General features: G+C 71.4%; 101 protein-coding genes, 1 tRNA gene and 1 pseudogene (2 of these 103 only partly in view). 55 read left to right on the plus strand and 48 right to left on the minus strand.

Features of this window, described 5'->3' with window-relative positions:
• The 3 genes from DSC45_RS09185 to metH all read right to left on the minus strand — a co-directional run.
• Positions 1–195, minus strand: partial view of an ABC transporter substrate-binding protein gene (locus tag DSC45_RS09185; protein WP_119288922.1) — the 5' portion only. It extends 1410 nt beyond the left edge of the window; only the first 195 of its 1605 coding nucleotides appear in the window; the start codon lies at positions 193–195; the stop codon falls past the left edge of the window.
• Between the two features lie 432 nt (positions 196–627).
• Positions 628–1359, minus strand: coding sequence for an HAD family hydrolase (locus DSC45_RS09190; RefSeq protein ID WP_119288924.1), 732 nt, complete (start codon positions 1357–1359; stop codon positions 628–630).
• 169 nt (positions 1360–1528) lie between these two features.
• Complete coding sequence (gene metH / locus DSC45_RS09195; protein ID WP_119288926.1) at positions 1529–5038, minus strand: methionine synthase; 3510 nt, start codon at positions 5036–5038, stop codon at positions 1529–1531.
• 328 nt (positions 5039–5366) lie between these two features.
• On the opposite strand from metH, the gene DSC45_RS09200 reads away from it, so the two are divergent.
• From DSC45_RS09200 to DSC45_RS09215, 4 genes are all read left to right on the plus strand, one after another.
• The gene (locus tag DSC45_RS09200) at positions 5367–6131 is read left to right on the plus strand and encodes an IclR family transcriptional regulator (RefSeq protein WP_119288928.1); all 765 of its coding nucleotides are present in this window, start codon (positions 5367–5369) and stop codon (positions 6129–6131) included.
• Between the two features lie 471 nt (positions 6132–6602).
• Positions 6603–7382, plus strand: coding sequence for an MIP/aquaporin family protein (locus DSC45_RS09205; protein ID WP_119288930.1), 780 nt, complete (start codon positions 6603–6605; stop codon positions 7380–7382).
• A 36-nt stretch (positions 7383–7418) separates the two neighbouring features.
• Positions 7419–8960: a glycerol kinase GlpK gene (gene glpK / locus DSC45_RS09210; RefSeq protein WP_119289230.1), complete on the plus strand. Its 1542-nt coding sequence runs from the start codon at positions 7419–7421 to the stop codon at positions 8958–8960.
• Positions 8961–8965: 5 nt separating this feature from the next.
• Positions 8966–10585: a glycerol-3-phosphate dehydrogenase/oxidase gene (locus DSC45_RS09215; RefSeq protein ID WP_119288932.1), complete on the plus strand. Its 1620-nt coding sequence runs from the start codon at positions 8966–8968 to the stop codon at positions 10583–10585.
• Positions 10586–10672: 87 nt separating this feature from the next.
• Here DSC45_RS09215 and DSC45_RS09220 read toward each other — a convergent pair whose 3' ends face one another.
• The 4 genes from DSC45_RS09220 to DSC45_RS09235 form a co-directional block, all read right to left on the minus strand.
• Entirely contained in the window at positions 10673–11230 is a 558-nt protein-coding gene (locus tag DSC45_RS09220; protein WP_119288933.1) for a MarR family winged helix-turn-helix transcriptional regulator, read from the minus strand.
• A 119-nt stretch (positions 11231–11349) separates the two neighbouring features.
• Positions 11350–11958, minus strand: a complete 609-nt coding sequence (locus DSC45_RS09225; RefSeq protein WP_240434547.1) for a peptidoglycan DD-metalloendopeptidase family protein — start codon at positions 11956–11958, stop codon at positions 11350–11352.
• A gap of 81 nt (positions 11959–12039) precedes the next feature.
• On the minus strand, positions 12040–12777 hold the full coding sequence (locus DSC45_RS09230) for an ABC transporter ATP-binding protein (protein WP_119288937.1): 738 nt from the start codon (positions 12775–12777) through the stop codon (positions 12040–12042).
• 2 nt (positions 12778–12779) lie between these two features.
• A complete protein-coding gene (locus DSC45_RS09235; RefSeq protein WP_119288939.1) occupies positions 12780–14204 on the minus strand; it encodes an ABC transporter permease in 1425 nt (474 codons plus the stop codon).
• 282 nt (positions 14205–14486) lie between these two features.
• Between DSC45_RS09235 and DSC45_RS09240 the strand changes: the two genes are divergently transcribed.
• Positions 14487–15152, plus strand: coding sequence for a response regulator transcription factor (locus DSC45_RS09240; RefSeq protein ID WP_119288941.1), 666 nt, complete (start codon positions 14487–14489; stop codon positions 15150–15152).
• A complete protein-coding gene (locus tag DSC45_RS09245) occupies positions 15149–16390 on the plus strand; it encodes a sensor histidine kinase (RefSeq protein ID WP_240434548.1) in 1242 nt (413 codons plus the stop codon). The genes DSC45_RS09240 and DSC45_RS09245 overlap by 4 nt, the downstream gene beginning before the upstream one ends.
• Here the strand turns inward: DSC45_RS09245 and DSC45_RS09250 are convergent.
• Positions 16380–17753 (minus strand): MFS transporter, encoded by a 1374-nt coding sequence (locus DSC45_RS09250; protein WP_119288942.1) that lies wholly within the window; start codon positions 17751–17753, stop codon positions 16380–16382. The genes DSC45_RS09245 and DSC45_RS09250 overlap by 11 nt on opposite strands.
• Positions 17754–18010: 257 nt before the next feature.
• On the opposite strand from DSC45_RS09250, the gene DSC45_RS09255 reads away from it, so the two are divergent.
• The 12 genes from DSC45_RS09255 to DSC45_RS09310 all read left to right on the plus strand — a co-directional run bounded on the left by DSC45_RS09255 (position 18011) and on the right by DSC45_RS09310 (position 29473).
• A complete protein-coding gene (locus tag DSC45_RS09255) occupies positions 18011–19495 on the plus strand; it encodes an aldehyde dehydrogenase (RefSeq protein WP_119288944.1) in 1485 nt (494 codons plus the stop codon).
• A 29-nt stretch (positions 19496–19524) separates the two neighbouring features.
• The gene (locus DSC45_RS09260) at positions 19525–20472 is read left to right on the plus strand and encodes a VOC family protein (RefSeq protein WP_119288946.1); all 948 of its coding nucleotides are present in this window, start codon (positions 19525–19527) and stop codon (positions 20470–20472) included.
• Positions 20469–21266, plus strand: coding sequence for an aspartate dehydrogenase domain-containing protein (locus DSC45_RS09265; RefSeq protein WP_119288947.1), 798 nt, complete (start codon positions 20469–20471; stop codon positions 21264–21266). Before DSC45_RS09260 ends, DSC45_RS09265 begins: the two co-directional genes overlap by 4 nt.
• Positions 21263–22102, plus strand: a complete 840-nt coding sequence (locus DSC45_RS09270; RefSeq protein ID WP_119288949.1) for an alpha/beta fold hydrolase — start codon at positions 21263–21265, stop codon at positions 22100–22102. Before DSC45_RS09265 ends, DSC45_RS09270 begins: the two co-directional genes overlap by 4 nt.
• Before the next feature lie 9 nt (positions 22103–22111).
• On the plus strand, positions 22112–22633 hold the full coding sequence (locus DSC45_RS09275; RefSeq protein ID WP_119288951.1) for a cupin domain-containing protein: 522 nt from the start codon (positions 22112–22114) through the stop codon (positions 22631–22633).
• A complete protein-coding gene (locus DSC45_RS09280; RefSeq protein ID WP_276145450.1) occupies positions 22626–23408 on the plus strand; it encodes an SDR family oxidoreductase in 783 nt (260 codons plus the stop codon). The genes DSC45_RS09275 and DSC45_RS09280 overlap by 8 nt, the downstream gene beginning before the upstream one ends.
• A 59-nt stretch (positions 23409–23467) precedes the next feature.
• The gene (locus DSC45_RS09285; RefSeq protein WP_119288954.1) at positions 23468–24250 is read left to right on the plus strand and encodes an SDR family oxidoreductase; all 783 of its coding nucleotides are present in this window, start codon (positions 23468–23470) and stop codon (positions 24248–24250) included.
• Between the two features lie 9 nt (positions 24251–24259).
• Complete coding sequence (locus DSC45_RS09290; RefSeq protein WP_119288956.1) at positions 24260–25885, plus strand: thiamine pyrophosphate-binding protein; 1626 nt, start codon at positions 24260–24262, stop codon at positions 25883–25885.
• A 13-nt stretch (positions 25886–25898) separates the two neighbouring features.
• The gene (locus DSC45_RS09295) at positions 25899–26834 is read left to right on the plus strand and encodes a PDR/VanB family oxidoreductase (RefSeq protein WP_119288957.1); all 936 of its coding nucleotides are present in this window, start codon (positions 25899–25901) and stop codon (positions 26832–26834) included.
• A gap of 55 nt (positions 26835–26889) precedes the next feature.
• Positions 26890–27114 (plus strand): recombinase-like helix-turn-helix domain-containing protein, encoded by a 225-nt coding sequence (locus tag DSC45_RS09300; RefSeq protein ID WP_119288959.1) that lies wholly within the window; start codon positions 26890–26892, stop codon positions 27112–27114.
• A gap of 2 nt (positions 27115–27116) precedes the next feature.
• Positions 27117–28130, plus strand: coding sequence for an aromatic ring-hydroxylating oxygenase subunit alpha (locus DSC45_RS09305; RefSeq protein ID WP_119288961.1), 1014 nt, complete (start codon positions 27117–27119; stop codon positions 28128–28130).
• Positions 28131–28285: 155 nt separating this feature from the next.
• Positions 28286–29473: a PAC2 family protein gene (locus DSC45_RS09310; protein ID WP_240434549.1), complete on the plus strand. Its 1188-nt coding sequence runs from the start codon at positions 28286–28288 to the stop codon at positions 29471–29473.
• Between the two features lie 100 nt (positions 29474–29573).
• Here the strand turns inward: DSC45_RS09310 and mshC are convergent, their stop codons facing one another.
• From mshC to DSC45_RS09330, 4 genes are all read right to left on the minus strand, one after another.
• A complete protein-coding gene (gene mshC / locus DSC45_RS09315) occupies positions 29574–30803 on the minus strand; it encodes a cysteine--1-D-myo-inosityl 2-amino-2-deoxy-alpha-D-glucopyranoside ligase (protein WP_119288963.1) in 1230 nt (409 codons plus the stop codon).
• A 145-nt stretch (positions 30804–30948) separates the two neighbouring features.
• Complete coding sequence (locus tag DSC45_RS09320; protein WP_119288964.1) at positions 30949–31839, minus strand: SCO1664 family protein; 891 nt, start codon at positions 31837–31839, stop codon at positions 30949–30951.
• The gene (locus DSC45_RS09325) at positions 31803–32393 is read right to left on the minus strand and encodes a DUF3090 domain-containing protein (RefSeq protein WP_119288966.1); all 591 of its coding nucleotides are present in this window, start codon (positions 32391–32393) and stop codon (positions 31803–31805) included. The genes DSC45_RS09320 and DSC45_RS09325 overlap by 37 nt, the downstream gene beginning before the upstream one ends.
• 144 nt (positions 32394–32537) lie before the next feature.
• Positions 32538–33233: a histidine phosphatase family protein gene (locus DSC45_RS09330; protein ID WP_119288968.1), complete on the minus strand. Its 696-nt coding sequence runs from the start codon at positions 33231–33233 to the stop codon at positions 32538–32540.
• Positions 33234–33395: 162 nt separating this feature from the next.
• Here DSC45_RS09330 and corA point away from each other — a divergent pair, with 162 nt between their 5' ends.
• Positions 33396–34388 carry a magnesium/cobalt transporter CorA gene (gene corA / locus DSC45_RS09335; RefSeq protein ID WP_119288970.1) on the plus strand — a complete coding sequence of 331 codons (993 nt, stop codon included), beginning with the start codon at positions 33396–33398 and terminating at the stop codon, positions 34386–34388.
• A gap of 36 nt (positions 34389–34424) precedes the next feature.
• On the opposite strand, the gene DSC45_RS09340 is transcribed toward corA, so the two are convergent.
• Positions 34425–35213, minus strand: coding sequence for a ferritin-like domain-containing protein (locus DSC45_RS09340; protein WP_119288972.1), 789 nt, complete (start codon positions 35211–35213; stop codon positions 34425–34427).
• 224 nt (positions 35214–35437) lie between these two features.
• Positions 35438–36493 (minus strand): LLM class F420-dependent oxidoreductase, encoded by a 1056-nt coding sequence (locus DSC45_RS09345; RefSeq protein WP_119288974.1) that lies wholly within the window; start codon positions 36491–36493, stop codon positions 35438–35440.
• Positions 36494–36624: 131 nt separating this feature from the next.
• Here DSC45_RS09345 and DSC45_RS09350 point away from each other — a divergent pair, with 131 nt between their 5' ends.
• Both DSC45_RS09350 and DSC45_RS09355 read left to right on the plus strand, forming a co-directional pair.
• On the plus strand, positions 36625–37608 hold the full coding sequence (locus tag DSC45_RS09350) for an aldo/keto reductase (RefSeq protein ID WP_119288976.1): 984 nt from the start codon (positions 36625–36627) through the stop codon (positions 37606–37608).
• Positions 37609–37659: 51 nt separating this feature from the next.
• Complete coding sequence (locus DSC45_RS09355) at positions 37660–39927, plus strand: helix-hairpin-helix domain-containing protein (protein ID WP_205571286.1); 2268 nt, start codon at positions 37660–37662, stop codon at positions 39925–39927.
• A 54-nt stretch (positions 39928–39981) separates the two neighbouring features.
• On the opposite strand, the gene DSC45_RS09360 is transcribed toward DSC45_RS09355, so the two are convergent.
• Positions 39982–40743 (minus strand): hypothetical protein, encoded by a 762-nt coding sequence (locus tag DSC45_RS09360; protein WP_240434550.1) that lies wholly within the window; start codon positions 40741–40743, stop codon positions 39982–39984.
• Between the two features lie 47 nt (positions 40744–40790).
• Between DSC45_RS09360 and DSC45_RS09365 the strand changes: the two genes are divergently transcribed.
• The gene (locus DSC45_RS09365) at positions 40791–40979 is read left to right on the plus strand and encodes a DUF5703 family protein (RefSeq protein ID WP_119288980.1); all 189 of its coding nucleotides are present in this window, start codon (positions 40791–40793) and stop codon (positions 40977–40979) included.
• A gap of 99 nt (positions 40980–41078) precedes the next feature.
• Here DSC45_RS09365 and DSC45_RS09370 read toward each other — a convergent pair whose 3' ends face one another.
• The 3 genes from DSC45_RS09370 to DSC45_RS09380 form a co-directional block, all read right to left on the minus strand.
• A complete protein-coding gene (locus DSC45_RS09370) occupies positions 41079–41753 on the minus strand; it encodes a chaplin (protein ID WP_119288982.1) in 675 nt (224 codons plus the stop codon).
• Between the two features lie 134 nt (positions 41754–41887).
• Positions 41888–42121 carry a chaplin ChpH gene (gene chpH / locus DSC45_RS09375; RefSeq protein WP_119288983.1) on the minus strand — a complete coding sequence of 78 codons (234 nt, stop codon included), beginning with the start codon at positions 42119–42121 and terminating at the stop codon, positions 41888–41890.
• Between the two features lie 175 nt (positions 42122–42296).
• On the minus strand, positions 42297–43631 hold the full coding sequence (locus DSC45_RS09380) for a M20/M25/M40 family metallo-hydrolase (protein ID WP_119288985.1): 1335 nt from the start codon (positions 43629–43631) through the stop codon (positions 42297–42299).
• A 177-nt stretch (positions 43632–43808) separates the two neighbouring features.
• Between DSC45_RS09380 and DSC45_RS09385 the strand changes: the two genes are divergently transcribed.
• The 4 genes from DSC45_RS09385 to DSC45_RS09400 all read left to right on the plus strand — a co-directional run bounded on the left by DSC45_RS09385 (position 43809) and on the right by DSC45_RS09400 (position 45821).
• Positions 43809–43896, plus strand: a tRNA-Leu gene (locus DSC45_RS09385).
• A 365-nt stretch (positions 43897–44261) separates the two neighbouring features.
• A complete protein-coding gene (locus DSC45_RS09390; protein ID WP_240434551.1) occupies positions 44262–44741 on the plus strand; it encodes a group II truncated hemoglobin in 480 nt (159 codons plus the stop codon).
• Between the two features lie 45 nt (positions 44742–44786).
• Positions 44787–45227: a YchJ family protein gene (locus tag DSC45_RS09395; protein WP_119288987.1), complete on the plus strand. Its 441-nt coding sequence runs from the start codon at positions 44787–44789 to the stop codon at positions 45225–45227.
• Between the two features lie 90 nt (positions 45228–45317).
• Entirely contained in the window at positions 45318–45821 is a 504-nt protein-coding gene (locus DSC45_RS09400; RefSeq protein WP_162929173.1) for a gluconokinase, read from the plus strand.
• Positions 45822–45922: 101 nt separating this feature from the next.
• Here DSC45_RS09400 and DSC45_RS09405 read toward each other — a convergent pair whose 3' ends face one another.
• Together DSC45_RS09405 and DSC45_RS09410 are read right to left on the minus strand one after the other, a co-directional pair.
• On the minus strand, positions 45923–47497 hold the full coding sequence (locus tag DSC45_RS09405; RefSeq protein WP_119288991.1) for an APC family permease: 1575 nt from the start codon (positions 47495–47497) through the stop codon (positions 45923–45925).
• Between the two features lie 61 nt (positions 47498–47558).
• Entirely contained in the window at positions 47559–48506 is a 948-nt protein-coding gene (locus tag DSC45_RS09410; protein ID WP_119288993.1) for a hypothetical protein, read from the minus strand.
• 204 nt (positions 48507–48710) lie between these two features.
• On the opposite strand from DSC45_RS09410, the gene DSC45_RS09415 reads away from it, so the two are divergent.
• Entirely contained in the window at positions 48711–49130 is a 420-nt protein-coding gene (locus DSC45_RS09415) for an ASCH domain-containing protein (protein ID WP_119288995.1), read from the plus strand.
• Positions 49131–49159: 29 nt separating this feature from the next.
• On the opposite strand, the gene DSC45_RS09420 is transcribed toward DSC45_RS09415, so the two are convergent.
• Positions 49160–50815: an FAD-binding dehydrogenase gene (locus DSC45_RS09420; RefSeq protein WP_119288997.1), complete on the minus strand. Its 1656-nt coding sequence runs from the start codon at positions 50813–50815 to the stop codon at positions 49160–49162.
• A gap of 157 nt (positions 50816–50972) precedes the next feature.
• Between DSC45_RS09420 and DSC45_RS09425 the strand changes: the two genes are divergently transcribed.
• From DSC45_RS09425 to DSC45_RS09450, 6 genes are all read left to right on the plus strand, one after another.
• Positions 50973–51485 (plus strand): NUDIX hydrolase, encoded by a 513-nt coding sequence (locus DSC45_RS09425; RefSeq protein ID WP_119288999.1) that lies wholly within the window; start codon positions 50973–50975, stop codon positions 51483–51485.
• Positions 51486–51540: 55 nt separating this feature from the next.
• On the plus strand, positions 51541–51936 hold the full coding sequence (locus DSC45_RS09430; RefSeq protein ID WP_119289236.1) for a YidH family protein: 396 nt from the start codon (positions 51541–51543) through the stop codon (positions 51934–51936).
• Complete coding sequence (locus DSC45_RS09435; RefSeq protein WP_119289001.1) at positions 51933–52259, plus strand: DUF202 domain-containing protein; 327 nt, start codon at positions 51933–51935, stop codon at positions 52257–52259. Before DSC45_RS09430 ends, DSC45_RS09435 begins: the two co-directional genes overlap by 4 nt.
• A gap of 200 nt (positions 52260–52459) precedes the next feature.
• Entirely contained in the window at positions 52460–53482 is a 1023-nt protein-coding gene (locus DSC45_RS09440) for a phosphotransferase family protein (protein WP_119289003.1), read from the plus strand.
• A 6-nt stretch (positions 53483–53488) separates the two neighbouring features.
• Positions 53489–54703 (plus strand): acyl-CoA dehydrogenase family protein, encoded by a 1215-nt coding sequence (locus tag DSC45_RS09445; protein WP_119289004.1) that lies wholly within the window; start codon positions 53489–53491, stop codon positions 54701–54703.
• 89 nt (positions 54704–54792) lie between these two features.
• Positions 54793–55140 carry a PAS domain S-box protein gene (locus DSC45_RS09450; RefSeq protein WP_119289006.1) on the plus strand — a complete coding sequence of 116 codons (348 nt, stop codon included), beginning with the start codon at positions 54793–54795 and terminating at the stop codon, positions 55138–55140.
• A gap of 34 nt (positions 55141–55174) precedes the next feature.
• On the opposite strand, the gene DSC45_RS09455 is transcribed toward DSC45_RS09450, so the two are convergent.
• The 3 genes from DSC45_RS09455 to DSC45_RS09465 are packed head-to-tail and all read right to left on the minus strand — an operon-like array spanning position 55175 to position 58215.
• A complete protein-coding gene (locus DSC45_RS09455) occupies positions 55175–55765 on the minus strand; it encodes a TetR/AcrR family transcriptional regulator (protein ID WP_119289238.1) in 591 nt (196 codons plus the stop codon).
• Between the two features lie 30 nt (positions 55766–55795).
• Positions 55796–57454, minus strand: coding sequence for an AMP-binding protein (locus tag DSC45_RS09460; RefSeq protein WP_119289008.1), 1659 nt, complete (start codon positions 57452–57454; stop codon positions 55796–55798).
• A complete protein-coding gene (locus DSC45_RS09465) occupies positions 57451–58215 on the minus strand; it encodes an SDR family oxidoreductase (RefSeq protein ID WP_119289240.1) in 765 nt (254 codons plus the stop codon). The genes DSC45_RS09460 and DSC45_RS09465 overlap by 4 nt, the downstream gene beginning before the upstream one ends.
• Positions 58216–58426: 211 nt before the next feature.
• Here DSC45_RS09465 and DSC45_RS09470 point away from each other — a divergent pair, with 211 nt between their 5' ends.
• Positions 58427–59707 (plus strand): exo-beta-N-acetylmuramidase NamZ family protein, encoded by a 1281-nt coding sequence (locus DSC45_RS09470; protein ID WP_119289010.1) that lies wholly within the window; start codon positions 58427–58429, stop codon positions 59705–59707.
• Positions 59708–59776: 69 nt separating this feature from the next.
• Here the strand turns inward: DSC45_RS09470 and DSC45_RS09475 are convergent, their stop codons facing one another.
• Positions 59777–62620 carry a penicillin acylase family protein gene (locus tag DSC45_RS09475; protein ID WP_119289012.1) on the minus strand — a complete coding sequence of 948 codons (2844 nt, stop codon included), beginning with the start codon at positions 62618–62620 and terminating at the stop codon, positions 59777–59779.
• Between the two features lie 248 nt (positions 62621–62868).
• Here DSC45_RS09475 and DSC45_RS09480 point away from each other — a divergent pair, with 248 nt between their 5' ends.
• Complete coding sequence (locus DSC45_RS09480; protein ID WP_119289014.1) at positions 62869–63483, plus strand: hypothetical protein; 615 nt, start codon at positions 62869–62871, stop codon at positions 63481–63483.
• Between the two features lie 58 nt (positions 63484–63541).
• Here the strand turns inward: DSC45_RS09480 and DSC45_RS09485 are convergent, their stop codons facing one another.
• Both DSC45_RS09485 and soxR read right to left on the minus strand, forming a co-directional pair.
• Positions 63542–64060 carry a hypothetical protein gene (locus DSC45_RS09485; protein WP_119289015.1) on the minus strand — a complete coding sequence of 173 codons (519 nt, stop codon included), beginning with the start codon at positions 64058–64060 and terminating at the stop codon, positions 63542–63544.
• Positions 64061–64212: 152 nt separating this feature from the next.
• Positions 64213–64674: a redox-sensitive transcriptional activator SoxR gene (gene soxR / locus DSC45_RS09490; protein WP_119289017.1), complete on the minus strand. Its 462-nt coding sequence runs from the start codon at positions 64672–64674 to the stop codon at positions 64213–64215.
• 126 nt (positions 64675–64800) lie between these two features.
• Here soxR and DSC45_RS09495 point away from each other — a divergent pair, with 126 nt between their 5' ends.
• Positions 64801–65265, plus strand: a complete 465-nt coding sequence (locus DSC45_RS09495; RefSeq protein ID WP_119289019.1) for a MaoC family dehydratase — start codon at positions 64801–64803, stop codon at positions 65263–65265.
• Between the two features lie 19 nt (positions 65266–65284).
• On the opposite strand, the gene DSC45_RS09500 is transcribed toward DSC45_RS09495, so the two are convergent.
• Together DSC45_RS09500 and DSC45_RS09505 are read right to left on the minus strand one after the other, a co-directional pair.
• Positions 65285–65902, minus strand: coding sequence for a TetR/AcrR family transcriptional regulator (locus DSC45_RS09500; RefSeq protein WP_119289021.1), 618 nt, complete (start codon positions 65900–65902; stop codon positions 65285–65287).
• A 165-nt stretch (positions 65903–66067) separates the two neighbouring features.
• The gene (locus DSC45_RS09505) at positions 66068–67219 is read right to left on the minus strand and encodes an acyl-CoA dehydrogenase family protein (RefSeq protein WP_119289023.1); all 1152 of its coding nucleotides are present in this window, start codon (positions 67217–67219) and stop codon (positions 66068–66070) included.
• Between the two features lie 64 nt (positions 67220–67283).
• Here DSC45_RS09505 and DSC45_RS09510 point away from each other — a divergent pair, with 64 nt between their 5' ends.
• Complete coding sequence (locus DSC45_RS09510) at positions 67284–67919, plus strand: TetR/AcrR family transcriptional regulator (protein WP_119289025.1); 636 nt, start codon at positions 67284–67286, stop codon at positions 67917–67919.
• A 97-nt stretch (positions 67920–68016) separates the two neighbouring features.
• Here the strand turns inward: DSC45_RS09510 and DSC45_RS09515 are convergent, their stop codons facing one another.
• The 9 genes from DSC45_RS09515 to DSC45_RS09555 form a co-directional block, all read right to left on the minus strand.
• Complete coding sequence (locus tag DSC45_RS09515; RefSeq protein WP_119289027.1) at positions 68017–69096, minus strand: Zn-dependent alcohol dehydrogenase; 1080 nt, start codon at positions 69094–69096, stop codon at positions 68017–68019.
• 129 nt (positions 69097–69225) lie between these two features.
• Entirely contained in the window at positions 69226–70614 is a 1389-nt protein-coding gene (locus DSC45_RS09520; RefSeq protein ID WP_119289029.1) for an aldehyde dehydrogenase family protein, read from the minus strand.
• Between the two features lie 127 nt (positions 70615–70741).
• The gene (locus DSC45_RS09525; RefSeq protein ID WP_119289031.1) at positions 70742–72028 is read right to left on the minus strand and encodes an MFS transporter; all 1287 of its coding nucleotides are present in this window, start codon (positions 72026–72028) and stop codon (positions 70742–70744) included.
• Between the two features lie 22 nt (positions 72029–72050).
• Positions 72051–73553 carry a CitMHS family transporter gene (locus DSC45_RS09530; RefSeq protein ID WP_119289033.1) on the minus strand — a complete coding sequence of 501 codons (1503 nt, stop codon included), beginning with the start codon at positions 73551–73553 and terminating at the stop codon, positions 72051–72053.
• 192 nt (positions 73554–73745) lie between these two features.
• Positions 73746–75986, minus strand: coding sequence for a molybdopterin oxidoreductase family protein (locus DSC45_RS09535; protein WP_119289035.1), 2241 nt, complete (start codon positions 75984–75986; stop codon positions 73746–73748).
• 154 nt (positions 75987–76140) lie between these two features.
• The gene (locus DSC45_RS09540; protein ID WP_240434552.1) at positions 76141–76758 is read right to left on the minus strand and encodes a TetR/AcrR family transcriptional regulator; all 618 of its coding nucleotides are present in this window, start codon (positions 76756–76758) and stop codon (positions 76141–76143) included.
• A 98-nt stretch (positions 76759–76856) separates the two neighbouring features.
• Entirely contained in the window at positions 76857–78161 is a 1305-nt protein-coding gene (locus DSC45_RS09545; RefSeq protein WP_119289039.1) for a hypothetical protein, read from the minus strand.
• Complete coding sequence (locus tag DSC45_RS09550) at positions 78158–78970, minus strand: cupredoxin domain-containing protein (RefSeq protein WP_240434566.1); 813 nt, start codon at positions 78968–78970, stop codon at positions 78158–78160. Before DSC45_RS09550 ends, DSC45_RS09545 begins: the two co-directional genes overlap by 4 nt.
• A 59-nt stretch (positions 78971–79029) precedes the next feature.
• On the minus strand, positions 79030–81111 hold the full coding sequence (locus DSC45_RS09555) for a right-handed parallel beta-helix repeat-containing protein (RefSeq protein ID WP_119289042.1): 2082 nt from the start codon (positions 81109–81111) through the stop codon (positions 79030–79032).
• A 184-nt stretch (positions 81112–81295) separates the two neighbouring features.
• Here DSC45_RS09555 and hmgA point away from each other — a divergent pair, with 184 nt between their 5' ends.
• From hmgA to DSC45_RS09570, 3 genes are all read left to right on the plus strand, one after another.
• Positions 81296–82609 carry a homogentisate 1,2-dioxygenase gene (gene hmgA, locus DSC45_RS09560; protein ID WP_119289044.1) on the plus strand — a complete coding sequence of 438 codons (1314 nt, stop codon included), beginning with the start codon at positions 81296–81298 and terminating at the stop codon, positions 82607–82609.
• 118 nt (positions 82610–82727) lie between these two features.
• A complete protein-coding gene (locus DSC45_RS09565) occupies positions 82728–83477 on the plus strand; it encodes a GntR family transcriptional regulator (protein ID WP_119289046.1) in 750 nt (249 codons plus the stop codon).
• 74 nt (positions 83478–83551) lie between these two features.
• The gene (locus DSC45_RS09570; RefSeq protein ID WP_205571287.1) at positions 83552–84754 is read left to right on the plus strand and encodes a type ISP restriction/modification enzyme; all 1203 of its coding nucleotides are present in this window, start codon (positions 83552–83554) and stop codon (positions 84752–84754) included.
• Between the two features lie 51 nt (positions 84755–84805).
• Here DSC45_RS09570 and DSC45_RS09575 read toward each other — a convergent pair whose 3' ends face one another.
• Together DSC45_RS09575 and DSC45_RS09580 are read right to left on the minus strand one after the other, a co-directional pair.
• Positions 84806–85573: an ABC transporter permease gene (locus tag DSC45_RS09575; protein WP_119289244.1), complete on the minus strand. Its 768-nt coding sequence runs from the start codon at positions 85571–85573 to the stop codon at positions 84806–84808.
• 264 nt (positions 85574–85837) lie between these two features.
• Positions 85838–86107, minus strand: coding sequence for a hypothetical protein (locus DSC45_RS09580; protein ID WP_119289047.1), 270 nt, complete (start codon positions 86105–86107; stop codon positions 85838–85840).
• A gap of 352 nt (positions 86108–86459) precedes the next feature.
• On the opposite strand from DSC45_RS09580, the gene DSC45_RS09585 reads away from it, so the two are divergent.
• On the plus strand, positions 86460–88094 hold the full coding sequence (locus tag DSC45_RS09585) for a serine/threonine-protein kinase (RefSeq protein ID WP_205571295.1): 1635 nt from the start codon (positions 86460–86462) through the stop codon (positions 88092–88094).
• Positions 88095–88106: 12 nt separating this feature from the next.
• On the opposite strand, the gene DSC45_RS09590 is transcribed toward DSC45_RS09585, so the two are convergent.
• Positions 88107–88916 carry an SGNH/GDSL hydrolase family protein gene (locus DSC45_RS09590; RefSeq protein WP_119289049.1) on the minus strand — a complete coding sequence of 270 codons (810 nt, stop codon included), beginning with the start codon at positions 88914–88916 and terminating at the stop codon, positions 88107–88109.
• A gap of 197 nt (positions 88917–89113) precedes the next feature.
• Between DSC45_RS09590 and DSC45_RS36285 the strand changes: the two genes are divergently transcribed.
• From DSC45_RS36285 to DSC45_RS09620, 6 genes are all read left to right on the plus strand, one after another.
• Positions 89114–89671, plus strand: coding sequence for a hypothetical protein (locus DSC45_RS36285; protein ID WP_240434553.1), 558 nt, complete (start codon positions 89114–89116; stop codon positions 89669–89671).
• 1 nt (position 89672) lies between these two features.
• A complete protein-coding gene (locus tag DSC45_RS09600; protein WP_119289051.1) occupies positions 89673–90767 on the plus strand; it encodes a GNAT family N-acetyltransferase in 1095 nt (364 codons plus the stop codon).
• Between the two features lie 345 nt (positions 90768–91112).
• Positions 91113–92024 (plus strand): glycosyltransferase family 2 protein, encoded by a 912-nt coding sequence (locus DSC45_RS09605; protein ID WP_119289053.1) that lies wholly within the window; start codon positions 91113–91115, stop codon positions 92022–92024.
• Positions 92021–93067 (plus strand): glycosyltransferase family 2 protein, encoded by a 1047-nt coding sequence (locus tag DSC45_RS09610; RefSeq protein WP_240434554.1) that lies wholly within the window; start codon positions 92021–92023, stop codon positions 93065–93067. The genes DSC45_RS09605 and DSC45_RS09610 overlap by 4 nt, the downstream gene beginning before the upstream one ends.
• Positions 93064–93864, plus strand: a complete 801-nt coding sequence (locus DSC45_RS09615; RefSeq protein ID WP_119289055.1) for a polysaccharide deacetylase family protein — start codon at positions 93064–93066, stop codon at positions 93862–93864. The genes DSC45_RS09610 and DSC45_RS09615 overlap by 4 nt, the downstream gene beginning before the upstream one ends.
• On the plus strand, positions 93857–97654 hold the full coding sequence (locus tag DSC45_RS09620) for a polysaccharide biosynthesis protein (protein ID WP_119289056.1): 3798 nt from the start codon (positions 93857–93859) through the stop codon (positions 97652–97654). The genes DSC45_RS09615 and DSC45_RS09620 overlap by 8 nt, the downstream gene beginning before the upstream one ends.
• A 71-nt stretch (positions 97655–97725) precedes the next feature.
• Here the strand turns inward: DSC45_RS09620 and DSC45_RS09625 are convergent, their stop codons facing one another.
• Positions 97726–99141: a GH39 family glycosyl hydrolase gene (locus DSC45_RS09625; protein ID WP_119289058.1), complete on the minus strand. Its 1416-nt coding sequence runs from the start codon at positions 99139–99141 to the stop codon at positions 97726–97728.
• A gap of 150 nt (positions 99142–99291) precedes the next feature.
• Between DSC45_RS09625 and DSC45_RS09630 the strand changes: the two genes are divergently transcribed.
• Positions 99292–100389: a DUF5925 domain-containing protein gene (locus DSC45_RS09630; protein ID WP_240434555.1), complete on the plus strand. Its 1098-nt coding sequence runs from the start codon at positions 99292–99294 to the stop codon at positions 100387–100389.
• 54 nt (positions 100390–100443) lie between these two features.
• Here the strand turns inward: DSC45_RS09630 and DSC45_RS09635 are convergent, their stop codons facing one another.
• Positions 100444–100815, minus strand: coding sequence for a GntR family transcriptional regulator (locus DSC45_RS09635; protein ID WP_119289061.1), 372 nt, complete (start codon positions 100813–100815; stop codon positions 100444–100446).
• 71 nt (positions 100816–100886) lie between these two features.
• Here DSC45_RS09635 and DSC45_RS09640 point away from each other — a divergent pair, with 71 nt between their 5' ends.
• Positions 100887–101807 (plus strand): GNAT family N-acetyltransferase, encoded by a 921-nt coding sequence (locus DSC45_RS09640; protein ID WP_119289063.1) that lies wholly within the window; start codon positions 100887–100889, stop codon positions 101805–101807.
• Positions 101788–102288: a ribonuclease FAU-1 family protein gene (locus DSC45_RS09645; protein WP_119289065.1), complete on the plus strand. Its 501-nt coding sequence runs from the start codon at positions 101788–101790 to the stop codon at positions 102286–102288. The genes DSC45_RS09640 and DSC45_RS09645 overlap by 20 nt, the downstream gene beginning before the upstream one ends.
• Positions 102289–102318: 30 nt before the next feature.
• Here DSC45_RS09645 and DSC45_RS09650 read toward each other — a convergent pair.
• From DSC45_RS09650 to DSC45_RS09665, 4 genes and pseudogenes are all read right to left on the minus strand, one after another.
• Positions 102319–103239, minus strand: a pseudogene (locus DSC45_RS09650) (NUDIX domain-containing protein); the annotation flags it as partial.
• A 412-nt stretch (positions 103240–103651) separates the two neighbouring features.
• The gene (locus tag DSC45_RS09655) at positions 103652–105217 is read right to left on the minus strand and encodes a tripartite tricarboxylate transporter permease (protein ID WP_119289068.1); all 1566 of its coding nucleotides are present in this window, start codon (positions 105215–105217) and stop codon (positions 103652–103654) included.
• A gap of 1 nt (position 105218) precedes the next feature.
• Positions 105219–105779 carry a tripartite tricarboxylate transporter TctB family protein gene (locus tag DSC45_RS09660; RefSeq protein WP_119289070.1) on the minus strand — a complete coding sequence of 187 codons (561 nt, stop codon included), beginning with the start codon at positions 105777–105779 and terminating at the stop codon, positions 105219–105221.
• Positions 105776–106759, minus strand: a complete 984-nt coding sequence (locus DSC45_RS09665; RefSeq protein WP_162929177.1) for a Bug family tripartite tricarboxylate transporter substrate binding protein — start codon at positions 106757–106759, stop codon at positions 105776–105778. Before DSC45_RS09665 ends, DSC45_RS09660 begins: the two co-directional genes overlap by 4 nt.
• A gap of 337 nt (positions 106760–107096) precedes the next feature.
• Here DSC45_RS09665 and DSC45_RS09670 point away from each other — a divergent pair, with 337 nt between their 5' ends.
• Positions 107097–107783: a response regulator gene (locus tag DSC45_RS09670; protein ID WP_205571288.1), complete on the plus strand. Its 687-nt coding sequence runs from the start codon at positions 107097–107099 to the stop codon at positions 107781–107783.
• A gap of 276 nt (positions 107784–108059) precedes the next feature.
• Positions 108060–109052: a lytic polysaccharide monooxygenase auxiliary activity family 9 protein gene (locus DSC45_RS09675; RefSeq protein WP_119289076.1), complete on the plus strand. Its 993-nt coding sequence runs from the start codon at positions 108060–108062 to the stop codon at positions 109050–109052.
• Between the two features lie 119 nt (positions 109053–109171).
• On the opposite strand, the gene DSC45_RS09680 is transcribed toward DSC45_RS09675, so the two are convergent.
• A complete protein-coding gene (locus tag DSC45_RS09680) occupies positions 109172–109618 on the minus strand; it encodes a MarR family winged helix-turn-helix transcriptional regulator (protein ID WP_119289078.1) in 447 nt (148 codons plus the stop codon).
• 80 nt (positions 109619–109698) lie between these two features.
• Between DSC45_RS09680 and DSC45_RS09685 the strand changes: the two genes are divergently transcribed.
• From DSC45_RS09685 to DSC45_RS09695, 3 genes are all read left to right on the plus strand, one after another.
• Entirely contained in the window at positions 109699–110073 is a 375-nt protein-coding gene (locus DSC45_RS09685; protein WP_119289079.1) for a cupin domain-containing protein, read from the plus strand.
• A 164-nt stretch (positions 110074–110237) separates the two neighbouring features.
• Positions 110238–113693, plus strand: a complete 3456-nt coding sequence (locus tag DSC45_RS09690; protein WP_119289251.1) for a DNA polymerase III subunit alpha — start codon at positions 110238–110240, stop codon at positions 113691–113693.
• Positions 113690–114528, plus strand: the 5' portion of a protein-coding gene (locus DSC45_RS09695) for a DNA polymerase Y family protein (RefSeq protein WP_119289081.1). The gene runs 142 nt beyond the window's last position; the window shows 839 of its 981 coding nt (coding positions 1–839); it begins with the start codon at positions 113690–113692; its stop codon lies beyond the right edge, outside the window. The genes DSC45_RS09690 and DSC45_RS09695 overlap by 4 nt, the downstream gene beginning before the upstream one ends.

Consider the following 114528-nt stretch of genomic DNA (forward strand, 5'->3'; position numbering starts at 1 on the left):
GTTCCAGGAGCCCGCGTCGTAGGCGACGGCCGGGTCGAAGGGCGCCGGGGCCTTGCTCGACGCGGAGAACATGTCCGTGGTGCCGACGACGATCGCGTCGCCGTCACCGCTCCCGCTGTCCGATCCACCACAGGCGGCGAGCACCGGGGCGAGCAGGCCTATGAGGGCCGGCAGCACCAATGTCTTGCGGTTCATGCTCGAAGTTCTCCAACGTCCGATCCCGTTCCGCCGACGGGGGTGATGTCGGCGTTCCGGGTAATGTCATGTTTCCTCGCCATGACATTAGTCCGAATCGCTACGCGTGCTCACAGCGCCCGGAGTTGGGCGACAATCACGCAGCGGCAGCGGATGTGACGCACCGGAATGCGAACGCGGGAAGGTTTGGGGCAGGAGTCGACCAATCGGGACACAAGCCCCCATGATCCCGGTCCGTGCACACCGGGCAAGCGACACATACAAGACGGCGCGTTCCGCCGCCTCGGTGACATAAATCACGCCACGGATCGCGGGCGATGGGGGCGGAATTCGGCGGTCGCGCGCGGCAATTGGTGTGCGCTTTGCCTTGTCCTGCCTTTCACCCGGCAATGCGGGAACACGCTCGGTGCACGCCCGGGTGCCTTTCCGTCATCACTTGATCAGCTTCCGCAGAAAGGCGAGATCGACTTCTTCGAGAGAGGCGACGACGGTACGCCCGTCACCGGGCGGAATCGGTGCGACGGAGGGCACGGCGACGACGGGGCAGCCTGCGGCCTGCGCCGAGGCGACCCCGGTCGTGGTGTCCTCGATGACCGCACAGCGGACCGGGTCGGCGCCGAGGCCCGCGGCGGCCCGCAGATAGGGCTCGGGATGCGGCTTGCTGTGCTCGACCTCGTCGCCGGCGATGGTGAGGCGGAAGTGCTGAGCGCCGATGGAGTCGAGTACGCGGTCGATGATGCGCCGGTGCGAGGCGGAGACCAGGGCGGCGGGTACGTCCTGTTCGGTCAGCTCGGCGAGCAGCCGTTCGACGCCGGGCATCAGGGGTACGTCGCGGCTGATGCGCTGCTCGAAGTGGTCGTTGAGCAGCACGGTGAGCTCGGGCACGGTGATGTCCGCGCCGGTGGCCTCGATCAGGAAGCCCGCACTGCGGGTCATGGGCCCGCCGACCACGACGTGCCGCCAGGATTCGTCGAGGGCGTACCCCAGGCCGGCGAAGGCCTCGCACTCGGCGTCCCACCAGAAGCCTTCCGTGTCCACCAGGGTGCCGTCCATGTCGAGCAGGACGGCGTCGAGGGATGCTCCGCCGGGAGGTGCGGCTTGCGCCGTCCGGGCGGTGCGGTGGGCGTGGGGAAGGCTTCCGGCTGCGGGGACCGTACTGGTCATGCGGCACACCTCCGTGAGGGACGAGAAGGCCGGCCGCCTCTTTCCCGGGGTGTGACCCGGGAGGGGGCGACCGGCCTGCACTGGACCGATAAGTGTACGTCGCACGGCCCGAGGCGCATCCGGATTGTTCCGCCGGGTGAGCGCGCGGGCCGCCGGGGGGCGGATCCTGTCAGCGGGCGTTGAAGTACTTCGCCTCGGGGTGGTGGATGACGATGGCGTCGGTGGACTGCTCGGGGTGGAGCTGGAACTCCTCGGAGAGCTCGACGCCGATCCGCTCGGGCTCGAGCAGTTCGGCGATCTTGGCCCGGTCCTCGAGGTTCGGGCACGCTCCGTAGCCGAGCGAGAACCGTGCGCCGCGGTACTTGAGGGCGAACATGTCCTCCATCTCCGAGGGGTCGTCCCCCGCGTAGCCGAGTTCGCTGCGCACCCGAGCGTGCCAGTACTCGGCGAGGGCCTCGGCGAGCTGGACGGACAGTCCGTGCAGCTCGAGGTAGTCGCGGTAGGCGTCGGCGGCGAAGAGTTCGGCGGTGGACTCGCCGATCTTCGAGCCGACGGTGACGACCTGCAGCCCCACGACGTCGGTCTCGCCGCTCTCCTCGGGCCGGAAGAAGTCGGCGAGGCACAGGCGGCGGCCGCGGCGCTGGCGCGGGAAGGTGAAGCGGGTGCGCTCGTTGCCCTGGTCGTCGAGGAGGACGAGGTCGTCGCCCTTGGAGACGCAGGGGTAGTAGCCGTAGACGACGGCCGCTTCGAGCATGTTCTTGGTGTGCAGCTGGTCGAGCCAGCCGCGCAGGCGGGGCCGGCCCTCGGTCTCGACGAGCTCCTCGTAGCTGGGGCCGTCGCCGGTGCGGGCCTGCTTGAGGCCCCACTGGCCCTTGAAGAGAGCGCCCTCGTCCAGCCAGGAGGCGTACTCCTTGAGCTGGATGCCCTTGACGACGCGGCTGCCCCAGAACGGCGGCGTGGGGACGGGGGTGTCGATGGCGACGTCGGAGCGGGCCGGGCCCTCGTCGGGGCGCTCCTCGACCTGCACGGCGCTCGCCTTGACGCGGCGCTGCTTGAGCTCGGGGAGGGTGGCGCCGGGGACGCCGCGCTTGACGGCGACGAGGGCGTCCATCAGGCGCAGGCCCTCGAACGCGTCGCGGGCGTAGCGGACTTCGCCCTCGTAGATCTCGTGGAGGTCCTGTTCGACGTAGGCGCGGGTGAGGGCGGCGCCGCCGAGGATGACCGGGAAGTCGGCTGCCAGCTTGCGCTGGTTCAGCTCCTCCAGGTTCTCCTTCATGATCACGGTCGACTTCACCAGGAGTCCCGACATGCCGATGACGTCGGCGCGGTGCTCCGCGGCGGCGTCGAGGATCGCCGATACGGGCTGCTTGATGCCCAGATTGACGACGTTGTAGCCGTTGTTGGACAGGATGATGTCGACGAGGTTCTTGCCGATGTCGTGCACGTCGCCGCGGACGGTGGCGAGGACGATGGTGCCCTTGCCCTCGGAGTCCGTCTTCTCCATGTGCGGTTCGAGGTGGGCGACGGCGGTCTTCATGACCTCGGCGGACTGCAGTACGAAGGGCAGCTGCATCTGGCCCGAGCCGAAGAGTTCACCGACGACCTTCATGCCCTCGAGGAGGGTGTCGTTGACGATGTCGAGGGCGGGGCGCTCGGTGAGGGCCTCGTCGAGGTCGGCCTCGAGGCCGTTCTTCTCGCCGTCGATGATGCGGCTGCGCAGGCGCTCCTCCAGCGGGAGTGCGGCCAGTTCCTCGGCCTTGCCGGCCTTGAGGGACTTGGCGGTGGCGCCCTCGAAGAGCGCCATCAGTTTCTGCAGCGGGTCGTAGCCCTCGGCGCGGCGGTCGTAGATCAGGTCGAGTGCGGTGGTGACCTGCTCGTCGTCGAAGCGGGCGATCGGCAGGATCTTCGAGGCGTGCACGATCGCCGAGTCGAGTCCTGCCTTGGTGCATTCGTCGAGGAAGACGGAGTTGAGCAGGATGCGGGCGGCCGGGTTGAGGCCGAAGGAGATGTTGGACAGGCCGAGCGTGGTCTGTACGTCGGGGTGGCGGCGCTTGAGTTCGCGGATCGCCCCGATGGTGGCGATGCCGTCCTTGCGGGACTCCTCCTGACCGGTGCAGATGGTGAAGGTCAGGGTGTCGATGAGGATGTCGGACTCGTGGATGCCCCAGTTGCCGGTGAGGTCGTCGATGAGCCGCTCGGCGATGGCGACCTTGTGCTCGACGCTGCGGGCCTGGCCCTCCTCGTCGATGGTCAGCGCGATGAGGGCGGCGCCGTGCTCCTTGGCCAGTGCGGTGACCTTGGCGAAGCGGGATTCGGGGCCGTCGCCGTCCTCGTAGTTGACGGAGTTGATGACGGCGCGGCCGCCGAGCTTCTCCAACCCGGCCTGGATGACGGGCACTTCGGTGGAGTCGAGGACGAGGGGCAGGGTGGAGGCGGTGGCGAAGCGGCCGGCCAGCTCGGCCATGTCGGCGACGCCGTCCCGGCCGACGTAGTCGACACACAGGTCGAGCATGTGGGCGCCTTCGCGGATCTGGTCGCGGGCCATCTCGACGCAGTCGTCCCAGCGCGCCTCCAGCATGGCCTCGCGGAACTTCTTCGAGCCGTTGGCGTTGGTGCGCTCGCCGATCGCCAGGTACGAGGTGTCCTGCCGGAAGGGCACCGTCTGGTACAGGGAGGCGGCGCCGGGCTCGGGCCGGGGTTCGCGGCTGGTGGGCTGGAGGTCGCGCACCCGCTCGACGACCTGGCGCAGGTGTTCCGGGGTGGTGCCGCAGCAGCCGCCGACCAGGGAGAGGCCGTACTCGCCGACGAACGTCTCCTGCGCGTCGGCGAGTTCGCCGGCGGTCAGCGGGTAGTGGGCGCCGTCCTTGCCGAGTACGGGCAGGCCCGCGTTCGGCATGCAGGACAGCGGTACGCGCGAGTGGCGGGCGAGGTAGCGAAGGTGCTCGCTCATCTCGGCCGGCCCGGTGGCGCAGTTGAGGCCGATCATGTCGATGCCGAGCGGCTCGAGTGCGGTGAGCGCGGCGCCGATCTCGGAGCCGAGGAGCATGGTGCCGGTGGTCTCGACGGTGACGGAACAGATGATCGGCAAGTTCGCGCCGGTGGCGTCCAGGGCACGGCGGGCGCCGAGGATGGAGGCCTTGGTCTGCAGCAGGTCCTGGGTGGTCTCCACCAGGAGGGCGTCGGCGCCGCCGGCGATCATGCCTTCGGCGTTCTGCTGGTAGGCGTCGCGCAGCTTGACGTACGGGGCGTGGCCGAGGGTGGGCAGCTTGGTGCCGGGGCCCATGGAGCCGAGGACCCAGCGCTGCTGGCCGGTGGATTCGGTGAACTCGTCGGCGACCTCACGGGCGATACGGACGCCGGACTCGGAGAGTTCGAAGACGCGCTCGGGGATGTCGTACTCGCCGAGGGCGGCGAAGTTGGCGCCGAAGGTGTTCGTCTCGACGCAGTCGACGCCCACGGCGAAGTAGGCCTCGTGGACGGATCGGACGATGTCGGGGCGGGTGATGTTCAGAATCTCGTTGCAGCCTTCGAGGTTCTGGAAGTCCTCGAGGCTGGGGTCCTGGGCCTGCAGCATGGTGCCCATCGCTCCGTCCGCGACCACCACCCGGGTGGCGAGTGCGTGACGCAGGGCGTCGGCGCGGGACGGGCTGGCGGATGCTGCGGTCGGCAACGAGGCCATGGAAGAGCTCCCTGGAGTGCGACGGCTGTCGGCTTTGCACCCCCAGTCGAGGGCGCACCGGGCCAGCCTAGCCGGGACAGGGCCCCCGCCGTATGGGGCGTCCATCGAGCGGACCATGATGCTGCCGTGGATGCGGTGGTCTGCCGGGGAGATCCGGACGGGATGGATCGGCGCGGATCGGAGCTGAACCGCGTGCGCGGCCATTAGGACAAGGTCGACATGGACCGATAGTGTTCAGCATTGTCGAACGGCTGCCGACGCCGTACCGTACGGTCTCCGGAGTCTGCCGTACGGGGAACCTGGGATCGGACGCGGAGGAGCGGACGCGGTGGCCAAGAACATCCAGTCGCTCGAACGCGCTGCGGCGATGCTGCGCCTGCTGGCCGGCGGCGAGCGACGGCTCGGCCTCTCCGACATCGCCTCGTCACTCGACCTGGCCAAAGGCACCGCCCACGGCATCCTGCGCACGCTCCAGCAGGAGGGCTTCGTGGAGCAGGACCCCTCCTCCGGCCGCTACCAGCTCGGCGCGGAGCTCCTGCGCCTGGGCAACAGCTATCTGGACGTGCACGAGCTGCGCGCCCGCGCTCTGGTCTGGACGGACGACCTGGCGCGCTCCAGCGGCGAGAGCGTCTACCTCGGAGTGCTGCACCAGCAGGGCGTCCTGATCGTGCACCACGTGTTCCGGCCGGACGACAGCCGCCAGGTGCTCGAGGTCGGGGCGATGCACCCGCTGCATTCGACCGCGCTCGGCAAGGTCCTCTCCGCGTACGACCCGGTGGCGCACAGCGAGGTCGTGGAGTCGGACCGCAAGGGGTTCACCGGGCGCACGGTCACCGGCATCGAGGACTTCGAAGGGGTCCTCGACGTGACCCGGGCGCGCGGCTGGGCGGCCGACGTCGAGGAGACCTGGACCGGCGTGGCCTCGGTCGCGGCCCCGATCCACGACCGGCGCCGGATGCCGGTGGGCGCGGTCGGCGTGACCGGCGCGGTGGAGCGCGTGTGCGGTGACGGCGAGCTGCGCGCGGAGCTGATCGCGGCGGTACGGGACTGCGCCCGTGCCGTGTCCCGGGATCTGGGCGCCGGACGCTTCTGAGCCGGGGCTCCCGGCCTCCCGCGCGACCCCGACCGCCGACGGCACCGAACCCCGGCCGTGAGCCCTGGACCGGCGCACGCCTCCCCCGTGCCTGCCGCCTTCCCGGTGTCTCCCTCTCGCGCGAAGGGCGCCCGCCGCGTACCGTCGAACCCTCGCGCGAAACGTTTCCGGCACCTACTACCGGCCCGTCGCCCCAGCCCGCCCGGCACGTCCTGCCGGGCGCCGATCCCGTACCCGCAGCGCCCCAGCGGTAACGATCGTGATTCGCCTCCCCCAGCCCTTGACGGGCAGTTAACACGAGGGCAAAACTGCCGTTCATCGGTCGGCATTGTCGAACACCTACCGGCAATACGGGGTAGTGTGTGGCAAGGCGGATCGAGCAACGCCCTCACCTGAGGGCGCGGACCACCGGCGGGACCCGTGGTGTCGCGTTCTCGGTATCCACCTGGACGAAGGACAAAGGAGTCGCGGGTGTCCAGCTCCGACATCTTCATCGGCGAGACCATCGGTACCGCCCTACTCATCCTGCTCGGCGGTGGCGTCTGCGCCGCTGTCACTTTCAAGCGCTCCAAGGCCTACGAGGCCGGCTGGGTCGCCATCGCGTTCGGCTGGGGCTTCGCGGTCCTGACCGGCGCCTACCTCGCCGGCGGTGTCTCCGGCGCGCACCTCAACCCCGCGGTGACCTTCGGTCTCGCGGTCGAGGGCGGCACCAAGTGGAGCGACGTGCCGGTCTACCTGGCGGGTGAACTGCTCGGCGCGATGATCGGTGCCGTGCTCGTCTGGATCGCCTACTACGGCCAGTTCCAGGCGCACCTGACCGACCCGGAGATCGTCGGCCGGCCCGACGCCGACCGGAAGCCGGTCTCCGACGAGCCCGGCCCGGTCCTGGGTGTCTTCTCCACGGCGCCCGAGATCCGGAACGTCTGGCAGAACATGGCCACCGAGATCATCGCCACGTTCGTCCTGGTCATCGCGATCCTCACGCAGGGCCTGAACGACGAGGGCAACGGCCTCGGCGCGCTCGGCGCACTCATCACGGCGCTCGTCGTCGTCGGCATCGGCCTCTCGCTCGGTGGCCCGACGGGATACGCCATCAACCCGGTCCGTGACCTCGGCCCACGCATCGTGCACTCCCTGCTGCCGCTGCCGAACAAGGGCAGCTCGGACTGGACGTACGCCTGGATCCCGGTCGCCGGACCGCTGATCGGTGGCGTCATCGCCGGTGGTGTCTACAACATCGCGTTCGCCTGAGCACGCCGTACCGCACGAGACCTCATGGAGCACACAGTGACCGACGCACACACCGCCCACTCGCACGGCGCCGGGCCGTTCATCGCGGCGATCGACCAGGGCACCACCTCGAGCCGCTGCATCGTCTTCGACACGGACGGCCGGATCGTCGCCGTCGACCAGCGCGAGCACGAGCAGATCTTCCCGAAGCCCGGCTGGGTCGAGCACGACGCCAAGGAGATCTGGGCCAACGTCGAGAGCGTGGTGGCAGGCGCTGTCGCCAAGGCCGGCATCACCTCCGCCGACGTCAAGGCGATCGGCATCACCAACCAGCGTGAGACCACCCTGCTCTGGGACAAGAACACCGGCGAGCCGGTGCACAACGCGATCGTCTGGCAGGACACCCGCACCGACGCCCTGTGCAAGGAGCTCGGCCGCAACGTCGGCCAGGACCGCTTCCGCCGCGAGACCGGCCTGCCGCTCGCGTCCTACTTCGCGGGGCCCAAGGTCCGCTGGCTGCTCGACAACGTCGAGGGGCTGCGCGAGCGCGCCGAGCGCGGCGACATCCTGTTCGGCACCATGGACTCCTGGGTCATCTGGAACCTGACCGGTGGCACCAACGGCGGCCAGCACGTCACGGACGTCACCAACGCCTCGCGCACCATGCTGATGAACCTCCACAGCATGCAGTGGGACGACAAGATCCTCGCGTCCATCGGCATCCCGGCCGCGGTGCTCCCGGAGATCCGTTCCTCCGCCGAGGTGTACGGCAGCGCCAAGGGCGGCGTCCTGGACGGCGTCCCGGTCGCCTCCGCGCTCGGTGACCAGCAGGCCGCGCTGTTCGGCCAGACCTGTTTCGCCGAGGGCGAGGCCAAGTCGACGTACGGCACCGGCACGTTCATGCTGCTGAACACCGGTGAGACCCCCGTCAACTCCTACAACGGCCTGATCACCACGGTCGGTTACCGCATCGGTGACCAGAAGCCGGTGTACGCGCTCGAGGGCTCGATCGCCGTCACGGGCTCCCTGGTGCAGTGGATGCGCGACCAGATGGGCCTGATCAACTCCGCCGCCGAGATCGAGACCCTGGCGTCCTCGGTCGACGACAACGGCGGCGCGTACTTCGTACCGGCGTTCTCCGGCCTGTTCGCCCCGTACTGGCGCTCCGACGCCCGCGGTGTGATCGCCGGCCTCACCCGGTACGTCACCAAGGCGCACATCGCGCGCGCCGTGCTCGAGGCGACCGCCTGGCAGACCCGTGAGATCGCCGACGCCATGACGAAGGACTCCGGCGTCGAGCTCACGACCCTCAAGGTCGACGGCGGCATGACCTCCAACAACCTGCTGATGCAGACCCTCTCGGACTTCCTGAACGCACCCGTGGTGCGCCCGATGGTCGCCGAGACGACCTGCCTCGGCGCGGCCTACGCCGCCGGCCTGGCCGTCGGTTTCTGGCCCGACACCGAGACCCTGCGCGCCAATTGGCGCAGGGCCGCCGAGTGGACCCCCCGCATGGAAGCGGACCAGCGGGACCACGAGTACAAGAACTGGCTCAAGGCCGTCGAGCGGACCATGGGCTGGATCGAGGACGAGGAGTAAGACTCATGACCACCCTGCAGAGCAGCCCCGCTTTCCCGGCTCTTGGGCTGCACCCGGCCGACGGCTCGAATCCGAGCCGGGCCGAGACCCGGGAACAACTGTCGAGGGCTACCTACGACCTCCTGGTGATCGGCGGCGGCATCCTGGGCATCTCCACCGCCTGGCATGCCGCACAGGCCGGGCTGCGGGTGGCTCTGGTGGACGCCGGCGACTTCGCCGGCGCCACGTCCTCCGCGTCCTCCAAACTGCTGCACGGCGGCCTGCGTTACCTGCAGACCGGTGCGGTCAAGCTGGTCGCGGAGAACCACTTCGAGCGGCGTGCGGTCTCCCGTCAGGTGGCTCCGCACCTCGCCAATCCCCTGACCTTCTACCTGCCGGTGTACAAGGGCGGGCCGCACGGCGCCGCGAAGCTCGGCGCGGGCGTGTTCGCGTACTCGGCGCTGTCCGCGTTCGGTGACGGTGTCGGGCATCTGCTGAGCCCGTCGCGCGCCGCGCAGGACGTGCCCGAGCTGCGCACCGACAACCTGAAGGCCGTGGCCGTGTACGGCGACGACCAGATGAACGACTCCCGGATGGCCCTGATGACGGTCCGCGCGGCGGTCGCCGCGGGTGCCGCGGTGCTCAACCACGCGGAGGTCACCGGGCTGCGCTTCACCGGCGGGCGGGTCACCGGTGCGGATCTCAAGGACCGTACCGACGGCACCGAGTTCGGCGTGGACGCCCGTCTCGTACTCAACGCGACCGGCCCCTGGGTCGACAGGCTGCGCACGATGGAGGACGCCAACTCGGCTCCGTCCATCCGCCTCTCCAAGGGCGCGCACCTGGTCCTCAAGCGCACCTCGCCGTGGAAGGCCGCGCTCGCCACCCCGATCGACAAGTACCGGATCACGTTCGCCCTGCCGTGGGAGGACATGCTGCTGCTCGGCACCACCGACGAGGTGTACGAGGGCGATCCGGCGGACGTCTCGGTGACCGAGCAGGACACCAAGCAGATCCTGGACGAGGCCGCGTTCTCGGTGCGGGACCAGCAGCTGTCACCGGACCTGATCACGTACGCCTTCGCCGGTCTGCGGGTGCTGCCCGGCGGCCCCGGCGACACGTCGAAGGCGAAGCGGGAGACGGTCGTGACCGAGGGCCGCGGCGGAATGCTGTCGGTCGCCGGCGGCAAGTGGACGACGTTCCGGCACATCGGCCGTACGGTCATGAACAAGCTGTCGCAGCTGCCCGGGCACCCGCTCGGCGAGGACATGCAGCCGATCTCGGAGCTGCCCAAGCGTCTGCCGCTGCCGGGCATCGCGAACCCGAACGCGGTCGCGCACCGGCTCCTGGTGGACGGCGACGCGACCCCCGGGACGCGGATGTCGCCGGAGACGGCGCGGCACCTGGCCACGCACTACGGCTCGCTGTCCTTCGACATCGCCCGGCTCGCCAACGAGGACCCGGCGCTCGCCGAGCGCATCCACCCCGACGCCCCGGAGATCTGGGCGCAGGTGGCGTACGCCCGTGACCACGAGTGGGCCGAGACTGCGGACGACGTCCTGCGGCGCCGCACCACACTGACGATCCGCGGGCTGGCGACGGACGAGATCCGTGGCCAGGTGGAGAAGGTGCTCGGCACCGAATAGGGATCGGGCAGGATCACAACGCGCCTGCGGGGCGGCCCAGTTGACGGGTCGCCCCGCAGGCGCGTGTGTGGCAGGGCCGGGCAGGCGTCAGGCCGACTTCTCGTCGGCCGCGTCCTGTTCGTCCGCCGCGTCGGCGGCGAGTATCGAGGACTCCAGCTTGCGCAACAGGCGGGCGAGCTGGCGGCGTTCGGCCGGAGAGAGGTCGGCGAGCATCCGGCGTTCGTTGTCGAGATGCTCGGAGAAGACCCGGTCGACCGTGTCGAGGCCCTGGTCGGTGAGCCGCGAATAGACGACGCGGCGGTCGTCCGCGTCGCGTTCGCGGACGATCAGACCGTCCTTCTCCAGTCGGTCGATACGCAGCGTGACACCTGCCGAGGAGACGAGCCCCTGGTCGGCGAGCTGACCGGCGGTCAGGCGGTACGGGGCGCCCGCCCTGCGCAACGCGGTCAGCACGTCGAACCCGGCGACGGACAGGCCGTGCCGCTCGATCGACGCGGTCAGCCGGGTGTTGTAGCGCAGGAAGGAGCGGTGCAGGCGGGCCAGCACCTCGAGCGGGCTGGTGTCGAGTTCGGGCCGTTCCCTGGCCCAGTCCTCGATGACCGCCTCGACGGCGTCCTTGCTGCCGGAAGTCCTGCGCCCCGTCATGTCCCGCCCCTTCGTCCCGGCCGCGCACCTCGGCCCCTCGTTCTCACACCCCTGAGAATTCTACCCCTGAGGTGATCCGGGCCGAGGGCGTACCGGCCTCTCGGGGCGGGGCGATCGCCTTACCGGGGCGGAAGTTCGAGTTTCTGGCCGACCTTGATGAGGTTGGGGTCGGTGATGCCGTTCAGGGCGGCGATCTCCGGGTGGCGGGCCGCGCTGCCGAGCTGGGTCCGCGCGATGGCGCCGAGGGTGTCGCCGGCCTTGACGGTGTAGGCGCCGGCGGGCTTCCCGGCCGGCGCCTTGCCGGACTTCGCGGTCCCGGCCGCGCTGGTGACCCCGTGGGCGGCCAGGTAGGCCACGGGGTCCGTGTGGCCGTTGTAGTGGTTGGCGGTGCGTGCCTCGAAGTGCAGGTGGGGGCCGGTGACGTTGCCGGTCGCTCCGGACAGGCCGAGGCGATGTCCGCCGGTGACCTGCTGACCGACCTCGACCTCGATCCGGCTGAGATGGGCGTAGAGGGTGAACTTGCCGTCCGTCATACCGACGACGACGCAGTTCCCGTACGCCCCCTGGTCACCGGCGACCACCACCGAACCGGGGCCCACGGCGACCACCGGCGTACCGGTCGGCACCGCGAAGTCGATGCCGGTGTGGAAACCGGCCGCCCAGGCCCCGGGCTTCCGGTAGGCCGTGGTGACCGGCGCCTCGGCCACGGGCATGCTCCATGCGTTCATACGTCCTTGCCTATCGGGACGTGGGGTGCGCCGCATCCTGAGCCTGCCGCGCGGGTGCACCGCACGATCGCCGGGGCGGACTCAGCGCCGGGAGAGGCGGCCGCGCTTGAGGTGGAGGACCTCGTCCGCGGCGTCGGCGACCCGGGCCGAGTGGGTCACCACGACAACGCATTTGCCGTCGTCGTGGGCCAGTCTGCGCAGTACTTCCACGATGTCGTCGGCGGTGTCCTGGTCGAGGCTTCCGGTGGGCTCGTCGGCGACGAGGAGGTCGACCTCGCAGGCGAGCGCGCGGGCGATCGCGACGCGCTGCTGCTGGCCGCCGGAGAGTTGCTGGATCCTGCGGTGGCGGTCCTCCTCGGCGATGCCGAGCAGGTCGAGGAGTTCGTTCGCTCGCTGCTTGCGGCCGCTTCTGCGGGCGCCGGTGATCTCCATGGCCGAGGTGACGTTCTGTACGGCGTTCAGATAGCCGAGGAGGTTGTACGACTGGAACACGGTGGCGGCGTGCCGGCGGCGGTAGGTGTCGAGGCCCACGCTCTCGAGGTCGCGGCCGCGGAAGCGGATGGTGCCCCCGGTGGGGGCGTCGAGGCCGCCGGTGAGGGCGAGCAGGGTGGTCTTGCCGCTCCCGGAGGGGCCGACGACCGCGTACATGCGGCCGTGTTCGAAGTCCTGGGTGACGTCCTTGAGTACGGCGCGCGGCCGGGATCGGGTGCCGGCGGGAAAGCTCTTGTGTACGCCGCTGAGCTGCAGCACGGGTACCGGGTCGGGATGCGAGGGGCCGGTGGACGTCGGGCCGGCGGACGTCCGGTCGGTGCTCGTCATGGTCAGTCGCCCTTCGTGAGGATCTGGCGGGGCTCGAGGCGCAGCACCCGGTATCCGGGGATCAGCGTGGCGGCGGCGGCGATGCCGAGTCCTGCCGTGCCGACCTTGCCGATGTCGCCCGCGGTGAGCCGGACGTCCAGCTCGTCGATCGGCTGCTGATCGGGCTCGTCGTGTTCCGGGGGCGCGCCCATGACGTTGGAGCGGTCCTGCTGCCGGCTCCCGCTGTCGTCGCCCTCGGCGTCGGAGACCTCGCCCGCGAGGAGGGTGCCGCCGGCCGTCTCGGCCAGGACCTGGCTCGCGGGTACGGCGAGGCCGACGGCGATCACGGCGCATGCCGCGGTCTCGACCAGATGCTGGCCGAGCAGGCGCGGCTTGCGCTCCCCCATGGCGAGCAGGATGCCGAGCTCGCGACGGCGTTCGCGCAGGGAACTCGCGACGATCAGGGACAGCACGGCGACGCCGGCGATGGAGACCAGCCAGACGGTGAGGGTGGCGAAGCCCGCGGTCTTGGAAATGGGGCCGACGAGCTGCTGGTACTGCTTGTCGTTGACCGCGAGGGGATAGATCTCGGGGTCGAGGCCGAGCTCGGCGGCCCGCTTCTTGAGCTTCGGCAGGTCCCCCGGGCTGCGCAGGGTGAACGTGGCCTCCCGGATGTCCGAGCCCTCGTCGGTCGGGGTGACGGCCGACAGGGAACCGGCCGCGTCCGGGGAGGCGTAGACGAGGTTGCCGGGCTCGGCGAGCGCCGGGCCGTACTGGCCGCTCGATGCGGTGTCGTCGGCGTAGATGCCTCCGACGGTGAACTCCTTCTTCTCGGCCTTGCTCGCGTCGCCGGGGAAGGAGCGCATGGTGACCTTGTCGCCCACCTCGAGCCTGTTCGCCTCGGCGAGGCGCTTCTCCAGGACCAGGACGCCTTGTCCGGTGTCCGGGGCGATGCCCTCGCCCGCGACGATCTCCGAGGTGCCGTTGCGGAACGCGGGCATCGCCGAGAGGTCGCGTACGCCCTCGACCTTGAAGAAGTCGCCCGACTCGGTGTCGGTGGCCGGCGGTGGTGGCACCGCCCGGTACAACTTCAGGTCGTCGGTGGGCAGTCCGGCGGACTCCACCTGGTAGCTGAACCGGGTGACGACCGGGGACTTGCCCAGGGCGTCGGCCTTTCCGCTGCGGAGTCGGTCGCTCGGGTCGATCTGGAGTCCCGACGCTCCGCCGTTCTCCGCCTGTCCGGACTCCATCAGTGCGTTGATGTCGAACGACAGCGTGGCCACGGCGCCTACCTGGTCCTTCGCGTCCCCGGCGGCCCGGTCTGCGGCCGAGCGGATGAGGAATCCGGACAGGACGAGGGCGCAGATGACGAAGAACAGGCCGGTGAGCATCAGGGTCTTGCCGAGCGTGGCGGTCAGGCGCCACCAGGCCCGTTTGAACAGGTTCATGGAAGGTCTCTTCGCAGTCGGCTTCGAACGGTGCGCGCTCACGCTAGGAAGCGGGCGTTTTCGGCAGCGTTCGATGGCGGACCTGCACCCGCGGCCTCTCATACATCCGCCAAACACGGGCTCTGATAGGTATGGGACCACCGCAGAGAACCTCTGCAGAGAACCTCTGCAGAGAACCTCTGCAGAGAACCGCTGCAGACGAACGCTGCAGAGACTCACCGCAGGGACCGCTGCCGGGCTCACCGCGGGGGCTTTCGCACATGAGGAGAGGCACCACCGGCGATGCGTGTACTGATCGTCGAGGACGAGGAGTTCATGGCCGAAGTCATCGGCCTGGGGCTGCGCCGCGAAGGCATCCCGTCCGACACCGTCCACGACGGGGCCGCGGCCCTGGAGAAGCTGACGGTCAACGACTACGACATCGTGATCCTCGACCGGGACCTGCCCGGCGTGCACGGCGACGAGGTGTGCCGCCGCACGGTCTCCGCGCATCCGGACTGCCGCATCCTGATGCTCACCGCCTCGGGCCGACTCGGCGACAAGGTGTCCGGGCTCGGGCTCGGCGCCGACGACTACCTGGCGAAGCCCTTCGATTTCCCGGAGTTGGTGGCGCGCCTGCGGGCGCTCTACCGGCGCAGCTCGCCCGCGCTCGCCCCGGTGCTGCGGCTCGCGGACCTGAGCCTGGACACGCACCGGCGGCAGGCGGTCCGTGCGGGGCGGGAGATCCGCCTCACGCCGAAGGAACTGGCCGTTCTCGAGCTGCTGTTGCGCGCCGACGGTGGTGTGCTCAGCGCCGAGTACCTGCTCGAGAAGGCGTGGGACGAGGCGGCGGACCCGTTCACCAACGCGGTACGCCTCGTCGTGCACACGCTGCGGCGCAAACTGGGCGATCCGCCGCTCCTGCACACCGCGGTCGGCGCCGGCTACTACCTGGCGGAGGGGGCGTGAGCGGGCTGCGCCGGCTCAGTATCCACACCCGGCTCTTCCTCGGCTTCGGGGGCGTTCTGGTGGTGTCCGGTGCACTGATGGTGGCCGCGGTGTATCTCGGGATGCGGTACCTGCCGTCCTACGACCTGGGCACGACCGCGGTGAAGCCGGGTCTGCTGCCCGACTTCGTGCCGGGGCCGCCGTCGGATCGGATGCCGGCCCAGCCGCCGCACGCCGAGCCGCACGGTTCGTACGCCGACACCCAGCGGGTCCGCTCGAAGGAGGACGTGTGGGCGACCGTGCTCACCGTGTCCGTCGCCGGTGCGGCGCTCGTGGCCTTGCTCGGACTTGCGGCGGGCTGGCTCCTGTCGCGCCGGCTGCTCGCCCCGCTGCACACCATCAACAGGGCGGCAGCCCGCGCGGGCGAGGGCGATCTGTCGTACCGGATCAACGCGCAGGGCCCGAACGACGAACTGCGGCAGCTGGCCGACACGTTCGACGAGACGCTGGCGCAGTTGGAGCGCTCGTTCGCCGCCCATCAGCGTTTCGCCGCCAACGCCTCGCACGAGCTGCTGACCCCGCTGGCCGCCACACGTACCGCGCTGCAGTTGGCGGAGACGGACGAGTCGGGGCGCGAACTGGCCCGGCTCGCACCGCAGTTGGCCAAGTCGAACGATCGCAGCATCGAGATCGTGCACGGGCTGCTGCAGCTCGCCGGAGCCGAGCACGCGCTGCCGGACACCGAGCCCGTGGATCTCGCCGAGCTCGTCGCCGAGACCTGCGGCGAGCTTCTGGCGCGGGCCCGGTCCGCCGGCATCGCTGTCGAGTCGGACGTCGAGACCGGGCACCCGATCGCGGGCAACGCCGCGCTGCTGCGGCGCCTGGTGCACAACCTCCTCGACAACGCCCTGACCCACAACGTCCCGGACGGATGGGCACACGTGTCGGTGTACGGCGAGGGCCCGGTGACCCTGGAGGTGACCAACTCCGGGCCGCGGGTGGACGCCGACCGCACGGAGCGCCTCTTCGAGCCGTTCCACCGCGCCGAGTCCCGGGTGCGCAGCGACCGTACGGGCCACGGTCTCGGCCTCGCCATCGCCCGCGCGGTGGTCCGCGCCCACCACGGCACGATCACCGCGACGGCAAACGCGGACGGGGGCCTGACGGTGCGGGCGGACTTCCCCGGGGACGGCTGGCCGGGCCCGAACCGGACCGCTCCGGGCGCCACGCCGAACTCCCCGTATCCGCTCAAGAGTTGAGCTGCTCCAGCGTCTTGCCCTTGGTCTCGACCGCGAGCAGGGCGACGATCGCGCCGATCAGAGCCACGACGGCGAGTTGCGCGAAGACCAGCTTCAAGCTTCCGCCCGCACCGAGGATCCCGCCGACGACGACCGGACCGAGGATGACGCCGAGGCGGTTCCAGAGTCCGCCGAAGGCGGCGCCCTTGGCGCGGTTGCGGGTCGGGTACAGCTCGGGCGAGTAGAGGTAGAGGCCGGCGTTGATGGCGTACAGGAAGAACGTCGTCGCGGAGGCGAACAGGGCGACCTGCATCCCCGAGGTGGCTCCGGCCACGGCGAGGACGCCGAGGGTGAGGGCGCCGCCGCCGAGGGCCGCGACCAGGGCCGGCCGGCGGCCCACGCGGTCGATGAGCATGGCGACGACGAAGGTGCCGAGCAGTCCGGTCACATTGCTGAGCAGGGTGTAGACGAGCGCCGTGGTCAGGTCGAGGCCGAAGTTCTTGGTGTACAGCGACGGCAGCCAGGTGGAGATGCCGTGGTTGACGTAGTAGGCGACGAACCACAGGGACGAGACGATGACGGTTCGGCGCAGGTAGCGGCCGACGAACAGCTCGCGCAGCCGCCCGCGGGTGACGCCCTCCTCCACCCGGTGATCGGCCTGCGCCGGGGTGGGCAGTACGTCGCCGGTGGAGCGGGAGACCTGCGCCTCGATGCGCGCGATGGCCTCTTCGGCCTCTTCGGTGCGGCCTCGGGCGAGCAGCCAGCGCGGGGACTCGATGACGGTGCGCGGCAGCATCGCGGCGAGGACCACCGGCACGGCCCCGATCACGAACATCGCGCGCCAGCCGAAGGTGGGGACGACCCAGACGGCGATCAGACTGGCGGCGGCCAGACCGGCCGGGAAGATCATCTCGTAGATGAGGACGAAGCGGCCGCGCTTGTCGGAGCGGGCGATCTCGTTGATGTACGTGGCGGCGACGGGGACGACGCCGCCGATTCCGAGCCCCTGGGCGAAGCGGAAGAGGGCGAAGGTCTCGATGTTCCAGGCGAAGGCGACGGCCAGCGAGCCGATGGCGGTCACCCCGACGCCGAGGGCGACGGTGCGCACCCGGCCGATCCGGTCGCCGAGCGATCCGGCGAGCAGTGCCCCGATGAGCATGCCGATCGATGCGGCGGTCACGGCGAAGGTGGCCTGGCCGGTACTGAGGTGCCATTCCTCGGTGATGACCGGCAGGGCGGAGGCCGCGAGCAGCTGGTCGAAGGCCTCGAAGAACGTGACGGCGCCGATCATGAATCGGACCTTGACGTGCCACCGGGATTGAGGCAGGCGCTCGAGCCTTGCGGCTATCGAACCTGCGGCAGCCGTGTCGGCCACAGTCGTCATGACGGGGTTCCTTCCGCAGCGGAGAAGCTGCGGCGACCCTAGGGTTGCTTACCTAAGCGGTCAATAGTTAACGGCCTAAATACTTTCGCCGACGACCCGGACACCCCTCCGAGTCGCCTCGGCGACGAGTCGACGAACTCCACTTCAAGAAGTCGTTCACCTCGAGGGGTTGCAAGAACATATTTAAGTGCTTAGATTTCTAGCGCTTGAGCTAATGAGCAACAGGCCCACGCCCCGCCCCTCTTGGAGGTCTTGCCGTGCCTCGCACAGCCCACGAGATCCTGATCGCCGGTCACTGGCGACGCGGCACGGGTGAGCCCATCGACACCGTGGACCCGGCGACCGGACAGGTTCTCGCCACCGTTCACTCCGCCTCTCCCGAAGAGGTCGACGAGGCCGCGCAGGCCGCGGCCCGCGCCGCGGCGGACCCTTCCTGGCGCGATCTGCTGCCGCACGAGCGGGCCGAGCTGCTGTACCGGATCGCCGACCTCACCGAGCAAAGTGCCGATGAGCTGTCCCGGCTGCAGACCGCCGACACCGGCAAGACCCTCACCGAGACCAAGGCGCTTGCGCTGAGCGCGGCCGGTACCTTCCGGTTCACCGGAGCCGCGCTGGAGACCGCCGAGGAATCCCTCACCCCCTCCCGCGGCCCGTACGTCACGATGAGCGTGTACGAGCCGATCGGCGTGGTCGGCGCGATCAACCCCTGGAACTCCCCCGTCGCCTCCGACGCCCAGAAGATCGCCCCGGCCCTGGCGGCGGGCAACGCGGTCCTGCTCAAGCCTGCCGCCTGGACCCCCCTCGTCTCGCTCGCACTCGGCCGCATCATCACCCGGGCCCTGGACGAACTCGGCCTGCCCAGGGCCCTGTTGTCGGTGCTTCCGGGCAGCGGTCGAGTGGTCGGTGACGCCATCGTCCGGCACCCCCTGGTGGGCCGTATCGGTTTCACCGGCGGTACCGGGACGGGCCGGTCCATCGCCGCCGCGGCTGCGCAGAAGCTGATCCCGGCCTCCCTGGAGCTCGGCGGCAAGTCCCCGACGATCGTCCGCGCGGACGCCGACCTCGAACTCGCCCTGTCCGGCGTGCTGTTCGGGATCTTCTCGTCCAGCGGGCAGTCCTGCATCGCCGGTTCACGGCTCTTCGTGGCCCGTGAGATCTACGACTCCTTCGTCGACGAACTCGTCGCCCGGGCAACCAAGTTGCGCGTCGGCCCCGGCACGGACCCCGACACCCAGGTCGGCCCGCTCGTGCACCACCGGCACCGCGACGACGTCGCCGCGCACGTGGAACGGTCGCGGGCCGAGGGTGCCGACGTGCTGTGCGGTGGCTCGGCGCCCGACGGCGAGCGCTTTCGGGACGGCGCCTACTACCTGCCGACCGTCCTGGACGGCGTACCCAACTCGGCGGCCATCTGCCAGGAGGAAGTCTTCGGCCCCGTCCTGGTCGCCCTGCCCTACGACGACGAGGACGACCTGGTCCGCCAAGCCAACGACACCGTCTACGGCCTCGCCTGCGGTATCTGGACCCGCGACCACCGCGCCGCCTGGCGCCTGGCCCGGCGGATCGACGCGGGCACGGTCTGGATCAACACGTACAAGCAGTTCAGCGCCTCCACCCCGTTCAGCGGGACCAAGGACAGCGGCCTCGGCACCGAGAAGGGCCGCGAGGCCATCCGCTCCTACCAGCGGCAGAAGTCCCTGTACTGGGGCACATCGGATGTCCCCCTGCCCTGGGCCAACTGACCCGGCACGCCCGCCCACTGGAGTAAGCCATGCACCAAGCACCCCCGCACGGGCCGATAGCCCGACTGCGCTCCCTGCGCTACGTGGAGCTGCACACCCCCGCCTTCTCCCGGGCCGCCGACTTCTACGAGGAGGTCTGGGGCCTGACGACCGTCGAATCGGACACCGGAGCGCGCTGGCTGCGCGGCACCGGGGACGAGCACCACGTCCTGCACCTGACCGAGCGGGACCGGGTCGGCCTCGGCCGGCTCGCCTTCTGCGTGGGAACGCCCGCCGAGGTGGACGAGGCGGCCCGCCGCCTGGAGGCCCGCGGGATCACACCGGTCTTCGGCCCCGGCCTGCTCGACCAGGCGGGCGGCGGCTACGGACTGCGGTTCACCGACCCCGAGCAGCGGCTCGTCGAGATCAGCGCCGAGGTGCACGCGGTCGCGCCGCGCGGCCGGGACGCCGCGGTGCCCGTCGGGGTGACGCACGCCGTACTCAACACCGTCGACATCGACGCCGCCGTCGCCTTCTACTGCGACGTGCTCGGCCTTCGGGTGTCCGACTGGTCCGAGCACCAGATGGCCTTCCTGCGCTGCAACTCCGACCACCACTGCATCGCGTTCAACCGCGCCGAGTGGACGTCCCTGAACCACGTCGCGTACGAGATGACCTCGGTCGACCACTTCATGCGCGGACTCGGCAGGCTGCGCCACCACGGGATCGTCCCGCAGTGGGGGCCTGGCCGGCACGGGCCCGGCAACAACACGTTCTCCTACTTCACCGACCCGTCCGGACTCGTCTGCGAGTACACCTCGGACGTCGCCCAGATCGTCGAGGACGCCTGGATCGCCCGAGTGTGGCGGCGCGTTCCCGAGCTCTCCGACCTGTGGGGTACGGCGGGGCCGCCGTCGAAGGAGATCCGCTGCCACATGGCGGGCACGCCCGATCCCGGGCCGCTGCACCGCCCGCACCCCCAGGAGGTCACGGCATGAGGGCCGTACGCAAGGTCGGCGTGGTCGGCTGGGGCGCCATCGGCCGGGTGGCCGGCGATGCGCTCGCCGCGGGCGGGATACCCGGCGCCGAACTCGTCTGCATCGTCGACAACCGCCCGCTCGGGGAGACCGCTCCAGCGCCTCAGATGTCCTTCGAACAGGCCCTGGACAGCTGCGACTTGATCGTCGAGGCCGCGGGTCAGGGCGTCGTACGTCAATGGGGCGAGCGAGTCCTGTCCACCGGCACCGACCTGCTGGTCGCGTCCACCGGGGCGCTGACCGACGACGAGCTCGCGAAGCGGCTGCTGTCCGCCGGACCGGGGCGGGTCTACTTCACCGGCGGCGCGGTCGGCGGGCTCGACCTGCTGCAGGCCGTCCGCGGTCTCGGACCGCTCGACTCGGTGACGCTGACCACCACCAAGCTGCCCTCCACCCTCGAACAGCCGTGGATGGATCAGGAGTTGCTCGAGCGCATGCGGTCCGCGGCCGGCCCCGTAATCGTCATGTCAGGCACCGCGCGCGACGTACCCGTGAAGTTCCCGAGGTCGACGAACGTCGCTGCCTCCGTCGCCCTCGCCGTCGGCGACCTGGACGCTGTGCGGGTCCAGGTCGTCGCCGACCCGGGTGCGCTGCGGACCCGGCACGTCATCGAGGCGTCCGGCGCGCACGGCGCGTACCGCTTCGAGGTGGCCCATGCGCCCGACGCGGCGAACCCGGCGACCAGCAGGGTCGTCCCGTACGCCGTACTGCGGAGCCTGGCCGCGCTCGCCGGGCGGACGGGACAGATCCTGTGAGCGCGCCGAGCCTCACCGCCGCCCGGGTGCACGTCCGAGAGGCGGGCGAGCAGGGGCCGTTGCTGCTCTGTCTGCACGGCATCGGTTCCTCATCGGCGGCGTTCACCGCGCAGTTGGCCGAACTGTCCGCGTACGTACGGGTGGTGGCCTGGGATGCTCCCGGCTACGCCGATTCACCGGACCCCGAGGAGCCGCTGGACCTGGACGGTTTCGCCGACGCGGCCGCCGAGGTGATTCGCGCACGCGCCGCTGACGCCCACGTTCTCGGCGTCTCCTGGGGCGGTGTGATCGCGCTGCGCCTCGCCGCCCGCCACCCGGACCTGGTCAGATCGCTGATCGTCGCGGACTCAAGTACCGGTTCGGGTACGGACGAGGCCAAGGCCGCGGGCATGCGAGCGCGGGCCGCCGAACTCGCCGCGCTCGGGCCGCGGGCCTTCGCCGAGTCGCGCGGGCCGCGCCTGCTGTCGGCGAACGCGCCCGACGAACTGGTCCGCCGGGTCGTCGCCACCATGGCGGCCTCCGTACGGCTGCCCGGCTACGGGTACGCCGCCGAGTCGATGGCCTCGGCCGATCTGCGCGCAGAGCTGCCGGGCATCGCCGCCCCCACGCTCGTGCTCTGCGGCGAGCACGACACGGTGACCGGGATCGAGGCCGGACAGGCCATCGCCGGAGCCATCCACAAGACCGCCTACGTGATCGTCAAGGACGCCGGTCACCTGGCCAATCAGGAGCAACCGACGGCCTTCGACGCCTGGGTGCTCTCCCACCTCCGCATCACCGACCGGGTCCCCGAGCACATCGCCCGGTCCTCCACCGAACACCCCACGCACGTCTAGGAGTTCACCATGCCCCTGACCACCACCGAGTACGTCGACGGCGGCGACCTCGCCTCGTACACCGACTCCCTGATCGCCACCAAGGACTCGCGGATCGCCGACTTCGACACGCTGTCCTTCCAGGAGAAGGCCGGCGCCCGGTTCCGGCGCGGCCAGATCCGCTATGTCGGCTCCGGAGCGACCGGCAACCACGAGGGCGACAGCCGCATCCTGCCGTCCGGCGGCTTCACCTTCTCCAACATGCTGCTCCCGCCCGGCGCCGAGGGCCCGGCGCACACCCACCACGACGTCGAGGAGGCCTTCTTCGTCCTGGAGGGCCAGGTCAAGGTGGGCATCCACCGCGGCCCCGACGAGGCGGAGTACCGCACGCTCGGCTACCGGGACATGATCGTCGTGCCGGCCGGTGTCACCCGCTCCCTGAAGAACGAGGGCGATACGGACGCGCTGTTCTGCGTGGTCATCGGCACCCAGAAGCCGCAGGTTCCGAGCTACCCCGAGTACTCCCCCATGCACGGCGTCACCCGTGACTGACCAGGCTCCGGGGGCCGGCGCGGCCGCGGGCGAAGCCCGTACGGTCGTCGTCACCGGCGCGGGCCGTGGCCTCGGTCTGGCCATGGCCCGCCGGGCCGGCGTGGACGGATTCCGGGTCGTCGTCGCCGAACTGGACGACGCCCGGGGCCGCGAGGCGCAGGAGCTGCTGCGGAGCGAGGGCCTCGACGCCCACTTCGTACGCTGCGATGTGGGCGACCCGGACTCGGTTTCCGAACTGGCCGCCCGGACCTGCGAGTTGGGTCCGCTGCACGCTCTGGTGAACAACGCCGCGCTCGCCAACGGGGTGGGCGGCAAGGACTTCCAGGACATCGACGTCGCCGAGTGGGACCGTCTGATGACGGTCAACGCGCGCAGCCCGTGGCTGGTGTCCCGAGCCCTGCTCCCGCAGCTTCTCGCGCACGCTGCGGGCGGCCGGATCGTCAACCTGGCCTCGGACGCGGCCCTTTACGGCTCGCCCCGGCTCGCGCACTACGTCGCCTCCAAGGGCGCGGTGATCGCGCTGACCAGGGCGATGGCCAGGGAGCTCGGCGACCGCGGCGTGACCGTCAACGCGGTGGCGCCCGGCCTGACCGAATGCGAGGCCACCGCGACCGTGCCCGCCGAGCGGCACGACCTCTACCGCCTGAACCGGGCGATCTCGCGGCCGCAACAGCCCGACGACCTCACGGGTCTCGTCGCGTTCCTGCTCGGCGACGAGTCCCGCTATCTCACCGGACAGGTGCTCGCCGTCAACGGCGGCTTCACCATGCACTGACCTGCGGACCGCCGCGGAAACCGGCCGTCGGCACGTACAACGACTGGAGTGTTCACCCCATGGATCTGGGTCTCGCCGACCGCACCGTCGTGGTCACCGGAGGCAGCTCGGGCGTCGGCCTGGCCACGGTCCGCGCCCTGCTGGACGAGGGTGCCCGTGTCGCCACCTGCGGGCGGGACGCCGATCGCCTCGCGGGGGCCACCGCCGGACTGCCGGACGACCGGCTCCTGACATCCGTCTGCGACGTACGCGACGCCGACGCGGTGAACGCCTTCGTCGGCCTGGCCGCCGAAACCTTCGGCAGTGTCGACGGCCTGGTCAACAACGCGGGCCAGTCCCGTATGAAGGGCCTGGACGCCGCCACGGCCGAGGACTGGCGGGACGAGCTGGAGCTGAAGTTCGCCGGTGTCCTGAACCCGCTGCACGCCGCCCGTCCACATCTGAAGGCCTCCGACGCGGCCGCAGTGGTCAATGTCAACGCGGTCCTGGCCAAGCAGCCGGAGACCCGTCTGATCACCACGAGCGCCGCCCGCGCCGGGATCCTCAACCTCTCCAAGTCCCTGTCCAGCGAACTCGCCCCCGACGGCATCCGGGTCAACTCGGTCTGCCTGGGCCTGGTCGACACCGGCCAGTGGACCCGTAGGCATGCGGCCGCCGCCTCCGGTCTCGACTACGCCGACTGGCAGGCGGAGTTGGCGGCCGACCGCGGCATCGCGCTCGGCCGGCTCGGCACCGCCGAGGAGGTCGCCTACGCCGTGGTGGCGCTCCTGTCACCGCGGGCCTCGTACATCACCGGCACCAGCATCGACGTCTGCGGCGGCGTCGGCCGCTCGATCCTCTGAGGAGACACCATGGATTACGACAACGGAGGCGATCTCCTCGTCGCCGTCCTGCGGGAACTGGGCATCGACACCGTCTTCGGCATCGTGAGCGTGCACAATCTGCCGCTCGTCGAGGCCGTCGACCGCGAGCTGCGCTTCGTCCCCGTACGCCACGAGGCCTCGGCCGTGAACGCGGCCGACGCCTACGGGCGGGCCAGGGGCGGCATCGGCTGCGCCCTGACGTCCACCGGCACCGGCGCGGGCAACGCGGCCGGATCTCTCATCGAGTCGCTGAGCGCGGGCAGTTCGGTGCTGCATGTCACCGGGCAGGTGGAGAGCGCCTACCTGGGCGGCGGTCGGGGCTTCATCCACGAGACCAAGGACCAGCTGGGCATGCTGACCGCGGTCTCCGCATACGCCGCCACGGTGCCGTCGGCCGATGCGGCAGGCCGGATCCTGCGTTCGGCCGCCGCCGCGGCCACGTCCGCACCCGGCGGCCCGGCGAGCGTGGAATGGCCGATCGACCTGCAGTACGCGGCGCAGACCGACGCCGTTCCCGGGCCGGCTGCACCGGCACCCGCCGAACCCGATGCCACTGAACTCGCCGCCGCAGCAGCCCTGTTGGCCTCCGCGGAGCGTCCGCTGATCTGGGCGGGCGGCGGCGCGGCCCGGGCCGGAGCCGAGCTGCTGCAGCTGCTCGAGGCGACCGGGGCGGGCCTGCTCACCTCCAACTCCGGTCGCGGCGCGGTACCCGAGGACCACCCGCAGGTCATCGGCAACTTCGCCACCACGCCGGCGGGCCGCGCACTGCTCGCCGACGCCGACGTACTCCTGACCGTGGGCACCCACTTCCGTTCCAACGAGACCGCCGACTACGGCCTCCAACTGCCGGCCGCACACATCCAGATCGATCTCGACCCCGCCGCCCTCGGCCGCGTCTACCCGGCCCGGCACGCCCTGCACGGCGACGCGGCCGGCACGCTCGCGGCCCTGCTGCCGGGAGCCGTGCCCGCCGAGGCGGCCTGGCGGCAGCGCGTCGGTGCCGTGCGGACCGAGGTGCGCACGGCCCTGCACGAGGGCATCGGCCCGCAGGCCGCGATCTGCGACGCGCTGCGGGCCGCACTGCCGCGCCGCGCGGTGGTGGCCCGCGACGTGACGATCCCGTCCAGCAGTTGGGGCAACCGGCTCCTGGAGATGTACGACCCCCGCGACAACGTCTTCCCACGCGGCGGCGGGATCGGCCAGGGCCTCGGTATGGGGATCGGCGCGGCGCTCGCCCGCCCGGACTCCCCCACCGTGGTCATGGCCGGCGACGGCGGCCTCGCGGTACACCTCGGCGAACTGCTCACCCTGGCCCAGGAACGCCCGCGGCTCACCCTGATCGTCTTCAACGACGGGGGCTACGGCGTGCTTCGCAACATGCAGGACCGCTACGCGGACCGCCGCTCGGGCGTCGACCTCGTCACGCCCGACTTCGAACTCCTGGCCCGTTCCTGCGGGTTGCCGTATCTGCGGATCGCCGCCGAGGAGCACGCCGGACCCGTACTCGGTCAGGCCGTCGCCTCCGACGGGCCGGTCCTGGTCGAGGTCGACCTGGCCGCGCTCGGCCCCATGAAGAACCCGTTCACCCCGCCCGTGAAGATCCCGGGCCAGTGAGGAGGCAGCAGCGATGAGCGACAACGCCCTGCAGCTGACGGTGCACCGTATGACCTGGGAGGCCGACAACGTCCTCTCGGTCGAACTCGTCCATCCCGAGGGCAAGCCGCTGCCCGAGTGGACTCCGGGTGCGCACATCGATGTGGAGGCCGGCGCGCACACCCGGCAGTACAGCCTCTGCGGCGATCCCCGGGACACCGGCAGGTACCGGATCGGGGTGCTTGACGAGCCGGCCTCGCGCGGCGGTTCGCGGTATGTGCACAGCAAGCTGCGGCCGGGCCAGCAGCTGACGGTGTCCGAGCCGCGCAACCACTTCGCCCTGGAGGACGCCCCCGCCTACCTGTTCGTGGCCGGCGGGATCGGCGTCACACCGCTGCTCGCCATGGCGCGGGAGGCGGCCGCCCGCGGCTCGCGGCGGCGGTTCGTGTACGGCGGGCGCAGCCGTGGGTCGATGGCGTTCACGGAGGAACTCGCCGCATTCGGCGGCGAGTTGACTCTCGTGCCGCAGGACCAGCTCGGCCACATCGACCTGGACCCGGCGCTCGCCGGACTGCCCGACGACACCCTCGTGTACGCCTGCGGACCGGCTCCGCTGCTGGCCGCCGTGGAGGAGCGCTGCCCGGCCGAGCGGCTGCGTCTGGAGCGATTCTCCGCGCCGGTGGTGGAGCAGACAGGCGCGGACGAGGCCTTCGAGGTCGAGTGCCGCGCCTCGGGCCTCACGCTTCAGGTCGGACCCGACAGCTCGATCCTGCGAGCCGCCGAGGAGGCCGGTCTGAGTGTCAACAGCTCTTGCCAGGAAGGCATTTGCGGATCCTGCGAGACCCGGGTGCTCGACGGCACCCCCGACCACCGCGACTTCCTGCTCAGCGAGGCGGAGCACGCCGCCGGCACCACCATGATGATCTGCGTCTCGCGCCGCGCCTCGGGCCGACTCGTACTCGACCTCTGAACTCCCGCCCCTGACCTGCACTTTCACCATCGCCCCCAGTACCGGAGACACCACCATGACCGACACCTGGCCCTACCTCGAGGTTCACCAGCGCCGCACCCACGAGCCGACACCGTACGAGTTCAAGCTCGCCGCCACCCTCGAGGAGGTGTTCACCGTCGAGGGACACGAACTGACCGACGTGGTCCGTGGCCTGAATGAGCGTCAGGTACACGCGCCGGACGGCCGGCCGTGGACCGAGCAGACCTTCACCGCCGAGCTGGACCGACTGGGAGCCTGACCATGACGCTGTCGACGACCGCCACCGCGGAACACATCTACGCCAACGGCCTGCGCAACCAGTGGCACGCCGTCGTCCCCTCCGACTTCGTGGCTCCCGGCGCGATGCGCAAGGTCACCGCGCTCGGCGAGCAGTGGCTGCTGTTCCGCCGCTCGGACGGCACCGTGTCGATGCTCGCCGACCGCTGCCCGCACCGCGGCGCACCGCTGTCGCTCGGCAAGCACCTGGGTGACCGGGTGGCCTGCTGGTATCACGGCGTGGAGGTGGAGACCGACGGCACGGTCTCGTCCGTGCCCGGCCTGCCCGGCTGCAATCTGGAGGGAAAGAAGCTCGTCGCCGCACCGCCGGTGCGCGAGGTCGGCGGCGCGATCCTCGCCTACTTCGGCGACGAGGAACACCCGGAGCCCGTCGAACTGACCCTCCCCGAGCCGCTCACCGACCCCGACACGGACACGTTCCTGTGCTACGCGGAGTGGAATGTGCCGTGGCGGTACGCGATGGAGAACCTGCTGGACCCGATGCACGGCGCGTTTCTGCACCACGACTCGCACACCATGTTCGACGGTGACACCACGGCCAAGTTCCGCATCCGCGAGACCGAGCGCGGCTACTTCTTCGAGAAGACCGATCAGCGCGGCGTGAACTTCGACTGGGTCGAGCTGTGCCGCACCGGCGTGGACTGGGTGGACCTGTCGATCCCGTACCCGCCGTCGGCCGGCCCCGGCGGCCCGTTCGGCATCGTGGGCATGGCGTGCCCGGTGGACGAGGGCCGTACCGGCGTCTTCTTCTGGCGTTACCGCCGGGTGCAGGGTTGGCAGCGAGCGTCCTGGCGCTTCCTCTACCGCACGCTGATCGAGCAGCGGCACTGGGACGTCCTCGAGCAGGACCGGCTGATGCTGGAGGCGATGCCCGCCGACGCCGACCAGCGGGAGAACCTCTACCAGCACGACCTGGGCGTCGTCCGCCTGCGCCGCCTCTACCGTGCGGCGGCCGAGGCCCAGGCGGCCACCTCCTAGGGCGTGTCCGGAGAGTCCTGCACAACACCCCCGGCACTCACGGCGCCCGGCACTCCCTATCGCGCTGGACCCCTGCTCGCAAGGGGATGCGGCGGGCCCGCGCCGACGCCGTAAGGTTGGGGCGTACGTAAGGGCTCATCGGAAGGAGGCACTGGGTGATCGAGCTCGAGGGGGTTCCCGAGCTGGTCGACCCGGTCATGGTGGCCGCGTTCGAGGGCTGGAACGATGCGGGCGACGCCGCCTCCACCGCGGTCGCGCATCTCGACCGCGAGTGGAAGGGCGAGGTGTTCGCGGCGCTCGACGCGGAGGACTACTACGACTTCCAGGTCAACCGGCCCACGGTCTGGCTCGACGACGGTGTGCGCAAGATCACCTGGCCGACGACCCGGCTCTCGGTGGTCCGGGTGGGCGGCGAGAAGCCGCGCGACCTCGTCCTGGTGCGCGGCATCGAGCCGTCCATGCGCTGGCGGTCGTTCTGCAACGAGATCCTCGGCTTCGCGCACGAGCTCGGCGTGGAGCTGGTCGTGGTGCTCGGCGCACTGCTCGGCGACACCCCGCACACCCGCCCGGTGCCGGTCAGCGGCGTGACCTCGGACGCCGATCTCGCGCGCTCGATGAACCTGGAGGAGACCCGCTACGAGGGTCCGACCGGCATCGTCGGGATCCTGCAGGAGGCCTGCACGCATGCGGGTGTGCCCACGGTGTCGCTCTGGGCGGCCGTACCGCACTACGTCTCGCAGCCGCCGAACCCGAAGGCGACCCTGGCGCTCCTCAACCGCCTCGAGGACCTGATCGACCAGCGCATCCCGCTCGGCGATCTGGCGGAGGACGCACGCGCCTGGCAGATCGGGGTCGACCAACTGGCCGCCGAGGACAGCGAGGTCGCGGAGTACGTCCAGTCCCTGGAGGAGGCGCGGGACACCGCGGAGCTTCCCGAGGCGTCGGGCGAGGCGATCGCCCGCGAGTTCGAGCGCTATCTGCGGCGCCGCGACGGGGGCCCCGGGCAGCCCGGCGGTCACGCCACGGACGGCGGGGACTCCGCCTCGTATCTGCGGGACACCACATCGGACCGCACCCGCCCGCCGAAACCCCAACTGCCGGACTCCGGGGGCCTCGAGGCATCGCTTCCCGAGGCCGCTGACGCGGGTACGCCGGCCGGGACCGGCGACAGCGGGTCGGGCGCCGAGCCCGAGGACACGGCGCCCGACGACACGTCCGACGACGACACGGACGACATCACCGCCGGTGACGGCCGGTCCGACGAGGCCTCCGCCGACACGGAGGACGACGCCGGCGACGGCGCCGAGAGGGACGGCCGGGACGGCGGCGCAGGCTCCGCCTGACGAGGAGGCCCGCACGACACGGGAGTTGAGACAGGCCGACGGCCACCGCGCGGATGATGCGCGGTGGCCGTCGGCCTGTGCGGTACGGGGCCCGCGGTGACTACAGGGCGACTCCGAGGAGCGCGTCGACCGCGCGCGAGACGACGCCGGGTGCCCCTTCTTCGTCGCCGCCCTGATCGGCCTGCAGTTCGGCCCAGCGGTCGACCGCCGCGAGCGCGGCCGGCGAGTCCAGGTCCTCGGCGAGTGCGGCCCTGATCGCGTCGACGAGGGCGTCGGCGGACGGTCCGTCCGGGCGCGAAACGGCGGCGCGCCAGCGGCCGAGGCGGGCGACGGCGTCCGCCAGGACCTGGTCCGTCCACTCCCAGTCGGCCCGGTAGTGGTGCGCGAGCAGCGCGAGGCGGATGGCCGCCGGGTCGACGCCGGACTCGCGCAGCGCGGAGACGAAGACGAGATTGCCCTTCGACTTCGACATCTTCTCGCCGTCCAGGGCGACCATGCCGGCATGCACATAGGCCTGGGCGAAGGGGTGTTCGCCGGTGAGCGCCTGAGCGTGCGAGGCGCCCATCTCGTGGTGCGGGAAGGCCAGGTCGGAGCCGCCTCCCTGGATGTCGAAGCCCATGCCGAGATGGTCGAGGGCGATGGCCACACACTCGATGTGCCAGCCGGGCCTGCCCCGTCCGAGCGAGCCGCCGTCCCAGCTCGGCTCGCCCTCGCGGGCGGCCATCCACAGCATCGGGTCGAGCGGGTTCTTCTTGCCGGGACGCTCCGGGTCACCGCCGCGCTCCGCGGAGAGCGCCTTCATCGCGGCGGCGTCCAGCCGTGACACCTCGCCGAAGTGGGCGTCGGACTCGACGGAGAAGTAGGTGTCGCCGTCCAGTTCGTAGGCGGCGCCGAGCTCCCGGAGGCGTTCCACCAGCGGCACGATCCCGGGTATCGACTCGACGGCACCGACGTAGTGCCGCGGCGGCAGCATCCTGAGGGCCGTCATGTCCTCGCGGAAGAGGGTGGTCTCGCGGTCCGCGAGCGCCTCCCAGTCCTCGCCGTCGCGCACGGCCCGCTCCAGGAGCGGATCGTCCACGTCGGTGACGTTCTGGACGTAGTGAACCTGCCGCTTGGTGTCGAGCCACACGCGCTGCACGAGGTCGAACGCGTTGTAGGTCGCCGCGTGACCGATGTGGGTCGCGTCGTACGGAGTGATGCCGCAGACGTAGATACGGGCGACGGGACCGGGGTCGACCTGGACGAGTCGATCGGTCGCGGTGTCGTGAATCCTGAGGTCGCGGCCCTTGCCGGGCAGGGCGGGGACCTCGGAAGCGGGCCAGGCATGCATGACTCGAGCGTAACCGGACGCTGCTTCCGGATACGAACCGGACCGGGACTCTTGGCCTGTTCGGCCCTCTTGCGCTCGCCCGGGCCGACCCGCCGGAGCAGTATTCGCCAGAGGCCTGTCGTACGGATCAGCGCGGGGCCCGACGCTAGACCGGCGGCCAGGGAATCGGCGGCCACTCCCCCGACGGCTCGGGATGCCGTCCGTCGCGCAGGAGCGCGGCGACCCTGCCCCGCAGGGCGGTGATCTCGTCCGCGGTGATCAGTGGCGCGAGGCGCAGCGTGAGGGCGCCGTCCTCGACCAGGGCCTCGGTGAGGGAGCGCAGCACACCGGTCGCCTCCGCGGTGAGCGGATCTCCCGCCCAGCCCCACAGCAAGGTGCGCAGCTTGTCCTCGCTGTTGAAGGTGACCCCGTGGTCGATGCCGAAGAGCCGGCCGTCCGTGGCCGGAAGAAGGTGCCCGCCCTTGCGGTCCCCGTTGTTGATCACCGCGTCGAGTACGGACAGACGACGGAGCCTCGGATCGTCCGCGTGCACGAGCAGTGCGGTCCGCCCGCCGCCGATCTCGGCACGGCCCACCGCCTTCCAGCCTTCGCCCGGCTCGTCGGCGTCGACCAGGGCGAGCAGTTCGGCACCGGGCGGCGGCCGGTCGTCGTCCTGCTCGAGGTCCGTATCACCCGCGCCGTCGCCGGCTTCGTCGGTGACGGCGTCGACCCACAGCTGGCACATGCCCTCGCCGTACGGTCCGTCGCGCAGCACGGTCGGGGGCACCAGGCCCCACCCGGTCGCCTCGGAGACCTCGAAGGCGGCCACTTCGCGCTGTGCCAGGGTGCCGTCGGGGAAGTCCCACAGCGGCCGCTCACCGGCCACCGGCTTGTACACGCACTCGGCCAGCTCATCGCCGCGGGCGACGTCGCAGAGCAGCACGGCGTTGGACGCCTCACGGATCCGGCCGCGTACGGTCAGCTCGCCGTGGGCGAGCAGTTCAAGCGCATCCGCCCCCGTCACGCGTCGCGACGGTATCCGTTCTGACGCGGGCATACGTGTCCTTCCGGATCGAGCGGCAGGCTGCACAGCGGGCAGGGCGGACGGCCGGCGTTGACGACTTCGAGCGCACGCTTGGCGAACGCCCTGGCCTGCGCGCCGGAGAGCCGCACGCGCAGCATCGGCGGGCCGTTCTCGTCGTCCTGCAGCAGCTGTTCCTCGGCGGCCTCGAGGTCTTCCTCATCGTCGCTGTCCAGCTCGACGAGAGCCTGGGCCTCGACGATCATGCACTGCTCGTCGCCGTCCCAGGCGAGGGCCATGGTGCCGACCCGGAACTCCTCCTCGACGGGTGAGTCGAGCGGTGCGCTGTCGGCGACCTCGCCGGGCGCGACGGCGGGCACCGAGGCGTTTCCGCCACTGAGGCGTACGACATCGTCAAGCAGCTCGTCCATGCGCTCGGCAAGGGCGGCGACCTGGGTCTTCTCGAGGGCGACACTGGTGACCCGGCCTGCGGCGGTGGCCTGCAGGAAGAACGTACGGCGTCCGGGCAGCCCGACCGTGCCGGCCACGAAACGCTCCGGCGGGTCGTAGAGGAACACCTGACGGGACACGTCCTGGCCTCTCCTGGTTCGACTGGGGCTTCGGCTGGGGTTACGACGCTTCGCTCCGGGGGCCGGCGGGTTTCGATGCCCGAGGGCGCGGCTGCGTCAAGTGCCGCGCCTGGTCCGACCCGTTCACCCTACTGCGCGCAACGATCACGGTGCGCCCGCACCGCCACCCACGGTCGCGTCGTCGGAACTCGCCTCCGGGGGGACGGTCGGCGGCGCCAGGGGACCCAGGTCGCCGGTGTCCCCGAGACGTACGAGGAACGGCCGCAGCCGGGTGTAGCGGATCGCGGTGACCGAACAGGGGTCCACGTGGATGCGCTGGAAGAGGTCCAGGTGCAGGCCGAGGGCGTCCGCCACAAGGGACTTGATGATGTCGCCGTGGGAACACATCAGGTAGACGGCGTCAGCGCCGTGATCGCGCTCCACGCGCGCGTTCCACTCCCGTACCGCTTCCGCTGCCCGGGTCTGCATGGCACGCATCGACTCGCCGCCGGGGAAGGCCGCGGCGGAGGGGTGCTGCTGCACGACCTGCATCAGCGGTTCGTCGGCCAGTTCGGCCAGCTTGCGGCCCGACCAGTCGCCGTAGTGGCACTCGCCGATCCGCTCGTCCTCGTGGACCAGGATTTCGGGGCGGTCCGCGAGCAGCGGCGCGAGCGTCTCCCCGCAGCGCTGCAGCGGGGAGCTGACGACCTCGGCGATCGGCACCCCGGCCAGTCGGCCCGGCAGTGCGGCGGCCTGCTCGCGGCCCCGCTCGTCCAGGGCGACGCCGGGTGTCCAGCCGGCCAGCAGGCCCGCGGTGTTGGCGGTCGATCGTCCGTGCCGGACCAGGATCAGCGTGGGCATGCCTGCCACCCTAAGTCGTGTCCGCTCGTGCGGGCACGGCCGTTGGTGGTCCACGCACGCGTGGACCCCGATTTTCACCGGGCGCGTACCCGTCCCCGCGCGCGTGGATCGGGAGATCCGGTGCGCTTTGCCCGGGTGCGCGGGGACCGCCGGGCGGGGAGAATGCGCGCAGTGATAGTGGACTGTGCGATCTACCGAAAGGGCCGTAGGACAGAGGCGTCCGGAGACTTCTCGGACTCGCTGTCCGAGGCCCGCGCGTCCGGCGACGCCTTCCTCTGGATCGGCGTGCACGAGCCGACCGCCGACGAGTTCGAGCGGGTCACCCACGAGTTCGGGCTCCACCCGCTGGCCGTCGAGGACGCGCTCAAGGCCCACCAGCGGCCGAAGCTCGAGGTGTACGACGACTCGCTGTTCGTCGTCCTGAAGCCGGTGGTGTACGACGACGCCGAGGACACCGTGACGGCGGGCGAGGTGATGGTCTTCATCGGCGACTCGTTCGTGGTGACCGTCCGGCACGGCGCCGGCGCCCCGCTCGCGGCCGTACGACACCGTCTGGAACACGACCCCGACGTCCTGTCGCACGGGCCGACCGCTGTCCTGTACGCGGTCAGCGACGCGGTCGTGGACCACTACCTGGAGGTCGCCGACGAGCTGCACCTGGACCTGGACGCCCTCGAGGCAGAGGTCTTCGCGCCCGACCGCTCCGACACCCGCGGACTGGCCGCCCGGATCTACGCCTTCAAGCGCCAGGTGCTCGAATTCCGGCGCGCCACCGTGCCGTTGACCCTGCCCATCGAGCGTCTGACGGGCACCGGCGTGCCGTTCGTGAGCGCGCAGGCGCAGCCGTTCTTCCGCGACGTGGGCGACCACCTGACGCGCGCCAACGAGGCGGTGGAGAGCCTGGACCGCCTGGTCTCCGACATCCTCTCGGCCCACCTCGCGCAGACCGGCGTGCGACAGAACGACGACATGCGCAAGATCTCCGCCTGGGCCGCGATGGCCGCCGTACCGACCATGATCGCGGGCGTGTACGGCATGAACTTCGACCACATGCCGGAGCTGCACCAGAGCTGGGGATACCCGGTGGCGGTCGCGCTGATGGCCGGTCTCGTCTACGGCCTGTACTGGCTCTTCAAACGCCGCGGCTGGCTGTAGACCTGACCCTGCCGCACCACCGCTCCCGGGGCCGGGTCAGGCGAACTCCGCCGCCGAAGTCGCGGGCCCGCCGAGGGCGTTGCGCCGCTCGGGCACCTTGAGCGACACCATCCGGCGCCAGCCGACCGCCCGTTCGTAGAGGTACATCGCGTGGATTCCCGCCGCGAGCAGCAGGGCCTTCGGGCGTGACCAGCCGAGGATCCGGCCCATGCGCGCCATCACCCCGAGGCTGACGTCGCGGTAGACCTTGATCTCGGCGTGCGCGGACTCGCGCAGGATCCGCTGGATCTCGCGGCCGTGGCCCTCGCGCGCGAGGGCGAGCAGCTCCTCGTGGCAGTACGCGAGATGGTTGTCCTCGTCCTGGGAGATCATCTTGACCGCGCGGCCGAGGTCGTGGTCGGCGGGGAAGAGCCCCCGCAGCTGTTCCATCTGCTCGGCGGCGCGCTGCTCGGTGACCCTGCTGTGCGCCAGATACGTCACGATGTCCCGCTCACCGAGCCGTCGTTCACCGCGCAGCAGATCGTGGCCGAGACCGATGCCCTGGCGCTCGAGGAGCATCGTGTAGTCGATCTCGGACGGGACCTCGCATGCCGTCAGGCCGCGCTTCTTCAGCAGGGCGTTGAAGATCCGGCCGTGCTTGTCCTCGTCCGCGCCGTGCCGGGTGATCTTGGGGACGAGGGCCCGCCTGCTCTCCGGTACCAGCGCCGCGATCCGGGCGTTCTCCCAGCCGCCCTGCGCTTCTCCGCTGGCCGCGATCGAGCAGAACAGCCGGTAGGACTCGTCGTTGTCGATGATCTCCTGGAAGAGACTCTTGGCCGACAGCATCTCCGCCACCTCCGTAAGGTGTCCGCAAAGAACGAGTCAAATGCGGTACGGGGCGACTGGCAACACGTGTGCCGGACAACTCCGCCGAAAGACGGACGCGCCCGGTCCGTCACACCCGCGGTCACGGGCGTAACCGACCGGGCGTCGGCGCGTTGTTAGAAGTGACGGCCGTGGCGGGGAAGACCCCCGAGCCCCCACCACGGCCGCAGAAATCTTCCCCTCCGCTATGCCAGCCCGGCGTGCTCGAGCGCCTCCGTGCCCGCGCGCAGGGCGGCGAGCCGCTCTTCCAGGGTGAACCCGGCCGGGGCGAGCGTCAGGGTGGTGACTCCGGCGGCGGCGTAGGCCCGCATCCCGTCCGCGATCCGCTCGACGGAACCGAGCAGCGTCGTCGAGTCGATCAGCTTCTCCGGCACCGCGGCGGCGGCACCTTCCTTGTCGCCGGACAGGTACTTGTCCTGGATCTCGGCGGCCGCCTCCGCGTAGCCCATGCGCTGCGCGAGCTGGTTGTAGAAGTTCTGCTTGCGGCTGCCCATGCCGCCGACGTACAGGGCGGTGTACGGGCGGAAGGTGTCGGCGAGCGCCGGGACGTCGCTGTCGGCGCCGAGCGCGAGCGGGACGGTGGGGCAGACGTCGAAGCCGTCCATCGTGAGTCCGGCCTTCTCGCGGCCGGCCCGCAGCGGCTTGATGGCCGTCTCCTCGAGGTGCTCGGCCGACGGGAAGATCAGCAGCGCGCCCTCGGCGATCTCGCCGGTCTGCTCGAGGTTCTTCGGGCCGATGGCGGCGATGTAGAGCGGGATGTGCTCGCGTGCCGGGTGCACGGTGAGCTTGATGGGCTTGCCCGGTCCGTCCGGCAGCGGCAGCGTCCAGTGCTGTCCCTCGTAGGAGAGCCGCTCGCGGCTCATGGCCTTGCGCACGATGTCGACGTACTCGCGGGTGCGGGCCAGCGGCTTGTCGAACTTCACGCCGTACCAGCCCTCGGAGACCTGCGGCCCCGAGACGCCGAGACCGAGCCGGAAACGGCCGCCGGAGAGCGAGTCGAGGGTGGCCGCAGTCATCGCGGTCATCGCGGGCTGGCGGGCCGGGATCTGGAAGATGGCGGAACCGACGTCGATACGTTCCGTCTGGGCCGCCACCCAGGACAGGACGGTGGCGGCGTCCGAGCCGTAGGCCTCCGCGGCCCAGCACACCGAGTAGCCGAGGCGGTCGGCTTCCTTGGCGACGGCGAGATTGTCCGCGTCCATCCCGGCGCCCCAGTAGCCGAGGTTGATCCCGAGTCGCATGGGCCGATCCCCTTACTGATCAGTAACGTCGTTGTCCCGTGGGACTCTAGCGCGCCCGGCCCGGATGCGTCAGCTGTGGGTTGTCCACAGGCCGAGACCATTTCGGGGTCCGGACAGTAATCTCGGCGCCCATGGAGCAGAGGCATCTCGGCCGTACCGGCCTGCGTGTGTCCCGGATCGGACTCGGCACCCTCACCTGGGGGCGCGACACCGACGAGCAAGACGCCGCGGACCTGTTGAAGGTCTTCTGGGACGCGGGCGGCACGCTGGTCGACACGGCCGATGTCTACGGCGACGGGGACGCCGAGTACATCGTGGGGCGACTCCTGGACGGACTCGTACCGCGCCGGGACCTGGTGATCGCGACGAAGGCCGGCAGCGTCCCGGACCCCGACCGGCGGTTCGACGCCTCCCGGGGCCACCTGCTCGCCGCCCTGGACGCCTCGCTGCAGCGGCTCGGCACGGACCACGTGGACGTGTGGCAGGTGCACGCCTTCGATCCCGGCACTCCGCTCGAGGAGACACTGCAGGCCCTCGACATCGCTGTCGCATCGGGCCGCGCCCGCTACGCCGGGGTGTCGAACTTCTCCGGCTGGCAGCTGGCCAAGGCGGCGACCTGGCAGCTCGGTGCCCCCGGCACCCGCACCCGGATCGCCAGCGCCCAGCTCGAGTACTCGCTGCTGCAGCGTGGCATCGAGCGCGAGGTGCTGCCCGCCGCCCTCGACCTCGGCGTCGGGCTGCTGCCGTCGTCGCCGCTCGGCCGGGGCGTGCTGACCGGCAAGTACCGGCACTCCACGCCGGCGGACTCGCGGGGCGCCTCCGAGCATCTGGCACCGTTCGTCGCGCCCTATCTCGACGAGGCGGCCGGTCGGGTGGTGGACGCGGTGGCGACCGCCGCGGACGGGCTCGCGACGACGCCGCTGCAGGTGGCCCTCGCGTGGGTGCGCGACCGCCCCGGCGTCACGGCCCCGATCATCGGCGCGCGCAACGCGCAGCAGCTCACCGCTGCTCTGTCAGTGGAGGCCCTTAGTCTTCCTGACGAGATCTTCCGGGCGCTCGACGATGTGTCGGCGCCCGTGCACCGCTATCCCGACGATCAATGGAGCGTCCTGTAGAGGACGCTCCGATACATCGAACGAACATCCCGATCACGACTGGAGCACCCTGTGAGTACGGAGTCCACGGCGAGCACGGCATCCACGGCCGCGGACGAAGCCGCGTCGCCCGCGGGCGTACCGGACGGGGCGGACGCACCGGACGGCTCCGCGCCCGACGCCGCCGGAGGCACGGAGGAGACAGAGGAGAACGAGGACGGCAGTGGCACGACGGTGACTGCGAACGCCTCTGACGAGCTCGGGGAGGCCGACGGCGCGGAGGTAGCCGCGAGCGCCGACGCCCCGGGCGAGAACACCGAAGCGACTGCCGAACTCTCGGACACCGAGGCCGAGTTGGCTGCCCAGCGCGAGCTCAGGGAGCGCATCGCCCGGCGCAAGTCGGAGAAGCAGGCGCCTATCGAGGCGGGCACCAAGCTGAGCGGCACGGCCGCCGACCTGCTGGCCGCGGTCCGCGCCGTGGAGAGCGGCGAGAAGCCCGCGGCCGCGTTCCGGGAGCCCCCGGCCGCGCCACGCACGCCCGCGCCCGCCGCTCAGGAGCCGAGGCCCCGTCCGGCGCCCGAGCCGGCCACCGCCCCGTTGTCCGAGCAGGCCGTGACGGGGGTGCGCGCCGTCCTCGCCGCCGGCTCCGCGCCGGAGTCGCTCGCCGGCCAGGTCACCCGCACACTCGGCGATGACGCCGGCGACCGGCTCCGCGAGGACCCGTGGCTGCTGCTCCGCCTCCCCTCCGTACGCCCTGACCAGGCCGACGGATTCGCCCGCGCGCTGCTCGGCGACGACTGCGGCCCGGACGACGAGCGCCGCGGGCGGGCGCTCGCGGTCTGGCTCCTGGAGCAGGCCGCTCTCGCGGGCCACACCGCCCTCGATGCCCCCGCACTGCACGAGGCGCTCGCGCACCGCTCGGTGCCGGACCCGGACGCAGCGGTGCAGAACGCGATCGCGGAGGGGGACGTGCTCGTCTTCCAGGACGCGCTCGACGACCCGCCGGGCACCCCGCGCCCCGCGCCCGCGGAGGACGGCGAGGAGACCGAGGAGCGGCCGGTGCGGGTCCTGGTGGGCCTCGAGCGGTACGCGATGGCCGAGGAGAGCCTTGCGGACGGCCTCGCCCGGCTGGTCAACTCCCCTGTCGCGGAGGACGACGGGACCCGTGCGGGCCTGGAGCGAGCGGCAGCCGGCGCGCGCAGCTCGGCTGCCGAGCTGATCGGCGCTGCCGCGAGCCACGGTCTCGTCCTGCACAGCGGCGGCGAAAGCGCACGTGCCGAGCCGGCCGCCCTCGTCACCGCGGCCCGTGAGCTCGGCCTCAGGGCTGCTGCAGCGGTGCACGGCGAGGACGGCCGCCACCGCCTGGCCGCCACGCTCGGCGACGACGCGGTGTGCACGGTGGCCGGACTGCTGTCCGGCGCCGAGGGGCCCGGCCGGGACGCCGAGGGTGCGCTGGCTCTGGACCTCCTCGCGGTCCTCGATGCCCCCCAACTCGACGTGGAAACGGCCGCGATGCTCGTGGAGTCCCTCGCGGACGGCACCCGGCTCGTACTGAACGGCGACCCCGGCGTCCTCGCATCGGCCGGCCCCGGGCGGGTGTACGCGGACCTGCTCGCCTCGCGCGGCTGTCCGGCCGTCGTCTCCCGTACGCCCGACCCGGGCCCGCTCGGCGAGCTGGTCTCGGGCATCGGCGCCGGCGAATTGCCGGCCGTCGAGGCCCCGGACAAGGAGGTCGTGATCGTCCCGGTGCGCGATCCGGGTGAAGCGGTGCACCGTACGGTCCAGTTGGTCGCCGAATCGGTGCCACGCGCCTTCGGGATCCCTGCCGAGCAGGCCCGGGTGATCACACCGGTCCACGGCGGTGCGGCCGGCACCCGGGCGCTCAACGAGGCACTCAAGAACCGCCTCAACCCGGGTCCGGGGCGCTTCGGCGGGTTCGACCCCGGCGACGTCGTGGCGTATTCACCGGTCCCCGGGCGCACGCACCAGGGCCGCGTGGTCCGGGCGGACGCCGCCGGGCTGCATCTGGACTGCGGCGGCCGGGCCGTGGTCGTGGCGCCGGAGAGCGTCGAGCAGCAGGTGCGGCACGGCTGGGCACTCACCGCGCACCAGGCCGTCGGTCACCGGTGGCCCGCCGCGGTCGTCGTGCTGCCGGGCGACGCGGCCGGCGCCCTGACCCGGGCGTGGGTGTACACGGCGTGCGGCCGAGCGGAGCGTCATCTGTCGGTGGTGCAGGGCGTGGAGCAGGCGTTGCCGAAGGCCGTGGCGGAGATCCCGGCCAAGCCGCGCACGACCAGACTCACGACGCTGCTGCGCGCCCAAGTGCCCGCGCAGTCCTGAGGTCTCGCGCCCTGGCCACGGCTCCCTCGCGGCAGCCGTGGCCGGGGCGGCCGGTCAGCGGTCCACGTCGAGCGGTTCCAGAGCCTCGTCGTCGAACGATCCCGCCGCCGGCGCACCACTACGGCTGCCCGGCGTGGCGAAGGCTCCGCCGCTCCGGCGTACGCCACCGCGTTCCGGCTCGTCCGCGTCGTCCGGGTCCTCGTCGAAGACGGAGCTGACGTCGAAGCGGCACACGATCTGCTGCGGGTCGGCCTGCTCGAAGGGCGCCTCGAGCCATTCCCCGGGCTCGGCCGGCTCGTCCGCGGCGGTCACCCAGAGCGTCGAGTCACCCTCTTCGAGACCGAACTCCTTGTGCCGGGTGGCGATTTCGTCCGGTTCGAACTCGCCGAACAGCACACCGAGCGCTGCGTGCGTGCTGTGCCCCACCGACTCACCGGCCGGTGCCTCGCCGTCGTCGACGTCCGCGTCGAGGTCCGCGACCCGCTGTGCCTGCGCGAGCAGCCGGTGCGGCTCCGCCACCGTGTAGTCGCGGCGGATCAGGACGCTGAGTGCGTGCGGCTCGTCGGGGCCCGTGTACGGCGGCAGCCCGTCCTCGGCGCCGGGGATCTCGAAGGGGGTGACCTCGTCGTAGGCGTCGTAGAGCAGTTCGTCGTACACCTCGGCCGCCGCGGCGAGCCGGTTGAACGCCTCGAAGACGACCGGGTCGTCCTCACCCGCACGCCGTTCGACGGCCGCCAGGTGATGGTCGAGAGCGGCCTTGACCGCTTCGGCGGCGGCGCGTACCTCGGCGGCCGTGGACTGCGCAGCATCAGACATAGTGCAGACGCTATCCGCACCAGGGCGTTGCCCGCACAATAGATGCGATGCCGGAATACGAATTTGTCGATGTGTATGTACCGCGCGGGGTGTCCCGCAAGGACGCGACCCGCCTGCTCACGGACCACGCCGAGTACGGGCACTGGGAGTTGGACCGACTGAGGCTCGATCCCGACGGCAGCCGCCGGGTGCGGCTGCGCCGCCGGATCATCCGCCAGCTCCGCGCCACCTGGTGAGCACGGCACGGTCACACAGCGGGACAGACAACAGAAAACGGACAGCAAAAAAGGGAGTGGGCCCGTGACGGTGCCCACTCCCTTCGCGTGACGCCTTGATTACGCGGCGCGACGCGACTTTCGGTACAGCACGGCACCGCCGAGCAGCAGTCCCGCGGCAAGCGGTACGGCTGCTCCGATCGGCAGTTCACTGCCGGTCTCGGCGAGCTGAGCAGTGGGCTCCGCGGCGACGAGCTGAGTCTCCGGCTCGTTGGGCTCGGCCTCGGTGACGCGGTCCTCGTCGGGGGTTTCCGGCGTGACGGGAGTCTCCGGGGTCTCCGGGGTGTCCGGAGTCGACGGCACTGCGTCGTTGCTGCAGTCGTTGCCCGCAGTCGGGTTGAGCAGTCCGACGACGTTCACCGAGTTGCCGCAGGCGTTCACCGGCGCATGCACGGGGGCCTGCACGGTGTTGCCCGAGAGGACGCCCGGGGAGCCGGTGCTCTTGCCGGTGGCGGTGGCACCGCCACCGGAGCCGCTGCCCGCCTTGCTGCCGCCGCTTTCGTTGGCGCAGCTGTTGCCCATCGCCGGGTTGAGCAGTCCGACGACGTCCACCGTGTTGCCGCAGGCGTTCACCGGCACGTCCACGGGGACCTGCACGGTGTTGCCCGATGCCACTCCGGGTGATCCTGAAGCACTGCCGGTGGCATCCGCGGCGTACGAGTACCCGCCGGACATGGCGAGCACTCCGCCCGCTGCTGCCACCGTGATCAGGCCTTTTCTCGTGACCTGTCGCATAGCTTGTTCCCTGCCTTTGACCATACTCAGTGCGCACGAGCCCGATGCCGTGCGCCTAGTGTCCAGCGGCCCCGGAGTGCAGGGGATGCGCTCCGGGGCCGAGGACTCAGACCCTCATGGGGTGAGGCACAACGTCAGGCGTTGGCGCAGGTGTTGCCGAAGGCGGGGTTCAGCAGCCCGATCACGGAGACCGTGTTGCCGCAGACGTTCACCGGCACGTGAATGGGAGCCTGAACCACGTTGCCCGAAAGGACACCCGGGGAACCCACGGCAGCGCCCTGGGCACCCGAGTCGGCGACGGCCATGCCCGCACCCGCGAGCACCAGACCACCAGTGGCAGCCGCAGCAGCGACGACCTTCTTGATCATTATTCCTCCTTGTTGGCAATGCGGTCCAAGCTGCGGACCGCAACACCTGTAACGAGGAGTTGCCGACAGAGCTACGAGCCTATTGGTCCATTCACTCTTTTCAGTCGATTACGCACGTGCGGACGATTATTGGGAGTGTCGTTTCAGCAGGTCAGCAGTTCTGGCCCGGTCCGGATCAGCCGGCGTCGATGAAACGGTCGAGCACCCGCACGCCGAACTGGAGTCCGCTCACCGGGACCCGCTCGTCCACGCCGTGGAACATCCCGGCGAAGTCGAGCTCCGGCGGCAGCTGCAGCGGCGCGAAGCCGAAGCACCGGATGCCGAGATCGTCGAAGGACTTGGCGTCGGTGCCACCGGAGAGCATGTACGGCACCGCGCGCGCGATCGGGTCCTCCGCCTTGAGGGCGGTCTGCATCGCGTCGACGAGGCGGCCGTCGAAGTCGGTCTCGAGCGCCTTGTCGCCGTGCACGTCCTCGCGGCGGACGCGCGGGCCGAGGATGCGGTCCAGGTCCGTGAGGAACTCCTCCTCGTAGCCCGGCAGGAAGCGGCCGTCGACGTGGGCGGTGGCCTGGCCGGGGATCACGTTCACCTTGTATCCGGCGCCCAGTTGGGTCGGGGCGGCGGAGTTGCGCAGGGTGGCGCCGATCATCTTGGCGATGCCGCCGAGCTTGGCGAGGGTGGCGTCCATGTCCTCGGGGTCGAGCTCGGTGCCGAGTGCGTCGGAGAGTTCGTCGAGGAAGGAGCGCACCGTCTTGGTGATGCGGACCGGCCACTCGTGCCGGCCGAGGCGGCCCACGGCCTCGCACAGCTCGGTGATCGCGTTGTCCTTGTTGGTCATGGAGCCGTGGCCTGCGGTGCCGTCGACCGTGAGACGCATCCAGTGCATGCCCTTCTGGGCGGTCTCCACGAGGTAGAGGCGGAGGTTCTCGTTGACGGTGAAGGAGAAGCCGCCGACCTCGCCGATCGCCTCGGTGACCCCCTCGAAGAGATGCGGGTGCTGGTCGACCAGGTGCCGTGCGCCGTAGACGCCGCCGGCCTCCTCGTCGGCGAGGAACGCCAGGACGATGTCGCGCGGGGGCTTGCGGCCGGAGCGCATGCGCTCGCGCACGACGGCGAGCGTCATCGCGTCCATGTCCTTCATGTCGACCGCTCCCCGGCCCCAGACGCAGCCGTCCGCGATCTCGCCGGAGAACGGGTCGTGCGTCCAGTCCGCGGCGTTGGCGGGCACCACGTCGGTGTGGCCGTGGATGAGGAGTGCGGGCCTCGAGGGGTCCTCGCCCTCGATCCGCGCGACGGTGGAGGCGCGGCCCGGGTGGGACTCGAAGATCTGCGGTTCGAGTCCGACCTCGGCGAGCTTCTCGGCGACGTACTCGGCTGCCTTGCGCTCGCCGGGCCCCGAGTGGTCGCCGTAGTTGCTGGTGTCGATGCGGATCAGGTCCCGGCAGAGGTCGACGACCTCGTCCTCTCCGCGGACGGAACCTGTGGTGCCGGCCGTGCTCGACTCGCTCACGCTGCTGCCTCCCGATGGTGCGGTTGGGTCCCTCCCATCCTCCCGCGCCGGACCCCGAGCCCCAAGGGCGGACGCCCTTCGACATACGGCGTTCACCTCGGCCCAGGGGTGTGATCAGGGGCCCCCGAATGTTTGCTATGGTTTTCCACGTCGCCGCGGGAGACCGCGGTTCACCTGGTCCGGGTGGCGGAATGGCAGACGCGCTAGCTTGAGGTGCTAGTGCCCTTTATCGGGCGTGGGGGTTCAAGTCCCCCCTCGGACACCATCACTTCAGTACATGGCCCCGTAGCTGCTCGTCGGCTGCGGGGTTCTTCGTCGGCGGGTACCGGGACGAACCGGCTCCGACAGCGCGAGCGGCGAACGCCCTGCCCGGCGCGGCCCCGTCGCACGGCGGCCGAGGGCCGGATTCCCCGGAGGCCTCGCGGGATTGACCGAATCGGCTGACGTGGCCGCTCCTCGCCCGAGAAGCTGTCCGCGGACCCCGACGCTGGAACGTCCTCTCGGCCACGACGACCGAGCACCCCGCCATCGCCATCGGATCGCGCCGGACGGCCACAAGGCCCAGGAACAGACACGGAACCACGCCACCGACCTCGTCGGCGCCGGGACGGGCGCCGGACAGGAGCCGCCGTGACCGACAAGCCCGGTACCCCTTCCGTCTACGAGTGGATGGGCGGGGCGGACGCCCTGCACCGGCTCACCGACGCCTTCTACGCCCAGGTGCTCGCGGACCCGCTCCTGGCACCGGTGTTCGCGGGTATGGACCCCGGTCATCCGCGCCATGTCGCGCTCTGGCTGGGCGAGGTGTTCGGCGGCCCCGACTCCTACTCGGCACAGCACGGCGGGCACGCGCACATGGCGAGCAGGCACCTGGGCCGGCACATCACGGAGGAGCAGCGCCGTCGCTGGGTGGACCTGCTCCTGGACGCCGCCGACGAGGTCGGCCTCCCCACCGACCCCGAGTTCCGGGCCGTGTTCGTCTACTACATCGAGTGGGGTACGCGGATGGCGTTGATCTACTCCGGCGAGAACCCGCCGCCGGTGGACGCCGCCGACATGCCCCGGTGGCAGTGGGGCCAGACCCCGCCGTGGCAGCCCGACCACGGCTGACCGCGCGGTCCGGGCAGCACAGAGGCACTGTGCACAATGGTGCGCATGTCGTCCCGCCGTGCCTCCCGTCGCGCCCCGAGCCGCCCGCAGACCGTCGTCCGCGCGGATTCCCCTTGCCCGTGCGGGCTGCCTGCCGCGTACGGCGCGTGCTGCGGCCGGCTGCACGACGGACGGGTGGCGGCAGCGAATCCGGAGGCGCTGATGCGGTCCCGGTACGCCGCGTTCGCGGTGCGGGACTCCGCGTATCTGCTGCGCACCTGGCATCCCGCGACGCGTCCGCAGCGTCTCGGGCTCGAGGACGGCACGCGCTGGCTGGGCCTGGAGATCCTGGACAGTACGGAGGGCAGCGCGTTCCACTCCGCGGGCACCGTGACGTTCCGGGCCCGCTACACCGACGGCGGGCGGCCGGGCGTACTGCACGAGCGCAGCCGGTTCGAGCGGTTCGACGGGGCCTGGGTGTACGTGGACGGGGACATGCTCGGCTGACGTCGGCCCCGCACCGCCCGGGCGCAGTCCCCCGGTCGGGCTCCGGCATCATGGGGATGATGTGCGCAGAGGGCGGAAAGGGTGAGGTCCGTGGAGACCGGTCGGGTCGTGGTCGTGATGGGTGTGTCGGGTACGGGCAAGACAACCGTCGGAGAGCTGCTCGCGGCGGAACTCGGCGTCCCGTACGCGGAGGCCGACGCGTTCCACTCGCCGGCCAATGTGGCGAAGATGGCCTCCGGTACGCCGCTCGTCGACGAGGACCGGTGGCCGTGGCTGGACGCGATCGGCGCATGGGCCGCGGGGCGTGCGGGACAGGGCGGGGTGGTGAGCTGCTCGGCTCTGAAGCGGGTGTACCGGGATCGGCTGCGGGCTGCCGCGCCGGGCATCGTCTTCGTCCATCTGCACGGCTCGCGTGAGCTGATCTCGGCGCGGCAGTCGGCGCGTACGGACCACTTCATGCCCAGCTCGCTGATCGACTCCCAGTTCGCCACGCTGGAGCCGCTCGAGGCGGACGAGGCGGGCGTACGGGTGGACGTGGCCTCCGGGCCCGAGACGGTGGCGCGCGAGGCGGCAGCGGCGCTGCGGCATCGCTGAACCGGAGCTGCGTCAATCACGCTGCCGGGTGCGGCAGTTGGTGGTGCCTCCGCCCTGTGGGCACGGCCCGGGCCTGAGCCGGGAGCCGTACCCACGAGGGTTCACGCGGAGGAGTCGGGGCTCTCGGCGTCCGCGGCCTTGTCCAGCTGGAAGGCCTGGTTGCCGAGTCCGATCCGGGCGTGCACCGCCGGCTTCGCCCGGCGCAGCACCGCTCCGTAGACGAGCCCGGCGACGGCGGACAGGCCGATGATGCCGGGCAGGATCCAGCTGAGCGCCGAGCCGGGGCCCGCGCCGACCAGGACGTCGAAGTCCTTGACCGTGTAGACCGCGATGCCGACCAGGGCGAGGCCCGCGAGGCCGGAGGCGATCAGGCGCCAGGCCTGGGCCGCGGCGGCACCGCGCCGTACGAAGAAGACGATGACGGCGAGGCTGGCGCTGGCCATCAGGACGATCACGCCGAGGGCGCCGATGTTGCCCATCCAGGTGAACAGGTGCAGGACGGACGCCGTCGGGTCGTCGACCGGACCGTCGTCGGTCACCGCGAAGGCGAGCACGACGATCACCGAGATCACCGACTGGAGCAGCGAACCGGTGCCGGGGGCGCCGCTCTTGGCGTTCGTACGGCTGAAGGTCGCGGGCAGCAGGCCTTCGCGGCCCATCGCGAAGGCGTACCGGGCCACCACGTTGTGATAGCTGAGCGCCGCCGCGAACATGCCGGTCACGAACAGGATGTGCAGGACGTCGGTGAAGGTGCCGCCGAGTCGGCTCTCGGTAAGGAAGAAGAGCAGGTTGGGCCCTTGGTCGCCTGCCGCTTTCACGATCGAGGACGGCCCGGCGGCGACGGTCAGCGCCCAGGAGCTCAGGGCCAGGAAGACGGCGGCGATACCGACCGCGAGGAACATCACGCGCGAGACGACGATCTGCGGTCGGCTGGTCTCCTCCGCGTAGACGGGCGCCTGTTCGAAGCCCACGAAGGCGGCGAGGCAGAAGCACAGGGCTGTGCCGAGGCCGGCGCCGCCGAGGGTGTCGGGATTGAAGGCGTGCAGCGAGAGGCCCTCGCCGCCCGGCTCCGCGACGGCCGCCAGGTCGAAGATCACGACGAGGGCGAACTCGATGACCAGCAGAACACCGAGCACCTTCGCATTGAGATCGATCTTCAGCCAGCCGAGCAGGCCCACCACGGCCACACAGATCAGGGCGAACACCCACCAGGACACCTCGAGGTCCAGATAGGTGGCGAAGATGGTGGACATCTCGAAGCCGAGGATGCCGTAGATGCCGACCTGGAAGGCGTTGTACGCGACCAGGGCGACGAGCGAGGCGCCGGCGCCGGCGGTGCCGCCGAGGCCGCGGGCTATGTAGGCGTAGAACGCACCCGCGTTGTGCACATGCCGGCTCATCTCCGCGTAGCCGAAGCTGAAGAGGATCAGGACGGAGCCGAGGATGAGGAAGAGCAGCGGCGTACCGACGACTCCCATCACACCGAATGTGGTGGGCATGACACCCGCGACCACCATCAGCGGGGCGCTGGCGGCGAGTACGGACAGGAGCAGCCCCACGGTGCCGAGCCGGTTCGCGCGCAGCGCCCGGTCCTCGCCCTTGTACGTGTTGATGACGTCCTGTCCTGCGCTGCGCTCTCCGGTTCTCCGACCGGTGCTCGAACTGCCCGTGGGCATGGGGTGTTCCTTTCGTGGCGTGGTGCGAACCTGGTGGGTCGCGCGGCGCGGAGCCGTGCGGTCAAGCGGAGCCGAACGCGGCGCGGCGCGCGGCACGGAAGGATTTGTCGGGATCCCGGTTCGGGTACGACCAGGGCGCGGGAGTGGCGTGCGGGCCGATGCGCTGGAAGAGCGCGGCGGCCTCCGCGGCCCGGCCCTCGCAGAACTTGCCGTGCGCAAGGAAGTTGAGGTCGATACGGCCTCGCGGGTGGTGGATGCCGTCCCATTCCAGCCACCAGTCGAACGCCCGGCGCATCACGCCCCGGGCCCGGCGTCCGCTCCAGTGGTCGGAGGCGGCGGGGTCGGCGGGTTCGGATCCCGCGGCGGCAAGGACCCGGTAGCGCTCGGTGTGGGCGATCACCGGGAGCAGCGAGAGCGGGGAGTCCGCGGGGGCCTGTTCGGCGGCCCAGGAGGCGAAGTCGTAGACCTCGTGCATCGGGTCCTGCCCGGCGGCGGGGCGGCGTTCGGCGAGTCTGGCGACCATCAGGTGGTGGGCGTGATGGTGGTCGGGGTGCCGGTGGCGTACCTCGTCGAAGAGCTGGAGCACCTCTTCCTCGGTGCCCAACGAGCGGGCGAGGAGCAGGAGTCCGAGCCAGGGGGTCGGGTCGTCCGGGGCCAGTGCGGCCGCCGTGCGGCAGGTCTCCTGTGCACTCTCGGGACGCAACTTCCCACGCAGCGCGCGGAAGACGTCCGCGGCGGCGACGAGCGCGGCGGCGTCCGCGCTCTCCGGTTCGGCCAGGCGCCATTCCTCGGCCCAGGAGGCGGTGGACGGGGCCTGCCCGAGGACGACGAGGCGATGGCCGCGGCGGTCCCAGTCGTCGCTGGTGTCGGCCAGCAGCGAGCGGACCGCGGTCCAGCGGCCACGGTCGAGAGCGTCCCGTGCTGCGGCCAGTTCCGAGTCGTCGAGTGCGGCGTCGAACCCTTCCCTGGCACGCTTGCGGGAACGCCCGAGGGGCGGTGGTGGGGGCACCGGTGTTTCCTCTACAGCGCGGTTAGCAAGCAGATGATCACGCACAGCAAACCGGTAGGCACAGCCCCCCGTCAAGGGCCCAAGGCTGGGGCGGGCCCCAACTCGGTTTATCTGACACCTAGTTGGGAACGCGAACGCTCGGGTCGGCCGGGGTGCCGGTATTTCGCTGGCACGACATCCCTGGCCTGCGGTTACGCTCCCCGTATGCCTGCCGCCGAACTGCCGCCCTTCGAACTCGCCTTCCCCGGACCGCTGCGGGACAGCCTGGTCGCCGCGGTGCTGAGCGGGGCCAAGACGACCACCACCTCACTGCACGCGTCTTACGGACCGGACGAGCCGCTCCCGCGGTCCGGCGACCGGTGCGCCCTGATCGACTCGGCCGGGCGGCCGGTCGCGGTGGTGGAGACGACCGAGGTACGGGTGCTGCCGCTCGGCGCGGTGGATCTGCGGCACGCCGTGGACGAGGGCGAGGGGCACACGACGGTGGCCGAATGGCGGGCGGACCACGAGGAGTTCTGGCTCGGCCCCGAGTGCCGGGCCGAGCGCGCCGACCCGGACTTCACCCTCGACGACTCCAGCCTGGTGGTCACCGAACGATTCCGGGTGACCGAGCGACTGGACTGAGCCGGCCTCCGGCCCTCGGGACCGGCCCCTCAGTCGACCGCCTGCGCCGCCGCACGCCCCGCCGCACGCCCGGAGAAGATGCACCCGCCGAGGAACGTGCCCTCCAGCGAGCGGTATCCGTGCACCCCGCCGCCGCCGAACCCGGCCGCCTCCCCCGCCGCGTACACGCCCTCCAGCGGGCTGCCACCTGCCGTCAGGACGCGCGAGGACAGGTCGGTCTCGAGGCCGCCGAGGGATTTGCGGGTCAGGATGTTGAGCCGTACGGCGACGAGCGGACCGGCCTTCGGGTCGAGGATGCGGTGCGGGGCGGCGGTGCGGATCAGCCGGTCGCCGAGGAACTTGCGGGAGCCGCGGATGGCGGTGATCTGCGAGTCCTTGGTGAAGGGGTTGGTGATCTCGCGGTCGCGGGCGACGATCTCGCGGCGCAGTTCCGCCTCGTCGATCAACGTGTCCTTGGTGAGGTCGTTCATGCCGCGCACGAGCGAGGCGAGGTCGTCCGCGACGACGAAGTCCGCGCCCTGGTCCATGAACGCCTTGACCGGACCCGGTACGTCCGCCCGGGCCCTGCCGATCACGTCGCGGACGGACCTGCCGGTCAGGTCCGGGTTCTGCTCGGAGCCGGAGAGGGTGAACTCCTTGCCGATGATGCGCTTGTTGAGCACGAACCAGGTGTAGTCGTGCCCGCTGTGCATGATGTGGTCCAGGGTGCCGAGCGTGTCGAACCCGGGGAAGAGCGGCACCGGCAGACGCTTGCCGCGGGCGTCGAGCCAGAGCGACGAGGGACCGGGCAGGATACGGATCGCGTGCTTGGCCCAGATCGGGTTCCAGTTCTCGATGCCCTCGGTGTAGTGCCACATCCGGTCGCCGTTGATACGGCGGCCGCCCGCCTCCTCGGCGATGCCGAGCATCAGACCGTCCACGTGCGCGGGTACTCCGGAGAGCATGCGCTCGGGCGGCTTGCCGAGGCGCTCGGGCCAGGCGGCACGCACCAGTTCGTGGTTGCCGCCGATGCCGCCCGAGGTGACGATCACGGCCTGCGCCCTGAGCTCGAACTGCCCGGTCACCGTGCGGCTGCTGGCCTCGCCACGCTCGATGTCCGAGGGTTCGAGGATCTCTCCGCTGACCGTGTCGACGCTGCCTGCGCTCCGGCTCAGGCCGGTGACGCGATGCCGGAACCTGAAGTCGACCAGACCGCGCGCCGCGCCCTCGCGCACCCGGCGCTCGAAGGGCGCCACCACCCCGGGCCCCGTGCCCCAGGTGATGTGGAAGCGGGGCACCGAGTTCCCGTGCCCGGTCGCGTCGTAGCCGCCTCGCTCGGCCCAGCCCACCACGGGGAAGAAGCGGACGCCGCGCTCGTGCAGCCAGGACCGCTTCTCGCCGGCCGCGAAGTCGACGTACGCCTCGGCCCAGCGGCGCGGCCAGTGGTCCTCCTCGCGGTCGAAGGCGGCGGTGCCCATCCAGTCCTGCAGGGCGAGTTCGCGGCTGTCCTTGATCCGCATCCGGCGCTGTTCGGGCGAGTCGACGAAGAAGAGGCCGCCGAAGGACCAGTGCGCCTGGCCGCCGAGAGACTGCTCGGGCTCCTGGTCGAGGAGGATGACCTTGCGGCCGGCGTCCACCAGCTCCGCGGTGGCCACCAGACCGGCGAGCCCGGCCCCGATCACGATCACATCAGCGTCGTACGCCATCGCCGTCCGTCCTTCCCGGGGCAGCCGCGCCGGTTACTCGCGCGTCAATGTCGGTTCGATCCAAGCCGTGCCCCGGCGGCCCGTCAACACTTCGGCCGCCACCTTCGCGGCCCGGCCCGTACCGGGAACGACCCGGAGGACCTGCTTGGATGACCGGATGAGCGCTGACGAAATCATCGACATCGTCGACGAACAGGACCGGGTGACGGGACAGTCGCCGCGGGGTGAGGCCTACCGCCTCGGACTGCGGCACCGCTGCGCGTTCGTCCAGGTGACGGACGGCGAGGGCCGGATCTTCGTCCACCGGCGCACCCCCACCAAGCAGGTCTATCCGTCCCTGTACGACATGTTCGTCGGCGGCGTGGTCGGCGCGGGCGAGTCGTACGACGAGGCGGCCCTGCGCGAGGCGAGCGAGGAGCTCGGCGTGACCGGGCTCGCGCAGCCCGTCCCGCTCTTCAAGTTCCTGTACGAGTCCGGGCGGCACTGCTGGTGGTCGTACGTCTACGAGGTGCGCTGCGAGCTGCCGGTGCGGCCGCAGGTGGAGGAGGTCGACTGGCACGGCTTCCTGACCGAGGAGGAGCTTGCCGAGCGGCTCGACCGGTGGGAGTGGGTGCCGGACGGGCGGGTCGCCCACGACCGGCTGCGGGAGTTCCGCGGGAGCCGGCCTTGAGGTCCGGAGCATCGGCCGGGACGGACGACGTGCGGGCGAGGACGGGGTGGAACGCGTGAGCGGGTTCGTGGAGTCGTTGCGCCTGTGGTTCTCGCCGGAGCGGGTGCGCGAGGAGGGCGATACGCCGGACTACCGCTTCTCGCTCGCCAACGAGCGCACCTTTCTGGCGTGGATCCGCACCGCGCTCGCCCTGGTCGGCGGCGGGTTCGCGGTCGACCAGTTCCTGCCGGACCTGCGCTGGGGGATGCGGGTGGCGCTCGCGCTGGTACTCCTCGCGACGGGCGCGCTGTGCTCGCTGCGTGCCGTGAACCACTGGGTGCGGTGCGAGCGGGCGATGCGGCGCGGTGAGGATCTGCCGGTGTCGCGGTTCCCGGCGCTGCTCAGTCTCGCGGTGGGTCTGGTCGCCCTGGTGATGGTCGCGGTGGTGCTGGTCGGCTGGAACGGCCGGTGAGCACCGCGCCGGACGCGGGGCGGCGTGATCCGGGCCTGCAGCCGGAGCGGACCCGCCTCGCGTGGCGGCGCACCACGCTGACCTGCACGGTGGCGGCGGTCCTCGCCGGCCGGCAGGCGCTGCACGAGGAGGCGGGGGCCCTCGCGCAGGTGGCGGCGGCCTGCTCGTTCCTGTTCTGGCTGGCGTTCATCGCCGTGGCTCACCGCCGTATTCGCGAGCTGTCGCGTTCCCACCGGCCCGGTGCGCCGCCCCCGCTGACCGTGGCGGCTGCGGCGCTGTGCACGGTGGGCCTGGCGGCCTTCGCGGTGGGCGTGGTGCTCTGACGCGGGGGTGGCGGCGCGTGCCCACGCCGGCAGAGCGCCGCGCCCCGCAGCGGCGACTCGGCCCCGAATCCCCGGGGCAGGGATATCCCCGGGCCCGGACGCCGGACGAGAATCGGATCACGTTCCGCCCAGGCACTGGACGGCATACCGACTGGTCGGCATCATTCTCTCCAGAGTCCCTACCCCGAGGAGCCACCCGCATGACCGCAGAGCAGCCCCCAGGCCTCGATCTCGACCGGCTGCGCAGCCATCTGGACCGCGAACTGCCCGGCCTGGTGCGCGGCCCGCTCGACGGACGGCTGATCGAGGGCGGCCGGTCGAATCTGACGTACGCCGTCAGCGACGGCACCGAACGGTGGGTGGTGCGCAGGCCGCCGCTCGGCCATGTCCTGGCCACCGCGCACGACATGAAGCGCGAGCACCGCGTCATCAGCGCCTTGCACCCGACGGCGGTGCCGGTGCCGCGCACGTTGCTGTTCTGCGAGGACGAGGAGGTGACGGGCGCGCCGTTCTACGTCATGGAGTTCGTGGCGGGGACCCCGTACCGCACCGCCGAGCAGCTCACCGCGATCGGGCCGGAGCGGACCCGGGAGGCGGTGCTCGGGCTGGTCGACACTCTGGTGGAGCTGCACGCGGTCGACCCCGGCGAAGCGGGGCTCGCCGACTTCGGGCGGCCCGAGGGCTTCCTCGACCGGCAGCTGCGGCGCTGGGGCAAGCAGTTGGACGCCTCGCGCAACCGCGAACTGGCCGGCGTCGACGAGCTGCACGCGGCTCTCGGCCGTGAGCTGCCCGTCTCCCCCGCTCCGACCGTGGTGCACGGCGACTTCCGCCTCGACAACGTCCTGGTCGACGAGGAGCAGAGGATCCGCGCCGTCCTCGACTGGGAGATGTCCACGCTCGGCGATCCGCTGACCGACCTGGGCCTGCTGGTGATGTACAGCCTGGAACTCGAGGTGGACAACTCCCCCATCAACACGACCGCTTCGGCGCCGGGCCACCCGGATCCCGCGGAGCTGATCGAGCGGTACGCCGCGCGCTCGGGGCGCGACGTCACCGCCGTCTCCTGGTACACGGCCTTCGCCTGGTTCAAACTCGCGGTGATCCTCGAGGGCATCCACTACCGCTACACCCTGGGCCAGACCGTCGGCGCGGGCTTCGACCGCATCGGCGATCTCGTCCCGGTCTTCATCGAGCACGGCCTCACGACCCTCCAGGAAGGCTGACGCGCCATGGACTTCGCATTCGACGCGACGACAGAGGAACTCCGCGAGAAGCTGCTCGCCTTCATGGACGAGCACGTCCACCCGGCGCAGACGGTCCTGGCGGAGCAGCACGCGAAGCTGGACTCGCCCTGGCAGACGCCGCCGGTGGTCGAGGAGTTGAAGGCGCAGGCGCGCCGGCAGGGCCTGTGGAACCTCTTCCTGCCGGACCCCGAGCACGGCGCGGGGCTGACCAACCTGCAGTACGCGCCGCTGGCCGAAATCACCGGTCGCAGCCCGCAGTTGGCCCCGACGGCACTGAACTGCGCGGCACCCGACACCGGGAACATGGAGGTGCTCACCCAGTTCGGCTCCCCGCAGCAGCAGGCGGACTGGCTGAAGCCGCTGCTCGAGGGCGAGATCCGGTCGGCGTTCGCGATGACCGAACCGGAGGTGGCCTCGTCCGACGCGACGAACATCGAGACCCGGATCGAGCGGGACGGCGACAGCTATGTCATCTCCGGCCGCAAGTGGTACATCTCCGGTGCGATGAACCCGAACTGCAAGATCTTCATCGTGATGGGCAAGACCGATCCCGAGGGCTCGGACATCCGCCGTCAGCAGTCGATGATCCTGGTCCCGCGGGACACCCCGGGCCTCGAGGTGCGCCGGGCCATGCAGGTGTACGGCTACGAGGACCACTGGCACGGCGGGCACGCGGAGGTCGTCTTCGACCGTGTGCGGGTACCGGCGACGAACCTCATCGGCGAGGAGGGCGGCGGCTTCGCGATCGCCCAGGCACGGCTCGGGCCGGGCCGCATCCACCACTGCATGCGCCTGATCGGGATGGCGGAGCGCGCCATCGAGCTGATGTGCCGTCGGGCCGTGACGCGTACCGCGTTCGGCAAGCCGCTGGCCCAGCAGGGCGCGGTACAACAGTGGATCGCCGACGCCCGGGTGGCCGTGGAGCAACTGCGGCTGCTCGTCCTGAAGACCGCCTGGCTGATGGACACGGTGGGCAACCGCGGTGCGCACACCGAGATCCAGTCGATCAAGATCGCCACTCCGCGCACGGTGGTGGACATCATCGACCGCGCGGTGCAGTTGCACGGCGCGGGCGGCGTCAGCCAGGACTTCCCGCTGGCCGAGCTGTGGGCAGGTGCCCGCACCCTGATGCTCGCGGACGGGCCCGACGAGGTGCACCAACGCTCGTTGGCGCGGCGGGAGTTGAAGAAGTACATGTGAGGCACGGCGGGTGCGGCGCCCCGCTCGGCGTCTCACCCGCACGGCGGTGACGCCTCGTCCCCGGCCGTCCGGCGTGCTGGACTGGCCGCATGGTCTTCCACGCGGTGATCGCGGCCGACGTACAGGGCAGGATCCGGCACTGGGACGAGGGCGCGGAGCGGCTGTTCGGCCACCGCTCCGGCGAGGCGCTCGGCCGGAGCCTGGATCTCGTCGTGCCCGAGCATCTCCGTGAGGCCCACTGGGCCGGCTTCCACCGGGCGATGGCGCACCCCGAGGTGAAGGACCTCGCCGCGGACCTGCCCGTCCTGTGTGCCGACGGCGAGGTGCGGACGTACGCGGGGCGGCTCCTCGTGATCAGCGACGGCCTGGGCACAGCGCTCGGGGCGACGGCGGTGTATGCCTCCGAGGGCAGCACCGGGGTCGCCCCGTTCGGCTGATCTCCTGATGCCGCGGCCGTCCGCCCTCGGGCGTTCAGGGCCGCAGTGACCGCAGCAGCAGGTCCGCGAGGTGGTCCGCGACCTCGCGCGGGGTGAGCGGACCCTCGGGGCGGTACCAGGTCGACAGGTGGTGCACCGAGCCGAAGTGGTAGTCCACCACCAGGTCCGCGGGGGTCGCATCGGAGAAGACGCCCGAGCGCTGTCCCTCCTCGACCAGGGCGCGGAAGCGTTCGTGGTAGCGCCGCCGTTCGGCCCGTACCTGCTTGTTCTTCTCGGGGCTCAGCTGGTGCATCGAGCGGAAGAAGATCGATGCGTCGTCCAGGTTGTCGATGGTGGTGACGACGACGTCGGCGGCCGCGTTGCGCAGCCGGGTCTCGATCGGTTCGTCGGCGCCGGCGACCGCGTCGAGGCGGTCCTGCTGGAGCCTCAGGAGCCGGGCGTAGACCTCGTGCAGCAGGTCTTCCTTGGAGCCGAAGTAGTGGTACAGGGCACCCTTGGTGACACCCGCGGCCTCGACGATCTCCTGGACCGAGGTCCGGTCGTACCCCTGCTCCGCGAAGAGCCGGGTGGCGGCCGCCAGGAGCCGCTGCGGTACGGGCGTGGCCCCGTCCGTCGTCCTAGGCACTGCCGCCACCTGCCTTTCGTGAACTGGAATCTAGGGGCGGGAACGCAGTTCCCGCCGGAGGATCTTCCCACTTGCCGTCTTGGGCAGTTCGGGCAGGACCTCGACTTCCCGCGGGTACTTGTACGCGGCCAGCCTGTCCTTGCAGTACGAGGCCAGTTCGCCCGGGTCCACGGCTACGCCCGGGCGGAGGCTGACGTACGCGCGTACCGACTCACCGCGGTAGGTGTCGGGCACGCCGACGACCGCTGCCTCGCGGACCGCGGGGTGGGTGTACAGCACGTCCTCCACCTCCCGTGGCCAGACCTTGAAGCCGGACGCGTTGATCATGTCCTTCTTGCGGTCGACGACGTACAGCCAGCCGTCGCGGTCCATGAACCCGATGTCGCCGGTGCGCAGCTCCCCGTCGGGGAAGCCCTCGGCGGTGGCCTCCGGACGGCGCCAGTAGCCGGGGACGACCTGGGGGCCGCGCACCGCGATCTCCCCGTGCTCCCCGAGCGGCACGTCCCGGCCCTGCTCGTCGACGATGCGTACGACGCCGTCGGGGCCGGGGACGCCCACGGACAGCGTTCCGGATTCCGGGTCGACGGGCGCCTCGTGCTGCGGGGGTACGGAGGCGCAGGGCGCGGTGCACTCGGTGAGGCCGTAGCCGTTGCGCAGCGAGGGTCCGAACCCGGCACGGAACTTCTCCACCAGAGCGGGCGGCAGGGGCGCACCGCCGGAGGAGACGACCTGGAACGAGGCGAAGTGCCCGGGGGTGGCGGCCGGGTGTGCGGCGAGCGCCATGAAGGCGGTCGACGGACCGACCGTGTAGGCGGGCCGGTGCTCGGCGAAGGCGTCGAGCACGACGCCGGCCTCGAACCGGTAGGCGAGGACGAGGGTGCCGGCGTTGGCGAAACACGCGGCGAGCTCGCAGACCATGCCGGTGATGTGGAAGAGCGGAGCGAGCGCGAAGTACCCCCGGCCTGCGGGTATCGGGAGTCCGGTGCGCTGGCGCTCGGCGTTGTAGGTGATCCCGCCGTGCAGGTTGGTGGCGCCCTTCGGGGTGCCGCTGGTGCCGGAGGTGTAGCTGATCAGGGCGATGTCGTCGGCCGTCGGCTCGCGGTCGGCGGGCGCCGGCAGGTCCGCGCGGGCGATGGTGAGCAGGTCATCGGCGTCGTCGGCGACCTGCAGCCGCTCGAAGTCGAGGACCCGCTGGTCGTCCCGGGTCTGCAGATCGCGCTCGCAGGCGGTCAGCACCAGGCGTACGGAGGAGTCCGCGGCCGTCTCGCGCAGATACCCGTCCCAGGCGCGGTCCGCGCAGACCAGGGCGGTGACCTCGGCGTCGTCGAGGACGTGGCGGACCTCGGCGGATTTGTACATCGGGTTCACCGGGACGACGATCGCGCCTGCCTTCCAGGCGCCGAGCAGCGCGAGGACGAAGTGCGGCGAGTTCTGCAGCATGATCGCGACCCGGTCGCCGCGCTCGAGGCCCCGGGCCGCGAGGTGTCCGGCGACGGAGTCGGAGAGCGCGTCGGTCTCCGCGTAGCTCAGGCGCGCGTCGAAGTAGGCGAGCGCGGCGCGCTCCGGTGCCTCGGCGGCGGCGGTCCTGAAGGCCCGCACCACGGAGGCCGGTGGATGGACGGGCGCCCGCTGCGCGTCGCTGAGGAGGGCGAGCCAGGGCCGGTCGCGGTAGGTCGTCGTGCCGGTCACCGGGAAGACTCCTCCCACTTGCGCTGGATGCGGTTCATTCCGCCGAGCCAGCGCTCGGGTTCGGCGGCGCGGGCCTGGTAGTACGGGCCGACCTCGGGGTGCGGGAGGATCAGGAAGCGGTCCTCGGCGATCCCGTGGAAGAGCGCGTCCGCGACGTCCTCCGGCTCGATCGCGGTCGGTGCGAGCACCAGCTCGCCGGCGGACCCGGCGGCGGTGAGCATGTCGGTACGTACGCCCTGGGGGCAGATCGCGTGCACCTTCACACCGCGGTGCCGGTAGGTGAGCGACAGCCATTCGGCGAAGGCGAAGGCGCCGTGCTTGGTGACCGAGTAGGGAGCGGCGCCGACCATGGTGAGCAGTCCGGCCGCCGAGACGGTGGAGACGAACCGGCCCTCGCCGCGCTCGAGCCAGCCGGGGAGCAGGGCGCGTGCCGCCCGGACGTGTGCCATCACATTCACGTTCCAGGCGGTGTCCCAGACCTCTTCCTCGGCGGCTTCGGTGCCGCCGGAGGCCACGCCGGCGTTCGCGCAGTAGACGTCGACGGTGCCGTCGAGTGCGGCCAGGGCCTCGGTCACGATCGCCGATGCGTCGCCGGGTACGGCGACGGCGCCGATCTCGTCGGCGACCGCCTTCGCCCGGTCCACGTCCAGGTCGTTGACCACGACGCGGGCGCCCTCGGCGGCGAACCGCCGGGCGAGCGCGGCGCCGATCCCGCCTCCCGCGCCGGTGACGACAACTCCCTTGCCCTGCAGCGCGTCCATCGGCTGCGAAGCGTCCTGCTCGTGTGTCGTGTCCTTCTCGTGCGGCGTACTCATCGATCTCCTTCGAACGACCCGAGATCGCAGACTAACCAGTCGGTATGTGATCCGGGAAGGGGTCGTCGGGCCCCGCTCCGGTCCGGCTCGTTCCCCGGGGCGCGGCCGACGACTAGCGTGCGTGCTCATGTCACCTCGCGATCAAGGAGGGCACTACATGAACCTGTCCAGACGGGGCCTGCTCGCCGCCACCACAGCCTCTGCGGCGGCCGGTGCGATGGCTGCCGCCACTCCCGCGGCCGCCGCGGCGGACCGGGGCCACGGTGGCGGCCGTCGGCTGCGTACCGGCTACGAGCGGCTCGCCGCGGACGGCTACCGGCTGCTCGCCGGCCGCCGCGTCGGCATCGTGACCAACCCGACCGGTGTGACCCGCGGCGGCCCCACGGGCGGTGGAGTCCAGCACATCGTCGACGAGATGCACGCCGACGAACGGATCGACCTGACCGCGGTGTTCGGCCCCGAGCACGGCTTCCGCGGCACCGCACAGGCGGGCGGCTCCGAGGGACGCTACGACGATCCGGCGACCGGTCTGCCCGTCTACGACACGTACCAGGTCAGTGGGCAGCCGCTCGCGGACATCTTCACCGAGTCGGGCGTCGAGACCGTCGTCTTCGACATCCAGGACGCGGGCGCCCGTTTCTACACGTACATCTGGACGCTCTACGACTGCATGGAGGCGGCGGCGCTCGCCGGTCTGCCCTTCGTGGTCCTCGACCGGCCGAATCCGGTGACCGGGCGTGCGGCGCTCGGGCCGGTGCTGCACAAGGAGTTCGCCACGTTCGTGGGGCGCGAGCCGATCTCGCAGGCGCACGGGTTGACGGTGGCGGAGCTGGCCCGGCTCTTCAACGGCGAGTTCCTGAAGAAGCCGGTCGAGCTGGAGACCGTGTGGATGTCGGGCTGGCGGCGCGACGACTTCTTCGACGCCTCCGGCCTGCCGTGGGTGCCGCCGAGTCCGAACATGCCGACACCCGAGACCGCGGTGGTCTACTCGGGCACCTGCCTGTTCGAGGGCACCAACCTCTCCGAGGGCCGCGGCACCACCCGGCCGTTCGAGCTGCTGGGCGCCGAGGGCATCGACCGCAAGTGGGCCGAACTCGCGAACCGGGTGGAACTGGACGGGGTCGACTTCCGCGAGGCGTACTTCGAGCCCACGTTCTCCAAGTTCGAGGGCAAGACGGCCGGCGGTGTACAGATCCATGTGTACGACCGCGAGGCCTTCGACCCGGTACGGACCGGGATCGCGCTGCTGATCACGGCCAAGCAGGCGTGGAGCGGCTTCGCCTGGCGCGAGGACAACTGGATCGACAAGCTGACCGGTTCGACCCGGGTGCGCACGATGATCGACGCGGGCGCGGACACCGACGAGGTGGTCGGCGGCTGGCAGGACGAGCTGGCGGACTTCCGGGCGGTGCGGCGCAGGTATCTCGAGTACCGCTGACACAGCGGCCGTTGTACGCGAACGGGGCTCGCCCGGAGACGTCCGGGCGAGCCCCGATGCCGGTTCGGCTCAGCGGTGGGAAGGGAACTCCACCACCTGCTGGTAGGTGGGCCGGTTCTGCCACTGGATCGGCTGGTGGGTGATCCCGCCGACCGCACGGTGCACGATCGAGTCGGCGCACCACTGGTCACCCGCCTCGCAGCTGTCGTCGCCCGGGTAGACCTCGGTCGCGGGTACGGCTGCCGCCTCGGTCAGGGTGTCGAGGAGAGCCTTGCGGCAGTCGCCGAGGTCGCCGTCGCCGCAGTATGTGGCGCCGAGTCCGCCCTTGACCGGCTCGCCGAGCACGGCCCGCAGGTCCTTGTCGGCGAAGCCCCACCAGCCGTACTGGAAGGCGGAGCCGGCGTGCGCTCCGGTCGGTCCGTGCGCCGCCGAAGGCGATTCGTCGACGGCCAGCTGCTCGGTGAACGCCTGGTACAGATCCTCACCGAGTCCCGGCGCGAACTCGGCCTCCACCAGGCGCGGCCACCAGGCGTCCATCAGTCGCACGGCATCCGCGTGCGGATACTTCTTCGCGTCCGCCTCGGTCTGCCTGCGCTGCGCGCCGTCCTTGTGCCAGGCCTCCAACGCCTGCACCGACTTGGCCAGTTCGGGATCGGCGACGTCCTCGCTGCGGATGATCTTCAGGAGTTCCGGGAGCACCTGCTCGCCGCGCAGGTCGGTGACGGCGGCCTCGGCCATCGCCCGGGTCAGCGAGGCGCGGGTGACGCCTCCCTCGTCCACGAGGGCGGCGACGCGGTCGTCGAGGAGGTCGCCGCGGTGCACGGCGCTGTGGCCGAAGCCGGCCGCGGTGTAGCCGTCGGCCTGCTTGTTGTTCCAGGAGACGTAGTAGTCCTGGTTCACGGACTGCGGGTGCTGGTCGGGCGGGGTGTACGCGGCGGTGTTCTGCTTCGGCTCGAAGTCCTTCCATTCGTAGGCGGGTTCGGCGCGGACCGGGAAGGAGGCGTCGACGTCCTTCGCGCGCACCGGATTGGATCCGCTGTTGTAGTACGCGATGTCGCGCGAGTCGGCGTAGAACCAGTTGAAGGCGTAGCCGACGTGTTCGGCCGCCTGCTGGAAGGACGTGGCGTCCTTCACGTACGAGGGGTCGTTGAACATCTGGAAGCCGATGATCGAGTCGGCCTCGTGCCGGTACGTGGAGCGCAGCGAGGTGTACGCGACGGGTTTGCCGTCGACCGTGGCGCGGTGCGTGACGATGCCGTAGTGGGTCCGGAAGACCTGCATCCGGTAGCCGCCCTTCGCCGTGGAGTCGGCCAGGGTCGGCTTCCAGTCGTTGCGCTTGTCCAGCTTGTCCATCGGGACGCACTCGCCGCGGTAGCGGTAGTGGGTGGCGTCCTTGCCGGGAGTCGAGCCGTCGGGGGCGCAGAGTTCGACGGCGTAGGTGTCGGTGATGTCCTGGTTGGCGGAGGTGGCCGACCAGGAGTAGTCCGCACCGCGGCCCAGTTGGATGTACATGCCGACACCGGCGAAGGAGACGCCGCGGGCCTTGATGCCGGGGCCGTCCAGCTCCTGCATCATCAGGAGCTGCGGTGCGAAGTAGCCGGTCTGCGGGCCGAACACGGCGACCGGGTTTCCGCTCTCGGTGTGTTTGCCGGAGACCAGCAGGGCGTTGGACATGCCCTTGCGGTCGCCGGCGCCCTTCTCGCCGCCGAGGCCCTGCAGTCCGCCGGGGAAGACGCCGTCGTCGTGGATGCCCTGAAGCTTCTTCAGCTTGGCGGGGGCTTTCACCGGGTCCTTCTGCGAGGTGCCCGCCGAGCCGGTCTTGTCGTGGACCAGCTGCTCGCGTTCGACCGAGCCCGCGTCGGGCATCGCGGCTCCCCGCGGGTCGTCCGGCTTTCCGGCGTACGGGAAGGCGGTGCCGTCGTGCACGGTCTGCACGGTCTCCGGGTCGTTGCGCTGGCGGAAGGACTCCCAGATCTCGGTGCCCTTCTTCGTGCCGTACTTGTCCTGGGACTTCATCAGGGAGAGCGCCTGCTCGACCTCTCCCCCGCCTCCGCCGCCGAAGAGACCGCCGACGACGGAGGCCAGGGCGATCAGGTCGGTGACCTTGAAGGGCTGGATCTCGCCGATGTTGGTGATCGCGTCCACGTGGCCGGTCAGGACGTACTCACCCGGGAAGTAGCGGCCCTTCTTGGACTTCTCACGGTAGGCGTTGAGGCCGTCCACGTAGGCCTGGGCGTCCTCCATGGCCTGCTTGCCGCGCTCACCGTAGGACTCGGTGATGTACTCGACCTGCTGCTCGAGGTCCTCCTCCTGGTAGGGCGCCATGGGCCAGAACTGCTGCTCGAGACCTTGGTTGGCGAGCGCTCCGCCGGCGAAGGAGGTCAACTCGCCGCGGCCGATGTGCCGGAAGAGGTCGATCAGCCACAGGCGGTCCTGGCCTGCCGCGTAGCCGGCGCCGAACTCGGTGCCGTAGCGGGTGGTGCCCTTGATGTGCGGGACGCCGTTCTGTTTGTCGCGGGTGATGGTGACGTCGTCTCGGGGGCTGGTCACCGAGTCGACCTGCTCATCGGACACTCCGAAGGAGGCGTCGCGGAAGAAGTCGGTGAGGGTGGCGTCGGTGAGGGAGGGATATCCGGTCGACAGGGCGTCGTACGGGGCGAGTTGGTCGTCGCTGTGGGCCGGCTTGGTGCCGAGCACGCGGTGGGCGAGGATCTCGGCGAGCGTGGCGTTGCCGTTGGCGCCCGGCGGGAGGATGTCGGCGCACTGACCCGCGCAGTGATCCTCGGGCGCGGGCGGCGGCTCCGCGGCGGCGGCCCCTGGCAGGGGCGTGAGGAGCCCGGCCGCGAGCGCCACGGAGGCGAGCAGCGCGCCGGCCCGCGAGCGGACAGTGGGACGTGGGATGCGCCGTTGCATTCCTGCTCCTCCCGAAGACGGATGGCCGGGAGGTTACCGGCGGTACCGCACCGGTTGAAGATGAATACCCGTCATGTTTTCCGAATCACCACACAGTCCGCCCCCGTAAGTCCGGTCACAGTGGGCACATTCCGCCCCGATGATGATGGCCATTCGAAATCTGATGGAGCCGGATCGGTCCGGCGTACGTCTATACCGCGACGTCCTTGCGTCGACGCAAGACAGCCCGCTCAAGGAGGTGCGTTGCCATGGCCGGTTTCCGCAGCCTGGCGAGACAGGTACGTGACCCTCACAACGACCTGGCACTGCGGCGGTATTCACTGCGCAAATGCCTGGAACGCTTCGCTCCCTACGGCCACCGGGCCACCTGGGACCACCTGTGCGCACGGGCCGGTTTCGGCCCCGAGGACCGCACCCCCGAACCCGACCGCCTGCTGGCGGCGCTCGACGAACTGGAGGAGGCCCGGGCCGTGTGGCTCGGCTACGAGGCCGAGTTCGCCGACCGCCGCCGGCGCGAGAAGCACCACGGACTGCGCCGTCCGGGCACCGTGGACCACTGGCACCGGTGCACCTGGGGCGGCTGCGGGATCGCCTGGTGCGACGACCCGCACACCCACCCCGCCGAGCCGCTCGCCGACGTCCTGCGCAAGCTGATCGCGGCCCTCGAGCGCGAGCCCGGCGCCCGCTGCCCGGTGTGCACGAACACGGACATCGCCTGGAACTCCGAACTGGGCCACGAGCCCTGGTCCGGTCCGGTCTGCACCGGCTGCGGCATCCTGGTCCCGCAGCCCGTACTCGCACCCGATGCGCTGATCCGGGCCCGGCAGTCGGCGCTCGAAGGGCGCGCGCTGGTCAGGGCCTGACGGGTTCGGGGGCGTGACGGGTTCGGGGGCGTGACGGCCGGGGCGCGGAGGCGCGCCGTCAGGGCGTGAGCACGTCCGTGTGGATGGCCAGCTTGAACTGGGCGTGCATCAGCGGCGTCGCGACCTTCGCGTCGCCCCGCCCGCGGGCCGAGATCTTGAGGCCGAGCGGCACTCCCTTGTGTACGAACATCTGCCAGACGTAACTGCGGTACTGGCCACCGCCGGTCGGCGCGGAGTCGGTGGTGGCCGTCGAGTCGTAGCCGGATCCCGCGTCCAGCGGATCGCGGACGAAGCGCGCCCGGTACTCGGTGGGCTTGCTGTCCGCCTCCCAGAAGACCATCGCGGAGAGCACGCCCCAGCCTTCGTGGCTCGGCCAGATGAGCCCCGAGCGGCCGTCGGGGAACTTGGAGGGATCCCCGCCGCCCTGCGCCGGGTCGTGCATCTTCCAGGGGTCGTACGACTCCTCGTCCTGCTCGTAGGGGAACCGCACGAGGTGGTAGCCGTCGCTGTCGTAGTCGATGTTCTGCTTCGGTGACTGCTCGACGTCCCACTTCAGTGAACAGATGGCGAGTCCCATCGGCGCTCCTCACGGTTTCACGGCCGGGCCCGCGTCCCACGGACCGCTCCCGACGCCTGCTGCGTCGCCGCACCCTGCCCGTACCCCGCGCACCGCCCGCCCAACAGTCCGGCCACCGGGGGCCGTTCGCCCGGAGCTGTGCTCCGTGTGGATCAGGAGCGGTGTTCCGCGTAGAGGCGGGAGCCGGTGAGCCGTTCGCCGAAGACGTCGTCCGGATTGGACAGCACGCAGGTCTCGAGCGACAGACAGCCGCAGCCGATGCAGTCGGTCAGGTGGTCGCGCAGGCGGCCCAACTGCTTGATACGGGCGTCGAGTTCGGAGCGCCAGGCCTCGGAGAGCCGGGCCCAGTCCTCGCGGTTGGGGGTGCGCTCCTCGGGCAGTTCCGCGAGCGCGTCCCGGATGGTGGCGAGCGGGATGCCGACGCGCTGGGCGGCACGTACGAAAGCGACGCGGCGCAGGGCGTCGCGGCCGTAGCGGCGCTGGTTGCCGGAGGTGCGGCGGCTGCTGATCAGGCCCTTGGACTCGTAGAAGTGCAGGGCGGATACGGCCGCACCGCTGCGGGCCGACAGCTGGCCGACGGTGAGCTCATGGATCTTCTCTGGAATCTGCGGCACCCCTGAAACCCTAATCGGGGTACAGGCCGGCGGCGGCGACCGGGGGTGGGCCTTCCGTTGACAGCGGACCGGTGCGCGACCATGCTGAGCAAGCGCTTAGAAATGACCCCTCGGGAGGCATGGAACATGGCAGAGCCAAGGATCTTCACCTCCGCCGACGAGCTGAAGGCCGCCGTCGGCGAGCAGCTCGGCACCGGCGACTGGCTGGAGATCGACCAGCCGCGGATCGACCGCTTCGCCGAGGCCACCGGCGACCACCAGTGGATCCACGTGGACCCTCAGAAGGCGGCGGACGGCCCCTTCGGCACCACCATCGCGCACGGTTATCTCACGCTGTCGCTGCTGCCGACGCTGGTGCCGCAGATCATGCGCGTCGAGGGTGTCCGCATGGGCATCAACTACGGCACCAACAAGGTCCGCTTCCCCTCCCCCGTGCCGGTCGGCTCCCGGCTGCGCGCCTCGGGCGTACTGAAGGACGTCAGCGAGACCTCCGACGGCGGCGTCCAGCTGACCACCACGGTCACCGTGGAGCGCGAGGGCGCCGACAAGCCCGCCTGCGTCGCCGAGTCGGTGTCCCGCTTCTACTTCTGAGCGCGGCCCGGAGCCGGCCTCAGGCGCCGGATCGGACCATCCTGTTGACGAGGTCGGCGTAGAGAGCGCCGACCTCGTCGGGTGTGCGGCGCCCGGACGCGTTGAACCAGCGGGCCACGTCGATGCAGAGCGACATCACGGCGAGTGCGGTGCCGGGCACGTCGGGGACGTCGAACTCGCCGTCCCGTACGCCGTCGAGCAGGATGCGGCGGACGGCGGCGTCGCACTGCCTGCGCAGGTCCACCACTTCCGTGCGGTGCTCGGGGCCGAGCGCGTCCAGCTCGTACTGGACCACCCGGGCCGTGGTGTGCTGCTCGGCGTGCCAGACCACGAAGCTGCTGACCGCGTGGGAGAGGCGTTCGACGGCGGCGCCCTCGGCGTCGGCCGCGGCCTGCAGGATCCGGACGGCCTTCAGGTGACCGAGGCGGCTGATGCGGTGCAGCAGCTCTTCCTTGGTCTTGTAGTGGATGTAGAGCGCGGCCGGGCTCATGCCGGCACGGCCCGCGATGTCCCGGGTGGTCGTCGCGTGGTAGCCCTGCTCGGCGAAGGCCTCCACCGCCGCGACGAGGAGTCGCCTGGCCGCGTCAGGGGTGACCTCGTCCCATGCCGCGCCCTCGGTCGGCTCCGCCGTGTCCATCGTCGCCCCTCTCGCCACGTCCGCGGGTATGGCCGGCGGCACGACGGAATCGGCCCGTCGCCCTCCGGCAGGACTGCACCCTACCCCTATCGCTGAGCAAGCGCTTAGGACGTACGGCACGCAGGACGGGGCCGGGACCGGGAGGCGGGCGCGATCAGGCCACGGTCAGAAGGCGGATACGCCCGTCAGGGCCCGGCCGATGACCAGCTTCTGGATCTGGCTCGTGCCCTCGTACAGCGTCATCACCCGGGCGTCGCGCAGGAGTTTGCCGACCGAGTACTCGTCGATGTAGCCGTAGCCGCCGAACACCTGGATGGCGTTGTTCGCCGCGCGGACCGCGGCCTCCGAGGCGAAGAGTTTGGCCTTCGAGGACTCCGTGACGAAGGGCTCGCCGCGGTCGATCAGATCGGCCACCCGCCAGGTGAGCAGCCGGGCCGCGTCGACGTCGACGGCCATGTCGCTGATGAGTTCCTGCACCAGCTGGTGGCCCGCGATCGGCTTGCCGAACTGCTCGCGCTCACCCGCGTACCCGAGGGACGCGTCCAGGGCGGCCTGCGCGATGCCGACACAGCCGGCCGCCACCGACATCCGCCCCTTGGCCAGGGCCGACATGGCCACCGAGAAGCCCTTGCCCGCGGGGCCGAGCATGGCGCTCGCCGGCACCCGCACACCTTCGAGCACCACCTCGGCGGTGGCCTGGCCGCGCAGGCCGAGCTTGCCGTGGATGGTGCGGCGGCTCAGGCCAGGGCTGTCGGTGGGCACCAGGAACGCCGAGACGCCCCGATGGCCGGGCTCGTCGCCGGTGCGGGCGAAGAGCAGGACGACGTCGGCCCACGTGCCGTTCGTGATGAACATCTTGGTGCCGTCGACGACGTAGTCCGTGCCGTCGCGTACCGCCCGGGTGGCCAGGTTCCCCGCGTCCGAGCCGGTGCCCGGTTCGGTCAGGCCGAAGCAGCCGAGGGCGTCGCCCGAGGTGAGCCGCGGCAGCCACTGCCGCTTCTGCTCCTCACTCCCCCAGGCGGCGACGGTCTTGGCCACCAGGCCGAGCGACACCGAGACGATGCCGCGCACCGAGGAGTCGCCGCGGCCGAGCTCCTCGGTCACCAGGCAGTACGCGAGGTGGTCGCCGCCCGAGCCGCCGTACCTCTCGTCGACGGTGAGACCCAGGAATCCCACCTCACCGAGCTTGGCGACCACCGAGCGGTCGACGCTCTCGGCCCGGTCCCAGTCCCGCACGTGCGGCGCGATCTCGCGCTGGACGAAGTCGCGGGCGAGCTGCCTGACGGCGGTCTGCTCCTCGCTGAGCTCCAGGTTCACCGGGTTCCACCCACCCTTAATTAACACTGCTAGTTTTGGCGTCGGTGGGCCTACTATGAGCCGCATGGCCCGACCGCGCAAGCCCCTGCTGAGTACGGAACGCATCGTCGCGACGGCCGCCGCCCTGGTGGACGCCGAGGGCCTGGCGGCGGTCTCCACACGGCGTCTCGCGGCGGAGCTCGGCGTCAGCGGGCCCTCGCTCTACAACCACTTCCGCACCAAGGACCAGATCCTGGAGGCGGTCGCCGACTCGGTGAGCGCGCAGGTCGACCTGTCGATGTTCGACCCCGGTGACGAGCGGGACTGGCGCACGGCGCTGCACGACTGGGCGGTGTCCTACCGGCGCGCACTGCTCGAGCACCCGCACATCGTGCCGGTGCTCGCGCACGGGCCCGGGCACCGGCCGGCCGGCCTGCGGCTCGCGGACGCGGTGTTCGGCGCGATGACCGCGGCGGGCTGGCCGGCGGCGCAGGCCACGTCGATCGGAGCGCTGATGCGGTACTTCGTCACGGGGTCGGCGCTCGGGTCGTTCGCCGGGGGCTTCCCGGACGACCGGGCGGCGTACGACCCTGCGGACTATCCGCACCTGGGGCAGGCGCATCTGCTCGCGGAGCGGCAGGAGAAGGTGGACGAGCGGGCCTTCGAGGTGGGGCTCGCCGCGCTTCTGGCGGGGCTCGAGATGCAGTACCGGGAGCTGTGAGGCGCTCGCCCTCGAGCGCCCGGGCGGGCCGGCCCGTCCCGTCTCGGCCAGGACCGGCCAGGACCGGCCAGGACCGGCTAGGACCGGCTAGGACCGGCTAGAAGACGATCAGGGCGCGTCCGCCGCGCGCCTGACGCATCGCGTCGAATGCCGCCGGGATCCCGTCGAGGTCGATGCGGTCGGTCACCAGGGACCGGAGGTCGAGGCGGCCCGATCGCGCATGGTCCGCCAGCACCGGCAGGTCCACCGCGGGATCGCAGTTGCCGTAGACGCATCCCGCGAGCGTCCTGCCCCAGTGGAAGATCTCCAGTGCGTTGAACGTGACCTGCTGGTCCTTGCCTCCGATGCCCACCACCGTCGTACGTCCGCCGCGTCGCGTGGACTCCCAGGCCGTACGGATGGTCTGCGCCCGGCCCACACACTCCACCGCGACGTCCGCGCCGCGGCCGCCGGTCAGCCCGCGTACCTCCTTGGCCGTCTTGTCCGAGGCGAGTACGTAGTCCGTGGCGCCGGCGGCGAGCGCGAGGGCTTCTTTCCCGGGCGACACGTCGACCGCGACGATCCGCCCGGCGCCCGCGATCCGCGCGGCCTGCAGCGTCGCGAGGCCGACGCCCCCGACGCCGTACACCACGACGGACTCGCCCTCGCGCACCGCGGCCGAGTGGTGCACGGCCCCGTAGCCGGTCAGGACGGCGCAGCCGAGCAGGGCCGCGTCGGCGAGGTCGATGCCGTCCGGCACCGGCAGCAGGCAGTTCTCGGAGACGACGGTCTCCTCGGCGAAGGCGGCGACGTTGAGTCCCGGATGCAGTTCGGTACCGTCCGGCCTGCGGGCGTAGACGGAGGCGGCACCGGCGAGTGCGTTGTCGCACAGCCACCCCTCGCCGATCAGGCACGCCGGGCAAGTGCCGCAGGACGGCGCCCAGTTGAGGATCACCTCGGAACCGGCCCGTACCGCCGTGACCCCCTCGCCGACGGCGAGCACGGTACCGGCGCCCTCGTGGCCGAGTACGCACGGTGTGGGCACCCGCATGGTGCCGTCGGCGAGCGAGAGGTCGGAGTGGCAGACGCCGGCGGCGGCGAGACGGACCCGCACCTGGCCGGGGCCCGGCTCGGGCAGCTCGATCTCGGCGATCTCCAGCGGGGCTCCGACGGCGGGCAGGACAGCGGCGCGGACCATGTTCTCGATGCCTCCGGGTACGGGGGGGCGGTAGGGATACGGGAGGGGCGGGATACGGGCGGGGCGGGATACGGGCGACGGGGGCGGGGTGACGCGAGGGGGCACACCTGACACCCGCCCCCGCCCGCGTCAGAACTGCAGGGATTTCGTCTGCAGGTACTCCCCGAGCCCGTGCGGACCCAGTTCGCGCCCCACGCCCGACTGCTTGTAACCACCGAACGGGGCCTGCGGGTTGAAGCGTCCGCCGTTGATGTCGACCTGCCCGGTCTCCAGGCGGCGGGCGAAGGCCACCGCCGTGTCCTCGTCGGCCGCCCAGACGGCGCCCGCGAGGCCGTACACCGTGCCGTTGGCGATACGGACGGCGTCGTCCTCGTCCTCGTACGCGATGAGGGACAGGACGGGGCCGAAGATCTCCTCCTGGGCGACGGTCATCTCCGGGGTGACGTCGGCAAAGACGGTGGGGCTGACGAAGTAGCCCCGCTCGTGCGGCGGTTCGGCGCCGCCCGCGACGACCCTGGCACCCTCGGCCACGCCCTTCTCGATGTATCCGCGGACCCGGTCGTGCTGCTTGGCGTTCACCACGGGGCCGATACGGTCGCCGTACTTGGCCGCGGCGGCCCCGGCCAGCGACACCGCCTCGTCGTACGCGTCGCGGTGCACCAGCATGCGGGTCCAGGCGCTGCACGTCTGGCCGGAGTTGGACATGACGTTGGCGACGCCGACGTTGACCGCCTTGGCGAGGTCCGCGCCCGGCAGGATGACGTTCGCCGACTTGCCGCCGAGTTCGAGGGCGACGGGCTTGACCGCGGCGCCGGCCGCGGCGCCGATCTGCCGGCCGACCGCGGTGGAGCCGGTGAACGAGACGAGGTCCACGCCCTCGTGGGTGACCAGCGCCTGCCCGGCCTCCGGGCCGCGCCCGGTGACGAGGTTGAACACGCCTGCGGGAAGCCCCGCTTCGTGTACGGCCTCGGCGAAAAGCTGGGCGACAAGCGGGGTGTCCTCGGCCGGCTTGAGCACCATCGTGCAGCCGGCCGCCAGCGCGGGCGCCGCCTTGGCGACGATCTGGTGCAGCGGGTAGTTCCAGGGGGTGACCGCGCCGACCACGCCGATCGGTTCGTGCAGCACGGTGGAGTTCCCGATGCGCTCCTCGAAGGGGTACGTGGCGGCGAGTTCGGCGTAGGAACCGGCCACCGCGATCGGCACGCTCGCGTGCACGGCCTGCGAGAAGCCGATCGGCGAGCCGAGTTCGGCGGTGACGGTCTCCGCGATCTCGTCCTTGCGGGCGGCGAGTACGTCCCGCAGGGCGGCCAGCTTGGCGCCGCGTTCGGCGGGCGGAGTCGCCGCCCAGCCGGGCAGCGCGGCTCGGGCGGCGCGCACGGCCGCGTCCACGTCCTCCACGGTGCCGGCCGGGACGGTCGCGATCACCTGCTCGTCGACCGGGTTGACCACCTCGATCCCGTCCTGGCCCGCGGCGGCTCGCCACTCGCCACCGATGTACATCGCGTCATGGGCCTTCATCGCTGTCCTCCAGGCATCGCTGCGTCGTCCGACCCAAACTAGCGGTGTTAGTTTTCAGACGCCAGTGCCTCACGGAGCCGACCGCGCTGCGAGCCGGTCGAACAGCAGGCTCCCTGGGCCCGTACCCCTAACCCCCGTCGCGGCGGGCGGCCTCCGGGATCTGGCCGGTCCGCGCTTCGGGCCGCTCACCGCGCTCCTTCCTCGCCGGCCGCAGCGGACGGCGGGGGCGCTGTCCGGTACGCCCGCCGCCCCGCAGACTGAGCCCCGCGGCGCCGAGCAACAGGGCGCCGAGGGTGAGGAACGGGGCGCCGACACCGGCCACGCCCGCGATCAGGCCGGCCGCCGCGGGGGCCGCGACCTGGCCGAGGCGGTTGCCGGTCAGGCGCAGGGCCAGGGCCGTGGAACGTGCGCTGTCGGGCGCCGCCTGGACGACCGTGGTCATGGACAGGGGCTGCCCGACCCCGAGGCAGAATCCGAGCACGGACAGGACCACGGCCAGTGCCGCGACCGGCAGCGGCAGTGCGACCGCGGCGCACAACAGGGCCGCGATCAGGCAGGTCACGGTCAGCAGGGCGGTACGGCCGAACAGCCGGATCATCGGAGTCATCACCAGCCGGCACGCCACCGTGGCAGCCGCCCTCAGGCTCAGCAGCACACCGACGGTGGCGGGAGCGATACCCCGGTGCTCGCCGACGACCGGGAGATAGGCGGTGAGGATGTCGGTGGCGGAGAGCACCGCCAGGCTGATGAAGATGCCGGCCGGGACGCCGCGCGTACGCAGTATCCCGCCGACCGGCACCCGGTCCGCGCGCTCCGGCGCCGGAGCGCAGTCGCGCCGGTGCTCGAGACGCCAGGTGGAGGTGAGCGAGACGGCTCCGACCACCGCGGCCACGACGAGGGCGAGCGCGCTGGTCCGGTCCAGTTCTCCGTCCCGTGCCGAGATCAGCCAACCGGCCGCGACCGGGCCGATCAGCTGGCCGAGCGAGGCGCCGATGGTGAAGTGGCCGAAGTTGCGGTCCTGTTGGTCCGGGGCCGACTGCCGGGCCACGAGGGACTGTGCACCGATGACGAAGCAGAGGTGGCCGAGGCCCATCACCCCGCTGAAGGCGGCCATCGCCGGAAGCGATCCGGCGACACCGCTGAGCGCGCAGCCACCCGAGATGAGGACGACGCCGACCGGAAGCAGCGGTGCGCAGCGCCCGTGGTCGGTACGACGGCCGAGCGGTACGGCGGCGAAGAGCGGGAGCAGCGCGTAGACGCCGGCGATGACGCCCACGGCGCGTTCGTCGGCGCCCAGGGCGAGAGCCCGGTAGGAGACGGCGGGCCGCGCCATCGACACCGCCGCCTGCGCGAAGCTGAAGGCGATGACGAGGCGAAGCAGCCAGCCCCTGCCGGGCTCCTGGTTGTCGCTCATGACCTCAGATGATCCCCAACACTCAGATGGTCCCGAACAGCAGCCCGGCGCCGAGCACCACCAGGCAGGTCAGCGCCGCCCATTTGACGGTGAACCGGGTGTGGTCGCCGAACTCGACCTTGGCCATGCCGACCAGGACGTACACCGCGGGTACCAGCGGGCTCGACATGTGCAGCGGCTGGCCGACGAGGGAGGCGCGGGCGATCTCGACGGGCGAGATGCCGTGTGCGGCGCCCGCTTCCGCGAGGACCGGCACGATGCCGAAGTAGAAGCCGTCGTTGGACATGAAGTACGTCAACGGGACGGAGAGCAGGCCGGTGACCAGGCCCATGTGCGGGCCCATGGAGTCCGGGATCGCGCCGACCAGCCACTTGGCCATGTGGTCCACCATGCCGGTGCCCTGCAGCACTCCGGTGAAGACGGCTGCGGCGAAGACCATGCCGGAGACGTTCAGGACGTTCTCCGCGTGCGCGCCGATCCGGGCCTTCTGGTCGGGCATGTGCGGAAAGTTGACCGTCAGGGCGAGGGCGGCGCCGAGCAGGAACAGCACCGGGATCGGCAGCAGCTGCATGATCATGGCGGTCAGCAGCGCGACGGTGAGGAGCGCGTTGAACCAGTACAGCTTGGGGCGCAGCGTCGGCCGGTTCGGATCGAGGGCCTGGAAGGCCTCGTCGTCGTCCGCGGGAGCGGCGGACGCCGGAGCTCCTCCCGAGGCCCCGCTGACGGCCGCGGCGCCCGCTCCGGCAGTCGCCCCCGACCCGGCGGACTTGCCTCGAGCGGCCTTACGAAGACGTCCGTCGCCCCGGCCCGACGTGCCGGAGTCACCCTCGGCCGCCGCCCCGTCCCCGGCACCGACCAGCACCGTCTCCGACTCGTTCGCCTCGCGGCCGAGCGCCTCGTCCAGGGTGAGCACGCCGAGGCGCTTGCGCTCGCGCAGGCCGAGGACGTACGCCAGGAACAGGACGGCGACCAGGCCGACGGCGAGCGCGGGGACCATCGGTACGAAGACCTCGGTCGCGTCGAGCTTCAGCGCGGTCGCGACACGGGCCGTCGGTCCGCCCCAGGGCAGGGTGTTCATCACGCCGTTGGCCATGGCCGCGACACCGGTCATCACGACCAGGCTCATCTTGAGGCGCTTGTACAGGGGGTACATCGCCGAGACCGTGATCATGAACGTGGTCGAACCGTCGCCGTCGAGCGAGACGATCGCCGCGAGCACGGCGGTACCGACGACGATGCGCATCGGGTCGGCCTGGCAGAAGCGAAGGATCGCCCGGACGATCGGGTCGAAGAGGCCGACGTCGATCATCACGCCGAAGTAGACGATCGCGAACATCAGCATCGCCGCGGTGGGCGCGAGATCCGTGACGCCTTCGAGGACGTAGTCACCGAGTTGCGCCCCCTGACCCACGAACACGCAGAACAGCGCGGGGATCAGGACCAGAGCCGCGATCGGCGACATCTTCTTCAGCATGATCAGGACCAGGAAGGTCGCGATCATGGCGAAGCCAAGGATGGTCAGCATGGAGATACCTAACGTTCGCCTTTGAACTCCCACCTGGGACGGCGGTTCCGGACGACGTTAGGGCGCGAAAACTTTTGTTAACAAGTAGTTGACGCGCGAGCAATACGCGCAAAACTCCAGGTCACAGCCGCGTGACGGTCGATCGGTCGGATACGGGCCCACCTGCCTGCGCAAACACCCGCGGGCGACCCCTCAGCCGGCAGGACCGATCTGGACGGGTACGCCGTTCAGTACGGCCGTCCCGGAGAGCGGGTCGAGCAGCGAACCGTCGAGCAGCTGGTTGCTGTTCACGCCGGGCCGGGCGGCCGCCACCGACATCCGGGTTTCCGGGCGGTCGTGGCCCCAGCCGTGCGGGAGGCTCACCACGCCGGCGCGGACCGTGTCGGTGAGCTCGGCCGGTGCGACCACCTCGCCGCCGTCGCTCTTGACGCTGACCAGGGCGCCGTCGGTGACGCCGAGGCGGGCCGCGTCCTCGGGGTGGATCTGGAGCGTGCAGCGGTTGGAACCGCCGTTCAGGGACGGCACGTTGTGCATCCAGCTGTTGTTGGACCGTAGGTGGCGGCGGCCGACGAGGACCAGCCCCGCGGGCCGGTCACGTAGTGCCCGGCGCAGTCGTGGCAGGTCGTCGGCGATCGCCTGCGGGTACAGCTCGATACGGCCGGAGCGGGTGGACAGGACCTGCGGGACGCGCGGCTCGAGCGGGCCGAGGTCGATACCGTGCGGGCGGTCGAGCAGCCGGTCCAGGGTCAGACCGTCCGGGTCGGCGCCGAAGCCGTCTCCGTACGGGCCGAGCCGGAGCATCATGTCGAGCCGCCGCTCGGTGCCGTCGTCCCCGCTGAGCAGGCCGGCGAGCTCTCCGGGGTCGCGTCCGTACACACTCTGCAGCGGATCGGACACGGCCTTGCCGAGGACGCGCTCGACGACCATGGCGTCGACGCTGCCGGTTGGCACGTCGGGGCGGGAGGACACGGCGAGGACCAGCCGGGCGAGGATCTCGGACTCGCCAGGCACGCCGTCGTCGGTCGGCACGGGCGCACGGTTGTAGCGGACCTGATTGCGTACGGCCAGGGCGTTGAAGGCGAAGTCGAAGTGGGGGCTGCGCGACGGCGGCGGGGGCGGGAGGACGACGTGCGCGTGGCGCGAGGTCTCGTTCAGATAGGGGTCGACGCTCACCATGAAGTCCAGTCCGCCGAGCGCCCGGTCGAGCCGGTGGCCGTCCGGCGCGGAGAGCACCGGATTGGCGGCGATCGCGACGACGGCGCGGATCCGGCCGTCTCCCGGGGTGTCGATCTCCTCGGCGAGGGCGGCGATCGGATACTCGCCCTTGACCTCGGGGTGGCCCCCGGCCCTGCTGTGCGTGCGGCCGGTCCTGAATCCCCGGCCCGGGCCGGCGGGCCGCGGCGCACGGGCGGTGGCCGACAGCGGGAACATCGCACCGCCCGGGCGGTCGAGATTCCCGGTGAGCACGTTGAGCACGTCCACCAGCCAACTGGCGAGAGTCCCGTGCGCGACGGTGCAACTGCCGATGCGGCCGTACACGGCGGCGGTCTCGGCGGCGGCCAGCTCGCGGGCCATGGCGCGGATCTCCGCGGGCGGTACGTCACAGGCGGCGCCGGCCGCCTCGGGGGTGAACTCGGCCACGGCGCGCCGCACTTCGTCGATGCCCTCGACGTGCTCGGCGAGCGCCCCCGGCGCGGTGAGTCCTTCCTCGTACAGGACGTGCACGAGCGCGGCCAGGAGCAGCGCGTCGGTGCCGGGTCGGACGGGGACGTGGCGGTCGGCGAGGTCCGCGGTGCGGGTGCGGCGCGGATCGATGACGGTGAGGGTGCCGCCGCGGCGCCTCAGCGCCTTGAGCCGGCCGGGGAAGTCCGGGGCGGTGCACAGGCTGCCGTTGGACTCCAGCGGATTGGCGCCGATCAGGAGGAGGTGGTCGGTGCGGTCGAGGTCGGGCACGGGAATGGCGAACGGGTCGCCGTACAGCAGTCCGCACGCCACATGCTTGGGCATCTGGTCGAGCGTGCTGGCGGTGAACAGATTCCGGGTGCCGAGCGTGGAGAGCAGTACCGGCGGATAGAGCTGGCCGGCCATGGTGTGCACATTCGGATTGCCGAGGACCACGCCGACGGCGTCCGGACCGTGCTCCTGAACCAGCGGGCGCAACCCCGCGGCCACCGCGGCGAACGCCTCCTCCCAGTCGGCCTCGCGCAGCCGCCCGCCCTCCCGGACGAGGGGGCGCCGCAGACGGTCCGGGTCCGCGTCGAGCTGCCCGAAGGAGGCGCCCTTCGGGCAGATGAACCCGCTGCTGAAGACGTCGTCGCGGTCACCGCGCGCGCCGCTCACGGTGGTGCCTTCGATGGTGAGGGTCAGTCCGCAGGTGGCCTCGCAGAGCGGGCAGACACGCTGGGCGGTACGGGACGAGTCGGTGGGACGCATCAGCCCTCCCGGGGGCGGCGGCTACGGTGGCGCGCTGACACCTCGGAGCATACCGACTGGTATGCACGTCGGGCAGGGGGTGGCGGGAATCGGTTGGGCGTGGGTCCGGATCGGGATGTACTGCGTGCGTACGCCGGGGGCGGGACGTCGTGCGTCAGTCCAGGGACTGGGCGAGGTACGCGTGCAGCAGGACGCGCGTCTCGGCCACCAGTTCCGCGTCTCCGGAGGCGTCGGCGCGGAAGGCGAGTTGAAGCAGGGCGTCGGCCGCCTCCACGCAGACCAGCAGGGTGCGGCGGAACCCCTCGTCGAGCGGGCGCCCGAGGCGTCCCGCGAGGAGCGCGCCGATCCGGTCGGCCACCTGTTGGTTGACGTCGACGCCGGACGGTGCGCCGAAGTCGACCAGGGCGAATCCGGGGACGACCCGCTTCATCGCCAGGTACTCGTCCAGGGCCACGTCGATGGCGGGACGCCAGTCACCGGGCGGCAGTTCACCGACCCGGTCCTCGATGCGCTCCGCGTAACGGTCGAGGTTGCGCACGGCGAGAGCGTCGGCCATGGCGCGCTTGTTGCCGAAGAAGCGGTACACCGAGCCGATCGGGACTCCCGCGCGGTCTGCCACCGCCCGGGTCGTCAGCTCCTCGTACCCGATCTCGTCGAGCAGAGTGGCGCAGGCGTCGAGAATGCGGGCCAGACGTATCGCGCTGCGCTGCTGGACGGGTTCCCGGCGCAGGGAACCGGCCGTCGAACGGGTGAAGGACACATGTTCCATCATGCCTCGAACGTAGGGTCGGCGGACTGAGCGGGTCGGCCGCCGGGGCTTCGACTTGTCAACGGGTGCCTGTGCAGAGCGAATTCGGCGGCAGCCGTCGGTCAGGCGATGAGCAGCGTCAGGCCTCCCAGGGTGTACGCGATCATCAGGGCGAGCATGGGCAGTTGCCCGGCCACCGCCTTGGCCGCCGGGAAGAGCCGTACCGAGCGGTCGTGTGCGGCGACCACGCCCAGCACGTGGCCGCTCACGATCGCCACCACCTGCAGCACCGCGAGGCCGCCCGGCGACAGCGGCGGTTCGGGCGCGACGGGTCGGTCCGCTCCCGCGGCGAGCGCGAGCGTGCGGGGCCCCTCGGTGAGGAGGAGGGTGAAGTAGTGGGCGACGAGATAGCCGAGGGCGATCGGTACGAGCGAGTGGGCGAAGTCGCCGAGCGGGTGTTCCGCACCGCCGAGGAAGCGCGTCACTCCGGCGCACAGGGCGTACAGAGCCGCTACCAGGGCCACCGCACCGCACAGACCGAGCGTCGCCGTGGTGGTGCGGCCCAGCGGGGAGGTCTGCACGGTGGTGATCCACGAGGGTGCGTCCGAGAACCCGTCGTACGCGGTGGAGCCGAGCATCACGCAGACCACGGCGACGAGTCCGGGCACCCGCTCCGTCGCGTCCAGGCCGTGCAGAGGGTTGCGCAGGACGAGGCGGCCGTCGCGGCGACGACCCCACGGGGACAGGCGCGCGACGAGCGTCGAGTACGCCTCGAAGGCGTCACCCCGGGCGAACCAGCCCTCGCCGTATCGCGCGGCGGCGACCAGGTGCAGTACCGCGTAACAGCCGAGGAAGACCAGCAGCGTGGTGCGGGACGCGGGCTCGGGTGCGGCGAGTTCGAGCCAGGTGAAGGCGAGCAGGCCGGCCGCGGCGGGCCACAGTCCCAGGCGCGCGGGTGGGATCCGGTCCGTTCGCCCGGCCCCGCGCCGAGCACCGAGCGCGGCCCGCTGGAGCAGCCGGTGCACGGTCCGCAGCGGGTTCATCAGGCGCCAGATCGGCCCGAGGAGCAGCGATGCGGGGACCAGGCCGACCCAGAACAGGACGTAGACGCTCCCGGGCGCCGGATTGCGCTCCGGATCGTCGGGGCCGAGTACGAGGTGGAGTGCGACGAACAGCGCGGCAGCCAGGCCGAGTCCGCGCAGCACCAGGCGGACGGCACGGGCATCGACGGCGCGCTCGACCGCGGCGGGCAGCGCGATCCCCGACCGGTCGCCGCGAAAGCGTGATGCGGACCAGAGCAGACCGAGCGCGAGGAACGAGACGAACAGCGCTGCGAAGGCACCGGCGAAGGCGTAGAACGGCGAGATCGGCAGATCGTGCTGCGAGCCCACCCCGTGGGCGAGGAGCGCCGGCCCCACCGGGCTCACCGGACCGCCAGTTGTGTCAGCAACAGCCCCGATTCATGGGTCTCGACCTCGAAGAGCCCGCTGCGGTCGGCGGTGAAGGTCAGGGTGGCGGCCCGGCCCGGTGACAGTTGCGCCTCGCGGTCGTAGCCGTGCACATGCAGCGTGTCGGAGCGGTCGCTGGTCACGTTCAGGCGTATGCGCTCGCCCTTCTTCACCTCGATACGTCCGGGTGCCGGGGCGACCTCGCCGTCGGACACGGTGATCTTCACGGTCCGGCCGGTGGCTCCCTCGGGCTTGTCCGCGCCGCCCCCGTCGCCACCGGGGTGGCTGTGTCCGCTGCCGCCGGCCGACGCAGTGACCTCGGCGTTCGCCTCGATCGCCGTCCCGTCCACGGCCCACACCGTGTGATCGTCCGCATGGAGGCGGATGGTGATCTTGTGGGTTCCACGCGGCACCGCACTGCCCGGCAGATGGTGCCAACTGCCGTACACCCGGGCCACCTTGTGATCGTCCACGTACAGGTGCGCGTGCCCGCGCCCCGGCAGGGCCGCGCCGCCGGCACTGTCCGGGGTGAAGCGGAACCTGCTCACGGACACCTTGACGTTCCAGCCGTCCTCGGAGTCCGGCCGTACGCTCAGCTCGGCCGACGGGGCGTCGTCGCGCGGCACTTGACGCAGGCGGTGGCCGGACTCGTCCTCGGCCTCGAGCAGTTCGCCCACCGGGCCGCTCGCCTCCTCGTGTCCGGTACCCGGCTTGTGGTGCGTGGTCGGCCTGCCTCCACAACCGCTCAGGAGGGCGACGGCAAGGACGGCCGCCAGCGCGGAGACCAGGGCGGCACCCACCGGCCGGCCCCCCGCCCGTGCGGTACGCGCGCCCGCTCGCCCCGCCGTCACGCCGGAGCCCCTTGCGCCCCGGCCGCCGCGGGGCCACCGCTCTGCCCGTCCCGCGCGGCGGCGCCCGCGGGCTCGGTCGCACGGCCGGCCGTCGCGACGACCGCCCAGAGCACCCAGACCACACCGAGCAGCGCCCGGAGCCAGGCCGGGCCCAGCGGGATCCACGGAATCATCCACACCGCCTTGTCGAAGGCGTCGAGCAGGGCGAGGACACCGAGCGCGACGGTGACCCAGCCGAATCCGGACCGACCACCGCGGCGTATCGCGAGACCGACGCCGATCCACCAGACGGCCGTCAACAGCAGCGCGATCGCCGGGACATAGGTGGCGGTCAGTCCCGTCGAGGCGCCGGCCACGTCGAGCCCAAGTCCGGCAAGTCCCGCCGCAGAAGCGGCCGTTGCCAGCCGGTCGTGCCGGAGTCTGCGCCACCAGAGCAGACCGCCGACCAGGGCGAGCACCGCCGCTGTGCCCACGGCGAGCTGCATCTCGATGCGCTCGACGCCCCGGGCCCCGTACCAGTCGCAGCCCGCCGGTAGCCGCCGCGCCCGTACGTCGTAGTCGGCGCAGACCAGGAGATGGGCGAGCTTGGCGGGTTCGCCGGCCAGTCGGTCGGCGCCGCCGGAGACGTCGCCGCGGCGCTCGCCGCAGGTGGGCAGGGTGCGCGGGGTGGAGGCTCCGGCGTCGCCCTGCCAGCAGTTGCCCTCGCCCTGGCCGTCCCACCAGACGTCCGTACGGTTGGGCCGGTCGCGGCCGGCCTTGTCGGTGCCCAGGCGGTTGCCGGCGTACCGGTTGTGGTGGGACGTGTCGGTCTGCTTGGACCAGGCCGACTCGCCGCGGATGAAGGCGGGTACGGCGCTCAGGAAGAAGCCGGCGCGGTCGTGGCCGTAGACCCAGTTGTCCTCGTAGATGTTCCAGTTGCCGCCCGCGGTGATGATGCCGGAGCCGGGTGGCATGGAGATCTGCGGGCAGACGACGCCGTCCTCGTACCCGCGCTCGGCCGGCGGCTTGGCGCAGGTGCCGTCGGCGACGTGGCGGTAGTAGTCCTCGTTGTTGTCGTGGATCAGGTTGCGCTCGAACTTGGCGTGGTTCTGCGGCAGTCCGGGGTGGCCGGGGAAGGCGGAGTCCATGGAGGCGCCGCCCATGTTGTGGTCGAACTCGTTGTCGTGGACCCAGACGGAGTCGCCCGCGGTGCCGGAGTAGCCGACCATGTTGTGGTGGCTGTGGCAGCCGGTGATCTCGATGGAGTAGCGCGGGACGTCGTAGCCGCGGCCGTTGTTGATGTCGGAGGCGCTGCCCGGGTAGATGCCCGAGTCGCCGTTGCCGTACGACTCGCAGTCCTTGTACAGGCCGTGGTCGCTGGCGAAGGTCAAGAAGCCGTACTCGTCGTTCCAGCGGGTCAGGACGTCGTCGATGACGAAGCCGTCACCGGCCAGGACGTAGAGGGAGTTGAACGTGGTCCGCTGGGCGGTGAAGTTCTTGAAGTAGACCCCGTCGGAGCGGTCCGCGCGGATGGCGTTCAGCTTCCGGTACTTGGCGTCGACGACGACATCGGTGCGCGCAGCTCCGGTGCCCTCGATCTGCAGGTTCTTCTTGCCGATGATCGCGACGAGGTTCTGGTTGTGCGGGCATCGCTTCTGCTGGGCGTACGACAGGATCTGGTAGCCGAGCTGCGAGTCGGGGGCCTCGAGGCGTGCGCAGGCGCCGCGCGGCTTCGGCTGGGAGGGCTCCTCCTCGTAGAGGCCGGGCAGCATCGCGATGTTCATGCCGGGTTCGTCCACGGCGTCCACCGCCGCCTGAAGATGCTGGAAGCCGTTGTCCTGGCAGCGGTCGAAGAGCTCGAGATTCCGCTTGCGCAGGTCCTGGGGGAAGGCGGCGATCCGGCGCTCGAAGTCCTTCCGGTCCTTCTTGCAGACCAGGAGGTCGGGCGCGCCGCCGCGATGGTCGGGCACGCTGCCCGAGCCGTCCGGGAACGCGACCGGCCGCTCCTCGTGAGCGGCTGCGGCCGGCGCGAGGAGGGCGACGAGCAGCACGGTGATCAGGGCCGCCAGTGCGGCGTGGAGCCTGCGGGGCCAGGACATGCCCGGGAGAGTAGAGCAATGCTCATGTTTTTTGACCCCCTCCGACAGGAACTCGTACCGACCGAGCGGGAACTCGTACCGAAGCCCTGCCGCAGGGCGGGCCCTTCCGGCCGTCGCGCCCCTCTTGCCGCCGGGGTCGCGGAATCCTACGGTGATACATAGGAATCGTGACGAGGGAGCGAACATGAGCGGGGACCCGCGCAAGACCGCCGAGGGCCTGACGTACCTGACGGGATTCGGCAACGAACACAGCTCGGAGGCGGTCCCCGGAGCACTCCCGCTGGGCCGCAACTCACCGCAGCGCGCCCCGCTCGGGCTGTACGCGGAGCAGCTCAGCGGCACCGCGTTCACCGAGCCCCGCGCGCACAACCGCCGCTCCTGGCTCTACCGGATCCGCCCGTCGGCCGCCCACCCGGCCTTCACCCGCGCGGGGAACGGCGGGATCGCCACCGCACCGTTCACCGACTCCGTGCCCGACCCGAACCGGCTGCGCTGGAACCCGCTGCCCGATCCGGCCCCGGGCACCGACTTCGTCGACGGCCTCCACACCCTCGGCGGCAACGGCGACGCGGCCCAGCGCACCGGCATGGCGGTGCACCTCTATCACGCCAACTCCTCGATGCAGCGCCGGGTGTTCAGCAGCGCGGACGGCGAACTGCTCATCGTCCCCGAGCGCGGCGGACTGCTGATCCGCACCGAGTTCGGCCTGCTGCACGCCGAACCGCGGCACGTCGCCCTGATCCCGCGCGGAGTCCGCTTCCGCGTCGAACTGCTCGAGGACAGCGCCCGCGGATACGTGTGCGAGAACTACGGGGCGGCGTTCCAGCTCCCCGACCTCGGCCCGATCGGCGCCAACGGCCTGGCCAACGCACGCGACTTCCAGGCCCCCGCGGCCGCCTACGAGGACATCGAGGAACCCGTCGAGGTGATCAACAAGTTCTGCGGGAACCTCTGGCGGGCCACCTACGACCACTCGCCCCTCGACGTCGTCGCCTGGCACGGGAACCACGTGCCGTACGTCTACGACCTGACCCGCTTCAACGTCATGGGCACCATCAGCTACGACCACCCCGACCCGTCGATCTTCACCGTCCTCACCTCCCCCTCCGACACCCCGGGTCTCGCGGGCGTCGACTTCGTCGTCTTCGCCCCGCGCTGGCTGGTGGGCGAGGACACCTTCCGCCCGCCGTACTTCCACCGGAACGTGATGAGCGAGTACATGGGCCTGATCGAGGGGGCCTACGACGCGAAGGCGGAGGGCTTCGTGCCGGGCGGCGGCTCGCTGCACAACATGATGTCGGCGCACGGCCCGGACCGGGACACCTTCCGGCGGGCCAGCGAGGCGGACCTCGTGCCGCAGCGCATCGACGACGGCCTGGCCTTCATGTTCGAGACGCGCTGGCCGGTCACGCTCACCCCGGCAGCGGCCACCGCGGACCACCTCCAGACGGGCTACGACGACGTGTGGCAGGGTCTTGAGCGGCACTTCCGGTCCTGACAGGGCGGCGGTGCCGCGACCCGGTCCACCGACCGCGCGTCCCTCGTGAGCCGTCCCGTCGCACGAGGGACCTCACGTCGTACGACCCCATGCCGGCCCGGAGCAGTTCGGAGTAGTCGTGACCGCCTTTGCACCGGACTCGATCGTCCTGAACCGCAAACTGCCCCTCTGGTATCAGGTGTCGCAGTCGCTGCGCGCCTCGATACTGGGCCGGCCGGCCGAGGCCCCGCTCCGGCTGCCGACCGAGGAACAACTCGCCCTGCACTACGGGGTGAGCGTCCTGACCATGCGCCAGGCCCTCAAGGAACTCGAGGACGAGGGCCTGATCAGCCGGCACCGCAGGCGCGGCACCTTCATCGAGCCGAGCGCCCGACGCGGCGCGCCCGTGCGGCTGCTCGGTTCGGTGGACGCGATCGTCGCCCAGCAGTCCGGGATGCACACGCGGATCCTGGACAGCGGCCCCGGCCCGGTGCCGCCCGAACTCGCCGAGCACTTCCCGGGCCTCGACCGGGTGGCGACGTACCACCGGCTGCGCCGCGACGAGAAGACCGACGAGCCGACGAACCACGCCCACAACTGGGTGCGTCCCGACGTCGCCGACCGCGTGACGCTCGAGGACCTGCGGCGCTGGCCGATGACCAAGGTCCTGCGGGACGTGGTCGGGGTCCGGATCAGCCGGATCACCGACACCGTGGAGGCCCGCCTGGCCGATCCGGACACGGCCCGGCTGCTCGAAGTCCCGCTGCTCAGCCCGATCCTGCACTACACCGGCATCACCTACGACGAGGAGGGACGGGTCCTGGACGTGGCGCGCATCCACTATCGCGGCGACCGCTTCTCCTTCACCGTGACCCTCGACGCGCACTGAATCCGACCGCGCTTCTCCCCCGTGCCCGCAATCCCAGGTCCGCCCCCTGATCGACACACGCTCACCTGGGTACGATGCTGAACGTGACGCACGACGACGCGCCGCTGCTCGCGGACCTCATGCCGTGGTCGGTCGCACCGTGGCGGCTCGGCCGCTCCTGGCCGATGGCCCCGGACGCCGGATCGCTCACCGCTCGCTGGAACGCCTTCGTACGCGCCGAGGGCGCCGATCGCGCCGCGCTGCTGCAGCCCAGCCGGTCCCGCACCCTGCGCACCGCCGTGGCCCAACTGCCCGGCCAGGCCTCGGGAACGGGCCGCCTCGCGCAGGCCTCGGGCCGCTGTCCCGAGCCCGTGCGGGTGGCGCACGGGCCGTTCGACGAGCAGTGGCTGATACCCGACCACCGGCTGATCGACGCGGCTCGCCCCGAGCTGTGGCGGGTCGCCGACCCGCAGCAGCTCTTCCTCGTCGAACAGGGCCGTGTGCCCGATGCGGGCGGTCCTGAGGTCCTGGCGACCGGGCTGCTGCCGGACGGCCGCTCCCCCGCCGGACGCCCGGGCCGCATCCGGCCGCTGTACCGCAGACCCACGGGCGTGGAGCCGAACCTGGCTCCCGGCCTGCTCGAACTCCTCGGCTCCCGTCTCGGACTCCCGGTCACTGCCGAAGACGTCCTGACCTGGGCGCTCGCCACCGCGTACGTCGACGCCAAGGGCTGCCGCGTACCGCTGACCGACGATCCCGACGTGTGGGCCCACGGCGTGGACCTCGGCCATCGCATGCTCTGGCTGATGCTGCGCAGCGGCGAACGGCCGAAGCTGCCCGGCGGCCGACGGCCCTACGTACGAGCCCCGTTGCCGGCCCGGCCGGCCGAACTGCTCTACGACCGCGAGGAAGAGACCCTGGAAGTGGGCGAGGGCCGCATTTCCCCGGTGCCGGCCGAGGCATGGGACTTCCGCGTGAGCGGGGTCCGCGTGGTCGAGCTCTGGTTCGAGCGCCGCACGGCGCCCACCGAACCCGGCACCCTGTCGGCGATCCGCCCCGCGAAGTGGCCGCAGGAATGGACCTCGGAGCTCCTCGAGCTGATCACGGTACTCGCCCTGCTGTCCGAACTGCAGCCCCGGCAGACGGAGTTGCGCGCATCTCTGGCCGGTCCCGGGGGCATCACCGCGGAGGCCCTGCGCAAGTCCGCAGTACTGCCGGTGCCGGAACATCTGCGCCGCCCCGCATCGGTCCTCGACCATCCCGAGGAGGGCCCGGACGGGCAGTTCGCGCTCCTGTGACCGGTTCGGTCCATTGATCAGGAACGTTGTCAACGCCCCTGACCACTGCATCTAGGTCTTGTCGTCCGCAATCCGGTGAAGGCGCCCGCGCGCGACGAGTTCCAGGACGACGGCCACCGACACCGCCTGTACCGCGAGCAACGCGACCAGGACGAACAGCTGGACCGCTCCGGCCTGTACGGGCGACGCGCCGCCGAGCAGCATGCCGACGAACGCACCGGGGAGGGTGACCAGACCGACCGTGCGGGTCTGGTCCAGACCGGGGATCAGGGCGTCCGACGCCGCCGGCCTGGCCACTTCGAGGCGCGCCTCCGCGTCCTGCAGACCGAGCGCGAGACCGGCTTCCACCTCACCGTGTCTGTTCTCCAGTTCGTCCAGGGCCCGCCTGCCGCCCAGAACCGTGGCGGTGAGCGCGCCTCCGATCAGGATGCCGGTGATGGGGATCAGCGCGATCCCGTCCAGTGGCACCAGGCCCGTGAGGAGCAGCACCGCGACGACGGGCACCACCGAGACGCCGATCGGCAGGGCGGCCAGGCGCCAGGTGCGGTTCGGGGTGATACGGCGCCCGGCTGTCCACACGGCCACGGCGTACATCATCGCGACGAAGGCGAGAAGCAGGGGCACGGACCGGACGACCCAGCCGATCAGCACGGAGACGACGGCGAGTTGGACGGCTGCTCTGGCGCCGGCCGTCGCGATCTCCCGGGCCCGGCCGCGGCCCGCGTCGGGAGCCAGCCGCGCCAACGCGGCGACCAGTACGGCGACGATCAGGAGGGCGGCGAGCACCGCCCCGAGTACCGCGTTGACGGGCAGAAGCACGGAAGCGGCGTACGCGGTCACGCGCACACCTTAGACCGCCTCGTACGGAAGAGGTGGTGGGCAGCTGACTCACACCGGGACGCGGCTGCGCGCCGTGGGGATGACGGGCGCGGGTGCGTGCCGTGGGGATGGCGGCGCCGAGAGCGCGGCGCCGCGTCGACCGGTGTGGCCGTATTTCGCCGGGTCGGGGCGGCTGCCGGTGAGCGTCGCTCCGGCGGCCGCCGGGAGATGGTGGGACGCGGCCGACGAGGTCGGCCGGGTCGGTCAGCGGCCTCCGAACAGAGTCCGGGTGAGCCGCCGCAGCGGTGCGAACAGCGAGACCCGCCGCATGCGGGCAACACGTCCGGTGCGCTCGTGCGTCACCTCACGGGAAGTCAGCTCACGCATCAGCGACGTCGCCTCGGCCGACTCACGCTGCGGGACGGCAGGACCGCCGAGCACCGAGAGATGGCGGTCGAGACGCGAGCTGGTCGCGCTGCTCCCGCAGTTGATCGCAGGGACTCGCGCCCTGCTGCGCACTGTTATCTGTTCCATGTCACTCCCCACCCGTACGAGGCACCCGGCCCGGGCAGGTTAACCCTATCGCCCCGTTGCAACACTCGTGTATCCCGGGCTCAGGATTCACCTTCCCCATAAGGGTGTTGACGAATACTCTCCGAATGCGCCTGATTTCAGGTCGAGTTGGACACAACCCTGCTCGGTGATCGCTGCTCCTCGACCGAAGTGGGGTGCACCTTCCACACTCGGGAGTACATGCACGCGAGCGCGGTAGCTTTGTGAGGAAAGGCACGCTGCGGATGGAGGTTCGCCCGTGAGCGAGGGGCCGGACGGGGAACGGCTGATCGCCGGGCGGTATCGACTCCTCGCCCGCCTGGGCGAGGGCGGCATGGGCACCGTGTGGCGGGCGCAGGACGAGTTGCTGCACCGCGAGGTCGCGGTGAAGGAGGTCCGCGCACCGGCGGGCCTGCCGGCAGCCGATGTCGAGCGGCTCTACGCCCGTCTCGAGCGGGAGGCGTGGGCGGCGGCCCGGATCACTCATCGTGGCGTGGTCACCGTCTATGACGTCGCGGGCGAGGAACAGCGGCCGTGGATCGTCATGGAACTGGTGCGCGGGCTCTCGCTCGCCGAGGTGCTCGAGGCGGAGGGGCCGCTGACCACACGGCGCGCGGCTCACATCGGTGCGGAGTTGCTCTCTGCGCTGCGCGCCGCCCACGAGGCGGGCGTACTGCACCGGGACGTCAAGCCGGCGAACGTCCTGCTGGCCAACGACGGCCGTGTGGTGCTGACGGATTTCGGGATCGCGCGGCTCGAGGGGACGTCCGCCCTCACGATGACCGGCGAGATGGTCGGCTCGCCGGAGTTCCTCGCCCCGGAACAGGCGCTCGGCGAGACACCGCGGCCCGAGTCGGACCTGTGGTCGCTCGGGGTGCTGCTGTACGCGGCGACGGAGGGGCTGTCGCCGTTCCGGCAGGAGACTCCGCTGTCCACGCTGCGTGCGGTCGTCGACGACGAACTGCCTCCGCCGCGCCGGGCGGGCGTCCTCGCTCCGCTCGTCCAGGGACTGTTGCACAAGGATCCCGCCCAGCGACTCGCGGCGGAGAGCGCCGAGCGCGATCTGCGGCTGATCGCGGCGGGTGGTGCTCCGCGCGGGAGCGCCGCGGCATCCGGCGCACCGGATCGGCCGGCGGCCGGTCTGCCCACGGTGACGCGGGGGGCTGCGTCCGAGGCGGGCGGATCAGCGTCCACGGCGGATCCGTCCGCTCCGGCTGAGCACGGCTCCCCCGCACCGCACGGCGACAACTCCGGCTCGCAGCCGTCGCGTTCACGCCAGACCACGGCGTTGATCGTCGCCGGAGTGGCCGCGCTCGTACTCGCGGTCAGCGGTCTCGCGTACGTCCTGCTCGACCGCGACGCAGGCACCGACGGCCGTGGGGGCGGAGGCGGCGGTACGGAGCAGGGGCGGAGCGACGGCGGCCGGCAGGGCGGCGAAGAGGGCAAGGGAGGCAGCGGCGGCGCGGGCGACACCACGAGTCCCGCACCGGACGACGGGAGTACGGACGACGGCGCGGGCGGCGGAGAGCAAGGGAGCGGCGGGGACGGGGAGGGGGACTCGGACGACGACGCGACCACGCCTCCCCCGCAGTCCGTGCGGGCGCATGTCATGGCGGTGCGGGGCGACTACACCGGTTCGTGCCCGCCATCGGGCGCCGAGGCTCCGTCCTTCAGAGCCACGATCACGGTCGGGCGGACTCCTGCGCGGGTGCAGTACCGGTGGGTGACGCGAAGCGGGGCGCCCACGGATCCGGCCTGGAAGACGGTGCAGTTCGCGGCGGAGGGCGGCAAATCGAAGGAAGTGAGCCACACGGAGACCGGCCACGATCCGGACGGAACGGTGCGCAACCGGATCGGCGTCGAGGTCCGGCAGCCGCTCGCGGTGCGGTCGGAGACGATCGCGTACAGCCTGACCTGCGAGCAGGAGCCCCCGACGGGCGGGGGCTCCTACACGCCGAACGCGCGTTGAACGGCGGGGCGTCTACGCGGCGGAGGTGAAGGCCGGCAGATAGCCGCCCGACTGTCCCGCGGCGGTCGGGTGGTACGACTCGCCGATGTTCGTCCAGTTGACGCTGTGCAGCCAGGCGTCAGCGGAGCAGATCTCGTGCCCGGTGAACTTGCCGGCGACGTCGGCGAAGGCGAAGCCGTGGTCGGCGACGCTCTTCTGGGTGGTCTCGTTCAGGAGATCGGCTGCCGAGTTGATGGCCGCACGCTCGCCTTCGGTCAGCCCGGCGACGCAGCTGCCCTCGAGTTGATAGAAGCGCGGGTAGCCGAGTACGACGACCTGGGCGTCAGGGGCCTTGTCGCTGATGGCCGAATAGGTCGAGTCGAGCCGGCCCGGCAGGGTGCCGGTGACGAAGCTCTTGGCCTCCTCGACCCGGGCTACGCAGTTGGCCTCGGACTGCAGGACGCAGGTCATCATGACGTCGGCGAAGCCGGCGTCATTGCCGCCGATGGACAGCGAGACCAGCGAGGTGGCCGAATTCACCGGGCCCAACTGGTTGTTGACGACATCGCTGGTGACCGCTCCGGAACAGGCCGTGAAGTCGAAGGACGACGGGGCGTTGGCCGCGGCCCACAGCACCGGGTAGGCGTTGTTGCTGCGTTTGCAGTCGCCGCTTCCGCTGTCGTAGTCACCGGCTCCCACGCCGGACGAGTAGGAGTCGCCGAGAGCCACGTAGTTGGCGGCGGCGGTGGACGAGTCGGCATGCACCGCTCCTGCTCCGGCCAGGGTCAGGCCGGCGGCGAGGAGCAGGGAGGACGCGTATGCCGTGATGCGGGACAGCCTCATAGGACCTCCGTGGGGGGAGAGGGCAGGGTCTCTGCCACCTCTCTTGTTACCCACACGTAAGTCCCATGGGTATGTTCATGTCAAGAGGGTTCCGAGGAGGAACCTTCACGACCTTCGCGTTTGAAGCAGAATTCGCTCACGTACCTCCCAACTCGCCCTCCACAGAGGCCACATGACGGTGCGTCGGCTACGCCGGAGTGGCCGTTCTCGGCGTCTTGACGCGCCGATACCGGCTGCGCGACATTGAAGCCCGGCATCCGGCGCGTCGGGGGGCAAAGACGCCAATGCAGACGATCAGTGACAACCCATCAGCACCGAGACCGGACCGCCGCTCATCGCGGCCGCCGGACGTCCTCGACCGGAACGAGCGCGAGGCGGCTCCCGTCGCACGCGGCGTGCCCATCGCGTTCCTGACCGGTGCGGCGGTCGCGGTGGCTGCCGTCGGGGCCGTGCTGGCCTTCACCGGAAGCGACTCACCGCTGCGCGGGCCCTGCACCTTGTTCCTGCTGCTCGCGGCCCCGGCGGGCGCGCTCGCCGTCGCGCTGCGCGAACTCGAGCCGCTCGGAAGGGCGGTGGCCGCATCGGCGGGGGCCCTCGCGGTCGATCTGCTGGTCGCCCAGGGCATGCTCGCGCTCCATGCCTGGTCGATTCGCGGCGGCGTCACGGCAGTGCTGGCGATCAGCCTGCTGATCCTCGTGGCGGCCGGGGCACGGCGTCCGCATCGCGGGCGCCCGGCGGGAAGCGGGGTCCATTGACGTGGACATCGCCGTGTATCGCCCCGGCGAACTCACCGCCGCCGACCGGGCGGCATGGACAGCCATGCAGTCCAAGGCCCACCTGGAAGGCGCCGAGGCACTGTCCAATCCGTTCCTGTCACCGGAGTTCACCCTGGCAGCAGGACGCTGCCGGCGCGGCGTCCGGGTCGCGGTGGTCCGCGAGGGCGGCGAACCCGCGGCGTTCTTCCCCTACCAGCGCACGTCCCTGGGTGTGGGGCGGGCACTGGGGCTCGGGGTGTCCGACTGCCAGGGTCCGGTGCACCGGTCCGGGTTCGACTGCGATCCGGTGGAACTGCTCGACGCCTGCGGACTCGCGGTCTGGGAGTTCGACCATCTGGTGCACAGCGATGGGCCGTTCGCCGCTGTCGCGGCCGCGCACTTCGCGTCGCCGGTGATCGACGTGGACCGCGGATACGAGCCATATCTGGCCGAACTCCGGGCCCGTTCACCGAAGTTCACGAAGACCACGCTCGCCAAGGAGCGGCGGCTAGGACGCGATGCGGGCAGCCTGCGGTACGTGCACGACGAACGCGATCCGGCCGTCCTGCGCACCCTGATGGAGTGGAAGTCCGCGCAGTACCGCCGCACCGGACGCAGCGACCGCTTCGCGCACCCGTGGATCACCCGGCTCGTGGAGCAGCTCTTCCACACCCGGTCACCGTCCGCCGCCGGCATTCTCTCGGTGCTCTACGCCGGCGACCGACCGGTCGCGGCCCATTTCGGGCTTCGCTCCGAACGGATACTCGCGTGCTGGTTCCCCGCCTACGACCCGGCGTTCGCGAAATACTCGCCCGGCCTCGTGCTCCATCTGCGTATGGCGGAAGGTGCGGCCGGCGACGGAATCGCCCATCTCGATCTGGGACGAGGCCCGAAGGAATACAAGGATTCCCTCAGGACACGCGATCTCTTCGTGTCCGAGGGCTGGGTGACGCGCCGTCACCCCGTGGCGTCCGTACACCGGGCACGACGCGCTCCGGCACGCGCAGTGCGCAACGCCGTGGTCGCTCGCCCCGAACTCTTCGGGCCCGCGGACAAGTTACTCAAAAGGATCGGAAAGATCCGTTCGGGTAAGTAGCGCAGATAACGAATAAACGCAGACGCTTGTCCCAGGTCTTGCCATAGAGTCTCAATCGTCAATACCGTCATGGAACCACCCGCAATGGCTCATCGGTAAAGGCTCCGGGGGAGGGCTCAGGAGCGCGATGCCGGCCGGAGCGGGGCGCGGTAGGGGGGTGCCGTGCTCGGCGCAAGCATGTCTGCCGAGCCAAGTGCCGCACGGCCAGAAATTCCAGCTCGTCCAGTGCGCGGAGTGTCGTTCCGTCATTCCGTCATGCCCTGGGCGAGAACCCTCCTTTCGAACCGGAAACTCATCCGGGCTGCCCGGGGGCGGGCGGCCCACCGGACGAGAGAGAACCGATTCATGAGCTCCTATCTCCACCCGGCCGTACCAGGGGAAGATCCTTTGTTACGGCCGACGGAAAACGGATCCGAGAACACCCGGAAGAGCAGCGCGAAGAACGGCACGGCGCAGTCAGGATCCGGATCGGACACCACGGTGCGGGCCCGCATTCCGAACCAGTACCGGCCCATTTCCACTCACCTGGCGATCACTCCCCCGGTGAGTGTCGTGATCCCCGCCATGAATGAGGCGGAGAATCTTCCGTACGTCTTCAAGTCGCTGCCCGACTGGATCCACGAAGTCGTACTGGTCGACGGGAATTCCACCGACGACACGGTCGCCGTGGCACGCGAACTGCGGCCCGACGTCCGCGTCGTGGAGCAGCGCGGCAAGGGCAAGGGGGATGCCCTGATCGCCGGATTCGCGGCCTGCACGGGCGAGATCATCGTGATGGTCGACGCGGACGGCTCGGCCGACGGCGAGGAGATCGTCGCCTTTGTCTCCGCGCTGGTCTCCGGGGCGGACTTCGCCAAGGGGTCCCGCTTCGCCAACGGCGGTGGCACCGACGACATGACACCGGTGCGCAAGCTCGGCAACCACCTGCTGTGTGCGGTGGTCAACGCCAAGTTCGGCGCCCGCTACACGGATCTCTGCTACGGATACAACGCGTTCTGGCGGTACTGCCTCGACGAGATCGACCTGGACTGCACCGGCTTCGAGGTCGAGACGCTGATGAACATCCGAGTGGCCAAGGCCGGCTTACGGGTGCAGGAGATCCCGAGCCACGAGTACCTGCGCATCCACGGCGCCAGCAATCTGCGCGCCGTACGGGACGGCATCAGGGTGCTCAGGGTGATCCTCGGGGAGCACACGGTGCGACGCCGTCGCGCCGCCTCCCTTCCGCTCAACACCCGTAGAGGAGCGGCGACTTGAGCAGTCGGGCGCCGGTCGGTGCGGGTGAGGTCTCGGTGGTGGTGTGTGCGTACACCGAGGACCGCTGGGAGGACATCCTGGCTGCGGTCTCCTCGGTGCGGTCACAGTCGCTGCCGGCCCACGAGACGCTGCTCGTGGTGGACCACAATCCGGCCCTCCTGGCGAGGCTCAGGAGCCGGTTCGAGAAATCGACGGAGCCGGGGCAGGTGCGGGTGCTCGCCAATGCGGGCCCCCGCGGCCTCTCCGCCGGCCGCAACACGGGCGTCGCCGCGGCCGGCGGCGCGGTGGTGGCCTTCCTCGACGACGACGCGGTCGCGGAGCGGCACTGGCTGCGGTACCTCGCCGAGGGCTACAACGACCCACGGGTCCTCGCTGTGGGCGGCAGGACGGAGCCCGTATGGGCCTCGGGGCGCCGTCCCGACTGGTTCCCGGCCGAGTTCGACTGGGTGGTCGGCTGCAGCTACCGGGGACTGCCCGCGGGCCGGGTGCGGGTGCGCAACGTGCTGGGCGGCAACGCCTCGTTCCGCCGCGAGGCCTTCGCCCTGGCGGGAGGCTTCGCCACCGGGATCGGCAGGGACGGCGACCGCCGGCCGCTGGGCTGCGAGGAGACGGAGCTGTGCATCCGGATCGCCCGGGCCGATCCCGGCGCGGTGCTCCTGGTGGACGACCGTGCGGTCATCCACCACCGGGTACCCGCCGTCCGCGAGCGCTTCGCGTACTTCCGGACCCGGACCTACGCGGAGGGCCTGTCCAAGGCCCTGGTGTCGCGCAGCGTCGGCGCCGCGAGGGGACTCGAGTCCGAACGCCGGTACACCACAAGGGTGTTGCCCGGTGCGGTGGCCCGCGGGCTCGCGGACGCGGTGCGCGGACGCCCGGGCGGGGCGGGCCGCGCGGGCGCGGTGCTCGCGGGAGTGGCGGCGGCGGCCGGCGGCTATGTCGTCGGGGGCGTCCGTGCCCGCAGGGGAGGCGGGTCCTTCTCCGTCCCACGGCCGTCCGGTGCGGCGCGAGGGAGCGAGGGACGGGAGGGGGCCGACGCCGTATGACCACGCGACCCGTGCCGATCCTGATGTACCACGCGATCGCCGACGCACCCGCGGCCGCGACGCACGCCCTGTCGGTCGCGCCTGCCGCCTTCGCCGAGCAGCTCTCGGTCCTGGCGGAGCGCGGGTTCACGCCGGTCACCACCGCCGCGCTCGGGGCGGCCTGGCGGTCCGGGGCGCGCCTGCCGCGCCGCCCCGTCCTGATCACGTTCGACGACGGATATGCCGGGGTGCACCGCCATGCCCTGCCGGTCCTCGCCCAGCACGGATTTCCGGCCACGCTGTTCGTCTCCACGGGCTGGATCCGCGGCGCTCACGACACCGGCGGCGCACTCGACGCCATGCTGGACTGGGCTCAGACACGGGAGCTCGCGGCTGCCGGGACGGAGATCGGCGGGCACAGCCACACACATCCGCAACTGGACCAACTCCCGCACGAGGCCCTGCAGTTCGAGATAGATCGCTGCCGGGAGATCATCAGGGACGAACTCGGCGCCGCACCCACCTCGTTCGCGTACCCCTACGGGTACTCGGACCGGCGGGTACGCGCCGGCGTCCGCGCGGCCGGCTTCGCCCAGTCCCTCGCCGTGGGCAACGATCTGGCCCGCCGCCGGCACGGACCGTACGCACTGCGCAGGCTGACAGTCCGTCGTACGACCGGCATCGAGCAGTTCGCCCGGGTCGTGGAAGGCCGGTCGGTGAGGCGCGCCTACGCCGGGGAGCGCGCGCTCACCCGGGGGTACGCCGTCGTGCGCAGGGCGAAGCAGGTCCGCCGAAGGGTGGACCGTATCCGTGGCTGACACGAGCGCCGCCACCCAGCTCCGGCCGTCGGCAGAAGAACGGCCGGTGCGCCGGCGGCTGCGGCTGCCCGGCGCCGGCGGCGGAAGTCCGCTGTTCCGCAACGCCTACGCGCTGATGCTCAACACCGGGATCTCCGGTGTGCTCGGCCTCGGCTTCTGGCTGGCCGCCGCCCGGTACTACTCCGAGTCCGCGGTCGGCCAGGGCTCGGCGGCGATCGCCGCGATGAAACTCCTCGCAGGCCTCACGGCGCTGACCCTGATGGGCGCCCTGGCCCGCTTCATCCCGGTCGCCGGGCGCGCCACCCGGCGGCTCATCCTGCGGACGTACGGCCTGAGTTCGCTGGTCGTGGCGGTGGCGGCGGTGGTGTTCCTCGGGACGCTCGATCTGTGGGGGCCCTCGTACCGCTTCCTGCAGGGGCCGCTCAGCGGCGCGGGGTTCGTGCTCGCGGTGGTGGCCTGGTCGCTGCTGACCCTGCAGGACGGGGTGCTGACCGGGCTGCGCAGCGCACTGTGGGTGCCGGTGGGCAACACGGCGTTCTCCACGGTGAAACTGCTGCTGCTGGTGGCGCTCGCCGCCGCGGTGCCGACGGCGGGCGTGTTCGTCTCCTGGGTGGCGGCGATCGCGGTGTCCGTGGTGCCGCTCGGCTGGCTGGTCCTTCGGCGTCTCGTCCCGCGGCACGTCGAGGCGACGAAGGACTGCGCGGATCCGCCCAGCATGCGCCGGATCGGGCGGTTCCTCGCGGGCGACTACACCGGGTCGCTGTTCTCGCTCGCCGTGGTCTACCTGGTGCCCGTGATCGTCGCCGCGCAGGTCAGCTCCGCGGACAACGCGTACTTCTACATCACGGCCACCATCGCCGGAACGGTCAACCTCCTCGCGATCAACATGGGGGCCTCCCTCACCGTCGAGGGCTCCCACGATCCCGCCCGCCTCGCCGCCAACTGCCGTGCCGCGCTGCGCCGGATGGCGCGGATCATGCTGCCGGTGTGCACCGTGCTGTTCGTCGGTGCGCCCTACGTTCTCGGCGTGTTCGGACCGGGTTACGCGGATGCCGCGACCGGGTTGCTGCGCTGGTTCGCGGTGGGGGCCGTACTGCGGGTGGTCATCGAGACGTACTTCGCGGTACTCCGGGCGGAGAGCCGGACGTCGGGTCTGGCCGTTCTGCAGGGGGTGCTGTGTGTCCTTGTCCTCGGTCTCACGCTGGTACTGCTGCCTCGGATGGGCCTGGTCGGGGCAGGGATCGCGGAGATCGCCAGTCTTACGGTGGTGGCTTCGGTGGCCGCGTTCAAGCTCTTCAAAGTCGTCAGACCGGCTGCGCCGGAGCCCCCCGCACGGGCCTCGGCGCCCGTCGCCCCGGACGGTGACCTCGCGGACCTCGGGACGGGCGGGGGCCCCGCAGATCTCGGAACGGGCAACCGGACCGTCAGCGCGCCGAGGCTGAACGACACGTCCCACAGGCCGACTTGGGCGCTGCAGGCGACTTCGGGCAGGGCGTCCGCACCCGCCGGGTCCCGGCCCGACCGCGACCACCGGCCCACCTGGGCGCTCCGCCGCCCACCCATGGACGCCGAGGCGGCGTCATCACTCACCGAAGCCGCCCGTACCGAGGGGGAGGCGCCCGCAGGGTCCGGCACGGGCGTCTTCGTCGACGCACCGGACCGGCGCCCCTACCGACCGTCGTTCCGGCCTCTGCCTCCGGCCAACGACACCACGGGGACGGCTCCGGACGAGGGCCCCGTCGAAGAGCCGGTGAACCGCGACGCGTCCGCCGGCGCCGCCGCCCGGGCCCGTTCGCTCGGTCTGTGGCTGCTGCTCGGCACCGCGCTCGCCCTGTTCTGGGTCCCGGTAGCGGGTCTGGGTGAGGCCGACCTCGACGCGATGGGTGGCCTCGGCCTGATCTCGGTGCTGCCGACCGCGACGCTCGCCGGAGCCGCACTGTTCGTGGTCGTGTTCGCCTCGCTGCTCTGGCACGAGCGGCCGCGCCGCGCCCTGCTGACGGTGACGCTGCTCGCCACCCTGGTGTCCCTGCACGCCCTGCCCGCCGTACTCGAGGACGCACCGCGGTTCGCGACCGCCTGGCAGCACCTGGGCTTCCTCGACCACATCGACCGGGCCGGGACCGCCGCGCCGGATCTGGACGCGCGCTGGAGCTGGCCGGGCTTCTTCGCGGCAGCCGCGTTCCTGGCCGAGGCCTGCGGAGTCTCCGACTTCACGGAGGTCATCCGCTGGTGGCCGATCGCGATGCAACTCCTGTGTCTGGCACCGGTTTTCCTGCTCCTGCGCGCCGTACGCGCGTCCTGGCGGGCCAAGTGGGCCGGCGTGTGGATCTTCGTCCTGAGCGGCTGGGTGGGTCAGGACTACTTCTCGCCGCAGGGCTTCACGTACCTGCTGTATCTCGCCTTCGTGGCGGTCCTCCTCGTCTGGTTCCGGGCGCCGCGCATGCTGTGGGGGGCGCGCAGGCCGGGCGAGGCCGAGGTGTTGCCGGCCGGCCGCGGCACCCGGGTGGCGTTGCTCGGGGTGCTGATCGCACTGTTCGCGGCAGCGGTGCCCGCGCATCAGCTGACGCCGTTCGTGATGCTCGGCGTGCTCACCGCGCTCGTCCTGGTGGGCCGCAGTGAGCTGCGCGGGCTTCCGGTCCTGTGCACGGTGGTGGTCACCGTCTGGATCGGGTATCTGGCCGAGCCGTACTGGTCGGGGCATTTCCAGGAGCTGTTCGGCGGCGTGGGCGGCGTCGGCGGAAACGTCACGTCGTCCGTCTCCGGACGTATCGAGGGCGGCAGTTCCACCCACCAACTCGTGCTCTACGCGCGCGTGGCCCTCGCCGGCGGAGTCATGGCTCTGGCCTGCGTCGGCTGGTGGCGCCGGCGCACCTACCGTTACGCCGAACGCTCCCTGCTCGTCCTGGCCTTCGTCCCGTTCCTCGGCTTCGGCATGCAGTCCTACGGCGGCGAGATGGCGCTGCGGGTCTTCATGTTCGCCCTGCCGGGCGCGGCCCTGCTCGCCGGCCTCGCACTGTTCCCGCGCACCGGTGTCACGGCTGAGGAGCGGGACCGCGACCGGGTCAGCCTCGCGCCGCTCGCAGCCCTGCTCGCCGGGCTGCTCCTGATCGGCGGCTTCCTGATCGCCCGGTGGGGCAACGAGCCGTTCGAACGGGTGCGGGCCGGCGAGGTCGCGGCGATGGAGTACGTCTACGAGCACGACGACCCGACCGTGCGGCTGCTCTGGATGAGCAACGACACCGTGGACAACGTCACTCCGGCCCTGCCCTGGGGCAAGCAGGACATGGAGAAGGTGCATTACCTGCCGACCCTCGCACCGACCGATCCGGTCCTCGTCGCGTCCCTGGTCAAGGCCCTCAAAGACGCAGGACCGAACTCGTATCTCATGGTCAACCGCAGCCAGTCCGTGTACCTGACGATGGACGCCGGCTATCCGCGGAACTGGGAGTCCCGGCTCCTCGACAGCCTCGACGCGCGCGACGAGTTGACCAAGCCGTACGCCAACGACGACGTCGCCCTGTACGTGCTGCGCGAGCAACCGGACGGGCCGGTCGAGAAGGCGGACCCGGGCCCGCCCGGACCAGAGATCACCTGGACGCCCTGGTCGGTGGTGGGCGGCCTCGCGGCCCTCGCCCTGATCGTGCTGCTCACAGTGCGCGAGGTGGTCCGGGTGGCGGCGCCACCGAGCGTGCGCGGCCTGCAGTGGCTGCAGAGCACCTTCTGGTTCTCGCTGCCGCTGCTCGCGGTGCTCTTCGCCGCCCTGATCCAGCGCTTCGTGACGATGGCGTAGCTGCCCCTCGCCGTACGTCTTCGCCTCGACGCGGCTGCCTGGCGGACCGGTTCGGCCGGTGTCGCGGTGCGTCAGCGGCGGAGCCACTGCACGCCGTACGCCGGGAGGTCGACGGACTTGCCGTGGATCCTGGCGGTGACCGGGTGCTTACGGACGTTGACGACCAGGGCGGTCTCGGCGTCGGCCAGGACGCGGACGTCCCCTCGGTCGGCGGTGGCGATGCCGGCCGGTTCGTAGCGGGTGCCGGGCGGGAACTCGCGCTGGAAGCGGGTCAGGAGGTCGAGCATCGGCAGCGGTGTGCCGCCGTCCGCGAGGTCGGTGGCACGCCACAGGCAGCCGGCGCAGGAGGCGCCGGTGTTCTGCGGGTTCCAGTAGAAGCCGGTGGTCGCGCCGCCGCGGGCCATCGCGATCAGGCCTGCGGCCTGGGTGGCGACGCGGCGCCGTTCGCTCCAGCCGTCGCGGTCGTCATCGTCGTCCCCCGGCTCCACGTAGTACTCGGCCCACCACAGCGGCAGACCGCCGGTGCGTTCGCGGATCCAGCGGCCCACCGCGGTGAACTTGGCGGTGGCCGCGAACGCGTCGGGGATCAGCTCGTCGTCGACGGTGTAGCTCGAGCCGTCGACCACCACGAAGTCGGCGCCCGCCTTGTGCTCGTTCCAGTACCGGAAGGCGTCGAGGACACGCTGGTCGGCGCTCCCCCAGCGGCCCTTGAGCTCGGTGGACGCGTTCTCCTTCCGGCGCGGGTCGACACTGTCCATGACCAGGTACGGGCCGCCCACCAGAATGTCCTTGTCGACCTTCTTCAGGGCTCGGTGGACCTTGTTGTACAGCTCGGTGTAGCCCTCGTGGTCCCAGCGGCCCTCGTCCGAGTTCCAGAAGCCCTTGAACTCGTTCCATACGACGAAGTGCCGTACGTCCGGATAGCGCCGAGCGACCGTGGCGGCGAGCTCGGCGAAGTCGTCGTAGTGGTCGGGATCCGGGGCTCTCTCCAGGGACTCGCGGCTCCAGTCGGTGTTGTCGACGCCCGCCTTTCCGCCCTTCATCCAGTCGGGGGCGCAGCACAGGGTGACGACCGGGGTTCCTTCGGTGGCGCGGATGAAGTCGACACGGCGGTCCATGGCCTCAAAGTCGTAGCGGCCCGGGGACGGTTCGGGGTTGTCGGCGCCCCAGCCCATCAGGTGCTGGACCTGAGGGAGGGGGCGTTCGGCGAGGAGTTTCGTCGCCCGGGCGACGGCCGGGCGTTCGCCCTCGTCGGCGCTGTGCTCGGTGTGCGTGAAGCCCCAGCCGAGTTCGGCCCTCGGCTTGCCGGAGGGCTTTGCGGGGGTGCCGTGCACCTTGTCGCCGTCCGCGGACGTGCCACGGGTGGAGCCCTGCCCGTCGGGCAGGCCGCTGAGGGTGAGGATCAGGGCGAACGCGGCCACGGCGACGCCGAGCAGTGCGGTGAGCCGCCACCGCCGAGCCCCCGAATTCCACTCATGACGTCCCATCAAGGACAAGCGTAGTCAAGGCAGTTGCCTTCCCGGCAGGGGTCGGCCGGCACGACTCGGTAACGGCCGCAGCTCCGGGCCCTCGCCGCACCGTGGACGGGAGGCGCAAATGCCGTGCGCGAAGAGCAGGGGTGCCGGATCATGGACGCCATGCCAGCAGATCCTCAGTCCGCTCTGCCGATGCGACTCAATGTGGACGACAGCGACTCCCCCGCGGACGTGGTCGACGCACTGTTCCTCGGCCGCTTCGCCACGGGCGAGCAGCCGCACTCCCACAGCGCCTCGATCGACCGGGTCAAGTCAGGACTCACCCTCCTCCCACCGGACGCCGAAGTGCTGCGCTCGGCCCGCGACGACGACCGCAGCGCCACGCTCGCGCAGGGCGAGGGCTGGACCCTGCTCGTCTCCCGCTGGAGCCGCGGCGCGGACGTCACGGTCACCGCGGTCAGCGCCGAGGTCGCCGAGCGCGTGGTGAAGGAGGCCACGGACGGCGCGGCCGACGAGCCGGAACCCCAGCCGGACAACGTGGCGATGGGCTTCTGGTACGTGTCGCCGCGCCGCGGCCCGCACCGCACCACCCGGCAGATCACCGCAGGAGCCTGGGACGACGTACGGACCAACTACACGGCGCCGGTGGCCGAGGCGATGGACTCCCTGATGAAGGTGACGCCCAAGGACATCGCGGGCCGGCTGCTGCTCCTGCACGGACCTCCCGGCACCGGCAAGACGTCCGCGCTCCGCACCCTGGCGCGGTCCTGGCGGGACTGGTGCCAGGTGGACTGCGTACTCGACCCGGAGCGGCTGTTCAGCGACGTCGGCTATCTGATGGACATCGCGATCGGCGAGGACGACGGCAGCGCCAAGGGACGCTGGCGGCTGCTGCTCCTGGAGGACTGCGACGAACTGATCCGCGGCGAGGCCAAGCACACTGCCGGGCAGGCGCTGTCGCGGCTGCTCAACCTCACGGACGGCCTGCTCGGCCAGGGGCGGAACGTCCTGGTGGGCGTCACCACCAACGAGGATCTGGAACGCCTGCACCCGGCCGTGGTCCGTCCTGGCCGCTGCCTGGCCCGTATCGAGGTCGGCCCGCTCACCCACACCGAGGCGGTCGACTGGCTGGGCACGGACGAGGGCGTGCACCGGGACGGGGCGACCCTCGCGGAGCTGTTCGCCCTGCGCCGCGGCATCTCCCCGACGGCCGTACCGGACCAGCGGGACTCGGGGGCGGACTCCGGGCTGTACCTCTAGGTCGCGCCCGGCCGAGGTCGTGTCGCCTCGAACTGCCCTGCCGGGGCGGGGTGTTCAGCCGTATACGGCCCGCAGGGCCTGGTCCGCGGCGGCCGCTGCCGCCGCCCGGTCGAGGCCGAGGCGTCGCGCCTCATCGGCGAAGGTGCGGGCCGCTTCGGCGGCGCGGCGCGCCGCGGCGTCGTCGGCCGCCGCCACGAAGGTGCCGCGGCGGCCGCGGGTCTCGATGACCCCGTCGGTCTCCAGGGCGCGGTAGGCCTTCGCCACCGTGTTCGCGGCGAGGCCGAGTTCCTCGGCGAGGCCGCGCACGGTGGGGAGTTTGTAGCCCACCGGGAGCGCCCCGGAGCGGGCCTGGCCGGAGATCTGGGCCCGCAGCTGCTCGTAGGGCGCGGTGCCGGACTGGTGGTCGATGCGGAGCTTGAGGGTCACGGGCCGATTCTCGCGCACCCGCCGGAAAACCGGGGGCGCGGGCACGGGTGTGCGCCGTAACGTGCGGGTCCATGAGCATGACTGTCCGAGAATTCCGCGCCTATGACGCCGAGGGTGCTGCAGCGGTGCTGCGTGCCGCGATCCCGTTCCTGGTGGTCACACCGGAGGCGATGGTCTGGGCGCTCGACCATGTCGCGGCCGCCGCCCGTCAGCGGATCCTGGTCGGCGAGAGGGACGGACAGATCGTCGCCCGCGGGGAGATCGGCCTGGCGTACGAGAGCCCGGAACCGGGACAGGCCAACGCGAACATCTATGTGCACCCGCAGCACCGCGGGCACGGACTGGGCACCCGCCTGCTGCGCGCGGCGGAGGAGTATCTGGCCGCCCAAGGAGCCACCGCGGTGTACTCGTGGGTGCTCGACGAGCCCGCCCACCTCGCCTTCGCCGCCGCGCACGGCTACCGGCCGAGCCGCTCGGCGCACTTCCTGCGCCTCGACCTGACGCAGGAGACGCTGCCGCCGCTCGTGCCCGCGCCGGCCGGAGTGGAGCTCCGCAGCGCGGCGGACTTCGCCAACGACCCGAGGCCGCTGTTCGGCCTCGACGCGGAGACGACGGCCGACGAACCGGGCGATGTCGCCGCCCGACTCGACGACTACGACGACTGGCTGCGTACGACCTGGGCCCATCCCTGCCTGGACCACGAACTGACCACGGTGGCGGTCGAGCACGGCGTGCCCGTCGCGTTCACCGCGGCCCGCACCGACGGGCGTACGCGCTACATGTCGGGCATGACGGGAACGGCTCGCGCCCATCGGGGCCGCGGTCTGGCCAGGCTGGTCAAGAGCCACTCCCTGCACCGGGCCGCGGCGGCCGGCTACACCGAGGCGTTCACCGGCAACGACACGGAGAACGCCCCGATGCTCGCCGTCAACAAGTCCTTCGGCTACGAAGTCTGCGCCAGGGAGGTACGCCATGTCCGCACCCTCGGTTGAGCCGGGTACCCCGATGGAGATCGTGCTCGTCAAGTCGGGCCGTACGAAGATCCGTTACCCGGCGCTGCTGCTGCACGACGACGGGACGCGGGTGAGTCTGCGGGCCGCGTGGGCCGGCGACGGGGTGCGCGATTTCGGCGCGTTCCGCTTCGAGCCGGGCGATGTGTTCACCGAGCACTACTGGCGCGACCGCTGGTACGCGGTCAAGGCGGTCCGGGCGGCCGACGGCTCACTCAAGGGCTGGTACTGCGACGTGACCAGGCCCGCGGTGGCCGGTGACGGCGAGGTACGGGTGGAGGATCTCGACCTCGACCTGTGGTGCTCGGCGGACGGTCGCACCGTACTGCGCCTGGACGAGGACGAGTTCGCCCGGAGCGGTCTCGCCGAGCGCGATCCGGGGGCCGCCGCGGAGGCGGTGCGGGCGCTCGACGAGCTGGAACGCGTCGCCAGGGGCCGGGGGCTGGAGCGCCTCGTCTCCTGACAGGCGGGCGCTCCCCCGGAGACGGGGCGCTCAGCGGGCGACGACCAGCTCCACCTCGAATCCGTCGCCGTTCTCCAGGTAGGCCGCGCAGTGTTCGGCCCCGCCCGCGTACGGATGCTGGTCGGGGAAGAGCAGCGTCCAGCCGTGCGCCGGGGCCTCGGCGACCAGGGCGTCGAGGGCCGGGCGGTCACGGACGTGCAGGGCCAGGTGGTTGAGTCCCGGTCGGGTCCGCTCGTGCTGCGCCCCGGTCAGGGCAGGCGACTGCTCGACGACCAGATAGGTGTCCGCGCGCCGCCAGCTGCGGCCCAACTCCCAGTGCTGGTACGGCAGATAGCCGAGCCGGCCGAGCAGCCAGCCCCAGGAGGCCGCCGCCCGGTGCAGGTCCGGCACCCACAGCTCGATGTGGTGCACGGCGCCGTGCACCCGTCCGCTGTCGGCCGCCGACGGCGCGGCGTCCGTAGCGGGCAGCGGCACGGAACGCGAGGGGCCGCCCGGCCGGTGGGCGATCGGATCGTCGGGGGCGTGGCGGTGCAGCACGAACCGGTCGCCCGCCAGATAGGCGTCGAGTCCCGCACGGCAGTAGGCGACCAGGTCGTCGGGCAGCGCGGCGAGCGGGTGCCAGGTGAGCTCGGAGCACTTGTGCGGCTCCGCGTTGTACGGCTCCCCGCCCGCGCCGTCGGCCGTCTCGAAGAACCAGCCGGTCCGGGTGTCGCCGCCCGGCGCCTGGTGCTGCATCACGAGCGCGACGCGCAGATCCCCGGGTGCGAGCTCGAGACCGACCTCCTCGCGGGCCTCGCGGATCACGGCGTCCCGCACGTCCTCACCGGACTCCACATGGCCGGACGGCGCGTGCAGCAGCCCGTCCGCGTACCCCGTGCCCCGGCGGCGGGCCAGCAGTACCTCGTCCCCGCGGCGAACCACCAGGTGGACGTCGACGATCTCGGTGTGGCGTGCGGGACGGCCGTCCGGCCTCGATGTAGTCATGCGGGGATCCTCGCAGCCGGCACCGACAGCGCACCGTCGCGCACCGCAGGCGGCACACTGTCGGCGCCGGCCGAAACCCGTGACGCGGTGGGGGCTTGTGGCAGAGCAGCGGTGGGTACCACGTGCGTGATGGGCGCCACTGACAGATCCGGAGCGATGAGCAAGGCTTTCGTTCCGGGTCTCCTTCTGTGAAGGCACAGAACGCCCGGGACACGACCCCAGGAGGCCGCCATGCGCCGCCAGACCGTGCAGAAGCCGATCCGCAGGCCCGCGAGCCGTCGTGAGCAGGAGCTTCGCGAGGAAACCGCCCGGCCACGTCCCGAGGTTCGCCGCGACATTCACAGGACCTGGTGGCCGGACGGCTGAGGTTCACCCGCCGCTAGTTCTTGCCCTCCTCCTCACCCGTCTTCTCCTGACTCGTGTCCGTCTCTTCCGCCGCGGCCTGCCCGGGCGCGGCGGTAGCCGTCCGCCCGGGCAGCAGCTTCTTCAGGAGCGGCCAGGCGAGCAGGAGCGCCACGATCACGTAGACCGTCACGGAGAACGGGGTGTTGACGAGTCCACTGACACTGCCGTCGCTGATCTGCAGCGCGCGGCGCAACTGCTGCTCCGCGGCCGGGCCGAGGATCACACCGATCACGGCGGGCAGCACCGGCAGTCCGTAGCGCCGCATGCCGAAGCCGATGAGGCCGATGACCAGCAGGATCACCAGGTCGAAGGACTCTCCCCCGACGGCGTAGGCACCGACGGCGGCGAAGAACAGGATGCCCGCGTACAGGTACGGCCGCGGGATCTTGAGGAGCTTGGCCCACACCGGTGCGAGCGGCAGATTGAGCGCGAGCAGCAGCACCATGCCGACGAACAGCGAGGCGATCAGGCCCCAGACCAGGTCGGGTTCGCGTTCGAAGAGCAGCGGTCCGGGCTGGATGCCGTACTGCTGGAACGCGGCGAGCATCACGGCCGCGACGGCCGTGGTGGGCAGGCCGAGTGTCAGCATCGAGACCAGCGTGCCGGCCGCGGACGCGGACGCGGCCGACTCGGGTCCCGCCACGCCTTCGACGGCGCCCTTCCCGAACTCGTCCTTGTGCTTCGAGAGCCGCTTCTCCGTGACGTAACTGAGGAACGTCGGGATCTCCGCGCCGCCCGCCGGGATCGCGCCGAACGGGAAGCCGATGACCGGTCCGCGCAGCCAGGGCTTCCAGCTGCGGCGCAGCTCGCTCCGGCCGAGCCAGGGGCGGCCGACCGGGATCGCCTCGCCTGCGGAGCGGCGCAGATGGGCGGCGATCCAGAGGGCCTCGCCGATGGCGAAGAGACCGACCGCGACGATCACCACGTCGATGCCGTCGGCGAGTTGGAGCGTGCCGAAGGTCAGGCGCTGCTGCCCGGTCATCTGGTCGAGGCCGACCAGGCCGATGGTGAGGCCGATGAGCAGCGAGGCGAGACCGCGGATCCGTGACGAACCGAGCACCGAGGTGACCGCGATGAACGCCAGGACCATGATGGCGAAGTAGTCCGGCGCGCCGATGTCGACGGCCAGGTCGGCGACGGCGGGCGCGAGGGCCACCAGCAGGATGGTGCCGATCATGCCGCCGGCGAAGTGTCCGATGGCGGCGGCCGCGAGCGCCTGGGCACCGCGACCGGACTTGGCCATCGGATTGCCTTCGATGGCGGCCACGACCGCCGCCGTCTCCCCCGGGGTGTTGAGCAGGATGGAAGTCGTCGAGCCGCCGAACATCGCGCCGTAGTAGATCCCGGCGAACATGATGAACGCGCCGGTCGGATCGAGCCCGTAGGTGACGGGGAGCAGCAGGGCGACCGCCATCGCGGGGCCGATGCCGGGCAGCACGCCGATCGCCGTGCCGAGCAGGACGCCGATCGCGGCCCAGAGCAGGTTGATCGGGGTGAGGGCGGTTCCGAAGCCGTCGAGCAGGGAGTTGAGGGCGTTCACGTCAGAGCACTCCCATCAGTGGACCGCCGGGCAGAGGGACACCGAGCAGGTTGTTGAAGAGTCCGTAGGTGGCGACCGAGAGCACGGCGGCGATCAGCGGATCCCGGTCGATGCGCCGGCTGCCGAGCGCGAAGGCCGCGCCCCAGAAGAGGACGGCGCCGGCGATGGGGAAGCCGAGCGGTTCGATGAGGACGGCGGTGGCGAGGAACACCCCGGCCAGGAGCAGCACGGTGCGCCAGTCCGCGGGCTCGGTGAGGTCGACCTCCTCGCCGCCCTCGGCCTCTCCGCGGCCGCCGCGCAGCACGTCGACGGCGAGCAGGGCGGCGATGAGGAGCAGTCCGATGCCGACGGCGATCGGGACGGTGCGCGGGCCGACGGGGCCGCGCTGGGAGATGTCGATGTCCATCGTGAGGGCGTCGGTGAGAACGAGCACGCCGAGGGCCAACAACAGGACGCTGACGCCGAGTTCGGAGTGCTCGCGCAGCCAGGCCCGGCGGCCGCTGAGCTCCTGGGCAGACCCCTGGGTGGGTTCCTCGTCGGGTGGCGTGTCGGTGGAGGTCACAGACCCAGCTCCTTCAGTACGGACACCACGCGGCGGTCCTGCGCGGCCAGGAACTCGCCGAACTTGTCGCCGGTGAGGAAGGCGTCGTCCCAGCGGTTCTTGGTCATCGACTCCTTCCACTCGGGCGAGGCGTGCAGCTTCCTGACCAGGCCGGTGAGCTTGTCGCGTTGCGCCTCGGAGAGGCCCGGGGGCGCGACGATGCCGCGCCAGTTGGTGAAGTCGACGTCGTAGCCCGCCTCTTGGAGGGTCGGTGCGTCCAGGCCCTTGACGCGGTTGGGCCCGGTGACGGCGAGCAGCCTCAGTTCGCCGGACTTGATCTGGTCGAGGTACTCGCCTACTCCGGAGACGCCGAAGGCGACCTTGTTGCCGAGGATCGAGGCGAGCAGTTCGCCGCCGCCGTCGTAGGGGATGTAGTTGACGTCCTTGGGTTTGATGCCGGAGGCGCGCGCCGTCAGCATCGTGGCCATGTGGTCGGGACCGCCCGGGGACGAGCCGCCGCCCGCGGGGAGCTTGCCCGGATTCTTCTTCCAGGCGTCGGCGAGCTGCTCGATGTCCTTGTACGGAGAGTCCTTGGCGACGACCACGACGTCCGGTTCCTCGGTGAGGCGGGCGATCGGGGTGGTGTCGGCGAGGGTCTGGGGCGAGTGGTTCGAGCGGGCGGCGCCGACCACGCCGAGGCCCATGGACATCGCGAGCTTGCCGTTGCCGTGTTCGCCGACGAGCCGGCTGAGGCCGACGGTGCCACCGGCTCCCGGCAGGTTGAACACCTCGATGTTGTGGGTGAGTCCGGCGTCCTCGGCATCCTTGGCGGCGGTGCGGGCCGTGATGTCGTAACCACCGCCCGGGGAGTTGGGGACCATCAGGCGCAGGCCGGGAATCTGGGTTCCGGTGTCGGAGCCGCTGCCGCTGCTGATCAGCGGGGGCCCGGCGAGCACGAGTACGGCGGCCCCGAGGAGGGCCGAGGGGGTGCGCAGGCGCACGTGTGCCACCACCTGTGGGTCGGAGGGGTTGGGTGTGAACGCGGTCCGGGGACGGGGAGTTGGGCAATATCCTTGCGGGTACGGGGAGTTGAGCAGGTTTCGTGGGAGTACGGGTGCGGGCCGGACAGGGGGTGGTCCGGCCCGCGGAGCCGCCGGGACGGCTTGTGAGGTGGCCCACATGTTGCCTGCGCGTAAACAAGCTGTCCCGCTTCCGCAAGCAACGAACGTTGTGGTCGTTGTGGTCGCATCCGGGAGGCACGGTGGGAGTCCCGTAGGGGCCGCCCCCGTATCCGCCGGACACTCCCGGGACCATGCGCACACCCTCTAGCCTGGCGCGGTGACAAAGGTGCTGGTGGTGGACGACGACTTCATGGTGGCGAAGCTGCACGGCCGCTGCGTCTCCGCGCTGGACGGGTTCTCGGTCGTCGGTGTGGCGCACACCGGCGCCGATGCGCTGCGCGCGGCCGATCGGCTGCGTCCCGATCTGCTCCTGCTCGACGTGTATCTGCCCGATATGGACGGGATCAGCGTGCTGCGCGAGCTGCGCGCGGCGGAAGAGCGCGATCCGTCCCGTACGGGCGTCGACGCGCTCCTCATCACCGCGGCCCGGGATGCGGCGGTGATCCGTTCGGCGCTGCGGGCGGGGGTGCTGCACTATCTGATCAAGCCGTTCAACCCGACAGCCCTGCAGGAGCAGTTGCGGCACGTCGCGGCCCTGCGGACCCGGCTCGACGGCCTGGGTGAGGCGCGGCAGAAGGACGTCGACCAGATCTTCGGCACCCGGCCACCGGGCTCACGTGAGCTGCCGAAGGGACTCGCGCCGCCGACGGCCGATCTGGTGGAGGGCGTACTGCGGGAGCACCCGGCGGGACTGTCGGCGAGCGAGTGCGCGGCGCTCGGCGCGCTCTCACGGGTCAGCGCGCGCCGCTATCTGGAGTTCTTCGCCGACACCGGCCGCGTCGAGGTCACGCTCAGGTACGGAGGCACGGGGCGGCCCGAGCGCCGCTACCGCTGGGTGGGGTGACGGGGTGCCGGTCGCCCATCCCCCGCCGGCGACACGCTCCGGACATTCCAGGCTCCCTCTTAATCATCACTGAGCCGGTCCTTAACGGGGCCCTAAGGATCGCCCCGTACCCGCTTCAGCGGCCGAATCGGCCCTTCGCGGGGGCTAGTTTGCTGATCACCGGAAGGGCTTCGGCACCCGTCGGCGCGACCCCGAGCCAGGGGTACGACGGCCGCGGTACGCACCCTTCCGGCACCCTCCCCCCGCACCGTACGAACCGCTCGAAGGAGATCCACCATGACCGTTCGCCGCCGCATAGTCCCGGCCGTCGCCGCCCTCGGCGTCGCCCCGCTCGCGCTGACCGCGCTCGCGACCTCGCCCGCCGCGGCGCACGGCTCGATGACGGACCCGGTGAGCCGGGTGTCGGCCTGCTTCGAGGAGGGCCCGGAGTCCCCCCAGTCCGCGGCCTGCAAGGCGGCCGTCGGCGAGAGCGGCGCCCAGGCGTTCTACGACTGGAACGAGGTCAACATCGGGGACGCCGCAGGCAAGCACCGCGAGATCATCCCGGACGGCAAGCTGTGCAGCGCCGGCCGCGACAAGTACAAGGGCCTCGACCTGCCGCGCGCCGACTGGCCCGCGAGCGACCTGGCGGCGGGCAAGCACACCTTCCGGTACAAGGCGACCGCCCCGCACAAGGGCTCGTTCGAGCTGTACATCACGAAGGACGGTTACGACCCGTCGAAGCCGCTGAAGTGGTCCGACCTGGAGTCGAAGCCGTTCGCCAAGGTGACCGACCCGACCCTGACGAACGGGGACTACGTCTTCGACGGTGACATCCCGAAGAAGTCGGGCCGCCACCTGATCTACAGCATCTGGCAGCGCTCGGACTCGCCCGAGGCGTTCTACACCTGCTCCGACGTGACGTTCGGCAAGGACAGCGGCGCCGCGGCCGACGCCCCGAAGGCCGCCGCACCCAGCGAGGACCAGATCGAGAAGGGCGCGGGCGAGTCGACCGTGGACCACAGCGGGCACGGCGGCGACTCGGCGCACGAGGGCCACGGGACCACCGACGAAGGCGCGGCCGAGGCGGCCGACGGTGCGGGCAACGCGCCGGAGGCGAAGGGCGGCGGCACCGAGCCCGTGGCCGCCCGGGAGGACCTCGCCGAGACCGGCGGCAACAGCACCACCCCGTACATCGCGATGGGCGGAGCGGCGGTCCTCGCCGCGGGTGCGGCCGTGCTGTTCGGTACCGCCCGCCGGCGGGCCGCCGTGAGTCGCCGGCACGGCTGATCCGGCACACAGCACACACAGCACACAGCACCGCAGGGGCGTCCGGCCGATCCAGGCCGGGCGCCCCTGCGGCGCGCAACGGACGGGCCACCCCCGCGAGACGCCCCGCCGAAGCGGTCTCACCACAGGGGGCGGATCGGCCCTCCGTGCGCCAACCCGGCGAGATCCCCGGCCAGTTGACGCAGGCGCTCCTCACCGAGCCGGTCCGCCCAGGGTCGCACCGCCTCGGCGGCCGCCTCCTGCGCCGCCCGGGTGCAGGCCCAGCCGCGTTCGGTGAGGACCACGAGCCGGGCGCGGGCGTCGTCCGGGTGGGAGCGGCGTTCCACGTACCCCTTGCGCACCAGCTCGTCGACGAACTGGCCTGCGGCCTGCTTGGTCACGCCGAGGTGGGCCGCGAGTTCGGTCGCGGTGGCGCCGTCGGGGGCGAGCCGGGTGAAGGCGAATCCGTGGGCGGGCCTGAGGTCGTCGAATCCGCGGCTGACGACGCCGTCGTGGATGCGCTGGGTCAGCTCGCCGGCGGCGGCGAGCAGGGTGGCGGTCAGGGCCATCGCTTCTTGGTGCTGCACGGAGCCATCTTGACACAACGGTCAAGTAACTTGACCATATGGACAAGTAGCTTGACCATAACCCCTATGGAGGTCCTGCCATGTCCGTTATCCGCGCATCCGAAGCCGTGGTCCACGAGATCCACGGCGCCCGCTTCGTGTCGTACGCCAACTCCACCAGCGGGGCACGGGAGTTGTGCGCCTGGCGAGGGGAGATCCCCGCGGGCACCCGGGCACCCGCGCACACCGTCGACCGCGAGGAGATCTTCCACCTGCTCGACGGCACCCTGGAGATGACCCTCGACGGCGGGACCGAGACCGTGTGTGCGGGCGACACGGTCATCGTCCGCGCCGGCACCACCCTGAGAGTCGAGAACCACTCCACCGCCCCGGCCGTCTCCTGGGTCACCACCACCCTCGGCCTCACCGCCCTCCTCGAGGACGGCACCCGGCTCTCCCCGCCCTGGGCCAACTGACCACCGCGCCGCCCGCCGCAGACCCCCGCACGGAACCCGCACATCCTCCACCGCACACCGAATCGCATGTACGTTCGATAGGGTCTATGGTGGAGTGACCAGCTCGAAGTGGCTGGTGGGGCAGCAGGGAAGCGGGGGCGATCAATGGCAAGGCGGTGGTACGGGTGCGGGGATTTACGCATCTGCACACCGCCTCCGGGTTCTCCCTGCGGTACGGCGCCTCGCACCCCGACCGGCTCGCCGAGCGGGCCGCCGAGCGCGGGATGGACGCGATCGCCCTGACCGACCGGGACACCCTCGGCGGCGCCGTCCGCTTCGCCAAGGCGGCGGGCCGCTCCGGCGTCCGGCCGCTGTTCGGCGTGGATCTCGCCGTGGCGGCCCCCGTCCAGGCGGCCGGGCGTACGGAGCGACGGCGCACACCGGCCCGCGGCGGCGCCTTCGTCGACGAGTCGGCACAACGCGCCGTGTTCCTCGCCCGGGACGGCGCGCACGGCTGGGCCGAGCTGTGCCGGCTCGTCAGCGCCGCGCACGCGGACGCGGTGGACGGCCGGCGACCGCTGCTGCCCTGGGACGCGCTCGGCGGCGAAGGCGTCACCGTACTGCTCGGCCCCGACTCGGACGTCGGCCGCGCCCTGATCGCGGGCCGCGCCGACCGCGCCACCCGGCTGCTCGCGCCCTGGCGGGAGCGGTACGGGTCCGGCGCCCTGCGCATCGAGGTCGTCTGCCACGGCCTGAGCGGCACCGCCCCCGGCTCTCTTCGGTCGGCCGCCCGCGCCCTCGGCTTCGCCGCCGACCAGGGAATCCTCCCGGTCCTGAGCAACGCCGTACGGTACGCGGACCCCGGCCAAGGGGCGGTCGCGGACGTCCTGGACTCCGCGCGCCGCCTGGTACCGATCGATCCGCGCGGCGAGCAGGACAGCGGCGAGCGGTGGCTCAAACCGGTCCCCGACATGGCCCGGATCGCCGGACAGGTGGCCGAGGCCGCCGGATACCGCACGAACACCGCACGCCGGCTGCTGCACGTCACCGAGGAGACCGCCGCCGCCTGCCGAGTCGATCCGGAGGACGACCTGGGGCTCGGCCGGGTGCACTTCCCGGAGCCGGGCCTGGTGGGCGCGGACCGGCGCACGCCGGATCGGGTCCTGCGTTCGCAGTGCGCCGCCGGGATGGTGCTGCGCCACCACGACCGGGACCGCCGCCGCTGGGAACGGCTCGAGGACGAGCTGCGCCTGATCGAGCAGCAGGGGTTCGCCTCGTACTTCCTCACCGTCGCCCAGGTCGTCTCCGACATCCGCGGCCTCGGCATCCGGGTCGCCGCCCGCGGCTCCGGCGCGGGCTCCCTGGTCAACCACCTGCTCGGCATCGCCACCGCCGACCCCGTCGAGCACGGCCTGCTGATGGAGCGCTTCCTGTCCGACGAACGCAGGGAGCTGCCCGACATCGACATCGACGTGGAGTCCGCCCGCCGGCTGGAGGCCTACCGGGCGATCATCGGCCGCTTCGGCACGGAGCGGGTGGCCACCGTGTCCATGCCGGAGACCTACCGGGTACGGCACGCCGTGCGCGACGTCGGCCTCGCGCTCGGCATGGAGCCGGCCGAGGTGGACCGCCTCGCGAAGTCCTTCCCGCACATCCGGGCCCGGGACGCCCGCTCCGCCCTGCAGGAGCTGCCGGAGCTGCGCGGCATCGACCCGGACACGTACGACCCGCGGCTGTGGGATCTGGTCGAGGCCCTGGACGCACTCCCCCGCGGCATCGCCATGCACCCCTGCGGCGTACTGCTCTCGGACGCGACCCTGCTGCAGCGCACCCCCGTGGTGCCGACCAGCGGCGAGGGCTTCCCGATGTCCCAGTTCGACAAGGAGGACGTGGAGGACCTCGGTCTGCTGAAGCTGGACGTGCTCGGGGTGCGGATGCAGTCCGCGATGGCGCACGCCGTGGCGGAGATCGGGCGCGCGACGGGGCGGCACATCGACCTCGACGACGCCGCGCAGGTGCCGCCGGACGACCCGAGGACGTTCCAACTCATCAAGTCCTCACGGACGTTGGGATGTTTCCAGACCGAGTCGCCCGGTCAGCGCGATCTCATCGCCCGGCTTCAGCCCGAGACCTTCCACGATCTCGTCGTCGACATCTCGCTGTTCCGGCCCGGGCCGGTCGCGGCGAACATGGTCGATCCGTTCATCAAGGCCCGGCACGGACGGCAGGCACCGCGCTACCCGCACCCGGACCTGGAGGGCGCCCTGCGCGAGACGTGCGGCGTGGTCGTCTTCCACGAGCAGATCATCCGGATCCTGCACGTCATGACCGGCTGCACCCTCGCCTTCGCCGACTACACACGCCGCGCCCTGTCGCGCGCCGACCTGGTCGGACGGGTGCGGGCGTGGTTCGCACAGGAGGCGCGCGGGCGCGGGTACGACGAAGAGGTCGTCGAGCGGACCTGGGAGATCATCGAGGCCTTCGGGGCGTACGGCTTCTGCAAGGCGCACGCCGTCGCCTTCGCCGTGCCGTCGTTCCAGTCGGCGTGGCTGAAGGCCCATCATCCGGCCGCCTTCTACGCGGGACTGCTCACCCACGACCCCGGGATGTACCCGAAGCGGCTGCTGCTCGCGGACGCGCGGCGGGAGGGAGTGCCGATCCTGCCGCTCGATGTGAACGCGTCGGACTCCGCCTATCAAATCGAACTGGTGTCTGAAGAGGGCTCCTTGCCCGGCATCCGGCTCGCCCTGAGCGACGTGCACGGCATGAGCGAGGACGAGGCGCGGCGGATCTCCGAGGGCCGCCCCTACAGCTCGCTGCAGGACTTCCTCTCCCGGGCCCGGCCCACCCGGCCGGTCGCCGAACGCCTCGCCCAGGTAGGCGCGTTGGACACCTTCGGCCGCAACCGCCGCGATCTGCTGCTGCACATCACCGAGCTGCACCACAGCGGACGCCGCGGCGCCCAGGGGCAGTTGACGCTGGGCGAGGCCGACGGCGCACCGAGCACGGTCGCCCCCGCCGAGCTGCCCGACCTGAACGACGCCGAACGGCTCGCCGCCGAACTCGGCGTGCTCGGCATGGACACCTCCCGCCATCTCCTGGGCGACCACCGGGAGTTGCTGAACGAACTCGGTGCCGTACCCGCCCACCGCCTGAAGGATCTGCCGCACGGCCAGGTGGTACTCGTGGCCGGCGCGAAGGGCGCCGTACAGACTCCGCCGGTCCGCTCCGGCAAGCGCGTCATCTTCGCCACGCTCGACGACACCTCGGGACTCGTGGACTGCGCGTTCTTCGAGGACAGCCACGACGCCTGCGCCCACACCGTCTTCCACTCCTGGCTGCTGCTGGTACGCGGGGTGGTGCAGCGCCGCGGCGGCGGGAGCGGCAAGGCGCTCTCGGTGACCGGCTCCGCCGCCTGGGACCTCGCCGAACTGGCCGAACTGCGCGGCACGGGCGGCCTGTCGGCGGTCACCGAACGCCTCACCGCCGGACAGCCGCAGTCCCCTGCCGCCACGAACGGCCGCAGCATCCAACTGGAGACCGGCTACGCCCTGCACCCCTGGGCGGACCTGCAACCGCCCGGCGAATCCGTCAAACAGAGCCGGAAGCTGTGGCACCAGAGCCCGGGGAGCGCGGGATGAAGATTCTGTACGTCCACTTCCACGATCTGCCGGACGAGCAGTTCCATGCACGGCTGCTCACCCTGCTCGCCGAGTACACCCCCTTGGTGCAGGCGCTGCCGCCGGACGCGGCCCTGGCCGACGTCTCCGGCAGCCTGCGCTACTTCGGCACGGACGCCCCGGCCCTCGCGGAACGCATCCGGGCCCGTACGGGAGGCCTGTACGGGATCCGCACGACGGTCGGCGTCGCCGCGAACCCGATGCTGGCCCGGATGGTCGCGGCCGACGGCCCGCCCTCGGCGGTGCGCAGCCTGCCCGACGACATCGACGAGGTCACCGCCTTCCTCGCGGGGAAGCCCACGCCCGCGCTGCACGGAGTGGGTCCCGCGACCGCGCGGGCGCTGTCCTCGTACGGTCTGGACAGCGTCGGCCGGATCTCCGCCGCCCCACTCGGCACCCTGCAGCGGATCCTGGGCGTCACCGCGGGCCGCCGCCTGCACGAAGCGGCCCGCGGCCTCGACCCGACTCCGGTGGTCCCCTCGGCCCCGCCCCGGTCGATGCGGGTCGAGCACGGCTTCGGCCACGACGAGCTGGACCGGAGCCGTCAGCGCGCCGCCCTGCTCACCCTCACCGACCGGCTCGGGCAGCAGCTGCGCGCGGAGTCCCAGGCGGCCCGTGCCCTCACCCTCACCGTCCGCCACGCGGACCGTTCCACCACGACCCGCACCCGTACGCTGCGCGAACCCACCGCCCATACCCCCGCATTGACCTCGCTGGCCTACGAGCTCCACGACCGGCTCGCCCTGCAGCGTGCCCGGGTCCGGGTGCTCGGCCTGCGGGCGGAGGAGCTGATCGC

Origin of the sequence: Streptomyces sp. YIM 130001, assembly GCF_003574445.1 — a bacterium.
Taxonomy (GTDB): Bacteria; Actinomycetota; Actinomycetes; order Streptomycetales; family Streptomycetaceae; genus Streptomyces.

Excerpts from the sequence above, each read along its gene's own strand:
- DSC45_RS09520 (WP_119289029.1), bottom strand. The coding sequence starts at position 70,614 with ATGAAGGCCCATGACGCGATGTACATCGGTGGCGAGTGGCGAGCCGCC.
- DSC45_RS09625 (WP_119289058.1), bottom strand. The coding sequence starts at position 99,141 with ATGGGACGTCATGAGTGGAATTCGGGGGCTCGGCGGTGGCGGCTCACC.
- DSC45_RS09265 (WP_119288947.1), top strand. The coding sequence starts at position 20,469 with ATGAGGGCCGTACGCAAGGTCGGCGTGGTCGGCTGGGGCGCCATCGGC.
- DSC45_RS09450 (WP_119289006.1), top strand. The coding sequence starts at position 54,793 with ATGGTCTTCCACGCGGTGATCGCGGCCGACGTACAGGGCAGGATCCGG.
- DSC45_RS09555 (WP_119289042.1), bottom strand. The coding sequence starts at position 81,111 with ATGTCCTGGCCCCGCAGGCTCCACGCCGCACTGGCGGCCCTGATCACC.
- DSC45_RS09285 (WP_119288954.1), top strand. The coding sequence starts at position 23,468 with ATGGATCTGGGTCTCGCCGACCGCACCGTCGTGGTCACCGGAGGCAGC.
- DSC45_RS09535 (WP_119289035.1), bottom strand. The coding sequence starts at position 75,986 with ATGCGTCCCACCGACTCGTCCCGTACCGCCCAGCGTGTCTGCCCGCTC.
- DSC45_RS09345 (WP_119288974.1), bottom strand. The coding sequence starts at position 36,493 with ATGCGACTCGGGATCAACCTCGGCTACTGGGGCGCCGGGATGGACGCG.
- DSC45_RS09605 (WP_119289053.1), top strand. The coding sequence starts at position 91,113 with ATGAGCTCCTATCTCCACCCGGCCGTACCAGGGGAAGATCCTTTGTTA.
- DSC45_RS09445 (WP_119289004.1), top strand. The coding sequence starts at position 53,489 with ATGGACTTCGCATTCGACGCGACGACAGAGGAACTCCGCGAGAAGCTG.
- DSC45_RS09570 (WP_205571287.1), top strand. The coding sequence starts at position 83,552 with ATGCTGAACGTGACGCACGACGACGCGCCGCTGCTCGCGGACCTCATG.
- DSC45_RS09340 (WP_119288972.1), bottom strand. The coding sequence starts at position 35,213 with ATGCTGTCGGCCAAGAGTCTCTTCCAGGAGATCATCGACAACGACGAG.
- DSC45_RS09320 (WP_119288964.1), bottom strand. The coding sequence starts at position 31,839 with ATGCCCGCGTCAGAACGGATACCGTCGCGACGCGTGACGGGGGCGGAT.
- DSC45_RS09675 (WP_119289076.1), top strand. The coding sequence starts at position 108,060 with ATGACCGTTCGCCGCCGCATAGTCCCGGCCGTCGCCGCCCTCGGCGTC.
- DSC45_RS09240 (WP_119288941.1), top strand. The coding sequence starts at position 14,487 with ATGCGTGTACTGATCGTCGAGGACGAGGAGTTCATGGCCGAAGTCATC.
- DSC45_RS09260 (WP_119288946.1), top strand. The coding sequence starts at position 19,525 with ATGCACCAAGCACCCCCGCACGGGCCGATAGCCCGACTGCGCTCCCTG.
- DSC45_RS09305 (WP_119288961.1), top strand. The coding sequence starts at position 27,117 with ATGACGCTGTCGACGACCGCCACCGCGGAACACATCTACGCCAACGGC.
- DSC45_RS09230 (WP_119288937.1), bottom strand. The coding sequence starts at position 12,777 with ATGACGAGCACCGACCGGACGTCCGCCGGCCCGACGTCCACCGGCCCC.
- DSC45_RS09525 (WP_119289031.1), bottom strand. The coding sequence starts at position 72,028 with ATGAGCGACAACCAGGAGCCCGGCAGGGGCTGGCTGCTTCGCCTCGTC.
- hmgA (WP_119289044.1), top strand. The coding sequence starts at position 81,296 with ATGAGCGGGGACCCGCGCAAGACCGCCGAGGGCCTGACGTACCTGACG.
- DSC45_RS09465 (WP_119289240.1), bottom strand. The coding sequence starts at position 58,215 with ATGGACGCGCTGCAGGGCAAGGGAGTTGTCGTCACCGGCGCGGGAGGC.
- DSC45_RS09420 (WP_119288997.1), bottom strand. The coding sequence starts at position 50,815 with ATGGCGTACGACGCTGATGTGATCGTGATCGGGGCCGGGCTCGCCGGT.
- DSC45_RS09615 (WP_119289055.1), top strand. The coding sequence starts at position 93,064 with ATGACCACGCGACCCGTGCCGATCCTGATGTACCACGCGATCGCCGAC.
- DSC45_RS09515 (WP_119289027.1), bottom strand. The coding sequence starts at position 69,096 with ATGGTCCGCGCCGCTGTCCTGCCCGCCGTCGGAGCCCCGCTGGAGATC.
- DSC45_RS09475 (WP_119289012.1), bottom strand. The coding sequence starts at position 62,620 with ATGCAACGGCGCATCCCACGTCCCACTGTCCGCTCGCGGGCCGGCGCG.
- DSC45_RS09405 (WP_119288991.1), bottom strand. The coding sequence starts at position 47,497 with ATGCCCACGGGCAGTTCGAGCACCGGTCGGAGAACCGGAGAGCGCAGC.
- DSC45_RS09640 (WP_119289063.1), top strand. The coding sequence starts at position 100,887 with ATGAGCATGACTGTCCGAGAATTCCGCGCCTATGACGCCGAGGGTGCT.
- DSC45_RS09645 (WP_119289065.1), top strand. The coding sequence starts at position 101,788 with ATGTCCGCACCCTCGGTTGAGCCGGGTACCCCGATGGAGATCGTGCTC.
- DSC45_RS09365 (WP_119288980.1), top strand. The coding sequence starts at position 40,791 with ATGCCGGAATACGAATTTGTCGATGTGTATGTACCGCGCGGGGTGTCC.
- metH (WP_119288926.1), bottom strand. The coding sequence starts at position 5,038 with ATGGCCTCGTTGCCGACCGCAGCATCCGCCAGCCCGTCCCGCGCCGAC.
- DSC45_RS09275 (WP_119288951.1), top strand. The coding sequence starts at position 22,112 with ATGCCCCTGACCACCACCGAGTACGTCGACGGCGGCGACCTCGCCTCG.
- DSC45_RS09590 (WP_119289049.1), bottom strand. The coding sequence starts at position 88,916 with ATGAGGCTGTCCCGCATCACGGCATACGCGTCCTCCCTGCTCCTCGCC.
- DSC45_RS09495 (WP_119289019.1), top strand. The coding sequence starts at position 64,801 with ATGGCAGAGCCAAGGATCTTCACCTCCGCCGACGAGCTGAAGGCCGCC.
- DSC45_RS09330 (WP_119288968.1), bottom strand. The coding sequence starts at position 33,233 with ATGCCCACGCTGATCCTGGTCCGGCACGGACGATCGACCGCCAACACC.
- DSC45_RS09440 (WP_119289003.1), top strand. The coding sequence starts at position 52,460 with ATGACCGCAGAGCAGCCCCCAGGCCTCGATCTCGACCGGCTGCGCAGC.
- DSC45_RS09190 (WP_119288924.1), bottom strand. The coding sequence starts at position 1,359 with ATGACCAGTACGGTCCCCGCAGCCGGAAGCCTTCCCCACGCCCACCGC.
- DSC45_RS09395 (WP_119288987.1), top strand. The coding sequence starts at position 44,787 with ATGTCGTCCCGCCGTGCCTCCCGTCGCGCCCCGAGCCGCCCGCAGACC.
- DSC45_RS09540 (WP_240434552.1), bottom strand. The coding sequence starts at position 76,758 with ATGATGGAACATGTGTCCTTCACCCGTTCGACGGCCGGTTCCCTGCGC.
- DSC45_RS09250 (WP_119288942.1), bottom strand. The coding sequence starts at position 17,753 with ATGACGACTGTGGCCGACACGGCTGCCGCAGGTTCGATAGCCGCAAGG.
- DSC45_RS09295 (WP_119288957.1), top strand. The coding sequence starts at position 25,899 with ATGAGCGACAACGCCCTGCAGCTGACGGTGCACCGTATGACCTGGGAG.
- DSC45_RS09630 (WP_240434555.1), top strand. The coding sequence starts at position 99,292 with ATGCCAGCAGATCCTCAGTCCGCTCTGCCGATGCGACTCAATGTGGAC.
- DSC45_RS09685 (WP_119289079.1), top strand. The coding sequence starts at position 109,699 with ATGTCCGTTATCCGCGCATCCGAAGCCGTGGTCCACGAGATCCACGGC.
- DSC45_RS09585 (WP_205571295.1), top strand. The coding sequence starts at position 86,460 with ATGGGCACCGTGTGGCGGGCGCAGGACGAGTTGCTGCACCGCGAGGTC.
- DSC45_RS09225 (WP_240434547.1), bottom strand. The coding sequence starts at position 11,958 with ATGAACGCATGGAGCATGCCCGTGGCCGAGGCGCCGGTCACCACGGCC.
- DSC45_RS09300 (WP_119288959.1), top strand. The coding sequence starts at position 26,890 with ATGACCGACACCTGGCCCTACCTCGAGGTTCACCAGCGCCGCACCCAC.
- DSC45_RS09360 (WP_240434550.1), bottom strand. The coding sequence starts at position 40,743 with ATGTCTGATGCTGCGCAGTCCACGGCCGCCGAGGTACGCGCCGCCGCC.
- DSC45_RS09415 (WP_119288995.1), top strand. The coding sequence starts at position 48,711 with ATGCCTGCCGCCGAACTGCCGCCCTTCGAACTCGCCTTCCCCGGACCG.
- mshC (WP_119288963.1), bottom strand. The coding sequence starts at position 30,803 with ATGCATGCCTGGCCCGCTTCCGAGGTCCCCGCCCTGCCCGGCAAGGGC.
- DSC45_RS09235 (WP_119288939.1), bottom strand. The coding sequence starts at position 14,204 with ATGAACCTGTTCAAACGGGCCTGGTGGCGCCTGACCGCCACGCTCGGC.
- DSC45_RS09215 (WP_119288932.1), top strand. The coding sequence starts at position 8,966 with ATGACCACCCTGCAGAGCAGCCCCGCTTTCCCGGCTCTTGGGCTGCAC.
- DSC45_RS09290 (WP_119288956.1), top strand. The coding sequence starts at position 24,260 with ATGGATTACGACAACGGAGGCGATCTCCTCGTCGCCGTCCTGCGGGAA.
- DSC45_RS09580 (WP_119289047.1), bottom strand. The coding sequence starts at position 86,107 with ATGGAACAGATAACAGTGCGCAGCAGGGCGCGAGTCCCTGCGATCAAC.
- chpH (WP_119288983.1), bottom strand. The coding sequence starts at position 42,121 with ATGATCAAGAAGGTCGTCGCTGCTGCGGCTGCCACTGGTGGTCTGGTG.
- DSC45_RS09530 (WP_119289033.1), bottom strand. The coding sequence starts at position 73,553 with ATGCTGACCATCCTTGGCTTCGCCATGATCGCGACCTTCCTGGTCCTG.
- DSC45_RS09220 (WP_119288933.1), bottom strand. The coding sequence starts at position 11,230 with ATGACGGGGCGCAGGACTTCCGGCAGCAAGGACGCCGTCGAGGCGGTC.
- DSC45_RS09480 (WP_119289014.1), top strand. The coding sequence starts at position 62,869 with ATGGCCGGTTTCCGCAGCCTGGCGAGACAGGTACGTGACCCTCACAAC.
- DSC45_RS09350 (WP_119288976.1), top strand. The coding sequence starts at position 36,625 with ATGGAGCAGAGGCATCTCGGCCGTACCGGCCTGCGTGTGTCCCGGATC.
- DSC45_RS09500 (WP_119289021.1), bottom strand. The coding sequence starts at position 65,902 with ATGGACACGGCGGAGCCGACCGAGGGCGCGGCATGGGACGAGGTCACC.
- corA (WP_119288970.1), top strand. The coding sequence starts at position 33,396 with ATGCGCGCAGTGATAGTGGACTGTGCGATCTACCGAAAGGGCCGTAGG.
- DSC45_RS09370 (WP_119288982.1), bottom strand. The coding sequence starts at position 41,753 with ATGCGACAGGTCACGAGAAAAGGCCTGATCACGGTGGCAGCAGCGGGC.
- DSC45_RS09425 (WP_119288999.1), top strand. The coding sequence starts at position 50,973 with ATGAGCGCTGACGAAATCATCGACATCGTCGACGAACAGGACCGGGTG.
- DSC45_RS09470 (WP_119289010.1), top strand. The coding sequence starts at position 58,427 with ATGAACCTGTCCAGACGGGGCCTGCTCGCCGCCACCACAGCCTCTGCG.
- DSC45_RS09485 (WP_119289015.1), bottom strand. The coding sequence starts at position 64,060 with ATGGGACTCGCCATCTGTTCACTGAAGTGGGACGTCGAGCAGTCACCG.
- DSC45_RS09510 (WP_119289025.1), top strand. The coding sequence starts at position 67,284 with ATGGCCCGACCGCGCAAGCCCCTGCTGAGTACGGAACGCATCGTCGCG.